This window comes from Trebonia kvetii, from assembly GCF_007827045.1.
In the GTDB taxonomy this organism is placed as follows: domain Bacteria; phylum Actinomycetota; class Actinomycetes; order Streptosporangiales; family Streptosporangiaceae; genus Trebonia; species Trebonia kvetii.
Genome location: NZ_RPFW01000005.1, coordinates 466432 through 580030, shown reverse-complemented (window position 1 = coordinate 580030; position 113599 = coordinate 466432). Strand labels below are relative to the sequence as shown.

The 113599-nt window shown below is 70.1% G+C and carries 108 protein-coding genes and 3 pseudogenes (2 of these 111 running past the window's edge); 57 read left to right on the top strand and 54 right to left on the bottom strand.

Features of this window, described 5'->3' with window-relative positions; all coding sequences use genetic code 11:
* The 3 genes from EAS64_RS27845 to EAS64_RS27835 all read right to left on the bottom strand — a co-directional run.
* Positions 1 to 149, bottom strand: the 5' end (the start) of a protein-coding gene (locus EAS64_RS27845) for a DUF2182 domain-containing protein (protein ID WP_222849658.1). It extends 625 nt beyond the left edge of the window; the window shows 149 of its 774 coding nt (coding positions 1–149); its start codon is at positions 147 to 149; its stop codon lies beyond the left edge, outside the window.
* Entirely contained in the window at positions 146 to 748 is a 603-nt protein-coding gene (locus tag EAS64_RS27840) for a DUF1326 domain-containing protein (protein WP_145857747.1), read from the bottom strand. The genes EAS64_RS27845 and EAS64_RS27840 overlap by 4 nt, the downstream gene beginning before the upstream one ends.
* Before the next feature lie 66 nt (positions 749 to 814).
* Positions 815 to 3223 (bottom strand): CoA transferase, encoded by a 2409-nt coding sequence (locus EAS64_RS27835; RefSeq protein WP_187366224.1) that lies wholly within the window; start codon positions 3221 to 3223, stop codon positions 815 to 817.
* Between the two features lie 162 nt (positions 3224 to 3385).
* Between EAS64_RS27835 and EAS64_RS27830 the strand changes: the two genes are divergently transcribed.
* The 6 genes from EAS64_RS27830 to EAS64_RS27805 all read left to right on the top strand — a co-directional run bounded on the left by EAS64_RS27830 (position 3386) and on the right by EAS64_RS27805 (position 8353).
* Entirely contained in the window at positions 3386 to 4309 is a 924-nt protein-coding gene (locus EAS64_RS27830; protein ID WP_145857743.1) for a TIGR03564 family F420-dependent LLM class oxidoreductase, read from the top strand.
* A gap of 52 nt (positions 4310 to 4361) precedes the next feature.
* Positions 4362 to 4601 carry a type II toxin-antitoxin system Phd/YefM family antitoxin gene (locus EAS64_RS27825; RefSeq protein ID WP_145857741.1) on the top strand — a complete coding sequence of 80 codons (240 nt, stop codon included), beginning with the start codon at positions 4362 to 4364 and terminating at the stop codon, positions 4599 to 4601.
* The gene (locus EAS64_RS27820; protein ID WP_145857739.1) at positions 4588 to 4971 is read left to right on the top strand and encodes a type II toxin-antitoxin system VapC family toxin; all 384 of its coding nucleotides are present in this window, start codon (positions 4588 to 4590) and stop codon (positions 4969 to 4971) included. Before EAS64_RS27825 ends, EAS64_RS27820 begins: the two co-directional genes overlap by 14 nt.
* Before the next feature lie 41 nt (positions 4972 to 5012).
* A complete protein-coding gene (locus tag EAS64_RS27815) occupies positions 5013 to 5885 on the top strand; it encodes an NUDIX domain-containing protein (protein ID WP_222849657.1) in 873 nt (290 codons plus the stop codon).
* Between the two features lie 21 nt (positions 5886 to 5906).
* Positions 5907 to 6848, top strand: a complete 942-nt coding sequence (locus EAS64_RS27810) for an NAD(P)H-dependent flavin oxidoreductase (RefSeq protein ID WP_145857735.1) — start codon at positions 5907 to 5909, stop codon at positions 6846 to 6848.
* A gap of 149 nt (positions 6849 to 6997) precedes the next feature.
* Positions 6998 to 8353: an acyl-CoA thioesterase/BAAT N-terminal domain-containing protein gene (locus EAS64_RS27805; protein WP_145857733.1), complete on the top strand. Its 1356-nt coding sequence runs from the start codon at positions 6998 to 7000 to the stop codon at positions 8351 to 8353.
* Here the strand turns inward: EAS64_RS27805 and EAS64_RS27800 are convergent.
* The 3 genes from EAS64_RS27800 to EAS64_RS27790 all read right to left on the bottom strand — a co-directional run bounded on the left by EAS64_RS27800 (position 8274) and on the right by EAS64_RS27790 (position 10562).
* Entirely contained in the window at positions 8274 to 9071 is a 798-nt protein-coding gene (locus EAS64_RS27800) for a ferritin-like domain-containing protein (RefSeq protein ID WP_145857731.1), read from the bottom strand. The genes EAS64_RS27805 and EAS64_RS27800 overlap by 80 nt on opposite strands.
* An 83-nt stretch (positions 9072 to 9154) precedes the next feature.
* Complete coding sequence (locus tag EAS64_RS27795; protein WP_246115898.1) at positions 9155 to 9799, bottom strand: nuclear transport factor 2 family protein; 645 nt, start codon at positions 9797 to 9799, stop codon at positions 9155 to 9157.
* A 490-nt stretch (positions 9800 to 10289) separates the two neighbouring features.
* Positions 10290 to 10562, bottom strand: a complete 273-nt coding sequence (locus EAS64_RS27790; protein ID WP_145857726.1) for a hypothetical protein — start codon at positions 10560 to 10562, stop codon at positions 10290 to 10292.
* Between the two features lie 168 nt (positions 10563 to 10730).
* On the opposite strand from EAS64_RS27790, the pseudogene EAS64_RS47625 reads away from it, so the two are divergent.
* Positions 10731 to 11033 (top strand): annotated as a pseudogene (locus EAS64_RS47625) (ester cyclase); the annotation flags it as partial.
* A gap of 44 nt (positions 11034 to 11077) precedes the next feature.
* On the opposite strand, the gene EAS64_RS27780 reads toward EAS64_RS47625, so the two are convergent.
* Together EAS64_RS27780 and EAS64_RS27775 are read right to left on the bottom strand one after the other, a co-directional pair.
* Positions 11078 to 12592 (bottom strand): carotenoid oxygenase family protein, encoded by a 1515-nt coding sequence (locus EAS64_RS27780; protein WP_145857722.1) that lies wholly within the window; start codon positions 12590 to 12592, stop codon positions 11078 to 11080.
* 37 nt (positions 12593 to 12629) lie between these two features.
* Positions 12630 to 13847 carry an acetyl-CoA acetyltransferase gene (locus EAS64_RS27775; protein ID WP_145857720.1) on the bottom strand — a complete coding sequence of 406 codons (1218 nt, stop codon included), beginning with the start codon at positions 13845 to 13847 and terminating at the stop codon, positions 12630 to 12632.
* A 131-nt stretch (positions 13848 to 13978) separates the two neighbouring features.
* Here EAS64_RS27775 and EAS64_RS27770 point away from each other — a divergent pair, with 131 nt between their 5' ends.
* Both EAS64_RS27770 and EAS64_RS27765 read left to right on the top strand, forming a co-directional pair.
* Positions 13979 to 14866: an SDR family NAD(P)-dependent oxidoreductase gene (locus tag EAS64_RS27770; protein WP_145857718.1), complete on the top strand. Its 888-nt coding sequence runs from the start codon at positions 13979 to 13981 to the stop codon at positions 14864 to 14866.
* 8 nt (positions 14867 to 14874) lie between these two features.
* On the top strand, positions 14875 to 15690 hold the full coding sequence (locus EAS64_RS27765; RefSeq protein ID WP_145857716.1) for a DUF1295 domain-containing protein: 816 nt from the start codon (positions 14875 to 14877) through the stop codon (positions 15688 to 15690).
* A 47-nt stretch (positions 15691 to 15737) separates the two neighbouring features.
* On the opposite strand, the gene EAS64_RS27760 is transcribed toward EAS64_RS27765, so the two are convergent.
* Positions 15738 to 16379, bottom strand: a complete 642-nt coding sequence (locus EAS64_RS27760) for a TetR/AcrR family transcriptional regulator (RefSeq protein ID WP_145857714.1) — start codon at positions 16377 to 16379, stop codon at positions 15738 to 15740.
* A gap of 62 nt (positions 16380 to 16441) precedes the next feature.
* Here EAS64_RS27760 and EAS64_RS27755 point away from each other — a divergent pair, with 62 nt between their 5' ends.
* Complete coding sequence (locus tag EAS64_RS27755; protein WP_145857712.1) at positions 16442 to 17344, top strand: alpha/beta fold hydrolase; 903 nt, start codon at positions 16442 to 16444, stop codon at positions 17342 to 17344.
* Here EAS64_RS27755 and EAS64_RS27750 read toward each other — a convergent pair.
* A complete protein-coding gene (locus EAS64_RS27750) occupies positions 17323 to 17676 on the bottom strand; it encodes a VOC family protein (RefSeq protein ID WP_145857709.1) in 354 nt (117 codons plus the stop codon). The two genes, EAS64_RS27755 and EAS64_RS27750, sit on opposite strands and share 22 nt — an antisense overlap.
* A 151-nt stretch (positions 17677 to 17827) precedes the next feature.
* Complete coding sequence (locus EAS64_RS27745; protein WP_187366223.1) at positions 17828 to 18295, bottom strand: hypothetical protein; 468 nt, start codon at positions 18293 to 18295, stop codon at positions 17828 to 17830.
* Positions 18296 to 18371: 76 nt separating this feature from the next.
* On the opposite strand from EAS64_RS27745, the gene EAS64_RS27740 reads away from it, so the two are divergent.
* The gene (locus tag EAS64_RS27740; RefSeq protein WP_187366222.1) at positions 18372 to 18818 is read left to right on the top strand and encodes a MerR family transcriptional regulator; all 447 of its coding nucleotides are present in this window, start codon (positions 18372 to 18374) and stop codon (positions 18816 to 18818) included.
* Between the two features lie 53 nt (positions 18819 to 18871).
* Positions 18872 to 20557: an ISAzo13 family transposase gene (locus EAS64_RS27735; RefSeq protein WP_145857189.1), complete on the top strand. Its 1686-nt coding sequence runs from the start codon at positions 18872 to 18874 to the stop codon at positions 20555 to 20557.
* A gap of 85 nt (positions 20558 to 20642) precedes the next feature.
* Here the strand turns inward: EAS64_RS27735 and EAS64_RS27730 are convergent, their stop codons facing one another.
* The gene (locus EAS64_RS27730; protein WP_145857704.1) at positions 20643 to 21167 is read right to left on the bottom strand and encodes a hypothetical protein; all 525 of its coding nucleotides are present in this window, start codon (positions 21165 to 21167) and stop codon (positions 20643 to 20645) included.
* Between the two features lie 354 nt (positions 21168 to 21521).
* The gene (locus EAS64_RS27725) at positions 21522 to 22148 is read right to left on the bottom strand and encodes a dihydrofolate reductase family protein (RefSeq protein WP_246115878.1); all 627 of its coding nucleotides are present in this window, start codon (positions 22146 to 22148) and stop codon (positions 21522 to 21524) included.
* Here EAS64_RS27725 and EAS64_RS27720 point away from each other — a divergent pair.
* On the top strand, positions 22147 to 22980 hold the full coding sequence (locus EAS64_RS27720) for a helix-turn-helix transcriptional regulator (RefSeq protein ID WP_145857702.1): 834 nt from the start codon (positions 22147 to 22149) through the stop codon (positions 22978 to 22980). The genes EAS64_RS27725 and EAS64_RS27720 overlap by 2 nt on opposite strands.
* A gap of 15 nt (positions 22981 to 22995) precedes the next feature.
* Here EAS64_RS27720 and EAS64_RS27715 read toward each other — a convergent pair whose 3' ends face one another.
* Together EAS64_RS27715 and EAS64_RS27710 are read right to left on the bottom strand one after the other, a co-directional pair.
* The gene (locus EAS64_RS27715; protein ID WP_145857701.1) at positions 22996 to 24066 is read right to left on the bottom strand and encodes an NAD(P)H-dependent amine dehydrogenase family protein; all 1071 of its coding nucleotides are present in this window, start codon (positions 24064 to 24066) and stop codon (positions 22996 to 22998) included.
* Positions 24066 to 24254 carry a hypothetical protein gene (locus EAS64_RS27710; RefSeq protein WP_145857699.1) on the bottom strand — a complete coding sequence of 63 codons (189 nt, stop codon included), beginning with the start codon at positions 24252 to 24254 and terminating at the stop codon, positions 24066 to 24068. The genes EAS64_RS27715 and EAS64_RS27710 overlap by 1 nt, the downstream gene beginning before the upstream one ends.
* A gap of 123 nt (positions 24255 to 24377) precedes the next feature.
* Between EAS64_RS27710 and EAS64_RS27705 the strand changes: the two genes are divergently transcribed.
* A complete protein-coding gene (locus EAS64_RS27705) occupies positions 24378 to 25340 on the top strand; it encodes a winged helix-turn-helix transcriptional regulator (protein WP_222849656.1) in 963 nt (320 codons plus the stop codon).
* Positions 25341 to 25348: 8 nt separating this feature from the next.
* The gene (locus EAS64_RS27700) at positions 25349 to 25951 is read left to right on the top strand and encodes a TetR/AcrR family transcriptional regulator (protein WP_145857697.1); all 603 of its coding nucleotides are present in this window, start codon (positions 25349 to 25351) and stop codon (positions 25949 to 25951) included.
* A 28-nt stretch (positions 25952 to 25979) separates the two neighbouring features.
* Here the strand turns inward: EAS64_RS27700 and EAS64_RS27695 are convergent, their stop codons facing one another.
* Positions 25980 to 26684: an AMP-binding enzyme gene (locus tag EAS64_RS27695; RefSeq protein WP_281283339.1), complete on the bottom strand. Its 705-nt coding sequence runs from the start codon at positions 26682 to 26684 to the stop codon at positions 25980 to 25982.
* A gap of 85 nt (positions 26685 to 26769) precedes the next feature.
* The gene (locus EAS64_RS27690) at positions 26770 to 27786 is read right to left on the bottom strand and encodes an alpha/beta hydrolase family protein (RefSeq protein WP_145857693.1); all 1017 of its coding nucleotides are present in this window, start codon (positions 27784 to 27786) and stop codon (positions 26770 to 26772) included.
* Between the two features lie 255 nt (positions 27787 to 28041).
* On the opposite strand from EAS64_RS27690, the gene EAS64_RS27685 reads away from it, so the two are divergent.
* Positions 28042 to 29997: an HNH endonuclease signature motif containing protein gene (locus EAS64_RS27685; protein WP_187366221.1), complete on the top strand. Its 1956-nt coding sequence runs from the start codon at positions 28042 to 28044 to the stop codon at positions 29995 to 29997.
* Between the two features lie 1638 nt (positions 29998 to 31635).
* Here the strand turns inward: EAS64_RS27685 and EAS64_RS27680 are convergent.
* Positions 31636 to 32574: an expansin EXLX1 family cellulose-binding protein gene (locus tag EAS64_RS27680; RefSeq protein ID WP_222849655.1), complete on the bottom strand. Its 939-nt coding sequence runs from the start codon at positions 32572 to 32574 to the stop codon at positions 31636 to 31638.
* A 234-nt stretch (positions 32575 to 32808) separates the two neighbouring features.
* On the opposite strand from EAS64_RS27680, the gene EAS64_RS27675 reads away from it, so the two are divergent.
* The 3 genes from EAS64_RS27675 to EAS64_RS27665 all read left to right on the top strand — a co-directional run bounded on the left by EAS64_RS27675 (position 32809) and on the right by EAS64_RS27665 (position 35365).
* Positions 32809 to 33396 carry a SigE family RNA polymerase sigma factor gene (locus EAS64_RS27675; protein ID WP_222849654.1) on the top strand — a complete coding sequence of 196 codons (588 nt, stop codon included), beginning with the start codon at positions 32809 to 32811 and terminating at the stop codon, positions 33394 to 33396.
* Positions 33393 to 34265 carry a hypothetical protein gene (locus EAS64_RS27670; RefSeq protein ID WP_145857689.1) on the top strand — a complete coding sequence of 291 codons (873 nt, stop codon included), beginning with the start codon at positions 33393 to 33395 and terminating at the stop codon, positions 34263 to 34265. The genes EAS64_RS27675 and EAS64_RS27670 overlap by 4 nt, the downstream gene beginning before the upstream one ends.
* 107 nt (positions 34266 to 34372) lie before the next feature.
* On the top strand, positions 34373 to 35365 hold the full coding sequence (locus tag EAS64_RS27665) for an alcohol dehydrogenase catalytic domain-containing protein (protein WP_246115876.1): 993 nt from the start codon (positions 34373 to 34375) through the stop codon (positions 35363 to 35365).
* Between the two features lie 63 nt (positions 35366 to 35428).
* On the opposite strand, the gene EAS64_RS27660 is transcribed toward EAS64_RS27665, so the two are convergent.
* Positions 35429 to 36901: a purine-cytosine permease family protein gene (locus tag EAS64_RS27660; RefSeq protein ID WP_145857685.1), complete on the bottom strand. Its 1473-nt coding sequence runs from the start codon at positions 36899 to 36901 to the stop codon at positions 35429 to 35431.
* Between the two features lie 23 nt (positions 36902 to 36924).
* Between EAS64_RS27660 and EAS64_RS27655 the strand changes: the two genes are divergently transcribed.
* From EAS64_RS27655 to EAS64_RS45075, 6 genes and pseudogenes are all read left to right on the top strand, one after another.
* Entirely contained in the window at positions 36925 to 38004 is a 1080-nt protein-coding gene (locus EAS64_RS27655) for an ADP-ribosylglycohydrolase family protein (RefSeq protein WP_281283331.1), read from the top strand.
* Positions 38001 to 39128 carry a PfkB family carbohydrate kinase gene (locus EAS64_RS27650; RefSeq protein ID WP_145857681.1) on the top strand — a complete coding sequence of 376 codons (1128 nt, stop codon included), beginning with the start codon at positions 38001 to 38003 and terminating at the stop codon, positions 39126 to 39128. Before EAS64_RS27655 ends, EAS64_RS27650 begins: the two co-directional genes overlap by 4 nt.
* Positions 39129 to 39379: 251 nt before the next feature.
* Complete coding sequence (locus EAS64_RS27645; RefSeq protein ID WP_145857679.1) at positions 39380 to 40399, top strand: glycoside hydrolase family 11 protein; 1020 nt, start codon at positions 39380 to 39382, stop codon at positions 40397 to 40399.
* Positions 40400 to 40538: 139 nt separating this feature from the next.
* Complete coding sequence (locus EAS64_RS27640; protein WP_145857677.1) at positions 40539 to 42041, top strand: cobyric acid synthase; 1503 nt, start codon at positions 40539 to 40541, stop codon at positions 42039 to 42041.
* A 44-nt stretch (positions 42042 to 42085) separates the two neighbouring features.
* A pseudogene (locus tag EAS64_RS47620) lies at positions 42086 to 42505 on the top strand (metal ABC transporter solute-binding protein, Zn/Mn family); the annotation flags it as partial.
* Between the two features lie 37 nt (positions 42506 to 42542).
* Positions 42543 to 42746, top strand: coding sequence for a TroA family protein (locus EAS64_RS45075; protein ID WP_222849653.1), 204 nt, complete (start codon positions 42543 to 42545; stop codon positions 42744 to 42746).
* 25 nt (positions 42747 to 42771) lie between these two features.
* Here the strand turns inward: EAS64_RS45075 and EAS64_RS27630 are convergent, their stop codons facing one another.
* A complete protein-coding gene (locus tag EAS64_RS27630; protein ID WP_145857675.1) occupies positions 42772 to 46266 on the bottom strand; it encodes an indolepyruvate ferredoxin oxidoreductase family protein in 3495 nt (1164 codons plus the stop codon).
* Positions 46267 to 46400: 134 nt separating this feature from the next.
* Here EAS64_RS27630 and EAS64_RS27625 point away from each other — a divergent pair, with 134 nt between their 5' ends.
* A complete protein-coding gene (locus EAS64_RS27625) occupies positions 46401 to 46883 on the top strand; it encodes an Lrp/AsnC family transcriptional regulator (protein WP_145857673.1) in 483 nt (160 codons plus the stop codon).
* Here EAS64_RS27625 and EAS64_RS27620 read toward each other — a convergent pair.
* Positions 46863 to 47990, bottom strand: a complete 1128-nt coding sequence (locus tag EAS64_RS27620; RefSeq protein WP_145857671.1) for a LacI family DNA-binding transcriptional regulator — start codon at positions 47988 to 47990, stop codon at positions 46863 to 46865. The genes EAS64_RS27625 and EAS64_RS27620 overlap by 21 nt on opposite strands.
* Positions 47991 to 48106: 116 nt before the next feature.
* On the opposite strand from EAS64_RS27620, the gene EAS64_RS27615 reads away from it, so the two are divergent.
* The 3 genes from EAS64_RS27615 (at position 48107) to EAS64_RS27605 (ending at position 49628) form a co-directional block, all read left to right on the top strand.
* A complete protein-coding gene (locus EAS64_RS27615; protein WP_145857669.1) occupies positions 48107 to 48607 on the top strand; it encodes a MarR family winged helix-turn-helix transcriptional regulator in 501 nt (166 codons plus the stop codon).
* Entirely contained in the window at positions 48607 to 48912 is a 306-nt protein-coding gene (locus tag EAS64_RS27610; protein ID WP_145857667.1) for a hypothetical protein, read from the top strand. The genes EAS64_RS27615 and EAS64_RS27610 overlap by 1 nt, the downstream gene beginning before the upstream one ends.
* Positions 48913 to 48989: 77 nt before the next feature.
* On the top strand, positions 48990 to 49628 hold the full coding sequence (locus EAS64_RS27605) for a J domain-containing protein (RefSeq protein WP_145857665.1): 639 nt from the start codon (positions 48990 to 48992) through the stop codon (positions 49626 to 49628).
* Here EAS64_RS27605 and EAS64_RS27600 read toward each other — a convergent pair.
* Positions 49609 to 50229: a class I SAM-dependent methyltransferase gene (locus EAS64_RS27600; RefSeq protein ID WP_145857664.1), complete on the bottom strand. Its 621-nt coding sequence runs from the start codon at positions 50227 to 50229 to the stop codon at positions 49609 to 49611. The genes EAS64_RS27605 and EAS64_RS27600 overlap by 20 nt on opposite strands.
* Positions 50230 to 50287: 58 nt before the next feature.
* Here EAS64_RS27600 and EAS64_RS27595 point away from each other — a divergent pair, with 58 nt between their 5' ends.
* Positions 50288 to 50698 carry a MerR family transcriptional regulator gene (locus EAS64_RS27595; protein WP_187366220.1) on the top strand — a complete coding sequence of 137 codons (411 nt, stop codon included), beginning with the start codon at positions 50288 to 50290 and terminating at the stop codon, positions 50696 to 50698.
* A 12-nt stretch (positions 50699 to 50710) separates the two neighbouring features.
* Here EAS64_RS27595 and EAS64_RS27590 read toward each other — a convergent pair whose 3' ends face one another.
* From EAS64_RS27590 to EAS64_RS27580, 3 genes are all read right to left on the bottom strand, one after another.
* On the bottom strand, positions 50711 to 52177 hold the full coding sequence (locus EAS64_RS27590) for an FAD-dependent oxidoreductase (RefSeq protein WP_145857660.1): 1467 nt from the start codon (positions 52175 to 52177) through the stop codon (positions 50711 to 50713).
* An 81-nt stretch (positions 52178 to 52258) separates the two neighbouring features.
* Complete coding sequence (locus tag EAS64_RS27585) at positions 52259 to 52921, bottom strand: GAP family protein (RefSeq protein WP_145857658.1); 663 nt, start codon at positions 52919 to 52921, stop codon at positions 52259 to 52261.
* A 50-nt stretch (positions 52922 to 52971) separates the two neighbouring features.
* Positions 52972 to 53574, bottom strand: a complete 603-nt coding sequence (locus EAS64_RS27580; RefSeq protein WP_187366219.1) for a CGNR zinc finger domain-containing protein — start codon at positions 53572 to 53574, stop codon at positions 52972 to 52974.
* Between the two features lie 98 nt (positions 53575 to 53672).
* Between EAS64_RS27580 and EAS64_RS27575 the strand changes: the two genes are divergently transcribed.
* Together EAS64_RS27575 and EAS64_RS27570 are read left to right on the top strand one after the other, a co-directional pair.
* Positions 53673 to 54542 carry an EamA family transporter gene (locus tag EAS64_RS27575; protein WP_145857654.1) on the top strand — a complete coding sequence of 290 codons (870 nt, stop codon included), beginning with the start codon at positions 53673 to 53675 and terminating at the stop codon, positions 54540 to 54542.
* A gap of 119 nt (positions 54543 to 54661) precedes the next feature.
* A complete protein-coding gene (locus EAS64_RS27570; protein ID WP_145857652.1) occupies positions 54662 to 55579 on the top strand; it encodes a TIGR03564 family F420-dependent LLM class oxidoreductase in 918 nt (305 codons plus the stop codon).
* 37 nt (positions 55580 to 55616) lie between these two features.
* Here EAS64_RS27570 and EAS64_RS27565 read toward each other — a convergent pair whose 3' ends face one another.
* Together EAS64_RS27565 and EAS64_RS27560 are read right to left on the bottom strand one after the other, a co-directional pair.
* Entirely contained in the window at positions 55617 to 56660 is a 1044-nt protein-coding gene (locus EAS64_RS27565) for a hypothetical protein (RefSeq protein WP_145857650.1), read from the bottom strand.
* Complete coding sequence (locus tag EAS64_RS27560; protein WP_246115875.1) at positions 56657 to 56989, bottom strand: PadR family transcriptional regulator; 333 nt, start codon at positions 56987 to 56989, stop codon at positions 56657 to 56659. The genes EAS64_RS27565 and EAS64_RS27560 overlap by 4 nt, the downstream gene beginning before the upstream one ends.
* A 91-nt stretch (positions 56990 to 57080) precedes the next feature.
* Here EAS64_RS27560 and EAS64_RS27555 point away from each other — a divergent pair, with 91 nt between their 5' ends.
* Positions 57081 to 57827, top strand: a complete 747-nt coding sequence (locus tag EAS64_RS27555) for an aminoglycoside phosphotransferase family protein (RefSeq protein ID WP_187366218.1) — start codon at positions 57081 to 57083, stop codon at positions 57825 to 57827.
* On the opposite strand, the gene EAS64_RS27550 is transcribed toward EAS64_RS27555, so the two are convergent.
* Positions 57773 to 58291, bottom strand: coding sequence for a PNPOx family protein (locus EAS64_RS27550; RefSeq protein WP_246115874.1), 519 nt, complete (start codon positions 58289 to 58291; stop codon positions 57773 to 57775). The two genes, EAS64_RS27555 and EAS64_RS27550, sit on opposite strands and share 55 nt — an antisense overlap.
* A gap of 387 nt (positions 58292 to 58678) precedes the next feature.
* On the opposite strand from EAS64_RS27550, the gene EAS64_RS27545 reads away from it, so the two are divergent.
* Positions 58679 to 59713, top strand: a complete 1035-nt coding sequence (locus EAS64_RS27545; RefSeq protein ID WP_222849651.1) for a hypothetical protein — start codon at positions 58679 to 58681, stop codon at positions 59711 to 59713.
* Here the strand turns inward: EAS64_RS27545 and EAS64_RS43870 are convergent.
* The 4 genes from EAS64_RS43870 to EAS64_RS27530 form a co-directional block, all read right to left on the bottom strand.
* Positions 59710 to 59865 (bottom strand): hypothetical protein, encoded by a 156-nt coding sequence (locus tag EAS64_RS43870; RefSeq protein ID WP_187366217.1) that lies wholly within the window; start codon positions 59863 to 59865, stop codon positions 59710 to 59712. The two genes, EAS64_RS27545 and EAS64_RS43870, sit on opposite strands and share 4 nt — an antisense overlap.
* Positions 59866 to 59936: 71 nt before the next feature.
* Positions 59937 to 61706, bottom strand: coding sequence for an ATP-dependent DNA ligase (locus EAS64_RS27540; protein WP_145857648.1), 1770 nt, complete (start codon positions 61704 to 61706; stop codon positions 59937 to 59939).
* Positions 61707 to 61797: 91 nt separating this feature from the next.
* Positions 61798 to 62850, bottom strand: a complete 1053-nt coding sequence (locus tag EAS64_RS27535) for a hypothetical protein (protein WP_145857646.1) — start codon at positions 62848 to 62850, stop codon at positions 61798 to 61800.
* An 86-nt stretch (positions 62851 to 62936) separates the two neighbouring features.
* The gene (locus tag EAS64_RS27530; protein ID WP_145857644.1) at positions 62937 to 63695 is read right to left on the bottom strand and encodes an SDR family NAD(P)-dependent oxidoreductase; all 759 of its coding nucleotides are present in this window, start codon (positions 63693 to 63695) and stop codon (positions 62937 to 62939) included.
* A 192-nt stretch (positions 63696 to 63887) separates the two neighbouring features.
* On the opposite strand from EAS64_RS27530, the gene EAS64_RS27525 reads away from it, so the two are divergent.
* The 6 genes from EAS64_RS27525 to EAS64_RS27500 all read left to right on the top strand — a co-directional run bounded on the left by EAS64_RS27525 (position 63888) and on the right by EAS64_RS27500 (position 71019).
* Positions 63888 to 65015 (top strand): citrate/2-methylcitrate synthase, encoded by a 1128-nt coding sequence (locus EAS64_RS27525; protein ID WP_187366216.1) that lies wholly within the window; start codon positions 63888 to 63890, stop codon positions 65013 to 65015.
* A complete protein-coding gene (locus EAS64_RS27520; RefSeq protein ID WP_145857642.1) occupies positions 65012 to 65965 on the top strand; it encodes a glucosyl-3-phosphoglycerate synthase in 954 nt (317 codons plus the stop codon). The genes EAS64_RS27525 and EAS64_RS27520 overlap by 4 nt, the downstream gene beginning before the upstream one ends.
* 80 nt (positions 65966 to 66045) lie before the next feature.
* Positions 66046 to 66858, top strand: coding sequence for a dihydropteroate synthase (folP, locus tag EAS64_RS27515; RefSeq protein WP_145857640.1), 813 nt, complete (start codon positions 66046 to 66048; stop codon positions 66856 to 66858).
* Between the two features lie 83 nt (positions 66859 to 66941).
* Positions 66942 to 68444, top strand: coding sequence for a CoA transferase (locus EAS64_RS27510; RefSeq protein WP_222849650.1), 1503 nt, complete (start codon positions 66942 to 66944; stop codon positions 68442 to 68444).
* On the top strand, positions 68414 to 69838 hold the full coding sequence (locus EAS64_RS27505; protein ID WP_145857638.1) for an amidohydrolase family protein: 1425 nt from the start codon (positions 68414 to 68416) through the stop codon (positions 69836 to 69838). Before EAS64_RS27510 ends, EAS64_RS27505 begins: the two co-directional genes overlap by 31 nt.
* Before the next feature lie 41 nt (positions 69839 to 69879).
* Entirely contained in the window at positions 69880 to 71019 is a 1140-nt protein-coding gene (locus tag EAS64_RS27500; protein ID WP_145857636.1) for an enoyl-CoA hydratase/isomerase family protein, read from the top strand.
* A gap of 16 nt (positions 71020 to 71035) precedes the next feature.
* Here the strand turns inward: EAS64_RS27500 and EAS64_RS27495 are convergent, their stop codons facing one another.
* Complete coding sequence (locus EAS64_RS27495) at positions 71036 to 71638, bottom strand: TetR/AcrR family transcriptional regulator (protein ID WP_222849649.1); 603 nt, start codon at positions 71636 to 71638, stop codon at positions 71036 to 71038.
* 381 nt (positions 71639 to 72019) lie between these two features.
* Here EAS64_RS27495 and EAS64_RS27490 point away from each other — a divergent pair, with 381 nt between their 5' ends.
* From EAS64_RS27490 to EAS64_RS27455, 8 genes are all read left to right on the top strand, one after another.
* Positions 72020 to 73168, top strand: a complete 1149-nt coding sequence (locus tag EAS64_RS27490; RefSeq protein ID WP_145857632.1) for an acyl-CoA dehydrogenase family protein — start codon at positions 72020 to 72022, stop codon at positions 73166 to 73168.
* Positions 73168 to 73956: an SDR family NAD(P)-dependent oxidoreductase gene (locus tag EAS64_RS27485; RefSeq protein WP_145857630.1), complete on the top strand. Its 789-nt coding sequence runs from the start codon at positions 73168 to 73170 to the stop codon at positions 73954 to 73956. Before EAS64_RS27490 ends, EAS64_RS27485 begins: the two co-directional genes overlap by 1 nt.
* A 34-nt stretch (positions 73957 to 73990) precedes the next feature.
* Positions 73991 to 75547, top strand: a complete 1557-nt coding sequence (locus EAS64_RS27480; protein ID WP_145857627.1) for an acyl-CoA synthetase — start codon at positions 73991 to 73993, stop codon at positions 75545 to 75547.
* Between the two features lie 4 nt (positions 75548 to 75551).
* Positions 75552 to 77630: an alpha-ketoacid dehydrogenase subunit alpha/beta gene (locus tag EAS64_RS27475; protein ID WP_222849648.1), complete on the top strand. Its 2079-nt coding sequence runs from the start codon at positions 75552 to 75554 to the stop codon at positions 77628 to 77630.
* A 135-nt stretch (positions 77631 to 77765) separates the two neighbouring features.
* Positions 77766 to 80189 (top strand): sensor histidine kinase, encoded by a 2424-nt coding sequence (locus EAS64_RS27470; protein ID WP_187366215.1) that lies wholly within the window; start codon positions 77766 to 77768, stop codon positions 80187 to 80189.
* Positions 80190 to 80201: 12 nt separating this feature from the next.
* Positions 80202 to 80621 (top strand): roadblock/LC7 domain-containing protein, encoded by a 420-nt coding sequence (locus EAS64_RS27465; protein ID WP_145857623.1) that lies wholly within the window; start codon positions 80202 to 80204, stop codon positions 80619 to 80621.
* A 22-nt stretch (positions 80622 to 80643) separates the two neighbouring features.
* Entirely contained in the window at positions 80644 to 81033 is a 390-nt protein-coding gene (locus EAS64_RS27460) for a DUF742 domain-containing protein (RefSeq protein WP_145857621.1), read from the top strand.
* Positions 81014 to 81622: a GTP-binding protein gene (locus EAS64_RS27455; protein ID WP_145857619.1), complete on the top strand. Its 609-nt coding sequence runs from the start codon at positions 81014 to 81016 to the stop codon at positions 81620 to 81622. Before EAS64_RS27460 ends, EAS64_RS27455 begins: the two co-directional genes overlap by 20 nt.
* 29 nt (positions 81623 to 81651) lie before the next feature.
* Here the strand turns inward: EAS64_RS27455 and EAS64_RS27450 are convergent, their stop codons facing one another.
* From EAS64_RS27450 to EAS64_RS27415, 8 genes are all read right to left on the bottom strand, one after another.
* On the bottom strand, positions 81652 to 83172 hold the full coding sequence (locus EAS64_RS27450) for a carboxylesterase/lipase family protein (protein WP_145857617.1): 1521 nt from the start codon (positions 83170 to 83172) through the stop codon (positions 81652 to 81654).
* The gene (locus EAS64_RS27445) at positions 83169 to 84164 is read right to left on the bottom strand and encodes an alpha/beta hydrolase (RefSeq protein ID WP_222849647.1); all 996 of its coding nucleotides are present in this window, start codon (positions 84162 to 84164) and stop codon (positions 83169 to 83171) included. The genes EAS64_RS27450 and EAS64_RS27445 overlap by 4 nt, the downstream gene beginning before the upstream one ends.
* 41 nt (positions 84165 to 84205) lie before the next feature.
* Complete coding sequence (locus EAS64_RS46160; protein ID WP_145857615.1) at positions 84206 to 87943, bottom strand: ATP-binding cassette domain-containing protein; 3738 nt, start codon at positions 87941 to 87943, stop codon at positions 84206 to 84208.
* A gap of 403 nt (positions 87944 to 88346) precedes the next feature.
* Positions 88347 to 88562 carry a ferredoxin gene (locus EAS64_RS27435; protein ID WP_145857613.1) on the bottom strand — a complete coding sequence of 72 codons (216 nt, stop codon included), beginning with the start codon at positions 88560 to 88562 and terminating at the stop codon, positions 88347 to 88349.
* Positions 88563 to 88567: 5 nt separating this feature from the next.
* Positions 88568 to 89863, bottom strand: coding sequence for a cytochrome P450 (locus EAS64_RS27430; protein WP_145857612.1), 1296 nt, complete (start codon positions 89861 to 89863; stop codon positions 88568 to 88570).
* A 45-nt stretch (positions 89864 to 89908) separates the two neighbouring features.
* The gene (locus EAS64_RS27425; RefSeq protein ID WP_145857610.1) at positions 89909 to 90667 is read right to left on the bottom strand and encodes an SDR family oxidoreductase; all 759 of its coding nucleotides are present in this window, start codon (positions 90665 to 90667) and stop codon (positions 89909 to 89911) included.
* Between the two features lie 5 nt (positions 90668 to 90672).
* Positions 90673 to 91602 (bottom strand): SDR family oxidoreductase, encoded by a 930-nt coding sequence (locus EAS64_RS27420; RefSeq protein ID WP_145857608.1) that lies wholly within the window; start codon positions 91600 to 91602, stop codon positions 90673 to 90675.
* Positions 91602 to 93209, bottom strand: a complete 1608-nt coding sequence (locus EAS64_RS27415) for a flavin-containing monooxygenase (RefSeq protein ID WP_145857606.1) — start codon at positions 93207 to 93209, stop codon at positions 91602 to 91604. Before EAS64_RS27415 ends, EAS64_RS27420 begins: the two co-directional genes overlap by 1 nt.
* A 161-nt stretch (positions 93210 to 93370) precedes the next feature.
* Between EAS64_RS27415 and EAS64_RS27410 the strand changes: the two genes are divergently transcribed.
* Positions 93371 to 94486 (top strand): epoxide hydrolase family protein, encoded by a 1116-nt coding sequence (locus EAS64_RS27410; RefSeq protein WP_145857604.1) that lies wholly within the window; start codon positions 93371 to 93373, stop codon positions 94484 to 94486.
* Here EAS64_RS27410 and EAS64_RS27405 read toward each other — a convergent pair.
* Positions 94483 to 95091, bottom strand: a complete 609-nt coding sequence (locus EAS64_RS27405; RefSeq protein ID WP_187366214.1) for a carboxymuconolactone decarboxylase family protein — start codon at positions 95089 to 95091, stop codon at positions 94483 to 94485. The genes EAS64_RS27410 and EAS64_RS27405 overlap by 4 nt on opposite strands.
* A gap of 131 nt (positions 95092 to 95222) precedes the next feature.
* On the opposite strand from EAS64_RS27405, the gene EAS64_RS27400 reads away from it, so the two are divergent.
* Positions 95223 to 95966: an SDR family NAD(P)-dependent oxidoreductase gene (locus EAS64_RS27400; RefSeq protein ID WP_145857601.1), complete on the top strand. Its 744-nt coding sequence runs from the start codon at positions 95223 to 95225 to the stop codon at positions 95964 to 95966.
* A 104-nt stretch (positions 95967 to 96070) separates the two neighbouring features.
* On the opposite strand, the gene EAS64_RS27395 is transcribed toward EAS64_RS27400, so the two are convergent.
* From EAS64_RS27395 to EAS64_RS27375, 5 genes are all read right to left on the bottom strand, one after another.
* A complete protein-coding gene (locus EAS64_RS27395; protein WP_145857599.1) occupies positions 96071 to 96817 on the bottom strand; it encodes an SDR family NAD(P)-dependent oxidoreductase in 747 nt (248 codons plus the stop codon).
* A 30-nt stretch (positions 96818 to 96847) separates the two neighbouring features.
* Positions 96848 to 97402, bottom strand: a complete 555-nt coding sequence (locus EAS64_RS27390; protein ID WP_222849646.1) for a MarR family winged helix-turn-helix transcriptional regulator — start codon at positions 97400 to 97402, stop codon at positions 96848 to 96850.
* Positions 97403 to 97499: 97 nt separating this feature from the next.
* Positions 97500 to 98549, bottom strand: a complete 1050-nt coding sequence (locus tag EAS64_RS27385; RefSeq protein WP_145857594.1) for a cyclase family protein — start codon at positions 98547 to 98549, stop codon at positions 97500 to 97502.
* Positions 98550 to 98632: 83 nt separating this feature from the next.
* Positions 98633 to 99298, bottom strand: coding sequence for an EthD domain-containing protein (locus tag EAS64_RS27380; RefSeq protein WP_145857592.1), 666 nt, complete (start codon positions 99296 to 99298; stop codon positions 98633 to 98635).
* A complete protein-coding gene (locus EAS64_RS27375; protein ID WP_145857590.1) occupies positions 99295 to 100374 on the bottom strand; it encodes an LLM class flavin-dependent oxidoreductase in 1080 nt (359 codons plus the stop codon). Before EAS64_RS27375 ends, EAS64_RS27380 begins: the two co-directional genes overlap by 4 nt.
* A 94-nt stretch (positions 100375 to 100468) precedes the next feature.
* Between EAS64_RS27375 and EAS64_RS27370 the strand changes: the two genes are divergently transcribed.
* Entirely contained in the window at positions 100469 to 101326 is an 858-nt protein-coding gene (locus EAS64_RS27370) for a mycofactocin-coupled SDR family oxidoreductase (RefSeq protein WP_145857588.1), read from the top strand.
* A 34-nt stretch (positions 101327 to 101360) separates the two neighbouring features.
* On the opposite strand, the gene EAS64_RS27365 is transcribed toward EAS64_RS27370, so the two are convergent.
* Positions 101361 to 102005: a TetR/AcrR family transcriptional regulator gene (locus tag EAS64_RS27365; protein ID WP_145857586.1), complete on the bottom strand. Its 645-nt coding sequence runs from the start codon at positions 102003 to 102005 to the stop codon at positions 101361 to 101363.
* 125 nt (positions 102006 to 102130) lie between these two features.
* Here EAS64_RS27365 and EAS64_RS27360 point away from each other — a divergent pair, with 125 nt between their 5' ends.
* The 3 genes and pseudogenes from EAS64_RS27360 to EAS64_RS27350 all read left to right on the top strand — a co-directional run.
* A complete protein-coding gene (locus tag EAS64_RS27360) occupies positions 102131 to 103660 on the top strand; it encodes an MFS transporter (protein ID WP_145857584.1) in 1530 nt (509 codons plus the stop codon).
* Positions 103661 to 103674: 14 nt separating this feature from the next.
* Positions 103675 to 104322: a histidine phosphatase family protein gene (locus EAS64_RS27355; protein ID WP_145857582.1), complete on the top strand. Its 648-nt coding sequence runs from the start codon at positions 103675 to 103677 to the stop codon at positions 104320 to 104322.
* 94 nt (positions 104323 to 104416) lie between these two features.
* Positions 104417 to 106402 (top strand): annotated as a pseudogene (locus EAS64_RS27350) (molybdopterin-containing oxidoreductase family protein); the annotation flags it as partial.
* A 66-nt stretch (positions 106403 to 106468) separates the two neighbouring features.
* Here the strand turns inward: EAS64_RS27350 and EAS64_RS47615 are convergent.
* The 4 genes from EAS64_RS47615 to EAS64_RS27330 are packed head-to-tail and all read right to left on the bottom strand — an operon-like array spanning position 106469 to position 108945.
* Entirely contained in the window at positions 106469 to 106999 is a 531-nt protein-coding gene (locus EAS64_RS47615) for a flavin reductase family protein (RefSeq protein ID WP_145858060.1), read from the bottom strand.
* A 16-nt stretch (positions 107000 to 107015) separates the two neighbouring features.
* A complete protein-coding gene (locus tag EAS64_RS27340; protein WP_145857580.1) occupies positions 107016 to 107522 on the bottom strand; it encodes a VOC family protein in 507 nt (168 codons plus the stop codon).
* 13 nt (positions 107523 to 107535) lie between these two features.
* Complete coding sequence (locus EAS64_RS27335; protein ID WP_145857578.1) at positions 107536 to 108423, bottom strand: VOC family protein; 888 nt, start codon at positions 108421 to 108423, stop codon at positions 107536 to 107538.
* A gap of 27 nt (positions 108424 to 108450) precedes the next feature.
* Positions 108451 to 108945, bottom strand: a complete 495-nt coding sequence (locus EAS64_RS27330) for a hypothetical protein (RefSeq protein WP_222849644.1) — start codon at positions 108943 to 108945, stop codon at positions 108451 to 108453.
* Positions 108946 to 109086: 141 nt separating this feature from the next.
* Here EAS64_RS27330 and EAS64_RS27325 point away from each other — a divergent pair, with 141 nt between their 5' ends.
* Positions 109087 to 109560 carry a cupin domain-containing protein gene (locus EAS64_RS27325; RefSeq protein ID WP_222849643.1) on the top strand — a complete coding sequence of 158 codons (474 nt, stop codon included), beginning with the start codon at positions 109087 to 109089 and terminating at the stop codon, positions 109558 to 109560.
* A gap of 122 nt (positions 109561 to 109682) precedes the next feature.
* On the opposite strand, the gene EAS64_RS27320 is transcribed toward EAS64_RS27325, so the two are convergent.
* Positions 109683 to 110543 carry an alpha/beta fold hydrolase gene (locus tag EAS64_RS27320; protein ID WP_145857576.1) on the bottom strand — a complete coding sequence of 287 codons (861 nt, stop codon included), beginning with the start codon at positions 110541 to 110543 and terminating at the stop codon, positions 109683 to 109685.
* A complete protein-coding gene (locus EAS64_RS27315) occupies positions 110540 to 112273 on the bottom strand; it encodes an FAD-dependent oxidoreductase (RefSeq protein WP_222849642.1) in 1734 nt (577 codons plus the stop codon). Before EAS64_RS27315 ends, EAS64_RS27320 begins: the two co-directional genes overlap by 4 nt.
* A 175-nt stretch (positions 112274 to 112448) precedes the next feature.
* Here EAS64_RS27315 and EAS64_RS27310 point away from each other — a divergent pair, with 175 nt between their 5' ends.
* A complete protein-coding gene (locus EAS64_RS27310) occupies positions 112449 to 113249 on the top strand; it encodes a 2-keto-4-pentenoate hydratase (protein ID WP_145857574.1) in 801 nt (266 codons plus the stop codon).
* A 27-nt stretch (positions 113250 to 113276) separates the two neighbouring features.
* Positions 113277 to 113599 carry the 5' portion of an acetaldehyde dehydrogenase (acetylating) gene (locus EAS64_RS27305; protein ID WP_145856960.1) on the top strand. Its footprint extends 577 nt past the window's final position, so only the first 323 of its 900 coding nucleotides appear in the window; its start codon is at positions 113277 to 113279; the stop codon falls past the right edge of the window.

Genomic DNA, 113599 nt, shown 5'->3' with positions numbered 1-113599 from the left:
CCCAGCCCCATCGTCCCTGTCATCCCACTCATGCCGCGGGCCAGGGCGACGGTCGCGGCCCACGCCCCGGCGGCCGCGATCAGCAGCAGCGCGGCCTCACGGGTCGGCAGCCCCGGCCGTGGCCGGGTCAGCTCCGCGGAACTGGTCACCCGGACCAGGAGAACGGCGCGGAAAAACCGCTCTGCCCGTCGCGCCCCCAGTCGATACCGAACGTCGAAAGGCGCGCGGCATTCGCCGGAGCGACCGTCAGCGTCGTGTTCGACGGGTGGAAGACGTTCGTGAGCCGAACCGGGTCATGCCCCTCGATGGCCACGAAGTCGTTCACCGCCACGTCGACGGCATCGCCGATGCTGACGTGATGACCGCGGCCGTCATCGGTGTAGGCGATGCGGGCCTTCTCCACCCCGAGCATTTCCCCGATAAGCGGCCCAAGCATCGCGGGCGGCCCGCCCGCCTGCCCGGACAGGACCACGCCGAGTTGCTCGGCCTGGCTTTCGGACGCCGCGTCATCGAGGAAAACGCCCACCCGCCAGTTGCCCTCGCTCATCACCGGCGGCGTGTCCAGGAACAGGGCGAAACTAAGGCCGCTGACGTCGACCCCGTCAATTTCCCCCGATTCGACGTGATACGCCAGCAGAGCGCGGCATCGGTCGAGCGTCGCCCTTGCCGTCAGCGCCGACCAGGTACACGGGCAGACCGCATCACACGAACACGACTCGAAATACGTTCCCTCCAGTTGCCATGCCATGATGCCTCCCTCACCATGCACCCGCCCCCGTACCAGGCTCCCGCGTGCGGCGGTGAACGTCAATGCTCAGGAGCCGAGGCCGGCCTCGCGGCGGATCGTCTCGGTGTGCTCGCCGGCCTGGGGAGCATCGCCGGGCCGGGAGGAAGCCAGGCCGGGCATCTCCAGCCAGCGCCCGGGGCCGACCCAGGTGACGCCGCGATCGTCGCGGTCGATGACGGTCAGCAGGCCATGGCGAATGAGCTGCGCGTCGGCGGTTAGCTCTTGCGCCTTACGGGCGCGGACGGCGGGAATGCCTGCCGCGTGGGCGCGGGCGATCACCTCGGCCGCCGGGCGGTCCGCGAGCATCGCGGAAATTCCGGCTGCCAGCGCCTCGTCGCCGGACTGTGCCTGGCCAGCTGCCGGGGCCAGCCCCGCGGCCGCCAGCGCGGGGAGCTGTCCCGGCACGGCAGCGAGCCTGACCCAGCCGTCGGCGGCCTGGTAGAGCCGGTCGAGCGGGCCTGGCCCGGCGAAGTCCCTGCCGCCCGTCGGCTGGGCGCTGCTCCCGTCGGGCGCCGGGAACCCGGACTCGGCCGGGAGCCCGGACTCGGCCGGGAGCCCGGTCTGAGTCAGGAACTCGGACTGGAGCAGGCAGGACGCGGCGGACAGCGTGACTCCGATGTGCTGTCCGCGGCCGAGGCGGGCACGGGCCAGCAGCGCGGCACACGCGCCGAGCGTCGCGAGGCCCGCGGCGATCACGTCGTTGATGGGGACGGTCAGGAACGCGGGGCTGTCGGCCTGGTCCGGCCCGCCCTGAGCACGCATGATGCCGCTCATCGCCTGGATGACCGGGTCGAATCCCGGCCGGCGGCCGAGCGGGCCCGTCTCGCCGAAGGCGCTGATCGACACGGTGACCACCGCGGGGTTGATGGCGGCCAGCCGGTCGTGCGTGATGCCGAGGCGGCCGGCCACGCCGGCGCGGTAGTTGTCCACGACGACGTCCGCCGAGCCGACGAGACGGTCGAACACCAGCCGGTCGTCCGCACCGGACAGGTTAAGCAGCGCGCTGCGCTGGTCGCGGTTGTACACCTCGAAGCTGGAACCGCCGCGGCCGCCGTGCGCCACCCGGAACTCATCGCCGGACGGCGGCCGCTCGATCTTGATGACGTCCGCGCCGAGATCGGCAAGCAGCGTCCCGACGTACGGGCCGGCGATGATCGTGCCGAGGTCGAGCACGCGAAGGCCAGATAGCGGCGGCTGAGGGTCCGGCTCACGCCGCGCGGGCGATGGCCGGCCACCGTCGAGCTGGCCGCTGTCGCGTTGGCCGCCGTCGGGCTGGTGCCGGGCCGGCGTCCGCGCCGCGGACCACAGCGGTGGCAGCTCGGTGATGCCCGGCCAGGAAGTGGCGGCCGGCCCGCTGATGCTGACCGGCGTCAGCGACAGGTCGATGAGCGGGCCCGGCATCACGACCCGCTGGCCCGCGTCGCTGACCGCTTCCAGGCGCAGTCCGAGCGCTCTGACCTGCTCGTGGTCCAGCCACGTGCCGATCTCGTCAACCGGCGCCGCGGGACAGTCCGCCGCCTCAAGCAGTGCAAGCCACTCGGCCCGCGGCCGGGTCGCGAATACCTTCTCAAGCTCGCGGGCGACCCAGGTCAGGTTCTTCCCAAGCCGCAGGTTCCCTGGGTCTCCGCCCACGCGCGGATCGACGAATATCCATCCGGCGCCGACGGCGGTCAGCCCGCGCTCGATGAAGGCGTTGCTGAACGCCGCGAGAAACAGCCACTGGCCGTCGCCGCAGCGATAGGTCCGGTAGTTCGGCAGCGCCCCGCCCGGACCTCCCGGCCGGTGGACGTGCGGATCGTCGCGGCCCGCGGCGAAGTTGCCTGGCGAGACCAGCTGCGCGCCATGCGCCCCGCCCGCCACCGCGAGCGGGGCAAGGGCAAGGCCGCGCTGGCGCCCGGCCAGCAGCGCGACCGCGACGATCGCGGCCCAGATGCCCTGCATGTAAAGCGCGAGCGGGAACAGGGAGTCGACGGGGACGTCGTCGTATGACGACTGGTTCCACGCGTGACCGAGCCAGGCGAACAGCAGGCCCGCCGATTCCTCGCCGCCCGGCCACGGAGTCTCGTCGAGCAGGTAGGGCGGCATGGCTACCCAGAAGCACGGCTCGCCAGGCCGCCGGCCGCGATCGATGAGGCCGCGGCAGGTGATGCCTGGCCCGGTGGTGCCGACGAGCAGCACGTCCGCGCCGTCGATCAGCCGGTCGAGCGCATGCAGGTCCGCCGCACTCGACGGGTCGGCCGTGACGGCGCGCTTGCCGCGGTCCCACATCGCCGCGCCACGCCGGCGTGGGAACGGAACAGGTCCTGGCGGGTGCACCTTGACCACGTCGGCGCCGAGGTCGGCGAGCAGCATTCCGGCGACGGCGCCCGCCACGCTGCCGGTGAGGTCAAGAACGCGCACGCCGGCGAGTGCGCGCTGTTCTTCCGCTCCCGGCACGAAACCTCCGCTATGTCCCATTAGTGAACACCTACCCGCCCCGAGACCGCCGCGCAAGCCTCCTTGTGGCACTAAGGGCCGTTTTGCCGGGGTAACGTTCCGGAGAGAGCCGCGCTCGACTGCTACGCGTGTCGGCTGGGTTACCAGGCAGGAGGGCGCTGAATGCGTATCGGGCTTACCGGCGGCGGATCGACCGCGGACCGGATCGTCAGTCAGGCCAGCCGCGCCGAGGCGGACGGTTTCACCAGCATGTGGTACCCGAGCTCGGCCGGCGCCGGCGACCCGCTCGCGGCGATGACCCTGGCCGGTCGCGCCACCTCGGCCATCGAGCTTGGCACGGCGGTCCTGGTGACGTACGCCTGTCATCCGGTGCTCCAGGCCAGCCGCGCCAACGCGACCGCGTCCGCCATCGGCGCTCCCGGCCGGCTCACCCTCGGCGTCGGCCCCTCACACCGGGTCGTCATCGAGGACCGGCTCGGCCTGCCATACGACACCCCGGGGCTGCACACCGACGAGTACGTGCAGATCCTGACCGGTCTGCTGCGCGGTGAGCAGGTGAGCTTCGCGGGCAGCCAATTCCGTGTCGACGCCGGACCGCTGCCGCTGCCGGACGGGGCGGAGATCCCGGTCCTTGCCGGCGCCCTTGGACCTCGGCTGCTGAGGGTGGCCGGCGCCAATACGGCGGGGACGATCTTGTGGATGGCCAACGCCGCCGCGATCGAGACCCACGTCGCCCCGCTGATCCGCAAGGCCGCCGCCGACGCCGGCAGGCCCGCACCGCGGATCGTGGCGGGGCTGCCGGTGGCGGTGCACGACGACGTGGCCGCGGCAAGGTCGGAGGGCGCCCGGCTGTACCAGGCATACGGCCATCTGCCGAACTACCAGCGCATCCTGGCCCAGGGCGGGATCGCCGGGCCCGCCGAAGCCGTCCTCGTCGGCGACGAGGACAGCGTTGCCGCTCAGATACGGGCGCTGTTCGAGGCCGGCGCCACCGACGTCTGGGCGGCGCCCTTCCCTGTCGGCGACGACGCGGCGGCGTCCAGGGCCCGCACCCGTGCGCTGCTCGCCAGCCTGGCGCGGGAGTGAGCGTGAGGCGAAAGGACTAGACTAAGTTTAGTCTAGTTGATAGATTTGTGTCATGACCACGACCGTAAACATCCATGAGGCGAAGACGCATCTGTCCCGGCTGCTGGAGCAAGTTGCGGCCGGGGAGCGCGTGGTGATCTCCAAGGCTGGCACTCCCATCGCGGATCTCGTGCCCCACCAGGCGGCGACCGTGACGTTCGGCGGCCTCAAGGGCGAGATCACCTATACGGACGACGCGTTCGGCATCGACCCGGACATCCAGGAGATGTTCTACGGCGATGCTGCTTCTTGACAGCCAAGCCCTGCTGTGGCTGCTCGATGACAACCCACGGCTAGGGCCGCAGGCACGGCAGACCATAACTTCCGCGCAGGGCGTGCACGTGTCCGCGGTAACCATATGGGAGCTGACCATCAAGACCATGCTCGGCAAACTGACCGTCCCCGCCGACCTGAGCAAGAGGCTCACCGGGCAGGGCCTGGAGCTGCTCAGCGTTACCGCCGAGCACGCCGAGGCGATCCGCGACTTCCCCGAGCTCACCAGGCATGACCCGTTCGACCTCCTCCTCGTCGCGCAAGCGTCGCGCGCGGGACTTCGGTTGCTCACCGCCGACCACGTCTTGCTGAACCTGCAGCGCGACTTCATCCTCGACGCTTCACGCTAGCCGGACGAGCTATGCCGGGTGGGAGAAGCGGTAACGGGTGGGTGACCTGCGCGCAGGGGCACCGGCACTGGGGCCTGTACGGCGCCGCGGGCATTCTGGTTTACGTGCCGCACCCCACCGACCAGGCGCTGAGCCTGGTGCTGCTGCAGCGCCGTGCCCGGTGGGCCCATCAGGGCGGCACCTGGGCGCTGCCCGGCGGGGCGATGGACAGCGAGGAGACGCCTGCCGAGGCGGCGCTGCGCGAGGCGGACGAGGAGTGCATGCTCGACCCGAAGCTGGTCCTGCCGCGCGGCATGTACTCCGACGAGCACGGCGGCTGGGCGTACCACACGGTGCTCGCGCAGGCGGCGGAGCCGCTGCGGGTCGTCTCCGATTCCTACGAAGCCGACGAGGCGGTGTGGTTGCCCGCCGGCGAGGTCGGCCGGCTGGACCTGCATCCGGGGTTCGCGGACAGCTGGCCGCTGCTGCGCCAGGCGCTGGCGCCGGTCACTGTCTTCGTGGACGGCACCGGCAGCCCGGGAACGCGACCACCGGACGACTCGGACGCGGCCCCTGCCGATGCCGGCCGGCGGCTCTACGCGCACCTGTCCGGCCTGGCCAGCTCGGGAATCGCCGCGCCACCGGACGGGGTCCCTGGCCAGCTGCTCGCCCGCTGGTACCCGGATTACGTCCTGGTGCTTGACGAGGCGGCCGCGGCCGCGGCGGCGGAGTCAGCCGCCGACGACGAGGCACTGGCGGCCAGTGGGGCACCGCGGTACAGCTGGAACGCGCCACTCGCGGTGCGAACGGCCGAGGTCCGGATCGTCGCGGTCACTCACGGCGCGCAAGCGGGCGACGTGATCGCGGACCTGGCGGAAGTCACCCCAGGTCAACGCCTCGTGATCAGCGGCAGGCAGGCCTATCAGATTCACTAAGCAAGCGCTTAGAATGTTGAAATGACCGCCTTTGCAGGGCTGCGGCTTCGCGTCGTGGCAGCGCCGATGTTCCTCATCTCCGGCCCCGACCTCGTGGTCGCCGCCTGCAAGTCAGGGATCGTCGGGTCGTTCCCCGCGCCGAACTGCCGCACCACCGACGACCTGGACGCCTGGATGGGCAAGATCAGCGACCAGCTCGCCGGGTCGGACGCGGCGCCGTGGGCGATCAACCTCGTCACGCACAGCACCAACGCGCGCCTGGCGCAGGACCTGCGGCTGGTGGCGGAGTACCAGCCCGCCGTCGTCATCACCGCCCTCGGCTCCCCCATTCCCGCCATCGAGACCGTCAAGGCCTACGGCGGCACTGTCATCGCCGATGTGGTGAACATCAAGCTGGCGAAGAAGGCCGTCGCGGCCGGCGCCGACGGACTGGCCTGCATCTCGGCCGGCGCCGGCGGGCACACGGGCTTCATGTCGCCGTTCGCGTTCATCTCGGCCGTCCGTGACTTCTTCGAAGGCATCGTAACGATCGGCGGCGGGATCACCGACGGCGCCGGCGTGGCCGGCGCGGTCGCGGCGGGCGCCGACCTCGTCTACATGGGCACCCGCTTCCTCGCCACCGAGGAGAGCATGGCGTCGCCCGAGTACAAGCAGATGGTTGTCGACCACGGGCCCGACGACCTGATCATCACCGACGAGATCACCGGCACGCCCGCGTCCTGGCTGCGCCCGAGCCTGGTCGCGAACGGTCTCGACCCCGACAGCCTCGCCAAGCCGGCCGAGCGCGTCTACGACTCGACCACCGACGTCGCCGCGCGCTGGAAGGACCTGTGGGCGGCGGGCCAGGGCCTGCAAGCGGTCCGTTCCGTTGAGCCAGTCGCTGCCGTCGTCGGCCGGCTCGCGCAGGAGTATCACGCCGCCGCGGAACGGCTGTCCCGCCGCGTGCACGTGCAGCAGGGCTGACATCCCGAACGGTTGCGTGGTTCCCGTGCCAGGCGAAGCCACGCACCCGTTCGGTATCGGCTATTTCGATCTGCTGCGCAGCCCACCGAAAGATATTTCGGGCTTCATTGGGCTGGACCATCAGGATCTCTCGCGGTTAGCGTGAGCCCGTGGTCGCGGAATCCGCCAAGAAACCAGTGGGCCTGCGCGCAGCCCTGGCGGCGGCGCTGCTGACGGGCGGGCTGGCCGCCTGCGGTGGCGGCGCGCCGGCCAAGCCGGCGGCGATCCAGGTCAGCGAGCCCGGCGCCTTGGCGGACCAGGCCATCGACGTCCGGGTCAGCGAACTGTCCGCGGGCGAGCAGGTCACCGTCAGCGCGCAGGCGACCGACGTGAAGAAGGGCACCTGGCGGGCTTCCGCCGTCTACACCGCAGGCCAGGACGGGACCGTCGACCTGGCCAAGACCGCTCCGAAGTCGGGGTCCTACCAGGGCAAGGACGGGATGGGGCTGTTCTGGTCGATGACCCCGGTCGCGCCCGCCAGCCAGGACCAGTACTTCACGCCCCCGGCACCACAGCAACAGCCGGGCTATGCGGTCACCCTGACCGTCACCTCCTCGTCGGGGGCGAAGCTCGCGTCCCGCACCGTGACCAGGCAGTGGATGGCGAAGGGCGAGACCGTCCGGACGCTGACCCTCGCCAAGGACAAGGTCGCCGGTGAACTGTTCCTGCCGCCGGCCGGAACCCCGCGCCACGCCGGGGTGCTGGTCTTCGGCGGTGCGGAGGGCGGCATGAGCCAGGTGTACGGGGCGGCGCTGCTTGCCGCCCACGGGTACCCGGCACTGACCGTCGCCTACTTCGACTGGCCCGGGCTGCCGTCAGCGCTGGACGGGATTCCGCTTGAGTACTTCGAGACGGCCGGGAAGATCCTCGCCAGCCAGCCGCAGGTCGAGCCGGCTCACGTCCTCGCGATGGGCTACTCGCGGGGCAGCGAGGCCGCGCTCCTGCTCGCGGAGAACTTCCCTGAGCTTTTCCACGGGGCGGTCGTGTACTCGCCGTCATCGGAGGTGAACGCGGCCGGGGACAACCAAGCGCGGGCCGCGTGGATACTCGGCCCCAAGGTCGTCGACCCCGGGCCGCTCATCCTGGATCACGTCAGCGGCCCGGTCCTCGCGTTCGCGGGCGACCAGGACTCGATCTGGGGGTCCGCGTCGTCGGCGAACGCCATCGTCGCGGAGCTGGACATGGTCCACGACCCCTACCGGCACCAGGCCTTCGTCTACCAGGGCGCGGGTCACGGCGAGGGCATGCAGCCGTACCAGCCCGCCGGTGAGACGACCATCGCGAACCTCGGGGGCACCCCGGCAGGCAACGTCGCCGCCCAGCGGGACGGCTGGCCGAAGATGCTCGCCATGCTGGCGGGACTTACCGCCACGGTTTTACAGCGGGTTACGCGCCGTGGTGCGCCGTGGGTGCGGCGGAAGCGGGCGTGCCGAGCGGGTCACGGCGGGCAGGCATCCGCAGGGTGACCATGCGGTGCCAGCCGCCGAGCCGCTCGTAGTGGTAGACCGCGTCGATTCCCCTGGCGAGGATGACGCGCTTGGCCCTCGGCCAGCCCAGCGTCCGTCCCAGGTTGGCCATGACCGCCTTGCTCACGTCGCGGTAGACCGCGATCTCGGCGCGGGCGGTAGCACGCAGGGCGGACTCGATGTCGCGGCGATGGCCTGCCGCGGCGAGCCGGAGCAGTTCCTCATGGCAGTAGGCCAGGTGGTTGTCCTCGTCGGCGGAGATCACTGCCACCGCCCGGCTGACGTCGGCGTGGTCCGCCGAGTGCCGGCGCAATGACCGCATCTGCTCGGACGCCCGCTGCTCGGTCACCCGGCTGTGCGTCAGGTAGGCGATGACGTCCGCCTCGGTCAACGGCCGGGCGGCGCGCAGCTTGCTGTGCGCTAGGCCGATGCCCGTGCGCTCGAGCCGCATGGTGTAGTCGGCATCGGCGGGCACCGGCACCGGGGTGAGGCCCCGCTTCCGCAGCAGCGCGCTGAAGATGCGCCCGTGCTTGTCCTCGTCGGCCCCGTGCCTGGCGATCTTGGGCGCGAGGTCACTGAGAGACTCAGGCACCAGCGCGGCGATCCTGCCGTTCTCCCAGCCTCCCTGGGCCTCGCCGCTCGCCGCGATGGAGCAGAACAGGCGGAACGCCTCGTCGTTGCTGAAGATCTCGCCGTAAATTGCCCTCGGTGAAAGCATCCCGTGTACCCCCCGGTTGGCTGGATCCCGGTGACGCCACAGCGAAGGAGCCGGACGTCCTGCCGCGGCCCGTCTACGGTCGGCTAACCCTGCGCGTAGTTGGTGGCGCCCGCCCAGTCGAGCAGCACCACCGTCTCGTCGCCGATCACCCACGCGTCATGGCCCGGCGGCACACTGCCGACCTGGCCCGGTCCGGCATCGAACGTCGTCCCGTCGGCAAGCTGGATCCGCATCCGCCCAGAGAGCTGGTAGCCGGTATGTGCCGCCTGGCACAACTCGGTGCCGGCGATCGGCCGTACATGCTCCGACCATCGCCAGCCGGGTGAGAGCACCATCCGCCCGACGTCCCCGGCCGGCGTGTGGATTAGCTCCATTCGCCCCTTCTCGAAGGTGCGCACCTCGTCCGGCTGCGCGAAGTCCCGGTACCCGGGTTCCGGCATGCCCGCGTCCCATGCCTGTACTTCTTCCTGCCTGACGATGCGGCCCGCGTCAACATCGAGGACCGTCGAGGCGAGCACCCGAGAGCCGTCCGGGTACTCACAACGCTCCAGGAAGGAGACAGTGCCGTTTCCAGCCACGATGTGGTCCACGTGGTGGGTGATATCCCTGCCGAATACATCCGACATGAACATCCGAATCTGATCTCGGCCGTGCAGGACCTGCGGATGGCTGGGCGAGTGCCGCTGATCGACGATGGAAATCTCGGCATCGTCGGCGTACAGGCTCATCACGGCCTCGAGATCGCGGCCTTCCATCCCCTGGCGCAGCGCATCCAGGTCCAACGTGCCGCCGGCTACTGAAGACATGTTCTGGTCCCCCCGTGGTAATCGGTGCTTTTGACCTCCCATCACCGGCCTTTCCCACCTTCAAACCCCTCGCAGGCTGAGCCGGCGGTTTTACAGCCCAGCGCTCCAAGCCGAGACGAACCCTGCTGACCAGCGCAGACACTGTCCGAGGCTCGTTTCCGGGCCGCCGTCGTCCGCTATACGTCCGTGGGCGCCAGATTCCGGGGCCGTACGGGCCACGGACGGGAGCGGATGACGTCACAGACAGGCCCGGTGGGAGCGGTTACGCTGACCGTTTAGCCCGGCCCCTTGCCTCTGAGCTGCGCGGGCCAGTTCACCAGGTCGCCCGGATCCACTGGAGCACATGCTCAGCGATCCGCGCTCACGTTGAGTAAGCAATCCAGGCCGGATACTCGCGCCGGATCCGCCTATCCTAAAGGTGCTCCGAAGCCTCCTCGAGCAACACGAGCGTGTCGGGCCGGACCCCATCGGCTCTCATGGCCTCGGCCGCCTCGTCGGACTGCATGAGCCGCTGGAAGGTCTCCATGTCCGGGATTTCCACGACCAGCCCCACCCGGTTGGTCTTGGCAGGGTCGGTGAAGAGCCGGCCCGTGATGCCCAAGGGGCCGAAGATCTCTTGCCGCTTCGGTGAGCGAAGCCAGTGCTCCACGTCATCGACCTCGTGGAAAGCGAGAATCGTTGCCATTATTTCCCCGTTCGTCTGGTCCCGCCCACGGGCGGGTAGGACGGCTGTACCGGGACGGTACTGGTTTAGGCCTCGTCGCCGCAAGAGTGCCTGGTCAATGGGTGTTGCGGCCCTTGGGGCGGCCCGGCGGTGCAGAGGCTGGCTCTCGCCTCGACGGACACAGGCCGTATGGAGGGAGGCTCGCGGGCGCCGCTCTCGCCTGGGTTTGCACGCTTCACCCGCGAGAATGAAGGGACGACGATGGACCACTCGGCAACGATGAGAAGTTCTTACGACCGGATCAACGTGGGAGACATCGAAGGGTTCGGCGCCTTGCTGGCCGACGATTTCGTCGAGCACGAGGAGACGCCCGGTTTCCCGCCCACGAAGGAGGGCGTACTGAAGTTCTTCCGGATGTACCGGGCAGCATTCCCTGATCTGCGCATGGACGCCCAAGATGTGCTCGCCAGTGGTGACAAGACCGTGGCACGAGCCCCCCGGCATAGGCTCACCGAGCGTGCGCGCCCGCGACGGTTTTACAGCCCGATCGCCGCCGCGGCGTTGTCCGCGGTCTGCCAGCGGCGCAGTTCCGCGCCCGGCGCCCACGTCGAGTGGGTGCCGCTGGAGATCCGCTCGGGCAGGCGCAGCTGGCAGACGGGCCCGTCGGCGACCCGGGCCGCGTCGAAGACCAGGCAGTAGGAGGCGTCCTCGTTCATGTCGGTGGTGAGGGTGACCAGGTAGCCGTCGTCCTCGGCGGCGCTGCCGACCCGCGGGGCCATGGCGGTCTCGCTCCCGTACACGCCGTCCGCGAACGCGTAGCGCTCCTCGGTGCCGTCCTTCAGGTCGTGGCGGACCAGGCCATCGAACAGGAACCAGCCGTCCTTGCCGGTGGCGGCGTAGGCATAGCGGTAGCCCAGGCCGGCGTGGCGTCCGTTCAGCATGCCGAACTCGGTGATGGAGTCGGTGAGCTGCTGCTCCTTCACCAGGCCGGTGCTGAGGTTGAGCCGCCAGCGGTGCAGCCGCGTCTGCAGCCGGTCGAGGGCGAGGAAGCGGAAGGCGCGGTCCCACTTGTCGCTGCCGGGGACGTCGCCCGGCTCCGGGTCGCCCTGGAAGAAGCCGTCGAGGATGATCTCGTCGCCCTCTTCGTAGGCGTTGACGAAGTGCAGGGTGTAGGTGGCCTCGGCCTCGAACCAGCGGATCTGCTCGGTGCCGCCCCGGCGGGGGATGACCGCGAAGCGCGACGGCATGTCGCGGTGGAACTTGGGCGCGTGGATGTTCTTCGCGAGCAGCGCCTCGTCCCAGAACAACGGGAAGTCGTTGAGAATGGCGTAGTTCTCGGTGAACGCCATGTCGTGCGGCAGGCGCGGGCCTGGCAGCGGCACGTCCACGTAGTGCACGAGGTCGTTGTTCTCGTCGACCACGCCGTACTTCATGTACGGGGCTTCCTTGCTGTAGTTGAAGAACAGCATCTCGCCGGTTCGCTCGTCGACCTTCGGGTGCGCGGACACGCCCCAGTCGAGCGGAAAGTGCCCGTTCCAGCCCTCCTTGCCCAGGTCAGCCAGCGAGAACGGATCGAGCCTGTACAGGTCGCCGCACTGGTAGAAGCTGGTCAGGGCGACGCCGCGGTGCACCACCACGTCGGTGCTCGAGGCGTCCTTCATCCGGGTTCGCGCGCCCCAGCCGTCCCGCTCCGCGACCGTCGGCTGCTCGGAGATGCCCGCCCACAGCACCCCGCCCGCTTCCATCTCGGCTCGCAGGCCGTCGGTGCGGACGTAACGGTTGCGGTAGAACGCACGGCCGTCACGGAACCCGACCACGTGGATCATTCCGTCGCCATCGAACGGGTGGTAGAACTTCTTGGCCGGGTGAACCGGATTCTCCGTGTTGCGCAGGTAGACGCCGTCGAGGTCTGCCGGGATCTCGCCCGCAACCACCTGAAGGTCGTCCGCGTTCCACTCGCGGACCTGCGGGCGCCAGGGCCCGGTCCGGTAGGGGTGGTCGTCGTCTTCCGGCAGGGTCGACAGGATGCGGCCGACCAGCTCGACATTCACGGTGGTTCCTCTCGTCGGTAAAACGATGGCCGGCAGGTCAGCCCGCCGTCACCACGAAGCTGACGGTGGTGGCGGTCGACCCGCCGAAGTTAAGGGTGGCGGCGGTGTCGATCCCCTCGACCTGGTATTCCCCCGCCGTGCCGCTGACCTGCTTGCTGGCGTCCAGGAGCATGCGGACACCGGAGGCGCCGACCGGGTGGCCGCCACCGATCAGGCCGCCGCTCGGGTTGATCGGCAGCCGTCCGCCGATCTCGATCTCGCCGTCCTCGACCGCCTTCCACGACTCGCCCGGCCCGGTCAGGCCGATGTGGTCGATGGCCAGGTACTCGCTCGGGGTGAAGCAGTCGTGCGTCTCAAGTGCGCCGATGTCGTCGAGGGTGACCCGCGCGCGGTCGAACGCCTCGTGCACCGCCTGCCGCAGGTGCGGCATCACGTACGGCTGGCCGGCGGAGCGCTCGAGCTTCTGCCCGATCCCGATGCCGACCGTCTTGTGGCCCCAGCCCGCGATCCGCGCGATCGGCCTGGCCGACGGGTTACGGGCAAGGAACTCAGCGGAGACAAGCACGACGCCCGCGCCGCCGTCGGTGACCTGACTGCAGTCGAACCGCCTGATCCGGCCCTCAACGGGAGGATTCGCCGCCGGATCGCCGCCGGGCCCGAGCTCGGGCACGGTCCAGCCGCGGGTCTGCGCGTTCGGGTTACGCCTGGCGTTGCCGAGGTTGACCTCGGCGATCCTGGTCAGGTGAGCCTGGTCGACGCCGTAGCGATGGTCGTATTCATCAAGGATCTTGTCGAACATGTAGGGCCACATAAAGGTCGCGTCCTGGCCCTCGTGGCCGATCAACGCGGCCGCGCCGAGGTGCCTGGCGGCCTGATCGCCGCTGACCGTCTTCTCCAGCTCGAGGCCGAGGACGAGGGCGGCGTCGTAGTTGCCCGCGCGCAGGTCGGCCATGGCCGCGAGCGCGGCGATGCTGCCGGAGGCACAGGCGGCCTCGTGCCTGGCGGCGGGCACGCCCCACAGGCCGGGGTGGACGGTGGCCGGCATCGCGCCGAGGTGTCCCTGGCCGGCGAACAGCTGGCCGAAGGCGTTGCCGACGTGGATCACGCCGATCTGCCCGGCGTCGACAGACGCGGCCGCGAGAGTTCCCTGCACCACCTCCGCAGCCAGGTCGGCGAAGTCCTTGCCCTCGCGATGCAGGTTCCTGGCGAAGTCCGACTGGTAGCCGCCGAGCACCCAGACGTCCGGCTGAGCCATCCGACCCAACTCCCTTCCACGCTCGCGCAGTGCCTATCACACAGTGCCTATTACCCAGGGCATGCAAGACGCTTGCCACCGCGGCAAAACTACACTACAACTAACAGAGATTCTAGGGAAGGGCAGAGTGCATGGGCGCATGGGGCGAGCAGGTCGCCATCGTTACCGGCGGCGGCAAGGGTCTTGGCCGCGCCTTCGCCCTTGACCTCGCGCGGCGCGGCGTCCGCGTCCTCGTCAACAACCGCAACCGCGAGGTCGACGCCGACGGGCGCGGCCCGGCCGACCACGTGGTCACGGAGATCGTGGCCGCGGGCGGCGTGGCGGTGGCGCATCACGGCGCGGTCGAGGACCCCGCCTCGGCGGACGGCATGGTAGAACTCGCGCTCGGCGCGTGGGGCCGTCTGGACATCCTCATCACCAGCGCGGGGATCAGCAGGCCGCAGATGTTCCACAAGGCGACGCTGGACAACTTCCGTCAGGTGCTCGACGTGAACGTGCTCGGCACGGTGCTTGTCGCCTCCGCCGCCGCGCGGGTGATGCGCGGGGCAGGCCACGGCCGCATCCTCATGGTGTCGTCGATCGCGGGCCTGTTCGGCGAGCCGACCGTGTCCGCCTACGCGGCGAGCAAGGGCGCGGTCATCGCGCTGGCCAAGACCGTCGCGGTCGAGGGCGCGGCGCGCCGCGTCTACACCAACGTGCTGCTCCCCTACGCGACCACCCAGATGACGGCGCACGGCATGGACCAGCGGTACGCCGCGCTGATGGCGGCCGACTCCGTCGCGCCGGTGGCGGCGGCCCTCGTCCACCCGCGGAGCCAGATCAACGGCGCGACCGTGGTGGCCGGGGCGAACGGCGTCAGGTACGCCGAGACGTCCGAGGGCATGACGGTCACGTTCCCCGGCGGCGACATCGAGCCGGCGGACCTGGCAAGCCTGCTCAAGACGAGCAGCGAGGGCGCCCGTAACACGTTCGCCGAGGCGCAGGACGCGTTCCAGAGCCTGGCCGCAGACCTTAAGTAAGGAGCACGATGCCTTTTCCCTGGGGTGACTTCGGCGTCAACCTCGGCGTGACCGCGGCCGCCGTGGTGGCGGTGATGGCGGCGCTGATGGCCGTCGCGATCGCGATCAAGAACCAGTCCATCATCGACATCGTCTGGGGTCCCGGGTTCGTCGTCATCGCCGCGGTCAGCTACGGCCTGTCGGCCGGCTCGGGCGGCGACGGCGGCAGGCGGCTCGTGGTGCTCGTCCTGACCGCCGTCTGGGGGCTGCGGCTCGGCGCGTACATCGGCCGCCGCAACCTGGGCCACGGCGAGGACCCCCGCTACACGTCCCTCATGCGGCACAAGCGGGGCAACCTGATCGTGTTCCTCGTCCGCAAGGTCTACGGCCTGCAGGGCATGCTGATGTGGCTGGTGTCCATCCCGGTGCAGGCGGCCATGTACGAGCACGCGCCCCTTGGCGTGCTCGGCGTCATCGGCATCGTCGTATGGGCCGTCGGCCTGGCCTTCGAGTCGGTCGGCGACTGGCAGCTGACCAGGTTCAGGGCCGACCCGGCGAACCGCGGCAAGGTCATGGACCGCGGTCTTTGGGCGTGGACCAGGCACCCGAACTACTTCGGCGACTCCTGCGTCTGGGCAGGGCTGTGGCTGCTCGCGCTCGGCAGCCCGATCGGCCTTGCCACCGTGTTCTCCCCCGTGCTGATGACCGTGCTGCTGCTCAAGTTCAGCGGCAAGGCGCTGCTCGAACGGCGGATGCTGCGCAGCAAGGGCGACGCGTACGCCGCGTACCTCAAGCAGACGAGCGGCTTCTTCCCGCTGCCGCCCCGGCGGACCCGCACGAGCTAGACAGCCAGCCGGCCCAGGTTGGCACTATGACCAGCTTAGGGCTGACGTCAGGCTGCCACACCGTCGATCAGCCCGTCCAGGACCCTGATCATCTCAGCACGCGCCTGCGCGCGGTCCGCCGCTTCCGCGACGTACAGGGCGGCCTCGTCACTTGCCCCCATGAGGATGTGCGCCAGCGGCCGGACTGGCTGCGGGCGGATGCGCCCTAGTTCAATCCCGCCTAGCAGGAGGGCCTGCGCCAGTCCGAAGACGTGCCGCTGGCACACCTCCCGCCAGTGCGCCCAGCCCACAACGGACGGCCCGTCGATGAGGGCGATCCGGTGGATCTCCGGCTCAACGCAGATGTCCAGCCATGTCCGGATGACGTACCGCATGGCCTCGACCGGATCGGTAATCCCGGCACCGGCCACCGCATCGGTGAGCCGCCGGGCGATATCGGCCTCAACCGCGTCCAGGACCGCGTCGAACAGCGCCGTCTTGTCCTCGAACTGGTGGTACAGCGCCCCGCGGGTCACCCCGGCCGCCGCGACGATCGCGTCGTTCGACACTTCCGCGAAACCCTGCACAGCGAACAGTCCGCGCGCCGCCGCCACCAGCGCGTTCCGGGTTGCGGCGGACCGATCGGCCTGCGTGCGCCGAGCTTGGGGGCGGCCCGCGGCCTGCGTGCCAGCGGAAGTCGGTGAAGGCATGATTCATTCTCCCACCATTAATAGGTCTGGACATACATACATACCGTATGTATGTTTTAGACATGAGCGCTGAGCAAGCTTCAACAGGTCTAGCCGTGGCCGACCTGCCGCAAGGAAAGGTCCGCTACCGCGCCGCCGGGCCTGCCTCAAGTTCCCGCCCGCCGGTTGTGTTCGCGCACGGACTGCTCGTCGATCTCCGGCTCTGGGAACCGGTCGCCGAGCGGCTCGCCGCCGAAGGCGTCCGCAGCTACGCCCCGTCGCTCCCCCTCGGCGCTCACCAGTCCCCGATGAACCCAGGCGCGGACCTTTCGCCCGAGGGGATCGCCGGCCTCGCCCGGGACTTCATCGCCACGCTCGGCCTCCGCAACGTCATTCTTGTCGGCAACGACACCGGCGGGGCGATCTGCCAGGTCATGCTGGGTGGCGACACCAGCCGGATCGGCGCCGCGGTCCTGACCAACTGCGACGCGCTTGGCACCTTCCCTCCCCGGGGCCTCGCGCCGCTCTTCTACGCGCTGCGCCATCCCGGGGTGATCGCATGCCTGGAGCCGGGGCTGCGGTCAGCAATGGTGCGACAGGGCCCGCTCGCCTTCGGACCGCTCAGCAGCGCTTCCCTCGACGCCGACCTGACCCGCGATTGGGTACGCCCGCTGGCCAGCAAGGCGATCCGCCGCGACCTCGCCAAGTTCGCGCGCGGCGTCCATCCGCGCGTCCTCCTTGATGCCGCCAGCCGGTTCGGCCAGTTCACCGGCCCTGTCCGGATCCTGTGGGGAGACAAGGATGCGTACTTCCACAACGACCTGGGACGGCAGCTGAGCGAGGCCTTCCCGCGGGCCAGCCTGGCCACCGTGCCAGGCGGCCGAACGTTCCTGCCGCTCGACCACCCCGATGAGGTCTCAAGCGAGGTCCTCGCGGCCGTCCGGGAGACAGTGCCAAACCATCATCACGTACCCGATGGCCACTGAGCCGGTTTCGGCGGCGTCAGGAATTGAGCGCCCCTGGCGCTCCACTCGGCATACACCGCCTCGATGTCCTTCACCCGGATATTGAGGAAGCTGCTGACCCGGTCCGGGTCGCGCGGCGCCTCCAGGGTGACCGTCGGCTTGTCGTCCGTCGGTCCTCCGCCGGTATTGATGACGATCCAGCTGTTGGCTAGTGCAACATTGACCGGATCTCCGGGAAAGGCCACCCGGCCGCCGAGTACCTCGGTGTAGAACCGGCGGGAGCGCTCGACGTCGTCCGAGACGATGAAGTGGGCCAGCAGAATTCCCTCTGGGGGCGGCGGGAGCTCGGCCATCTGGTACCTCCACTGGTTTGGTCTCACACCCCCGCCCATGACGGGAGCCGCAGCCGATACTACTTTCCGTGCCCGCTTGACTACTCGACGCCATGCCCAGAGTCATCCCTGTGCGCCGCAGGCCTGCGCCCTAACTGGGCCTCCTTGGCTGTCAGCGGCGTCCCTTTCGGATTTCCTCGGGCGTGGCCGGGCGCACGGTTTCTTCCTCGCGTGTGATGATCGGGACGCCGGTAGCGGACCAGCGATCGAGGGCGTCCTCCACCTGGGATGGCTTGGTCAAGGGCTGCAGCGGCAGGTCGTGGAACAAGTCCAAGACCGCGGTGGCGGCCTCGTCGTCGATCGTGGTCATGTGCCAGATCACCAGGTCACCCTCGCGGGTGACGGTGCTGGTCATGAAGGCGCAGCAGGCGTACTCCCGCTCGGCCAGGTCGCGCGCCCATTCCTCGACGCCCGGGTCGGCGCGCAGCAGCCAGCGTGCGCCGGTCTGGTCGCGATCGCGGCCGAGGTAGGCAGTCTCGAACAGGCGGGCGTACTCTGCCAGTCGCTCAATCCCGGTGTCGGGCGCGCTGGTCATGTCGCAGACGATCCTTCGGTTGACCTCGGATTCGGGCGTGGTCATGGCATGCCTCTCTGACTCTGGCCGGCGGCCGAAGATAACAGTTCTCTGCCGATGCCGCCACGATAAAGTCTGGAGCATGGACCAGAGTCAAGAGCGCTTGTGGAAGATCGGCCAGGTGGCCGACCGAGCGGGCGTGAGCGTGGACACCGTTCGGTACTACGAGAGGCGCGGCCTGGTGACCCCGGCGCACCGCGCCAGCTCGCGTTACCGCTATTACCGCCCGGATGCCGTTGACCGGATCCTGCTCGCCCGCAGCTTGCAGGCTCTAGGCATGACGCTCGACGAAATAGCGCAGGCACTGCAGGACCACGACAAAAACGGGGGAACCTGCGCCTCCCAGCGCTGGCGCCTGGAAGCTGTCCGGGAGCGGATCACCGCCCAACTCGCCGAGTTGACCGCTGTCCTGCACGACGTCGACGCCACCCTGGCGAACTGTGCGAGCGGGAACTGCACGCTGCTCACGACCCCATTACCTCCAGGGCCGGTGGCGGCCATCCGTCGCGGTCGTCAAAGAGGCCTTTAGGGCTTGCAGAGAAATAACCCGTAGCTTCCCAGGATCTGGCACATTGGCGTGGTATGGGCGATGCGGAGGGAACCCGGCAGGTGCTGGCGGCGAAGTTCCAGGCGGTCTTCCCGCACCTGGACGAGCGGCAGCGGCGGCTGGTGATGGGCGCCGAGGCGCGTTCGCTGGGCCACGGCGGTATCCGGCTGGTGGCACGGGCCGCCGGGGTCCGCGACGCCACGGTGTCGCTGGGCGTTGACGAGATGGATGCCGGCGCGGAGCCGCTGGGCCGGGTCCGGCGGCCGGGCGGGGGCCGCAAGCGGGCCGCCGACCTGGACCCGGGCCTGCTCCCGGCGCTGCTGGCCCTGGTAGAGCCGGACGAACGCGGCGACCCGATGTCGCCGCTGCGGTGGACGACGAAGTCCACCCGCAACCTGGCGGGCGAGCTGACCCGCCAGGGCCACCGGGTCGGCGCCGACACCGTCGGGGACCTGCTGCGGGCCGAGGGGTTCAGCCTGCAGGGCAACGCCAAGGCCCTCGAGGGCCAGCGGCACCCGGACCGGGACGCGCAGTTCCGGTATATAAACGAGCAGGTCAAGGCGCACCAGGACGCCGCCGACCCGGTGATCAGCGTGGACACCAAGAAGAAGGAACTGGTCGGCCAGTTCGCCAACGCGGGCAGGGAGTGGCGCCCCGGCGGGCAGCCAGTCCTGGTGAACAGCCACGACTTCCCCCAGGACAGCTCGGGCAAGGCCGTGCCCTACGGGATCTACGACATCGCCGGCAACTCCGGCTGGGTCAGCGTCGGCACCGACCACGACACCGCCGCGTTCGCCGTGGAGTCGGTCCGCCGCTGGTGGAACGCCGCCGGCCGGGACGAGTACCCGCAGGCCCGGCGGCTGCTGGTCACCGCCGACGCGGGCGGCTCCAACGGCTACCGCACCCGCGCCTGGAAAGCAGAGCTCGCCGCCCTGGCCGCCGAGACCGGGCTGGAGATCACCGTCTGCCACTTCCCGCCAGGGACGTCGAAGTGGAACAAGATCGAGCACCGCCTGTTCTCCCACATCACCATGAACTGGCGGGGACGGCCGCTGACCAGCCACGAGGTCATCGTGCAGGCCATCGCCGCGACCACCACCCGCACCGGGCTGCGGGTCCGCGCCGAACTGGACGACAGCACCTACGAAACCGGCGTCACGGTCAGCGGCCGGCAGATGGACGCCCTGCCCCTGACCCGCCACGACTGGCACGGCGACTGGAACTACACCCTCCGCGCCGAGCCCTACGACCAGGACGCCGGCGCCCCCGACCCGTTCGACCAGCCCAGCCCCGACCTGGCCTGGCTCTGCCACCCGGCGCTGACCGGGCTGCCGGCCGCCGAGTGGGGCGCCCTGACCGCCACGCTGATGACGCTGCACGACCAGCAGCGGGAGGCCAGCCTGGACAAGCGCCGCGGCCACCGCCCCCGCATCAAGGCAGGCCAGGGAACCGGCCGCCGCCCCGTCCTCACCCTGGCCGACCGGCTCCTGGCCACCATCCTGCACTACCGCCTGGCCCTGCCCCAGGTCGCCATCGCAGCCCTGTTCGGAGTCCGGCCCGAGACGGTCAACAAGCGTATCCGCGACATCCGCCAGCTCCTGGACCAGGCCGGACACACCATCCAGCCCGGCCCGCACCGCCTCGCCAGCCTCGACGATCTCCACCAGCTCGCAATATCGATAGGCATCACTACCCAGCCAGAGATCAAGACGGCGTGTTAATGATCTGCAAGCCCTTAGGGGCCGGAGTAGCGTCAAGAATTTGCCCGCGATCTGGTCACGGTACCTTTTCGGGAGGGAAAACTACCTATGACCACGCGCCGCGGCCAGCCGCAGCGCAAGCCAGGGCCACCGCCAGCACGACGAACGCCGGATGCCAGCGCGGCTGGCGGCCGACGGGACGGCGCAGGCTCCGGGTCAGGAGCACAACGGCGACGACGCCGGAAATATCGCCGACGAAAAGCGGCGCGAACACCGGTCCAAGGCCGACGAGCGGGCCGCAGGTAACGGTGATGCAGACGAAGCTGGCCAGCGCCAGGAGCCACAGGCCGACCTGCAGGTAGCGCAGCCAGCGGGCACGCCCGCGCAGCGCGAGTGCCACGACCGCCACGAGCGCCCCGACACCCGCGGGCGCGACAGACAGCCACACGTTCCGATTGGTGATCGAGTCCGGCTCGAAGGAAACCCCAGTGCCCAGGTTCGACGCGGTGTAGCCGAGGTTCCGCCACATGAGAAGCCCGCAGGCCATCGCGAGGAGCCCGGCGGCAATCGCCGCGACCTGCGTGCCAGTAGCCGGCTTCGCCCGGGCGGGCGGCAGCGCCTCGGTGAGCACGCCCCTAATACCCGGCCGGCATCGCGGGCGATCCCACTCAGGAAAGCGCGCAGCCTGGGCTCTTCACTGCCCGGGATCTCAATGGAGAACAACGTGTTCGTATAAGCCACGCCCGAGAAGAACCCCGCCGCCGGGTCAGCGGCCACCCCGATCCGCACCCGAACGACATCGTGCTTACGCTGCTCGAACTCCGCGGCCGCCCACGCAACCGGAATGCGGTACGACGTCGCGACGGTTCGCGCGAATTGCTCGATCACACCGCCATCGACCCGCACCAGATAATCGCCGAAAGCGTATGCAGATGTCACGTCCGGATCGTATCCGACTTTCACCGCAATTCACTGCGATCGGGGACTAGACCCGCCGGTAGCGGAGGTAGACGACCTGCGAGAAGGTCTGCGTCTCGACGAGTTCGAGGTGGAGTCTCTTCGGCAGTGGCGGGAAGTACGGTGTGCCGCCCCCCAGCACGACGGGGTTCACGAACAGCCGGTACTCGTCAATGAGGTCTTTCTCGGCAAGGGAGGCGGCGAGCCTGGCGCCACCCACGGACACGATGCCGGCGCCGGGCTGGTTCTTCAGCTCGGCGAGCTCATGAGCGACACCACTGCGCGCCAGGCGGGCATTACCTTCCACCGACGTCAGGCTGCTTGAGAACACCACTTTCTGAATGGCCTTCCAGGTGCGGGCGAATTCGAGCTCCAGTGGATCGGTGCGGGTCTGCTCAGCCGTCTCCCAGCTCAGCATGTCCTCATAGAGCCCTCTCCCTGTCAGGTGGCCGGTGACTTCCCGGGTCTGCTCGATGTGGAACCGCATCAGTTCCTCATCCGGCGCGGCCCAGTCGATGGCGCCATCCGGTCCTGCGATGTGACCGTCCAGCGACACTGACATGGAGTAGATAAGCGTAGGCATCAGGATTCCTTCCTCGGCCACCAGCGAAGGCACGGTCTGTGCCCGGAACCGACTGTAAGCTTCCTGAGACATGACCGTCTCTGCTGATCTGGCCAAAGATCAGGTCCAAACGGCCACCACGGGCTACGTGAACCTGCGGGTGAGCAGGCGCTGGACCGGTGGCAGCCTCATGTACGGCGGCGGGGAGCGACTGGTCACCGGCTGGCACTTTCACGACGTCCACGAGATCGAGTACGCCTGCCGCGGGATGGTGGAGGTCAGGACGGGGACTGGCCACTATCTGCTGCCACCGCACCAGGCGGCGTGGATCCCGGCGGGCCTGCATCATCAGACGACGCTGCATGCTGGCGCGCAGACCCTCGCGGTTCTCTTCGAGCCAGGTCTCGTTCCGGTGGCCGGCGACCGGGTTCGGATCATTGGGGTCTCCGCACTCATTCGCGAGATGATGCTCTACTCGGCGCGATGGCCGATGTCGCGTGCTGAGTCGGGGGCAGAAGCAGACTCGTTCTTTCAGGCGCTCGGCCATGTGGTCGGGCGGGCACTGGATGACGAGAGGCCGTTGCACCTGCCCGCCTCGTCCGATCCAGTTGTGACCGCGGCTGCCGACTACACACGCGCTCACCTTGAGCACGTCACGGTCGGCGACGTGACACGCGCGGTCGGGGTTTCGGAAAGAACACTGCGCCGTTGCTTCAGCACCCACTTGGGCATGTCGTGGCGAAGCTACCTGCTACGCGCCCGTGTCCTTCGCGCCATGGCCCTGCTGGCCCAGCCGGACCGTAACGTCCTCGAGGTCTCACTCGCCGTCGGTTTCGATGACGCCGGGGCGTTCGCCCGGTCCTTCGCCAGGCACTGCGGTGAGACCCCCTCCGCCTACAAGCGACGAATCGGCCGGACTCTATGACCCGCCGGGGCTGGCCTAGCCGGCCGGGGTGAACGTCGGGTAGTGGTCGCGGGCGGGGGTGGCGACCGGGCGGGTCAGCAGGCCCGGCTTGGCTGCCACCACGTACGGGATGGCGTTGATCACCTGGCCGGCCACGGCGTACTGCTCCGCGCCCATCCGGGAACGGTCGTCGGGGTGTTTGACCACCCGGACCGCAATCTCGATGCCCGGGTGCCCGGTGACCTTGACCGTCCAGAGCGGCGGGTGCGGGTCGTCCAGGTGCGCGGTCTCCGCGTACCAGTGGATGGACATGGTCAGGCGCCGCTTGCAGCCTGCGATGCCGTGCCAGCGCCAGTTGGTGTGGCTGACCGTGCCCTCGCGGATGACACCCGCGTGCAGTTCGATGTCGGCGGTGGCCGGGTGGACCACGTGCTCGGTCTCCACCCGCTCCAGGTCCATCCCCATGCGGAGGGCGACCGCCGCGAGCGTCTCGGTGTACATCCCGTTCAGGAAGACGGCGGGCCCCTGGGTGGCGTCGTTGGGGTCGAAGGCCGCCGGGGCGGCGCCGAAGCCGAGCGCACCGAACAGGTAGGCGGGGTCGCGCACCTCGGTCGCGTCGGCGGCCTCGGTGATCTCGATGTGCTCCACCGACGCGCAGACGCCGGTGGCCACGGTGGCGATCTGCTCGGCGATGAAGCCCGGGTTGAGGCCGGCCGCCATCAGGGTGGTGCCGCCGGTGTCGCAGGCGGCACGCAACCGTTCGGTACTATCTCCAGACCAGTGGGCGGGATGGCTGTAGCCGTTGATGGTGATGACGTTCTTGCCCGACTCGAGCAGCCGGATGAAGTCCGCGTCGTGGCTGCCGTAGGGGCCGATGCGCCCGGCATGCACCACCACGTCCGCGTCGAGGGCCAGGATCTCGGCCACGTCGTTGGTGGCGAGCACGCCGGTGGCGGGACGCCCCGCCAGCTCGCCTGCGTCGCGGCCCGCCTTGCGGTCGCTGTAGGTGTAGACACCGACCAGTTCGGTGCCCGGGTGGTCGATGACCGTGCGCAGCACCGCCTTGCCCATCGCCCCGGTGGCCCACTGCACGACCCGGTACGCCATCAGCCCAGCCTCTCCGCCACCATGGCCATCGAGACGCCGAGGGCCGCGGGGATGACGAGCAGCGCGTACCTGCCGCCGTGGCGGCCGAGCAGTTCGAGTGCGTTGGCGAGCAGGATGCCGCCGCTTGCGCCAAGCGGGTGCCCGACGGCGACCGCGCCGCCGTGCACGTTGACTCGTTCGGTGTCGATGCCGCTCCATGCTGTCCCGGTTGCCGTCGCGGTTCACATTACTCCAACAAACAGAGTCACTTCAATGGCAGCGCCCGCAGGGGATGCCTCCCTGGAACGCCGGGCGGCCGTATCCTGCTAAGCGTGACCACCGCAGACAGGGCCGAAGCGGACCCGACGGCCGCCCGCGGCGAGCCCGTGCCCAACGCACTGGCCCGCGGGTTCGGGCTGCTTGGCGACGAGTGGTCACTGTTCCTGCTGCGGCTCATGTTGCAGGGCCTCACCCGGTACTCCGAGTTCCGTGCCGCGCTGCCTATCTCGCACGCGGTGCTCACCGCCCGGCTGGACACGCTGGCCCGCGCACAGCTCGTCGACAAGCGGGTCTACCAGCAGCACCCGGTCCGCTCGGAGTACGTGCTTACCGAACGCGGCCGGTCGACGTGGCCGATCCTGGTCTCGATCTGGGGCTGGGAGCGCGCCCAGGTGACGCACCACGCCTATGCCACGCCGCCGCTGCACCACAAGACCTGCGGCCATGACTTCCTGCCCGTGCTCACCTGCTCGCACTGCCACGCCACGACAGGGCCGCGCGACCTCAAGTCGGCCTGGGGGCCGTCCGGCGGCTGGCGCGAGTCGGTGCCTGAGACCACCACCAGGCGGCGCTCTGACTCGCGCCGTACGGCCGTCGAGCACAGCTTCTACCCCGACACGATGGCGGTGTTCGGCAACCGCTGGTCATCGGCTCTGGTCGGGGCGGCGTTCCTTGGCGTGCGCCGGTTCACCGACTTCCAGACGCTGCTCGCGGTGCCCCCTGGCCTGCTGTCCGACCGGCTGAGCTCGCTGTGCGCGCACGGCATACTCGAGCAGGTGCAGCGGGCGCCGCGGCCCGACTGGGCCGAGTACCGGCTGACCGCGAAGGGTCTCGCCTTCTTCCCGGTGATCGCCACCGCGATCGCGTGGTCCGAGCGATGGCTTGGCTCCGAGCGCGGGCCCGCCGTCAGCATCGTCCACCGCGCCTGCGGCAGCGCCTTCCACGGGGTGCTCGCCTGCGACCAGTGCGGCGCCGTGCTCAACGGGGTCGACATCCAGATCGGTCCCGAGGACTGAAGCGGCCGATGGCCGCACCGCAGGAGACTTCCAGGGCCGAGACGACCCGGGCACGGCTGCTCGCCGCGGCCATCAGCGCCTTCGCCGAGCGCGGGTATCACGCCACCACCACCCGCGACATCGCCGCGGCGGCGGGCATGTCGCCTGCCGCGCTTTACGTGCACCACGCGTCCAAGGAGGAGCTGCTCTACGAGATCGCGCGGCGCGGCCACGAGGAGGTGCTCGCCGCGCTCAAGGCCGCCCTCGATGCGGCAGACCCGGAGCCGCCGCCGGCCGGGCAGCTGCGCGCGACCGTCTACGCCTTCGCGGAGTTCCACGTGCGCTCGCACACCTCCGCGCGGGTCATCAACTACGAGCTCGCGGCGCTGACGCGGGAGCACTACGCCGAGATCCACGCCGCGCGGCGCCAGATCGAGGGGACGTTCCGGGGGATCATCGAGCGTGGCATCGGCGACGGCAGCTTCGACCTCGCCGACGCCCGGATGCCCGCGCTGGCGATCGTCTCGCTCGGGGTGGACATCACCCGGTGGTACCACCCGGGCGGGTTCACGGCCGGCGAGATCGCGGCCGCCTACGCCGACATGGCGCTGCGCATCGTTGGCGCGAGGTAACGCCCGCGGGGCATCGGCAAGGGTGGCGTCAGCCGACCTTCCTGCCGTGTCCCTCCCACCAGGGGGCGCGCAGCTCGCGCTTGAGCACCTTGCCCGAGGGGCTGCGCGGCAGCGCGTCGGTGAACTGGACGGCGGTCGGGCACTTGTAGTGCGCGAGCCGTTCGCGGGTGAAGGCGATCAGCTCGTCCTCGCCGAGGGTCATGCCCGCCTTGGGCACCACCACCGCGAGCGGCGTCTCGCCCCACTTCTCCGACGGGATGCCGATGACGGCGGTCTCCTGCACGGCGGGGTGCGCCATGATGGCGTTCTCCACCTCGGCCGGATAGATGTTCTCACCGCCAGACATCAGCAGGTCCTTGATGCGGTCCATGATGAACACGTAGCCGTCGGCGTCCAGGTAGCCGGCGTCGCCCGTCTTGAACCAGGCGCCCGGCCAGAACGACTCCGCTGACTCCTTCGGCCGCCGCCAGTAGGCACCGGTCACCGAGGGCCCGCGGGTGCAGATCTCGCCGACCTCGTCGGCGGGGACGTCGGCGCCGGTCTCCGGGTCGACGATTTCGATCTCGATGCCAGGCACCGCGCGGCCCGCGGACCGCAGCCGGTTGCCGTTGCCCGCGACGTGGTCCGACGGCGGCAGGATGGTGGTGACGCCGATCGTCTCGGTGAGCCCGTAGCTCTGCGCGAGGTCCGCGCCGAACACCTCCTGCGCCCTGATCATCACCGTCTCCGAGATCGGCGAACCGAGCGCGCGGCGCTGCTGCCCGTCATCTAGCCGGCGCTCCGGACGGTCACGGGTAGGGCTGCTTCAGGTGCCGGTTTCAGGTGCCGGTTTCAGCTGCCGGTTTTAGGTGCCGGTCGAGGAAGTCGATGATCCCGTCGATGGCCTGCTGCTGGATCTGGTCAGGGTCGGCTGCTGCCCCGCCGGCCTGGCTGGTCGTCTGGTCGGCGGCCTGGTCTGTCGCCTGGCCGGTCGTCGGGAAGATGTAGCCGTGCAGCGGGTGGTCCCAGGACACCCACTCGGTCTCCTTCCCGCTCTCTCGCAGGAGCTCGTAACTGAGGCGGAAGATCCCCTGGAGGTGGTCGCCGTCGCGCCCCATGACCAGGATCGGCAGGCTGATCGGCGCGATGCGCTCGCGCGCGAGCGGAAGGTCGGTGCGTGCCCTCACCCGCGCCGCATCCCGCATCTGCATGTCCTCGAAGTCCCGTATCCCGGTCTGCTCGCTGACCGGCGCGACGTCGCCCATCGCGAGGCCGAGGAACTCGTGGTTGGCAGGCTCGCAGGCGACACCCGCCCGCAGGATTCCGCTGTGCCGGTACGCCAGTTTGAACAGCATCTCGCCTGCGTGGCTGACGCCCACGTGCCCAAGACGGTCCGCGTCCACCTGCGGGTGCCTGGCGACGTGACCGAGGATGGCCAGCTCGTCCTCGAACTCAAGAGGCGAGCGGCTCATGACCTCCATGCCCTGCCGCGCGTCGACTATGAGCGGGCCCCCGCGGTCGAAGCCGAGGTCGACCTCCGTGCGGTACCGCCCCCACCCGCATGCGTAGCCGACCTCGAGAAGTCGCTCCATGATGTACGGCCGGGTTCGCATCCATTGCCGCAGCCAGCCGATCCCGCCCCCGCCGTTGCCGTAGGCGAGGAAGACGAACGGGAACCGCCCCTCGTCAGCGGGCGTGCGCACCACGTACGGCACGTACAGGCCGTCGCGCGACTCCGCCAGGTAGTACGCCGCGGGGCGGTCGGAACCCGCCACTTCCTCCACGAAGACAGGCTGGCTTGGATCCCACTGCGCCTGTCCGCCTCCCGAGCTTGCTGGTGTCCCGCTGGCTGCCATGGTCGTCCTCCATCTCCCCGAGCGGTGCAGAGGCGGCGAGCGTACCAGGGACAGTCACCAGTTCCAGGGCCGGCAAGGGCTCGACGGGAGGGTGGTGCGCCCGATGTCCGCCAGGGTGGGTGGCGGGCGGCTGAAGTCGACTTGGAAAGTTCTTGAAAACTCGCGCCGTGTCTCCTTCGGAATGTCGGTTGCGTTCGCTAGACTGTTCGCACAGATAGTGATGAAGCCATGGGTGTTCGGAAGGAGGTCCGGCTGATGAGCGAGTCCGTGTCGCCGGATCCCCTTCACGGTCCCGGCCCTGGCGCCGACTCGGACTTCGATGATTGGACGGCGTGGCTTGATCGGGAGATCGCGGCGGGACGCGATCCGGTCCCGCCGCAGCGCGAGCCTTCCCCGGGGCTGAGCATCAGCCTGGGCGAGGCCACGGACGTTGACCCGGAGCTGCTTGCCGCGATGTGCGGGCCGGACGGGCTGGGCGGGCAGTCGCCCGGCCAGCAGTTCGGGCAGGACGCCGCGGCGGACGTGCTGCGGCCGGGCCCGGTGCTCGCCGCGCTTGCCGAGCAGGTGACCGGTGACCTGGGCCGCCTCGATGATGACCAGCTGACCGGGGTGCTGCGCGCCTCGCAGCGGCTGGCCAATCGGGAGGCATGGCGGCAGGCACTGGTGATCGCGGAGTTCGGCCGCCGCCGTGAGGCGCAGCTCGCCGCCGCGACCGCGCGCGGTGTGCCGGTGCACTGCCGGGCCGGGGAGTTCCCCGGTGAAGAACTGGCCGCCGAGCTGCGGATCAGCGGCTGCGAGGCGGCAGCCAGGATCGACACCGCTCGGCAGCTGACCGCCCGGCTGCCCGCCACCCTTGCCGCGCTGGCCAGCGGCCTGATCGACGCCCGCCGCGCGGCGGTGATTTCCGATTACACCGCCAGCCTCAGCGACGCCGACATCGCGGCTGCCGATGAGATGCTCGCCGCGTACGCGATCGAAAAGCGGGTCGAGCAGCTGGCCCGCAAGGCCGCCGCCTTGGAGATGCGGCTCGCCCCGCAGGCGGTCCGGGCACGCAAGGAACGCGAACGGCGGACCAGCGCCCGGGTCGAGGTGCGCCGCGAGATGTCCGGCAACGCCTCCCTGGCCGCCCGGGAGATGGACACCGCCAGCGCCCTGGCGTCCAAGGCCCACATCGACGCGATCGCGGCACGGCTGCGCACCGCCGGGATCGAGGGCACCCTCGGCGCGCTGCGGGTCCGCGTGCTGGCCGAGCTCACCCAGGGCCGCGACCCGCTCGGCCTCATCCGCGCCGGCACCCCGGCCGCCGGCAATTCGCCCGCAGGCAATACGCCCGCAGGTGATCCGTCGGCGGGTGATCCCGCCGGTCCCCCGCCCGCGTCCGGCAGCGCACAACCGCAGCGGCACTGTCCGGCGCAACGCGGCAGCCGGCCGCCCGGCTCCCGCCCAGACCCGGCCTCAAGCCCAGGCCCAGGCCCGGTCACAGACCCAGACGCAGGCCCGGTCCCGGACCGGGCTCCGGTCCAGGCGCTGGTCAACCTCATCGTCCCCATCGGCACCCACCTCGGCTGGTCGACCGCCCCCGCCCAGGCCGGCCCGCACGGCCTGCTCGACGCCGCCGAAACCCGCGACATCACCCGCGCCGCCGCCCGCCACCCCGCAACCCGCTGGTGCGTCACGATCACCGGCTCCGACGGCACCGCCGTCGCCCACGCCTGCGCCCGCGGCCAGCATTCCTGGCTCGCAAACTTCGTCGCCGACAGCAGACCCACCACGCAGCCCGGCCAGCCCGGCCAGCCGACGGAGCGCGGTCAGCCCGCGCACCCGCCTCCGGATGCCGGCGCCCGGCTAGCACTACTCTTCCGCCGGCTCAACGTCACCTTCCGCCCCATTACCGAAGGCGACTGCGACCACACGAGCGCCGAGGACCAGTATCTGCCAAGCCGTGGCCTGCGGCATCTGGTCCGCGCCCGCAACGCCACCTGCACCGCGCCCGGCTGCCTCGCCCAGGCCGTCCACTGCGACGTCGACCACACCACGCCGCACCCGGACGGCCCCACCTGCCAGTGCAACCTGGCACCGAAATGCCGGCGACACCATAGGTGCAAGCAGGCACCTGGCTGGCGGGTAGAGCAGCCGGAACCGGGCATAATGCGGTGGACACTCCCCTCCGGCCGCAGGCACACCACAACGCCGACGGAATACGGGACCTGAACATCCAAGCCGTCAGGTGACTCGCTCGCGGGCTGGATCCGGAGAGCTTCAGGACCGTGATGGAGTAGGCGGGGAGGGTCAGGCCGCGCGCGCTCGCCCGGCTGAGCGCTCTGAGCTTCGGGTGCGCGTCGCTGAACTGCAGTGCGGAGGTGACGCTCGTCGGCTTGAACCCGGCGTAGCCGATGCTGACAGGCTCGCTGTTGCGCGGGCTGTGGTTCACCAGCATGAGGTTCGTGCCGCTGGCGGTCTTGACCGCGTAGGCGGTAACCATCGCGTTCGAGCTCGTGACGCCGATCATCTTGGCGCCCCGCGAGGCGAATCGGGAAACCGCCTGCAGGCCGTAGTACGCGGGAAACGGCGTGTTCGCCGCTGGCTCGCAGACGGCGCCAGTGCCGCCGCCGGCGCAGCCGCCGCTTGCGAGGATGCCCCCGTCGCCGTACTCCGTGGAGCCGTCGGCCAGTCTGGTGCTGGTCGAGCCGGGGCCGTTGTGCAGGTCCCACCAGTCGATGTTGTCGACGCCGTTCCGCAGGAAGGTCAGGTAGGTGTCCACGGCGAACAGCGCCGACGGGACGGAGTCGAATTCGAAGTCCGAGTCGGTTTCGGTGATCATGATCTGGATGTTCGCGGCGTTGCTGCCCGCGTACTGCTTGATCTCGGCCCGCGTGTGCTTCACGATCGTCGCGATACTGCGGTACTGCGCGAGTAGGCCCGACTCGTTCTTCGAGGTCGGGTAGTAGTGCAGGATCACGAAGTCGAGCTTCGGGCCGTCTTTCTTGAGTACCGTGGTGTTCCAGTCCGCCGTGTCGCCGTACGCGGACGCCACCAGCCCGTCCGGCCAGCTGTTGTACAGGGTGAGCACCGCGCCGACCTTGATGCCCGGGTCGGCGGCCTTCATCTGGGTGATGTAGTCCGCGATATTGTCCGCGTAGGCCGTCGCGCCCTTCGGCTTCGTGTTGTACTCCCACTGGGCGCCGTAGGTCCCGTCGCCGGGGATCTCGTTGCCCAGCTCCCAGTACTTGATCCGGTACTTCTTCGTGACGTTCGCGTACTTCACCCACGCCGCCGCCTCGGCCGCCGTGCCCGAGCCGTAGTTCACCGTGATGATCGGGCTCGCGCCGACTTTCCGTGCGATGCCCATGAAGTCGTCGAACCCGTTGCTCGGATTCGCGTAGCCCCCACCGTTGACGACCATCGTGTTCGTCTGCCAGCTGTAGGCGTCGGCGATGGAGCCTCCGGGATAGCGCAGCGCGCCGATGCCCGCGCGGGCGACCGCCGTCGTGCTCGCGCTGTCGTTGAGGTGACCGTCGTAGACCGACGTGTTGAGGCCGTCCGCGATGCCAGGCACCGTGCGGAGCACGTCGGCCGCGTTGACTTTGATCGCGATGGCGTTGTTCGCGGTGGTGCTGACCGCGATGGTGTTGTTCGCCTTGGCGCCGTGGGCGAGCAGGAAGCCGCCCGCGGTCAGCGCCAGCACGGCGGGCGCGGTGGCGGCCACCACGAGGCGGCGACGGGATGTTCGGGACATGGATACTGCGGGCCTTCCGTCCAGTTGGTGATCGCGCGGGGGACGCGCACGTTCCTAGTGGCCCGGAAGGCCCGCAAAGGTTGCCGCGAAAACGCAAATCTTCGTCAGGATCTTCAGTGACGGGCGAACTGAACCCGAGTCGGCTGTTTGACATTCGGCAGCAGCGCGACGCCGTTGATGGTCAGTCGCTGGCCGTAGATGTCGGTGATCCGGATCGGTCCGCCGCATCCGCTGCCATGGGCGGAGATGAAGTAGTTGTAGCCAGTCCGCGGCAGCCGTCGCCAGCGGTTGCCGGCGCGGACCTCGAGCCGGGCCACCGGATTGCGGTGGCCGATGACCTGGATGCCGCACCACCACTGGCTGGAGCCGGTCATGTACCGGATGGAAATGGTGCGGGACATGGCGGGGCTGAGCAGCTGCCACGTGACCGTGATCCGGCCGGCCGCCGGGTTGGCGATTTTGGCGAAGGCTTGCTGGCTGAGGTCGAGTTGCCCGGGTGCGCAGGGCAGCGGGCATTCGTTGGTGATCAGCACCGTGACCGAGGCTCCATCGGCCGCCTTGACCCGTACGTAGTCCCCGCACGCCTTGGCGGTCTCATAGTCGGTGTAGTTCATCGCCGCGATCATGAGGTTAGCGGCCGGCCCGAACAGGCAGGCGCCATCGCCGTTCCCCGCGCTGTATTCGGTGGCGACCCCGTGGTAGGTGACGCCGGGAACGATCCGGCCCGCGAGCGGTGCTTTGGCGGACGCCGTCGGCGTGGTCTGCGTTGCCGTCGGCGTGGTCCGCGTCGCTGTCGGCGTGGTCCGCGTCGCCGTCGGCGTGGTCCGCATGGCGGCGGACCGGGCCGTTGCCTTGGCTGTTCCAGCGGCCAGCGCTGGCGATCCCGCCATCGCTGGCGACCCTCCTGCTGGAGTGACGACTGCGGAGGTCCGCATGACCACCGCATGCCCGGCAGAGGGCTCGAGGTGGGTGCGGGCCGCCATGGTCAGGGGGATGACGAGGCCGGCGGCGGCGAGGATCGCCGCGGTCGCCAGCACGGGCGCTGCCTTCACACTGCTTCCCTTCGGAAGATCGGGTTCGGTTAACGCCCTCAGTGGCCGCGGGAAGCCGAAAAGGTTGCCGTGCGGGACCGAGCGGGAAGGTCACAATCATGTAACGTGCGGCAACCTTTTCGCCGGCCGGCGGCCACATCGTGCGGAACACCTGAACGCCCGCAGCCGGTCATCCGGCAGCCCGGTGGACGAAAGATGCCGATTCATTGATGTATGGAATGCTAGATTTCCCGCGTGCACGACGCCGAGGGTGAGGCCGCGATAGGCCGGCCGGGCGCTGACCGCGCCGCATTCGACGTATTCTTCGCCGACCATTACCGCGAACTGGCGCGCTTCGCCTACTTGCTGACCGGTGATCACCACGCGGCCGACGACGTCACGGCCGAGGCGATGGCCGAGGCGTGGAAAAGCTGGACCCGGGTCGCCTCCACTGACTGGCCGTTGGCGTATGTGCGCCGCATCGTGGCCAACATCGCCGGCGCCCGCACCACGCGATTGGTCCGCGAGCGTCATGGCTGGTGGCTGTGGAGCGCCGGGCGGGGCGAGCAGTCCGAAGACCCAGACACGGACGCCGCGCTCGATCTGCGCAAGGCTCTGCTCCGCATGCCCGCCCGGAAACGAGCCTGCGTCGTCCTGCGCTACTACTACGGTCTCAGCGAACGGGAAACCGCTGAGACCCTCGGCATCGCCGTGGGCACCGTCAAGAGCCAAAGCTCACGCGGACTTGAAGAACTCGCAGCCCTCCTGCGGGGATCGCGTTCCGCCCCGAGCGCGGAACGCGGCGGGAACCGCCGGTCCACAGCCGAAGGAGCGACCCGATGAACCGGGCGAATAGCCACCGAGCACGCGACCCGCAACCGGACGCCGTGTGGCTGACCGCCGCGCTGCGCGAGCAGGCACACAAGCATGAGCCGGACTCTGGCCGTATCAGCGCCAGATTTGAGCACCTGATCGCCGACGAACGCCGTCTGGGCGGGCCGCGCCGTGCGGAGCCGCACCGTACGGAGCCCCGCCGGTCCGCCGGCCCCGCGCGGCTTCGGCTGATCGGCGTCCCGCTTGGTCTCCTGGTGCTGGCCTCGGCGACCGTCGCCGTGGCCGCGTCGCTTGGCCTCGGCAACACCCCGGCCGCGCATCCGTCAAGTACGGTTGCGGCATCGCAGGGCGGCCCGGGTTCCACGGCCGTGACTTCCGGACCGGGTCCGCTGTCCGCATCGAGCGCGGCGCTCCCCACCGCTACCACCCCGATCGCTACTGCCCCGCCCGCCACCACCCAGCCCGTCGCCACCCCGGTACCCAGCGCGACCGGGCCGGCCGGCCCGCTGACAGCAGCCGGGACCGTGGACCCGTACAGCTCGCAGTACTGGGCACAGGAAGACCTGACCGTCACCACGACGCACACCATCCGAGAACTCGACGTGACCGTCGCCGTCTCTGGCGGCCAGTCCGTGCGGTCCACCGGGATGTGGACGACGCTCCTCCCGCCCGAGGTCGAGACCACGGTGCGCAGCGAACCGGACGGCCTGGTCTATGAGATCACCCTCAAGCCCGGGCAGACCCTCCAGCCGACCGCGTACCGGTTCGGCTTCCAGTTCAACCGCCCAAGCGCTGGGCACGAGTTCACCCTCGATACCTACCGCGTAACCGCGGTCACCACCGACGGCGCCAGCGAGTCCGCCTCCGGAGCGTTTTGACGGCGGCCAGGCCAGAACCGTGATTCTGGCTAGATAGACCGGGTTGAATAGCCGTCATGCGTGCGATGGTGCTTGACCGCATTCGCGGACCCTTGACCGTACGGGAGGTGCCCGATCCCGTTCCGCCGGACGGCGGGGTGGTGGTGCGGGTGCTTGCGACCGGGCTGTGCCGCAGCGACTGGCATGCCTGGGCGGGGCACGACGAGATCAGCCTGCCGCACGTGCCTGGGCATGAGCTGGCTGGCGTCGTGGTGGCGACGGGGACCGGGGTGTCGCGCTGGTCGGTTGGCGACCGGATCACCGTGCCGTTCGTCGAGGGGTGCGGCCGCTGCGCGTGGTGCCGGTCGGGAAACGCGCAGGTCTGTCCCGAGCAGCAGCAGCCCGGGTTCACGCACTGGGGGTCGTTCGCGCAGTACGTGGCGCTGCACGCCGCCGACACGAACCTGGTCGCCATACCGGAGGGCGTCACGGTCGAGGCCGCGGCGTCGCTCGGCTGCCGGTTCGCCACCGCCTACCGGGCGCTGACCGGGCGCGCCGGGCTGGCCGCCGGTGAATGGCTGACGGTGATCGGCGCCGGCGGGGTCGGCCTGAGTTCAGTGATGATCGCCAAGGCGCTCGGTGCGCGCGTCGTCGCCGTCGACCGTCACCCCGGCGCCCTGGCGGCCGCGGCCGGCCTTGGCGCGGACCACGTGCTGACCGCCGACGGCGCTCGCGACATTCCGGGACTGGTCGTGGAGGTCACCGAGGGCGGCAGCCATGTCTCCGTCGACGCGGCCGGCAGCGAGCAGACCTGCGCCAACGCTATCCTCTCACTGCGCCGCCGCGGCAGGCACGTCCAAGTCGGGCTGCTGCCCGCGGCCGTCGGGCAGCCGCGCCTGCCGATGGCGCGGGTCATCGGCTGGGAACTGGACCTGCTCGGCTCGCACGGCATGGCCGCCGCCGACTATCCCGGCATGCTCGCCCTCATCGAGCGCGGCGACCTGCGGCCGCAAGACCTGATCGAGCGAATCATCGGCCTTGAGGAGGCGAGCGAACTGCTGCCCGCGTTCGACTCGGCATCGCCCGCGGGCATGACGATGATCGACCCGCACCGCCGTTGACCCGCCGCTGAGCCGCCGCTGCCCCTCGCGTTGCTGCCAGGGGGCGGCCGGGAGGGTGACCGGCTACACGCGGGTGGCGGCCGTCTCGGGGGTGGCTTCCTGGCGGCGGATGGTGGCGCGGCCGAGGATCAGCCAGCCGAGGAAGGCGACCACCAGGGCGGCGATCACGCCGAGGTTGGCGTACTCCCAGGTGCCGGTCTTGCCGCCGAGGCCGAACGGACCGAGCAGGTAGCCCTGCCAGGACAGCCAGCTCGCGTAGGTGTTGACGACCAGGCCGAAGCCGATCACGGCGCCGAGGACCAGCAGCGACACCGGCACCCACTGCACCGTGCCGTACCGGCCGGCGGAGGTGAACAGGTCGGCGTCGTCGTAAGCCTTGCGGCGCAGGGCGATGTCGGCGAGCATCACCCCGCACCAGGCGGCGAGCGGCACGCCGAGCGTGATCAGGAATCCCTCGAACGGCCCGATGAAGTTGCTTGAGAAGAACACCACGTAGATCGTGCCGACGATCATCAGCACACCGTCGAGCAGCGCGGCCGACCAGCGCGGCACGCGCAGCCCCGCGGCGAGCAGCGTCAGGCCTGAGGAGTAGATGTCGAGCACCGCGCCGCCGACGAGCCCGAGCACGGCGACGATCACGAACGGCACCAGGTACCAGGTGGGCAGGATGGTGGCGAGCGCGCCGATCGGGTCGGAGTTGATCGCGGTGGACAGCGACTGCGACGAGCCGGCGAGCAGCAGTCCGAACCCGAGCAGGAAGATCGGCGCGATCGACGCGCCGAACGTGGTCCACCACACCACGCCGGCGCCCGGCGTACGCCGCGGCAGGTAGCGCGAGTAGTCGGCGCCTGTGTTCACCCAGCCCAGGCCGAAGCCGGTGATCACCAGTACGGTCGCGCCGAGGAACGCCTGCGCGGAGCCCGAGTGCAGCCCGGACACCGTCGACCAGTGGATCTTGTCCGCGACGAGGATGAAGTAGATGACGGTCAGGATCCCGGTCACCACGGTGATGATGGTCTGCAGCCGCATGATCGTGTCGAAGCCGAGCGCCGCGCTACCGACGATCAGCACGGTGATGACGAGGAACGCGACTACCTTGGTGACGTCGCCAGAGCTCCAGCCGAGCTGGCGGAACACCGTCGCGGTGGCCAGCGTCGCCAGCACGGTGAGCACGATCTCCCAGCCGACGTTGCTGACCCAGGACACCAGCGCGGGCAGCTTGTTGCCCTGCACGCCGAACGGCGCGCGGGACAGCACGAGCGTCGGCGCGGAGCCGCGCTTGCCCGCCACCGCGACGAACCCGACGAGCAGGAAGCTCACCACGATCCCGATGAGGCCGGCCACGCACGCCTGCCAGAACGAGATGCCGAAGCCGAGCACGTAGGCGCCGTAGCTGAGGCCAAGCACCGAGATGTTGGCGGCGAACCACGGCCAGAACAGGCTGCGCGGCGACCCCTTCCGCTCGTCCTCGCTGATGATGTTGATCCCGTTGGTCTCGAGAACGAGCGGGCCCTGCTGCTGCGCCGCGGTAGTCACCCGGTGCCCCTTCCTCGCCGGTAGTGTCCAACCCTGTAGCCCGGGACATTACTGCCAACCGGGTAAACCTCGCATTAGGGAGACTGGCCCCCTTGTCCGTACCGTCGTCACTATCGTCTCAGCAGTCAGCTGACCGGGCCAGCGGCGCCCTCTACGGTCTGGCGATAGGCGACGCCCTTGGCATGCCGACGCAACTGCTCAGCCGGCGGCAGATCACCGAGCACTGGGGCCCGCTGCTCACCGGGTTCGAGCCCGCGCCCGCCTGGCACCCGATCGCGGCGGGAATGCCGGCCGGCGCCGTCACCGACGACACCGAGCAGGCCGTCCTGCTCGGCCGCCTGCTGCTCACCGGCGCCGATCCCCGCGAGCTGGCGACCGCGCTTATCGCCTGGGAGCGCGAGATGTGCGCGCGCGGGTCGCTTGACCTGCTCGGCCCCTCCACTCGCCGCGCGATCGAGGCGGTGCTCACCGGAACACCGCCAGAGGAGGCGGGGACCTCGGGCGACACCAACGGCGCGGCGATGCGGATCGCCCCGGTCGGCATCGCAACCGCGGCCGACGACTTGCCCGCGCTGGTCGCCGCCGTGCACGAGGCGAGCCTCGTCACGCACAACACGTCGGTCGCGCTGGCCGGCGCCGCGGCGGTTGCCGCCGCGGTCAGCGCCGGGGTGGGCGGCGCGGACGTCGCGGCGGCGATATCCGTCGCGATCGAGGCCGCCAGACTGGGCGCGGAACGCGGCCACTGGGTCGCGGGCGCCGACGTCGCGGCGCGCATCGAGTGGGCGGCCGGCCTGGTCGCCGGCAAGCCCGCCGAGGAGGCCGCCGCGGTCATCTACTCGCTCGTCGGCACCAGCCTGGCGACCCAGGAGTCGGTGCCCGCCGCCTTCGCCGTGCTCAGCGCCGTGCCTGGCGACCCGTGGCGGGCCTGCCTGCTCGCCGCGTCGCTCGGCGGCGACTGCGACACCATCGCCGCGATCGCCGGCGCGGTCGGGGGCGCCTGTCACGGCCTGGCCGCCTTCCCGCCGCTCGCTGCCAGCGTGATCGACGCGCAGGGCCTCGGACTGCGCGGCCTGGCTGACTCACTCCTGGCGCTGCGCGCATGACTATCCCGAACGGTGGAGTGCCCCGCCCGTCCCCGCCGCCGCGCCGTCTCGCGTTCCCGGACGGTGGCGTGCCTCGCCCGTCCCGCCCGCGCCGCCTCGTGTTCGCCGGCGAGGCGATCGTCGACGTCGTCCTGCGCGTGCCCGCGCTGCCGCCGCGCGGCGGCGACATGCTCGCGACATCATCCGAGGTCACGGCGGGCGGCGGATTCAACGTGATGTCGGCGGCCGCGCGGCACGGCCTGCTCGTGCTGTACGCCGGCGGGCACGGCACCGGCCCGTGGGGCGACGTCATCCGATCGGCGCTGGCCGCGGAGGGCATCGCCGTGCTGCGGCCGGCCGACGCCGGCCGCGACACGGGCTTTGACGTCGCGCTCGTCGAACCGGACGCGGAGCGCACGTTCGTCACGCATCTGGGCGCGGAGACCGTCCGCGGGCCCGGCGGCTGGGACGGCGTACCGGCCGGGCCGGGGGACGCGGTGTACGTGTCGGGGTATGGCCTCGTCGCGCCGGATTCCGGGTCGGTCCTCGGGGCGTGGGCAGCAGCACTACCGTTCGGTGTGCTGCTGTTCTTCGATCCCGGCCCGCTGGCGGCGCAGATCCCGGCCGCGGTGCTCGGGCCCGTGCTCGCCCGCTGCGACTGGCTGAGCTGCAACGAGCGGGAGGCCACGGTGCTAGCCGGCACCGTCCGGGCGCTTAATCCTGGTCAGGCTGCTGATCCTGGTGAGGCCACTGATCCTGGTCAGGCTGTTGATTCCGGTGAGGCTCTTCATCCCGGTGAGGCTTTTGATCCCGGTGAGATGGTGCGGCGCCTGCTTGGCGTGGCCGGCGCTCGCGCTGATGACGGTGCCGGGGGCGTCCTGGTCCGGGTCGGTGCTCGCGGCTGCTACGTGGGCTCGCGCGCCTCGGGCGCCGTCGAGCGCGTGCCGGCCCCGGTGGTGACCGCCGTCGACACGACGGGCGCCGGGGACGCGCACGCCGGGGTGTTCCTCGCCGCCCTTGCCGACGGGCTTTCCCCGGTTGACGCCGCCGCCAGGGCGAACGCTGCGGCTGCCTACGCGGTGACCAGGCACGGCCCGGCCACCGCGCCAACCCGCGCCGAGCTCGACGCCTGGTGGCGCGGATAGAACTTCGAAAGCTTTCGGCTATTGCCGATATATTTCGACTTAATGATTGCTATTGGGGCGCGATAGCGGTGCGCTCTTAGGCGGAGACGACTTACCCGGTTCAGTCTAAAGAGCCGCATCTATTGGGTTTTCACGCCTTGTATGTCGAAAGTATTCGTTGTCGAAACATTTACGAAACTCATTGACCGTTAATTGGGCCGGATCAATACTGACGCCAGTAACAAACCCCCGCCCCAAGGAGGACGCCGTACATGAACGGTCCCCCCGCCCTCACCGCAGACAGCAGCACGAGACGCCGGCGCGGCCGGCTGCGGCTGCTCCTCATCGCCTGCGCGATGGCGCTCGGCGCGGCCACGACGGTGGCCCTGCCCGGCGTCGCGCAGGCCGCCACCTGCTCGAACCAGACCGGCACGATCAACGGCTACTACTACCAGATGTGGAGCAACGGCCAGGGCTCTGCCTGCGTCACTGTCGGCTCCGGCGGCAACCAGTACTCCACGACGTGGAGCGGCATCGGCGACTTCGTCGCAGGCGTCGGCTGGCAGCCGGGCAGCAACCAGACGGTAAGTTTCAGCGGAAGCATGAACGCCAGCGGCGGGACCGCGCTGGCCTCCCTCTACGGCTGGTCCACCAACCCGCTGGTCGAGTACTACGTCATCGAGGACGACCAGGGCGGCAGCCCCTCGCTTGGCACCTTCATGGGCACCACAACAAGCGATGGCGCAACGTACAACCTTTACGAGCACCAGCAGGTCAACCAGCCCTGCATTACGGGCAACAGCTGCACCTTCGAGCAGTACCTGGCAATCCGGCAGGGAAACACCACCAGCGGGACCATCACCACGCAGAACTTCTTCAACGCGTGGGCCAGCCATGGCATGAACCTCGGCTCACTTAACTACCAGATCTTCGCCACCGAGTCCTGGGGCGGCGGCAGCGGCAACTCCAACTTCACCGTCAGCCACGGCTCGTCCGGCGGCGGAGGCGGGGGCGGCGGCGGCTCCGGCGGCTGCACGGCCACGCTGTCGGCCGGCTCGAAGGGGAGCAACTGGTACAACCTCAACGTCGCGGTCACCGGCTCGAACACCTGGACCGTGACGGTGAACATGGTCGCGCCGTCCGTCGTCGCCTCGACCTGGAACGTCAACGCCAGCTGGCCAAGCCAGTACGTGATGAAGGCATCGAACAACGGCAGCGGCAATAACTGGGGCTTCACGGTCACGACCAACGGGACATGGACCTGGCCCTCAGTCTCCTGTAGTACCGGCTAGCCAGCCGGCGAGGACACGCGTCAGCTCGCGTGGCCTTGCCCCTGGCGAATCTGCCCCGGCTCGTGGCCGTCTCCTCCGCGAGCCGGGGTCGTCAGTTACTGCCCGGGCGAGCGTGGCGGTTCGCCGTTATCGTGGCACGGTGCATACGACCACCGGGCTGCTCGTCGCCGGGACGACCTCCGACGCGGGCAAGAGTGTGGTCACCACCGGGCTGTGCCGGGCGTTCGCCCGCCGCGGCGTGCGGGTGGCGCCGTACAAGGCGCAGAACATGTCAAACAATTCGATGGTCTGCGCCGGACCCGACGGGCGCCTCGCGGAGATCGGCCGCGCCCAGTGGGCGCAGGCGCGCGCGGCGGGCGCCGCCCCCGAGCCCGCGATGAATCCGGTGCTGCTCAAGCCGGGCACCGACCGGCGCAGCCACGTCGTCCTCATGGGCCAGCCGGCCGGTGACGTCTCGTCCGCCGACTGGGAGAGCGGCCGGCGTCACCTCGCCGCTGCCGCACATGCGGCGTTCGACGATCTGGCCGCGCGGTTCGACGTGGTCGTCGCGGAGGGAGCGGGCAGTCCCGCCGAGATCAACCTGCGGTCCGGCGACTTCGTCAACATGGGCCTGGCGCGGCACGCCGGGCTGCCGGCCGTTGTCGTCGGCGACATCGACAGGGGCGGAGTATTCGCCGCGATGTACGGCACCGTGGCGCTCCTCGAGCCGGCCGACCAGGCACTGATCGCCGGGTTCGTGGTCAACAAGTTCCGCGGCGACCCGGCGCTGCTCTCCCCCGGTCTTGACGCGCTGGAAAGGCTCACAGGCCGGAGCGTGTACGGGGTGCTGCCCTGGGACCCGGGGCTGTGGCTCGACTCCGAGGACGCACTCGACCTGGAGGGGCGGCGCTCACCCGATGGTGCCGCGTACCGGGTCGCCGTCGTGCGCCTGCCACGGATCAGCAACTTCACCGACGCCGACGCGCTGGGCCTCGAGCCGGATCTCGACGTCGTCTTCGCGTCAGGGCCGCGTGACGTCGCCGACGCGGACCTTATCGTGCTTCCCGGCACCCGCTCCACCATCGGCGACCTGGCCTGGCTCCGCTCCCGCGGCCTCGACCACGCCATCACGGATCACGCGCGGCGCGGCCGGCCGCTGCTCGGGATCTGCGGCGGCTTCCAGATGCTCGGCACGGTCATCGCCGACCCGCACGGCGTCGAGGCGGACGCGGGGACGGAGATCGCGGGACTCGGGCTGCTGGATGTCCGCACCGATTTCGCGGCGGAAAAGACGCTGCGGCTGCCTTCTGGCACTGCCCTTGGCGTGCCGGCGGCCGGCTACGAGATCCATCACGGGCGCGTCACCGTGGGCGGTGGTGCGCAGGACTTCCTTGACGGCGCACGGGCGGGCAGCGTTTTCGGCACGATGTGGCACGGCAGCCTGGAGGGCGACGAACTGCGCGGCGCCTTCCTCGCGGCGGCCCTCGGCCGCGAGCCCTCGCTGGTGAGCTTCACCGCCGCGAGGGAACGCAGGTTCGACCTGCTCGGCGACCTGGTGGAGTGCCATCTCGACACGGACGCGCTGCTCCGCCTCGCCCGCGAGGGCGCGCCCGGCGGGCTGCCCGTGCTTCCCCCCGGAAGGGGAACTGCCGGCCCTTCCTGACAGATCTCCGTGCGGCCCCGGACGGACCTCCTTGCGATGGCTTAATGAAAATGATTACCATAACGGTATTCATTTTCAACAGCGCATCGTCTCTCACCGGGAGTACCAAGGTCATGCGAACCCGCTCTGGCATCCTCGCCGCCACCCTGCCGCTGGCGGCCGCCATGCTGGCGAGTGCCTGCTCGTCGTCGTCGCCCTCACCCGCGGACGGCGGCGCTTCGCCGGCGGCCGTCACGTCAACCGCGAGGATCGCCGCCATCGGCGCGGAGAACGAGTACGCCGACGTCATCGCGCAGGTCGGCGGCAAGTACGTGCAGGCCACGGCGATCATGAGCAATCCGAACACTGACCCGCACACGTTCGAGGCGAGCCCCGCCGTCGCCAGGGAGATCACCGCCGCCAAGCTGATCGTGCAGCGCGATCGCGGCGGACCTGGGCAAGATCGACCCCGCGCACGCCGCCTACTACAGGGCCAACGCCGCGAGGTTCACCGCGCACAAGGTGCGGGTGTTCCTCTACAACCAGCAGGTCACCGACTCGCTGACCGAGTCCTACATCAAGCTGGCGAACGAGAACGGCATCCCCGTGGTCGGCGTCTACGAGACCATGCCCACCCCGGGCTACACCTACCAGACCTGGATGCTTGCCGAGGTCAACGCCCTCAGCAAGGCCGTGACCGACCGGGTCTCCACGCAACGCCTCTGACACAAGGCAGTCGCGGTCGCCGGGATTACCTGAGTTCGTTAAGCCGCCGCCTGAAGGTGTCGACTGAATCGAGCTTAACCTGCTCGTAGCCGCGGATGCGGTCGGGCAGTCCGGCGATCTCGACTGCCCGGTCCAGCGTGCCTGGCGCGAGGCGGGCGAGCTGCTCGTCGATGGCCTGTCGGTACTCGGCCACCAGTGCCCGCTCGACACGGCGCACGTGCGCGTAGCCGAAGACGTCGAGCCTCGTGCCGCGAAGGCGGCGCATCCCGTACAGCGTGCGGAACGCCGGCTTGAACCACGGCCCGAGGGTGATCTTGCGTCGCATGCCGAGAGCGCGCAGCACCGGCGGGTGCAGCTTCCAGGAGAAGCGCGCACCCTCGCCGAACCGTTCGCGGACCTCGTCCTCGATGCCTAGGGACAGCCGGGCCACCTCGTACTCGTCCTTGTAGGCGAGCAGCTTGTGCAGGTTCACCGCGACCGCCTCGGCCAGCGCGGTCGATCCTGGTGCCGCCGCGGTCTCGGCCGCGCGGACGCGTTCGACGTCGGCGAGGTAGGCGGCGGCGTAGGCCTCGTCCTGGTAAGCGGTCAGCTCCGCCACCCGGATTCCCGCGAGGCGGGCAAGCTCAGAGCCTGCCGGGGCGCCGAGCCCCGGAATCGCCGGGGCGGGCCCGCCGGCCGACCCGCCGTTCGGCTTGCTAGCCGGCTCGCCGACCGGCTTGCTGACCGGTTCTGGCGCGAGCGCCGCGGGATTCTCGACGAGCTGACGGCCCCGGCGGAATGCCTGCACGTTCTTCTCGACGGCGACTCCGTTGAGGCCGATGGCCTGCTCGATCGCCGCGGCGGGCAGCGGCAGGGCACCGGACTGGTAGGCGGCGCCGACGAGCAGCATGTTGGCGTACTGATCGGCACCGAAGAGCTGCTCGGACAGTGCCCGCGCGTCGAGCCAGATGCCGGAGCGGACGGAGTCGCTGATCTTCCTTGTGACCGCGTCGACCTCGGGGAACGTCGCCGTGGTGTCGATGACCATGCGCCCGGTGGGGACCTTCGTGGTGGACACGATGGCGACGGTACGCTCGGGATCGGTCACCTTGAGCGTGCTCTCGTCGGCGGCGACGAGCAGGTCGGCGCCCAGGTAGAGGTCGCATTCACCGCGCGACAGCCGGCCGGCGGCCGCGACGGGCTCGGCCGTGATCCGCAGGTCGGATACGACGGCGCCGCCCTTCTGGGCGAGTCCTGTCTGGTCCATGCCGCGCACGTGCCGCCCGGCGATCACCGCGGCGACGGCGAGCACCTGGGCGACGGTGACCACGCCGGTTCCGCCGATCCCGGCGATCCGCAGCGTCACGTCCCGCTGGCCGGCCGCCGGGGGGCTTGGCAGCTGGGCGGCGTCAAGCGCCTGCGCCTGGCGCCGCGCCAGGGTGCCGGGAATGACCTCGAGGAACGCGGGGCAGTCACCCTGCACGCAGGAGAAGTCCAGGTTGCATGAGGATTGGTCGATGCGGGTCTTGCGGCCGAACTCGGTGTCAACCGGCTGCACGGACAGGCAGTTCGACTTCGCGCCGCAGTCGCCGCACCCCTCGCAGACCCGCTCGTTGATCATGACGCGGGTGGCGGGCGTGGGCAGCGTACCGCGCTTGCGCTTGCGGCGCTTTTCCGCGGCGCACGCCTGGTCGTGGATGAGCACGGTCACCCCGGGCACCGCGGCCAGCACCCGCTGCGCCTCGTCGAGCCTGCCGCGGTCCCACACCTGGACACCGCCAGGGAACCGCACGCCGCTATAGCGCTTGGGATCGTCCGCGGTCACGATGATGCGGGCCACCCCTTCCGCCGCGAGCAGGCGGGTGATCTGCGGCAGCGACAGGGCGCCGACGGCGTCCTGCCCGCCCGTCATGGCGACGGTGCCGTTGTGCAGCAGCTTGTAGGTGATGTTCACGCCGGCGGCTACGGCCGCACGGACGGCCAGCGAACCGGAGTGGTGGAAGGTGCCGTCGCCGAGGTTCTGCACGAAGTGCGCGGCGTCGACGAACGGGGACATCCCGATCCACTGGGTGCCCTCGCCGCCCATCTGGGTCAGCCCAGTCACCTCGCCGACCTGCTTGTCATCCATCAGCAGCACCATGGCGTGACAGCCGATGCCCGCGCCGACCAGGGAACCCTCGGCCGGCTTGGTGGATGTGTTGTGCGGGCAGCCCGAGCAGAAGTAAGGCGTGCGCGGGGTGAGCGCGAGCGTGAGCGAGGTCCGCCTGCGATGGACAGGCGCGGGGACTGCGAGCCGCTGCGCGAGGGCGACCGCGATCGCGTCGGAATCGAGTTCGCCGTTTTCTGACAGCAGCGTGGCGCCGTCCGGCCCGCGCTTGCCGTGCACGGCAGGCGCGCCTTGCATCCCGTAGAGCAGGTCCTTGATCGCGGTCTCGAGGAACGGGCGCCGCTCCTCGACGACCACGATCTCGCGCAGCCCGCTGGCGAATTCGCGCACGATCCGCGGTTCGAGCGGCCAGACCATGCCCAGCTTGAGCAGCCGGATGCCGCGCAGCCGCAGCGCGTCGTCGTCCAGGTTCAGTGCGGCAAGCGCCTGCCGGAGGTCGAGCCAGGTCTTGCCGGACGCGACGAGGCCGATCTCGTCGCTGCCGCCGCGAAGGACGATCCTGTTCAGCCGGTTCGCGGCGGCGTAGCGGCGGGCGATCTCCAGCCTGGCGCCGTACAGGTCACGCTCGAGTATGCCGACGGTGGGCTGGAGCAGGTGACCGGAGACCGTGTGCCGCCACGGCTTGCCGTCGATCAGCATGTCGGGCAGCACCGAGTCGAACCCGCCGAGTTCGGCGCTCATGGCACCGTCGGCCACCGCGGTCACGATCTTCAGTGCCGACCAGGTCCCGGCCGCCCGGGACAGGGCGATCGCGTGCAGGCCGAGTTCGACGATCTCGGCCGGGTCCGCGGGGTAGAGCGTGGGTATCGCCAGGTCGGCCAGGGTGAATTCGGATCCGGAAGGAACGGTGGAGGACTTCGCCGCCGGGTCATCGCCGACCAGGGCGAGCGCGCCGCCGCTGTGGTGCGTGCCCATCAGGTTGGCGTGCCGCAGCGCGTCGGACGCGCGGTCGAGTCCCGGCGCCTTGCCGTACCAGACCCCAGTCACCCCGTCGTGGCGTGCGCCGCGGGTCACCGAGGCGAGCTGCGTGCCCTGCACGGCCATGGCCGCGGCCTCTTCGTTGAGGCCAGGCGAGAAGACGATGCCATGGTCGGCGAGCAGCGCAGGCTGGCGGCCCAGCTCCAGGTCAAGGCCGGCCAGCGGTGATCCCTCGTAGCCGGAGACGAACGCGCGCGTATCGCGGCCGGCGGCCTTGTCGTGCCGGCGCTGGTCGAGCAGCAGCCGCACGATGGCGCGCACGCCGGTGAGGTAGGCCGACGTGCCACCCTCGGACGGCCGATAGCTGTCGTCCAGCGAGAAGCTCCGCGGCTCGGTTTTCGTGAGCTCGGCCTTCGTGAGCTCAGCCTTCGCGCCTTTGTCCCCGATGATCACCATTTGAGCCTCCTGGTGGTCCATATGGCTGTCACAGTAGAAGTCACATGGGCAGGTGGCAATATGGAGTTTGATCATGGTGAGCCAATGGCTCAACCTAGGGTTACTCGCTCCGATCCGAGGAAGGCCATTGGCCCATGCAACTAGACGAACTTGACCGCTCACTGCTTGTTCTGCTTCTGGAGAATCCGCGCGGGGGGCTGCGCGAGCACGCCCGCACCCTCGGGATCGCCCGGGGCACGGTGGCCTCCCGGTTCCTGCGCCTGCAGGAGTCCGGGGTGATCACCGGGTTCGGGCCGCGGGTCTCTCCCCGCGCCTTCGGGTACTCGATGCTCGCCTTCGTGCACCTCGACCTGACTCAGGGCTACCTCGACTCGGTCGTCGAGAACCTGGCGGACATCCCGGAAGTCGTGGAGGCCTACACGGTGACCGGGGGCGGCGACCTGCTCTGCCACGTGGTCGCGAGGAACCCCGAGGAGCTCGAGGTCGTGCTCCAGCGCATGATAGCCGTGCCCGGCGTGCAGCGGACCAGTTCGCAGGTCGCGCTGACTCAGCGGATACCGTTCCGCGTGCTTCCGCTCGTCAAGAACGACAAGTGGTCAGCGGGCCGCAGCAGCTGAATGCGGACCGCAGCCGCAGCTTTCCCTGATGATGAGCTCGGTGGGGAGACGTTCGGCCCGCGGCGGCAGGGCGGGGTCGGCGACCCGCTCAAGCAAGAAGGAGCAGGCGCGCTCGCCAAGCTCGCGCATCGGCTGTCGGACGGTGGTGAGCGGTGGCGTCAGCAGGGCGCTGACGTGCATGTCGTCGAAGCCGACCACGGCGATGTCGGCGGGAACGCGGATGCCTGCCGCCTGCAGGTCGCGCATGGCGCCGATCGCGGTCTGGTCGTTGGCGCAGATGATCGCGTCCGGCAGGTCCCGCCGCGGGCCCGCCAGCAGCTCGCGCACGGCGAGCTGGCCGCTGACGGCGCCGAAATGGCCCGCGTAGTACCCGGCGACGGTCACCTCCGGATAGCTGGCGACGGCATCATCGAACGCGGCCCGGCGTTCCAGGGCGTCCAGCGCTTCCGCCGGCCCGGTGATGTAGAACAGCCTCGTCCTGCCGTGCCGCTCTACCATGTGGCGGACCATCGACTCGGTGCCAGAACGGTTGTCGACGCCGATGGAGTCGGCGTGCACCCCACGGGAATCGTTGGCGATCAGCGCGATCGGGACGCGGACCGCGAGTTTCGCCAGCTGCTTCCTGCCGACGATGTCCTCCGCGATGACCAGCCCGTCGACCTTGGCCGACATCCGCAGCATCCGCTGATAGGCGCTCGGCGGGTCGGAGTCGCGCAGGAAGGAGATCAGCACCGACCAGCCGACGTCACTGACCGACGATTCGAGGCCGCGCAGTACTTCCTCGATGAACAGGGAACCCTGGCGTTCGACATCGGTCTCCGGGCCCCTGCTGATGACGGCGAGGAGGCCGATCACCTCCTTGCGGCGCTGGGCCAGGCTCTGCGCCGACCCGTCGGGGACATAGCCAAGCTCCTCGATGGCCGCGAGCACGCGCCGCCGCGTGGCCGGGCGGACCGGGTCACTGCTGTTGATCACCCGCGAGACCGTGGCGGTGGACACCGCGGCGGCGCGCGCCACGTCGTAGAGCGTGGCGGTCCGAGCCACACCCGGCCCGGTTTCCCTATCCCCCGCCATCGTCGCCTCCTGGTATCCCGGCCCGGTGCTCACCGAGTTCAATCGACGCTACAGTGTGCTGCCTCACATTGCTTCGTTCGCGCGTTAATAGATAGGGTATGAATAGTTAAAGCACACATCCGTTCTGGATCACCAGTCTGAGGGGCGCCATGGAGATCATCGCGGAGCTGCCGGAGATACCCGGCGACCCGCTCGCCCTTGAGCGACAGGTGTGCTTCGCCCTGTCGGTCGCGGCACGTAGCGTGCTGAGCATCTACCGGCCCATCCTTGAGCCGATGGGCCTGACTCACCCGCAGTACCTGGTGATGCTGGCGCTCTGGGGGCAATCGCCGCTCGCGGTGAAGGAGCTCATCGAAATGCTCCAGCTCGACGGGCCGACACTGTCGCCGATGCTGAAGCGCCTTGAGGCCTCCGGCCTAGTCGCGAGGACTCGCGATCCGCACGACGAGCGGCAGCTGCGCATCGACCTGACTGAGCGAGGCCGCGCGCTGCGCGAGCAGGCGCTGAACGTGCCGCCCACGGTGGTGGCGAAGCTCGGGATGAGCCTCGGCGAACTCGAGGAACTGCACAGGGGCCTCACCACACTCAACGACGCCGCCCGCCGGGCCGGCGTCAAGCCGGCCGGCGGCCCCGCGAAGGACAGCATCTAGTGAACAGCAATCTGACCATGATCACCGTGCTGGTGACGGTCATTCACGTGATCGTGCTCGCGATCATGATCTGGATCCGGGTCAGGCGGACGCCGGGCGACGGCATCGACGTCCCGACACCGAAGATCACGCCGTGCGCCGTGTGCGGGGAGCCGGCCACCGACTGGAGCTACGACGGGCTGGACCCGAATGAGCAGCTCGATTCGCGCACCGGCAAGCTCTGGTCCGCGGACATGAGCCACTACCGGCCGGTGTGCGCTGCTCACTCCGCCGTCCTCTGCCCGCCGCGCGAGTCCGGCAGCTAGACGGCGGCGGATCACCCGATTTCGGCTCGCGTGTGCGACCATTTCTGTGAGCCTGGTCGCCCTAGTGGAGCACATTCGTGGCTGCAGCTGGCAAGGAAAGCAGCATCACCTGGTACGACGTTCTGGGGCTGCTGCCTGGCGCCTCCGCGGAGCAGGTCAAGAGCAGGTACGACGCCAGGGTAAGCCTGCTGCGGCCGGAACATATCGCGGGCGCGCCTTCGCCGGTGGTGGCCGCCGCCTCACGCGCGCGGGACATTCTCGACGCGGCTCAGCGGGTGCTGGCCGATCCGGCGAATCGCGCCCGCTATGACGAGACGGTCGGGATCCGGCGCAGCGGAGGTGGCCTCGAACCGCACCGCGGCTCCCCTTCTGAACCCGGATGGGACATGCCGGACGCCCTTCTCATCGGGGGTCGCGAGGGAGTCGCGTTGCTCGGCGGCCTGCTTGTGGTGGCTGACTTGCTGACGCCGCATCCCCGACCGCCGAGACGGGTCGTGGTGCCTGACGTCAGGGGGCTGTTCTACAGCACATGCTCCGGGATCACCGGCAAGCTGGGCTTCCGCATGACCACGGTCAGGCTCACCGAGCACCCGATGCCGGTTGACGGCCTGGTCGTCGACCAGTCCCCCCGGCCGGCGGCGCGGGCAGGCCGGGGCAGTGTGCTAACCGTTCAGGTGTGGCACCCGCCTGCCAGGCTCACGAGGCCGTGGCCCTGACGCTCACCGTCGTCCTGCGACCGCGGCCGTGCTGGTTCGTCTCGATGCCGGTGAAGCCGTGCGCGAGGCAGCGGTCCGCGAACGCGCTGGCCTGCTCGGCTGTCCAGCCGTGACTGGCCAGGCCGGTGGCACCCGGCCGTGTCAGGCGTTCGATGGCCACCAGCCGCCCGCCGGGCTTGAGGACCCGCCGGGCCTCGCGCAGGCCCGCGTCCAGGTCCGCCCAGTGATGCACGCAGGCGATGGACCAGGCGACCGATACCGACGAGCCGGGCAACGGCAGGGCCTCCGCGCTGCCCTCGGCATAGCGCACCGCCCGGCTGGACCGCCGGGTGAGGATCCGGGCGGCCCGCAGCATCACCGGTGCCGGGTCGATCCCGACGACCGAAGCGCCGAGCCTGGCCGCATGGCGGGCGGCGGTGCCAGGCCCGCATCCGATGTCGGCCACCGCGTCGCCCGCGGCGACCGCGCTGAGGCGCGCGGCTAGGCGGGCGTTGCCCTTCCTGCCAAGCACCATGCTGGCGGCGGCGAGGTATCCGGCCGGACCTGCGAAGCCAGGAAAGCCGGCGTGGTGATTCGGGACAGCGGAATGGCTTGTTGTCATGCCCCCGACCTTGACAGTTGAACCCCGGTTCAAGTCAAGTGGCACTGTGACCGAACTGATGACGCCTGAACTGATGACGATCGGCGAGATGGCCCGTCGCGCCCGGGTACCCACCTCCACGATCCGCTACTACGAGCGGCGCGGCCTGCTCTGCGCCGATGCACGGCAGTCCGGGCAGCGCAGGTACCGCACGGAAACGCTCCGCCGTCTCGTCTTCATCGGCATGATGCAGGACTTCGGCCTGGCCCTGGAAGAGGTCAGCGGCGTACTGAACGCCGCCACGGCGGCCGAGTGGAAGTCGATCGCCGCCCGGCGCCTCGCAGCTCTGGACGAGCAGATCGCCAGGCAACAGCACGCCCGCACGCTGCTGGCCGCCACGCTCGGGTGCCGGTTCGACCACCCGGCAACCGACTGCTCGGCCATGGGCGCCGAGATCGACCACCGGCTCGACCGCTCGACGCTCCCGTAGCGCCGATGCCGCCTACGGCTCGTGCAGGAACGCGCCTTGCCTGCGGAGTTCGCCGCGGAGCTCGCCGACGTCGATCGCGCGGGGCGCGAGGCCGGCGCCGGCCGCGAGGCCGGCGGCGGTTCCTGCCGCCTGCCCGGTCATCCAGCACTGCGGGATCTCGCGCATGAAGGCCTGGGTGGCGGCGTCGCTTGCCACGTGACGGCCGCCGACGACCACGCCGTCGAGTCGTTCCGGCAGCAGCGCGCGGTACGGCACCGAGATCGTGGGGAACTTCTGGGACGGCGAAGGGGAGACGCCTACCTCGTCGGGGTGACGCACTCCCGCCTTCCAGTCGGCAGACGTCATCGGAAGCACGCCCGTCAGGCGGCGGGTCATCCGCACGCCCATCTGCGGCGCGGCGAGCATGATCCAGGCGTTCTCGAAGCCGGGAGCCTCTTTGCGGAAGAAGTCCAGGTGGGCAACCATGCGACGGCGGGACTCGAGCTCGACGGTGCTGAGGTGCTCGACGTCGAGCCCGCTGTAGCCGGACAGGCGGGGGCCCATGAACACCACCACGTCGTCGCGCCAGCCAACATGCGGCGTGTCCACGAAGCCGAGGAGCTCGCGGCCGCGGCTCATCAGTTCGTGGTGGGCCGCCGGGTCCTCGCGCTTGAACGCCAGCCACCGGCGCATGTCGACGCCCGTCCACGTGAACGCGGTGTTGATCGTGTGCTGAACGTTGCCGCCGGTGCCGTCCTTCTCGGCGTCGGTGACAAATGCGCCGCCGGCCTGCGCTATGACGTCGAGATCGCCGGTGGCGTCCACGACGACCTTGGCCAGGATCGCGCGGCGCCCCTGCTTGCTCTCGAAGATCGCGCCGCGTACCGTGCCTTGGTCGTTGATCGCGGCGACGACCCAGGAGTGCAGCAGCACCCGCACGCCCTCGCCGACGAGGAGCTCGTGCGAGGTGATCTTGAGCCACTCCGGGTCGATCATCGGCGAGCGGCAGACGGTATCCCGGAACGCGGACAGACGCTCGCGCCAGTACGCGACCTGCTCGGGCTCGGTCGAGCCCCACAGCTCGGGACCGGGCCCGGCCAGGGCTCCCTCGGGCAGCCGGTCTAGCAGCTCGGCACCGATCCCGGCGATGACCGGGGTGCCTTCCCAGTCGGTCATCCGGTCGATCCAGATCACCAGTCCGCCCGCGGAAAGGCCACCGAGGTCGCCGTACCGCTCGACGATGGTCACCCGCTGGCCGAGTCGCCGCGCTGCCACCGCGGCGGCGGTCCCGGCCGGACCGCCGCCGACCACGAGCACGTCGGTCTCCTCGTGCACGGGAATCTCGCGAGCGGGCTCGGTGATCGTCGCGACGGACGGCGGCGCGGGCGCGGGAGAGCGCGGCCCAGACCAGGCGCCTCCCGTGGTGAACAGACCACGTCCTCCGCCGATCCCGGCGCCGAAGTAGCTCTCGGGGTCGCGCTCGCGCTGCGGCTCGTCCATTGCTCCTTGATATAGACCGGAACCCGTCGCGGTCAACGACGGCGTTGCCCAGTTGCCCAGTTGCAGGCGCGATGGCGTGAGCTAGGAGAAAATCAGATAGAGGCTGTTGCCGATGAACCACAAACCGATGATCAGGCACCCGGCGATGATCACCTGGTCCATACGGGCGTCGAGCCAGGTTCTGCACGCGGCCAGGAGTGCCTTGCTCTCGTCCGGCCTGACAATGGCGTAGATCTCCATGGCCAAGTAGGACGACGAGGCCAGGACGCAGTACAGGCCAAGTGCGAGGAAGCTCTCCCAGCTGGACAGCTTGGCCTCCACCACGGTGGCCGCGCCCGCGCCGATCAGCACCCAGGGCTGGAGGGTCGGCGCCAGGGCCAGGGCGAACCACGGTGACATGCTGTCCACCTGCGCCTGCCACCTGGGCGGCTTCTTGGGGGGCTTGGGCCGCCCCCTGGCCCGGATGTGCTTGAACGCGATCCTGACCAGGATGACGCCGAGCACGATCTTGACCGCCAGCGCGGCCAGCGACGGGGCGGTGGCCGGCTTGGGCGGGTTATTGCCGGTGGCCAGGACCGTGATCGTGACCACGATGGCCAGGGACACCAGCCAGCCCAATACGAATGCCGCGCCCTTGCGCGCGCCTCGCGCCGATGGCAGCACGACGAGGAACGCCGTCAGCGGCAACGGGTCGAGCGCGACCGCCGCACCGATCAGCATCAGCTCAAGGACCACGGAAGTCATTCAAGCGAGAGCGCCCCGCTTTACGGTTCATCCCTTGCAGGTGAAACGGCCTAACGAGCGTCAACCTCGTGCGAGGCCGGCCGTACCCGGCGGCGGGCGGTCTTGGCCTCCTGGCCGCACTCGCTCATCGAGCACCACCGCCGGTTGCCGCGCTTGGTGGTGTCGATAAAGAACCATCCGCAGTCGTCGCCTGGGCATTGCTTGAGGCGGGCGCTCGGGCTCTGGCTGAGCAGCGCGAGTGCCGATGTCACTACGACGTACCGAACGGTGGAGAGCTGCGCGCGATCCCAGCCCCAGCTGAACCGTCCGTCGGCGGCCTGGTCCAGGTGTGCCACCTGGTACGCGCCCGATACTAGGCGTTCCAGCGTGGCGAGGTCCTCCGCTGCCGCGCGGCGACCTTGCGTCTGGTCGAGGAAGAGCCTGTAGAGCAGCTCGCGGGCCTGCAGCGCGGCCGGAAGCTCATCGTCGCCGGCAATGACGCTGTCGGTGATAACGCTGGGGGCGATGACGCCGCGGCGCTCGCCCCACTGGCGCAGGTCGTCGGCGGTGTGCAGCGCTTCACCGCTGTCCGCGTGGCCTCGCCCCTCCGCGGTGTTGACGAAATCGAGGGCGACGTGCCCCGCGATGAACGGGATCTCGGCGACTGACTGCACACGGACATCGTACCAGCAAAAGTTATTTTGCTGGTGTAATCGCACCGGCAAATGGTAGTTTGCTGGTGCAGTCGAGTGATCCGGCCAGGAGGTACGCCATGAACGCGATCTGGCTGGGCGCACTCGCCGCGGCGGCCTGGGGTGCCGCCGACTACTTCGGCGGGGCGTCCGGCGAGCGGACGCCCGTGTTCGTTGTCGTCGCCGTGTCCGAGCTGCTCGGGCTCGGGCTGCTCATCCCCGTTCTGCTGGCGCGCGGCGCGCCGCCGCCGCCGGCCACGAGCCTGTTGCTTGCAGCCATCGCCGGAGCGGCGGTCACGCTCGAGCTCAGCCTCATCTACCTCGCGCTCAGCCGGGGAGAAGGGTTCATCACCGCCCCGGTGAGCGCGCTCGGCGCGGCGGCCGCCACGGCGGCGGGCCTGATCGCGGGCGAACCGCTCGGCATGCTTGTCGCCGCCGGACTGGTCTGCGCCCTCGTCGGCGGTGGCGTCAGCGCGTGGACGTCCGACGGCGCCGGGCCCCGCGGCGGACCGCTGCGCAGCGCCGCCCTGTGCGGCGGCGCCGCCGCCGGGGTGGCGACGATGCTGATCACCCTGCACACGGCGAGCGAGGCGGACCCCTACTGGGCGACCGCCGTGGAACACGCGAGCACGGGACTGTGCGCGTTCCTCATTGTCCTGGCGACCGGACGCGGGCGGCATCGCGGGCCCCGGCGCCGGCGGCTGCCTGAGCTGACTGCGATCCCGGTCCTGTCGCTGGTCGCGTTCGCCGGGGCCGGCGGCGACCTGGCCTATGCCACCGCATCGCAGGGCGGCGCGCTGACCGTGCTGTCCGCCGTTTCCTCGCTCTACCCGGTGGCCACCATCGCGCTTGGGGTCGCCATCAGGCGGCTGCGCCCAACCCCGATCCAGGTCGCGGGCATCGCCCTCGCCCTCGTCGGCGCGGCGGTACTCGGCTTCGCGACCGGGTGATGGCCGCCTGCCGGCCACTGGGCTTACAGAGAGCAGTGGCTTGCGGAGAGCGGCATGCGCCGCGAAGATCAGATCTCGAGCCAGCGGACCAGCCGCCGGCGGGCGGACGGAGTCAGCACATGCGGATCGGTATCACGGTGGCGGAGGCGGGCGACGCCCAGGCACTGAGCACGCTGACCGATCAGATCCGCCACGCGGCCGACGACGGGTTCGCGTCGGTGTGGGTGGCGAACATCTTCGGGCTTGAGGCGCTGACCGCGCTGGCCGTGGCCGGCAGCCAGGTGCCGGGGATCGAGCTCGGCACGGCCGTCGTGCCCACCTACCCGCGGCATCCGGCGGTGCTCGCGCAGCAGGCAATGACCACGGCGCTCGCGATCGGCCCCGGCCGGCTGGCGCTCGGCATCGGGCTGTCGCACAAGATCGTCATCGAGAACATGTACGGGTACAGCTTCGACCGGCCCGCGGTGCACATGCGCGAATACCTCTCGGTCCTGCAACCGCTGCTCGACGGCACTCCCGCCCACGTCGACGCAAGCACGCTAAGCGCGCACATCGGCCTTTCCACGCCACGGACGGACCGGGTGCCCGTGCTGCTCGCCGCGATGGCGCCGCGGATGCTCGCCCTGGCAGGAGAGCGGACCGACGGCACCATCCTGTGGATGACCGGGCCCGCCACTGTCCGCGACTACGTGGTCCCGGCGATCACCGCCGCGGCGAGCGCCGCGGGCCGGCCGAGCCCGCGCGTGGTGTGCAGCCTGCCGATCTGCGTGACCGACGACCCGGCCGCCGTCAGGGCAGGTGCGGATAAGGAGCTCGTCATCTACGGTCAGCTGCCGTCCTACCGCGCGATGCTGGACAAGGAGGGCGCGGCTGGGCCGGGAGACGTCGCGATCGTCGGGGACGAGGACGCGGTCGCGGCGCAGGTCCAGGGCCTCGCGGCGGCCGGTGTGACCGACTTCTCCGCCGTCGAGATCGGCCGCGGTAAGGACAGGGAACGGACCCGCACCCTGCTGAAGGAACTCGCCGCTGCGAGCTAGGCGGGCGGGCGCTCGATCATGAACAGCAGCCGGTTCCTCAGCTGCCGGGCGTGAGCCGGGCAGCTGAGGACACGAGCCGCCCGCGTACCGCGATGAGCGCCGCAAGCGCGACCATCACCGCTGGTCCCAGGAACAGGATCACCATGTGCAGCGGGGTGACGTCGAGCAGGAGGTTGCCATAGCTGCGTCCCCCGAAGACGGTAGCCGCGAACTCGAGCACGTACGGATACAGCAGCGCCCCGCCAATCCACAGCGTGTATCGCCCTAGCCGCAAGCGCATCGCCGCCGCCCCCGCGATGACGACGAGCGCCCCGGCGCTCAGCAGCACTACCCAGACCAGCTGCGACATGGTGGACGAGCGGCTGTGTGCCGGGAGGCTGACCGCCCAGAAGGTTACCGATGACAGCTTGACCGCCGCGATAACCAGCACCAAAACGACGCCGTGCCCCCAGTTCAACATCGAACGCCCGCGGCGCGGCCCCGGCGACACCATCAGTGCGCCCAGCTCAAGGATCCCCGCGCCCGCGTTGATCAAGGTGACCGGCGGCGGGAACGTGTACTGGCTCTGCGCCCAGAGCACCGCAGACACGACGAGGAACGCGAGCGACGCCAACCGCCAGCCGCCAAGCACGAGGATGACGAGGACCGCCTCACAGATCAGCGCGGTGTAAAACGGGTGCGCCCCGCTGTAGGGTGCGTAGTCGTATGTCCCTAGCCAACGAGCCTGAATCGGCATCAGCTCGAGGTAACCGGGCAGCTTCACATGCCACCGCAGGAACGACGGCGTCACCAGCACCACCACGAGGTTCGTCAGCAGCACGAACACCGGGGCAAGGACGCTGAACACCGCCCACGCGTCGGTCCAGCTGCGGCTCTCCGCTCCCGGCCTCGGCAGCCGGAAACGCATCACCAGCGCACCCCGCAGCATGTCCGCGGCCTCCGCCGCGGACGGCCAGCGCTGGCCGTCACGGGCATTCGTCATAAGCACGCCGAGCAGTTCGTCCTCAGTGTCATTACGGAACGACGACGGGTACCACCTCAGCAGCCAGCGATATCGCCGTTCCAGAGTCGCCTCGTTCATGCCATGCCCCCCGCAAGCCGCAGCCGGGCCAGCGCCGCTGACGCGTTGGCCTGCAGCCGCGCGGCTTCGGCCCGCAGCGCGACGGCGCCATGATCGGTGAGCCGGTAGTAGCGGCGGAGGCGGCCATCGACGATTTCCTCGCGCTCGACGGCGACCAGGCCGTCAGCGCGCAGCCGGTCGAGGGCGGTGTACAGGGTGCCAGCACGGAGCCGTACCCGCCCGCCGGAGATCTCGGTGACCTCGGTAATGATCGCGTACCCGTGCTGGCTTCCCGAAGCCAGCGCAGTGAGGATCAGGAAGGTCGCTTCCTGCATCGCGCGTGCCGTCATATGGACTTTATATACCGATCAACTGACTATCGTCTAGCGGGCTGAGCACACGCGATAAACCTGGTGCGACGTCGGTGGTCATCCCGCGACAATGGCCGACGTGGAAGAGGTCGAGGTCGTCGTCGCCCATAGCGAGCGCGCGACCCTGCGCGTGGGCGACGTGTTCCTGAAGATCGACGCCGACCAGACGCGCATCGACGTCGAGGTCGAGGCGATGGCCCTCGCGCCGATCCCCACTCCCGAGGTCCTGTGGCGGAAGCCGCCGGTGCTCGCGCTCGCCGCCGTCGGCGGGACGGCGCTGGGCCGCCTCGGCGAACCGTCGGCCGCGTCGCCTGCGGCGTGGGCCGCGGCGGGCGCCGCCGTACGGATGCTGCACGACGCGCCGCTGCCGCCATGGCCAGGCCACAGCATCGACGAGATCGCGGCGCACCTCGACGCCGAATGCGAATGGCTCGTCGCGAGCGGCGTCCTGCCCGCCGACCTGGTCACGCGCAACCGCCGGCTCGCCGAGACCGCGCTCCGGCCGTGGGCACCGGTCTTCACGCACGGCGACCTGCAGGTCGACCACGTCTTCGTCGCCGGTGACGAGATCACCGGCGTGATCGACTGGTCCGAGGCGTCCCAGGGCGATGAGCTCTTTGACCTCGCCATCCTCACGCTCGGACACAAGGAGCGCCTTGGCGACGTCGTAGCCGGCTACGGCACCGACGTCGACCGCGAGCTCATCCACGCATGGTGGTCGTTGCGATGCTTGACTAACGTCCGCTGGCTGGCCGAGCACGGCTACGGCTCGCCGGACGAGTTTCCCGAGGTCGCCGTGCTGAGATCCCAGCTCTGAGGGAGGATGCGGAACACCGGGTAGTCGTGGCTGATCCGCTCGAAGTCGGCCAGCGGAGCCCTGCGATCTACCGGGATGTGCGGGCGGGCGCCCGGCGCGACCTGCAGGTAGCGCCGCAGGATCGGTACGCGGTCCGGGGCGCTGACTTCCTGCAGCCGCACCGCCTCGCGGCGGCCGTGCCGCAGCACCGCGCGACCGCCGGCCGCGCGCAGGTTGCGGACCCAGTTCACGTCATCGCCGAGCATGGACACCAGGTAACGGCCGCCCTTGTAGTCCGCGATCACGACAGGGAAGCGGATGACACGGCCGGTGCGCCGACCCCGGACCTGCAGTTCCGCCACGCGCCTGGGCGCGATCCCCGCGGCGAACGCGATCGCCGACAGGCGGTTCTGCACCCGGGCGAACCAGCTGGGCCGGCCTCCCCGGTACAGCCAGCGCAGGTAGTCGTCGTACAGCTTCACCACGCCGTCCTCCCTCACCGGCCCCGCTCGCGCGGCAGGGCCCGGTCCTGCGGTACAGCCTGACGGCAGCGCCGACCGGGTACCAGGGCCGCAAGTCCCGTGAGGCGGCCGCCCCCATCTCGTTCTCACCCGGCCCCGGCAACGCGCCAGGGGTTTTTGCGGCACTCTGTGGTGATGGATACTGCGTTGGCCGCTCTGACGGCGGCGGTGGCGAGTTATGCGCGGCGGCTCCCACGAGGCCGCGGGTGAGTGTCACCATGTGGCTGCCCCGCTGGGCGCATGGCTGCTGCTTGCGTTGTGCGGACCGGCCAGTAGCGGGGCGGCGCGGGCGGAACTTGCTGAGGTCCTCGGCTTGGACGTGGAGCAAGCCGCGGCGGCGGCGAGCGGCTGTTGTCGGCGCCGCATCCGCTGATCGCGGCGGCGGCCGGCGTGTGGCGACGCGCGGACGTGCAGACCGAGGCGCTATCGCGGTGGCTGGCCAGCCTGCCGGGGACGGTGGACTCCGACGTGCTGACCGATCAGGCGGCGCTAGATGACTGGGCGCGCCGCAAGACCCTGGGGCTCATCGAGAGATTCCCGGTTAAGCTCACTGACGAGACGATGCTTGTGCTCGCCACGGCGCTGGCCACGAAGATCACCTGGGCCGAGCCGTTCGACGTGGCGCCCGCGTCCGCCCTCGGCCCGCACAGCGCCTGGGCCAGCACGTTGAGCCGGATACTGCGCACGCCCCAGTGGGGATTGGGGCACACCCAGTTCATCGCCGCGGCAGACGAGGCCGGCGACGTTGCGGTCCACACGGCCTGGGCACGCGATGGGCTGCTTGTGACCTCGGTCGCCGCCGAGCCCGGCGTGCCCACTGCCGATGTGCTTGCCGCCGCCTGCCGGCTGGCCAACGCCATCGCCACGGACGCCCCGGTGGCCAGGCGCTCGCTATTCACCCTGCCGCTCGGTGTGGCGCCGCTGTGGGAGATCACCGAGCAGCAGGTGCGTTCCACCGCGCCCGATGGCCGCGAAGAACACTGCACCGCGGTGCTGCCGGCCTGGTCGGCGGACAGCACACATGATCTGAGCGCGCACCCCGGACTCGGCTTCGGCGCGGCCGCCGCCGCGCTGGCAGTACTGGCCGGGCTGGACCGGTTCGTGTACGAGGCCAAGCAGGATGCGGTAGCTCGCTACAGCCGGACCGGATTCGAAGCAGCGGCGATCACGGCGATGGCAGCGGGCACGGGTAGGTCGATAACCCGGCCGGGTCTGATGCGTTCCGCCGAACTTCGCTTCTGCCGGCCATACGCTGTCGTCGCTGTCATTGCCGACAAGGACCGGCACGCGGGGCACTACCCCCCGGTACTCAGCCCCTGGCGGGGCCTGCCGGTCTTCTCCGCGTGGATCACCCAGCCGGAGGACGCCGACGATCCGGCCAGCTAGGCGTAAGCCCGTAAGGGCTGGACGACGGCGGCCATGGTGCCGATCATTTGCCGGAAACGCTGGACAGGCGCGGGTTCGCCGGCGAGGTCGATGCCGGCGTCCGACCCGGCGAAGATGAGCGCGGTCAGGGCCTGGGTGGTCGCGGTGATCACATCACCGCCGGCCTCGCCGCACCGCGCCGCGAACCTCGCGGCCGGCTCGCCGCGGGCTAGCGGCTATGCGATCAACCGCCGGCGGGGGTGCGCCGGGCGTTCAGGAACAGCTCGGCGAGTTCCCTGGTGGTGGTGGCGTCGTCGGCCGCCTTGTCGTCGCGCCAGCGCCCGGTGAAGCGAGGGAAGCGCATCGCCAGCCCGGCGTCGTCGCGGATCTGTCCCCAGGCGGCGGTGTAGTTCGGGGACAGGGTCAGCTCGGCGCTGAGGATTTCCACGACGAGACCCGGCTCGAACCAGACGTCGGGCTCCTGGCGCGCGTCGACCCGTGCGGGCTTGTGCGGGCTCTGCAGCGGCGCCAGCCGGGCGGGCAGCGCGGCCAGGTCGGCGTCGGTGAACCCGGCGCCGCACTTGGTCACGGCGCGGAAGACGTCGGCGTCCGCGTCGTAGGCGGCGAGCAGCACCGCGCCGTAGACACCGGCGCGGCGGCCGCGCCCGGCGAACGCGCCGACGATGACCAGGTCGGCGGTGTCGGACAGCTCGGTCCTGTAGTCCCGCTTGAGCTTGATCCACTGCCAGCCGCGCGCACCGGCCTGGTAGCCGGAATCCGGCCCCGTCGACTTGCACACCAGGCCCTCGCACCCGTCCGTGACCGCCTGGGCGAACGTCGCGTCGAGCACGGCCGGGTCGGTCACCTCGGCGGCCGTGGTCAGCCGCAGCCGGGGCGAGAGTGTGAGGGCCGCCTCGAGCGCGGCGCGCCGCCGCGGGTACGGCAGCATGGTCAGGTCCTCGCCGTCGGCGTACAGCAGCTCGAAGCAGAACAGGCCTACCGGCACGTCCTGCACGGCCTGGTCGATGCCGTGCTTACGGCGGCGCAGCATGACCTCGCCGAACGGCCGCAGCTCGCCCGCGGCCGCGTCGTAGGCGACGACCTCGCCTTCGAGTATCGCCTCTGAGGGCCCGAGCCCTGCCGCGAGCAGTTCCACGACGTCGGGGAACTGGTCGGATATCTCCTCAAGCCGCCGGGTGAACAGCTCGATCCGCCCGTCGGCGGTGCGGTGCGCCTGCACGCGGACGCCGTCGTACTTGTACTCGGCCGCACACTGCCCGCCCAGCCGGGCCAGGATCTCCCCCGCGTCGGCAAGCCGCTGAGCGAGCATGACACGCACCGGGTTTCCCGGCTGCACCCGCAACCCCTCCACCGCGGCCAGGCCGCCGCTCACCAGGGTGGCGGCCACCTTGCCGAGGTCGCAGCAGATGTTGTAACCGCGCTCGAGCACCTTCTTGCCGGCCTTGCCGCCCGCGTGCACCTGGGCAAGGGCGTCCAAGACGGTGGGCGTGCCGATGCCGAGGCGCAGGTTCCTTGTCACCAGGCGCAGCAGGTAGCAGGCCTCGACCGGGGTCGCCCGTGCGAGCAGTCCCGCCAGCAGCTCAAGCTTGCGGCCCTGCGAGCCGGCTCCCTCGGCGGCGGCGATCTCGCGCAGCGTGCGCACCACCTCGCCGACCTCAAGGCCGGCCGTCAGGCCGGCCGGTTCGGTAGCGGGCGAAGTGAGCAACCGTTCCGCGGCTTGACCCAGGTCACCGGTCTCCCGCACCAGCGCGGCGACCTGTTCCGCACTCGTGCCTGTCGTGCTGGCCACCGCGCGGACGGCGAGCTTCTCCGCCATGCCGAGATCCACCCCGGCGAACTCCGGCGCGATCAGCCCCTGGCACAGGTAACACACGGTCGGCAGCAGGTCCGCCGGTGTCTGCGCGAGCAGCGCGGCCAGCCGCTCCGTCAACGCCAGCCGGCTGCTGAGCCGCTCCAGGTCGCGATAGGCCTCGGCCACGATCAGGTACCGCATCACCGCCCCCTTTCCCGCTCGATCATGACACGCTCATCGCGCGCGGCGCGGTTGCCGTCTGTGCTTCGCCTGATGACCTGAGGTGGCCGTACTACGGGCAGATGTCCACCCCGAGCGTGCGTGCCTCTACTCCCTGCACGACGCCGTGCGGCTGCCCCGCGGCAACGGTGAAGCCGAGCACCCGGCCTGTCACCGTGCTGCGTGTTACCCGCAGCCCGTTCGGATCGGCCCCGTTCAGTACCTTCGCCGCGGCCGACCGGCCTGCCTTGTTGGCTTGCGCGGCGCCCTGGTCGGCGAAGGTCAGCGCGTCAAGCGCGGTCGCGGCGGCCGGATCGTTCAGAGCGGTGAGCTCCGCCTGCGGCGGGGTGAACATGCCGGTGAACCGCTTGCGCAAGTTAGCGAGCAGCACGGGGCTGGCATTGCGCAACAGGCTGGCTAGCCGCACGCACGCGCCGGAACCGATGACAACCGAGGCGGTGGCGATGCGATCGAGCCTGGCCGCGGCCAGTGCGAGCAACGGGGTCACAGAACCGGCATGCCCGAGTGGGCTGCCTGAGCCCGCGAGCACGGACCGGACCGCGCTCGCGTCCGGACCGCCGACAAGCAACTGCCGCCCCGGGTCGATGCCGATGTTGCGCATCCCCAGCGTCCACATGTGCCGTCGGTCGAACGAGCCGGTGAAGATCGGCCCGTTAGCGCGATAGCCGAACCGGGTCAGCCTGTCCGCCACGTCGGCCAGATCGGTGTGCCCGTCAAAGCCCAGCACGAACGTTCCGGCACCGCCGCCCGCGGGCCACAGGTCGATCTCCCAGTCCGCGCTCGTGGATCTGATGCCCAGGTCCTTTTCCATTTCGTTGTCGCCCCAGAGCAGCTCTTCGGCGAACGGGGCCGCGTTCGGGTTCGTTGCCGCCCGATGGCCGAGCATGGCCCAGTCGGTGAACGCCACCGAGACATTAGGCAGGTCCGGTATCGAGTCCAGTGCGGATGCCAGGGCGGAACTGCGGGCCAGGGTCTGGTCGACCACGCCCCCGGATCCGTCCGGTGAAGTGCCTGCGAAGGGGCCGCCGCTCGAGGCACAGCCGCAGAGTGCTGTCGTCACGGCCAGCGCGGCGAGTCCGCCCGCAATTGTGCGTCCGATGCTCATGCGGGTCATGACTTGTACACATAGCACGGGTCATCGGTCACGGTTTGATGTCTGGACGAAGCCGCAGGGGTAAGTACCGCCGCGACCTAGCGCTGCTGCTCTGTTGGGCGGATAAGCATCTCGTTCACCGCGACGTGCCGGGGGCGGGTGACGATGTAGCTGATCGCGTCGGCGATATCGCCCGCTTCCATCCGCAGTCCGAACTGGCCGCGGAGGCCTTCCAGGACCTCGGGCCTGTTGTGGCTGGCGAGCTCGGTGGCGGTGGCGCCGGGTTCCACTAGGGATACCCGCACGTACTGCCCGGCCAGTTCCTGGCGTAGCGACTCGCTGAACGCGCCCACGCCGAACTTGGTCAGCGCGTACACGCCGTTGCCGACGCGTGCGAACCGTCCCGCCACCGAGCTGATGTTCACCATGTCCGCCACCTGGCGCGGGTCTTCGGCAGCGGCGCGCCGCAGGTGCGGCAGGGCGGCGTGCGCGCAGTACAGCAGGCCGAGGACGTTGAGGTCAACCATCCGCTGCCACTCGTCAAGCGGCGCGTCGGCGGCCGGGCCTAGCAGCATGACCCCGGCGTTGTTGACGAGCGTATCCAGCCGGCCGAGCTCGGCGACCGTGCGGTCCACCGCGGAAGCGGCCTGCTCCTGGTCGGTGATATCGCACTCGATCACCAGCGCGGTGCCCCCGCTCTCCAAGATCTCCGAGGCTAGTCCCTCCAGCTGCGGCCGCCGCCGCGCCGCCAGCGCCACCGTCGCGCCCTGCGCGGCCAGCGCGCTGGCCGTGGCCGCACCGATGCCGCTGGACGCCCCGGTAATCAGCGCGACCGTGCCCTCCAGAACGGGTTTCACTGGACACTCACCATCCTCACTTGTCAGGTTGCGGTACCGAGAGCGCTTCCTCCCGCGGTGTTAGTTCCCCGGCGGGCATGCCGCTAGGCGGAACTGAGGGCTTGCGAGCCGCTCTGAGACTCAATATCGTATTAATGAGATTGAGTATCAATCGCCGGAGGCAGTGGGTCCTGTGATGCAAGGAGGCACCTGGTGACCATCTCCAGTGCAGAGATCCGCAAGAGAAGGGCCACCGCGCACGCCGCGGCCACCGCCCTGCCCAGGATGAGTCGGCAAAACAGCTCGCTGACCTACCGCGGCTACCCGGTCCAGGCGCTGTGCCGCAGGCATAGCTTCGAGGAGGTCGCCTACCTGCTGTGGCACGGGGAACTGCCCGACGGCGGCCAGCTCTCCGCCCAGAACCGAGCCGAACGGTCCCAGCGCGCCCTCGGCCCGCACCTTGCCGCCATGCTGGCCGCGCAGCCGCTCTCGGTGCCGCCGGCCGACGCGCTGCTGACCGTGGTGGTCAGCAGGCTCGGCGGGGACGGCCCCGCGGAGCGCGGCATCGCCCCGGGAGCGGTCCACGCGCAGGCGCTGCGCCTGTTCGCCGTCCTTCCCTCGATCGTCGCCTTCGACCAGCGCCGCCGCCATGGGCTTGACGCGGTGGCACCCCGTGACGACCTCGGCTACGCCGCGAACTTCCTGTACATGACGTTCGGCAGAGTTCCCGAGCCACAAATCGTCTCTGTTTTCGAAAGATCACTGATCCTGTATGCTGGGCAGGGCCTGAGTGCCGCGACGTCCGGCCCGCGCGTCGGCGTCTCGCCCTTGTCCCGCCTGCATGGCGCGGTGACGGCGGCGATCAGCGCGCTGAAGGAAGCGCCAGGCGACGGCTCTCCCGAGGCGGTGACGGAGATGCTGAAGGAGATCGCAATTCCCGACAACGCGCGACCATGGCTCGAGAAGGCGCTGGCTGAGGGACGGACCATCGCGGGCTTCAGCCCGCAGGTCTCCGGAAGCGACGCCCGCGTGCCTGCCATGCGCGCCGCGCTCGGCATGGTCGCCGCGCTCCGCGACCATGAGGGCCTCATTGTTATCTATGAGGCCCTCGCCACGGCGGTGCAGGAGATGACGGACCTCCGCCCCAGCCTCGATTACCCGGCCGCGGCCGCCTATCACCTCATCGGCTTCGATCGCCAGACGATCACGCCGATTCTCGCCGCCGCCGGGCTCCCCGGCTGGACCGCGCATCTCACCGATCACGTGGCCGCCAGCGCCATCACCAGGCCCCGTCTCGCGTATGACGGTCATGCCAAACATCACCTGGCAGGCGGACGGTGAGCTCCACCCTCACCACGGAGACGTGGGGGGAGCGGACCAGCCACTGGCGAGACTGGCCCGCGAAGCACCTGGCGGCGCGCAAGAGGGATCTCGGCCTGACGGTCAGCGTGGTAATCCCCGCGCGCAATGAGGAGGCCACCGTCGGCGAGGTGGTGTCCCGCATCGCACGGCTCGCGGCCGACACCGGGCTGGTAGACGAGCTGGTGGTGATCGACTCCGATTCCACCGACAAGACATCCGAGGCGGCGGCCAGGGCCGGAGCGACGGTGCACCGTGCCCGGGAGGTGGCTCCGCACCTGGATACCTTCCCCGGCAAGGGCGAGGCGCTGTGGAAGTCCCTGCTGGTGACCAAGGGCGACCTGCTGGTCTTCGTGGACGCCGACCTGACCCAGTGGGGCCCGCACTTCGTGACAGGACTGCTCGGACCGCTGCTGTCCGACGAGCACGTGCTGTTGGTCAAGGGGTTCTACGAGCGGCTGTACCGCGGCACTGACGGCTCCGTCACCGCCGATGGCGGCCGGGTAACCGAGCTTGTCGCCCGGCCGTTGCTCAGCCTGTGGTGGCCGGGGCTGGCGGGTATCGTGCAGCCGCTGGCGGGCGAGTGGGCGGCCCGCCGCGACCTGATGGAATCGCTGCCCATCCCTGTAGGATACGGAATCGAACTCGCGGTCCTCCTTGACACCGCCGACCAGCATGGGCTCGAAGCGATCGCCCAGGTAGACCTGGGCAGCCGGGGGCACAAGCACCAGGCGAGCCACGACCTGGCGTTGATGGCCGCGGAGCTGATGCTCGTCGCCGAGCGCCGGCGCGGCCGGCCCGGGCACGACAAGGGCGAGGCCGCGGACCCGGTGCGGCTGCACCAGTTCATCCGGTCAGGCCATGAGATACGCGGGTACACGCGGGCGGTACCGACACACGAACGTCCGCCGGCCCGGTCGGTGACGGGATAACGGTGAACGGCACGCGGCATCGTGCGCCTGGGCCCCTGCGGCTGCGGAACACCGAGTATCCGCCCGGGCAGACGCTCGTCATGGCGATTGTCAACCGCACGCCCGACTCGTTCTTCCGGCCCGGGCTGACCTGGGAAGACTCGGCCGCGATGGACCGGGTGCACGAGGTGGTGGCCGAGGGCGCGGACATCGTCGACATCGGCGGCGTACCCGCCAAGCCGGGGAGCGAGGTCTCCCCCGCCGAGGAGATCAGGCGGGTCGCCGCGTTCATCGCCGCGGTCCGCGCCGCCTATCCCGAGCTCATCATCAGCGCCGATACCTGGCGGCACGAGGTGGCAAGGGCCGCCTGCGAGGCAGGGGCCGACCTGCTGAACGACACGTGGGGCGGCTGGGACACGGGGACGGCCGAGGTGGCCGCGGAATTCGATGTGGGCCTGGTGTGCTCGCACGCCGGCGGGCTGCCGCCACGCACCAGGCCGTACCGTGTCGCCTACCCCGACGTGATGGCGGATGTCCTCGACACAACACTCGGACTCGCCGAGCGGGCGGTCGGCGCCGGGGTGGACCCCGCCAGGGTCGTCATCGACCCGGCGCACGACTTCGGCAAGAACACTTGGCAGTCACTGGAGATCAGCCGCAGGCTCGACGAGATGACCGCGACCGGCTGGCCGGTGCTGATCGCCGCGTCACGCAAGGACTTCGTGGGAGAGACGATCGGCGCCGACGTCGAAGGCCGGCTCGCGGGCACGATCGCGGTCACCGCCCTGGGGGCCTGGCTCGGCGCCAGGATCTTCCGCGCCCACGATGTACGGCAGACCAGGCAGGCGCTGCAGATGGTGGCCGCGATCAAGGGCGATGCGGCGCCCGCGCGTATCGTCCGGGGGCTGGCGTAACGGCAGGGCCGGACCGGTCACGCGCGGCGGCGCTGAGCCGGGGCTTCCTGGCAGGCGGATCCGGGCCGGCCGATAATGGGGCGGTGCGTGACAGGTGCGCGGTGCTGGACTGGGCGGCGTCGGGAGCCATGGCGCTCACGGGGATGCCCGGGGGGCCGCCGGTGGCCTCTGCGGCACCGGTCCTCGCCATGCTCGCCCAGGTCACCGCGGAGTTCGGCCGGGTGACCGCGGACAGCGGCACGGCGGTTCAGGCCGACCCGGCGGAGCTGATCGCCGGGCGGGCGGCGCTTGCGGGCTTTACCCGGGGCGGGCGGGTGTCCGCCGGGGGATCGAGCTTCCTGCTGCGGGCGGCGGACGGCTGGTGCGCCGTCACTGTCAGCAGGCCTGATGACGTGGCGGCGGTGCCCGCCATCGCCGGCGCGCTCGGCCTGGCCGTAGCCGGCGGGGACGCGGTTGAAACGCGGGCACAGGCACGGACGGTGCTCGCGGCGGCGGCGGCGAGCACGCCCGCGGAGGAGTTCGCGGCGGCGGCGCAACTGGTCGGCGTCCCCGCGGCAGCGCTGCCCTCATCGGCTCTGGCCTCATCTGCTTTGGCCTCGTCCGCCCTGGGCGCCCGCGTGCGGCCGCCCGCGCCTGGCGGCACTTCGCTGGCGGGAGCCAGCGGCACTTCGCTGGCGGGAGCCGCCGGCTGGCCGCCGTGGCGGACCACGCGGATCGCGGCGCCCGCGGCCGGCGCGACACTCGCCGGCGCGGTGGTCGCCGACCTGTCGTCCATGTGGGCGGGACCGCTGTGTTCGCGTCTGCTCGGACTGGCCGGCGCGGAGGTCATCAAGGTCGAGTCGCCGGCCAGGCCCGATGGCGCACGGTCGGGCAACAGGGAGTTCTTCGACTGGCTGCATGCCGGCCACCGCAGCCTTTCCGTTGACTTCGGCACGCGGACCGGGCGAACCGCACTGGCGGCGCTGCTCGAGGTGGCGGACGTGGTGATCGAGGCGTCAAGGCCGCGTGCGCTGGCCGCCGCGGGGCTGGCACCGGACATGATCGCGCACCGGCCGGGCCAGGTCTGGCTCAGCATCACCGGCTATGGCAGGTCGATGCCCGAGCGGGTGGCGTTCGGTGACGATGCCGCGGTGGCCGGCGGCCTGGTCGGCTGGACAACCGGCGGGGGGTACGGCCAGGGGGGATGGGGGGCAGGTGCCCCCCATGCTGGGGAGCAGTCGTCCCCCCCGTACCTATTCGAGTCATCGCCCGAGCCGGTTTTCTGCGCCGACGCCATCGCCGACCCGCTGACCGCTGCGTGCGGCGCGCTCGCGGTCGCGCTGTCCCTGTCGGCCGGCGGCGGCGAGCTAATCGACCTGCCAATGCGCGAGGTCGCCGCCGCCTTCGCGGCCGCCGCACTGGACCACGGCCCGCACGATGTCCTGCCCGGCGGCTCGGTGGCCTGCCCGCGTTCGCACCGTGCGCAGGCGGTGCTGCCGCCGCGTCGGCCGGCGCCGCCCGCGGGGCCTGCGGCACACGCGCCGGAACTCGGCGCCGATACCAGTGCGGTGCTCGCATGGCTCGCCCGCCGGCCCGCCGCATGCTGATCCGCGGGGCACGCGTGTGGCCGGCGGACGGGCACCTGGCCGCCGAGGAGGCGCTGGCTGACCTGCCGCGCCGTGACGTGCGCCTGGCCGCGGGCCAGATCGCCGGGTGCGCTCCCCGGCTGCGGCCGGAACGCGGCGAAGAGGTCATGGAGGCGGCCGGCGGAGTCCTGCTGCCAGGCCTGCATGACCACCACGTGCATCTGCGGGCGCTGGCGGCCGCGGCAGCGAGCGTCGCCGTCGGCCCGCCGCAGGCCAGGACCGCCGCCGACCTGGCCGCGCGGTTGCACGCGGCCGACGCGGAACTGCCGCCTGGCGGGTGGCTTCGCGCCGTCGGCTACCACGAGTCGGTTGCCGGGGAACTCGACCGCCAGGTTCTCGACAGGCTGCTGCCCCGGCGTCCGGTGCGGGTGCAGCACCGCACCGGCGCGCTCTGGGTGGTCAACTCGCTCGCGGCCGAGCGGCTTGGCCTCGACCAGTGCGAGCTCGGCGGGGTGGAACGCGACGACGCGGGCCGTCCGACCGGGCGACTGTGGCGCATGGACCGCTGGCTCGCCGACCGGGTACCCGGGCTGACCGCGGACCTAGGGGCGGTGAGCAGGAAGGCGGCATCGCTGGGGATCACCGGCTTCACCGACGCCACCCCCAGCGTGACCGAGCGCGACCTCGCGTTCCTGGCCGGCGCCGAGATGGCGCAGCGCCTGTGCTGCATGGTGCCCCCGGGCGTGCACCCGCCGCCCGGGATCGGCGCCGGGCCGGTGAAGATAATGCTCGACGACAGCACCCTGCCTCCGCTTGACGAGCTCGGGGGCCGGATTGGCGACGCGCACGCGGCCGGCCGGCCCGCCGCGGTGCACTGCGTGACGCGCGTCCAGCTCGTGCTCACGCTCGCGGCACTCGATCAGGCGGGACGGCTGCCCGGGGACAGGATCGAGCACGGCGCGGTCATCGGGGCCGATTCCCTGCCGGATCTGCGCGGGTTGACGGTCGTCACCCAGCCGCACTTCATCACCGAACGCGGCGAGCAGTACGCGGCGGACGTCCCCCCTGACGACCTGCCCGACCTGTGGCGGCTGCGGTCCATCATCGACGCGGGGGTGGACGTCGCGGCGGGCAGCGACGCGCCGTTCGGCAACGAGGACCCGTGGGACGTGATGCGGGCCGCCGTCCGCCGTCCAGCGCCGTTCCGCGCCGGCGAGGCGGTCTCCCCCGCCCGGGCGCTTGCCCTGTTCCTCGGCGAGCCCGCCGCTCCCGGCCGCCGGCGGCTGGTGGCCCCTGGCCGCCCGGCCGACCTCACGCTGCTGCGCGCCGGCCCACTCGAGGTGCTTGACTCACTCGCGTCCGACCTGGTCGCCGCGACGTTCATCGGCGGCGAACTCGGCTACGCCCGCGGGTAGCCGGCTAGCCCGTGCCACACTAGGCGAGGATGGCTGGTTACATGCCCGCAGAACTCTCCGCGCTAGCGGGGCAGCTGGAACTCGAGCTGCTGCCCGACGGGAGGCCGGCCAACCCGCTTGCCGTGATTGAGCTCGACCGCTGGCGCGACGCGCCACCGGGGCTGATCCGTGACGCCGCCGCCCTGGTGGCGCGCGCGCTGCCGGTCACCGTGTGCGTGCTCGCCGGACCGCCGGCCGTCAGCATGGAGCCGCTCATCGCCGCCGCGACGCTGACGCTGACCGCCCGTGTGGCACCGGACGCGGGGGGTGCGGGGGGTCGTGCCCCCGGGCGGCAAGACGCGGGGGGTGCGGGGGGTCGTCCCCCCGGGCAGCACGGCGTGACGCGGGCGTACGTGCCTGTCGGCGACCTCCCCGGCTCACCAGACCTGGGCGCAGCGCTCAGCCGCCTGCGGGCGGCGGTGGAGCGGTCTCCGCGCGCCGCGGTCACCTGCGGACAACTGCTTCGGCAGACAGCCGACCTGGACACCGCCGGCGGCCTGGCGGCCGAGGCCGCGGCGTACTCCATGCTGCTCGGCGGGCCAGAGTTCGCACGCTGGCTCGGCGAGCGCGGTGAGCCGCGGCACCGCGCGCCGTCCGCGGAGCCGGTACGGGTCAGCAGGGACGGCGGACGGCTCCGCATCGTGCTCGACGATCCCGCACGGCGCAACGCATTCAGCGCACGGCTCCGGGAGTCGCTGCTCGACGCGCTGCTCGTCGGCGCGGCCGACGAGACCGTCGAGTCGGTCGAGTTGAGCGGCGCAGGCCCGGCCTTCTGCAGCGGCGGGGACCTGGATGAGTTCGGGGCCGCGAGCGACCTGACTGCCGCCTACCTGGTCCGGCTGTCGCGGGCGCCGTGGCGGGTCATCGACGCGATCGCCGGCAAGGTCACGGTCATGGCGCACGGCGCCTGCATCGGCGCGGGCATCGAGATGGCCGCGTACGCCGGGCGGATCGCCGCCACACCCGACGCCTTCTTCGCACTACCGGAAGTCGGCATGGGACTTGTTCCCGGCGCCGGCGGCTCGGTCAGCGTGCCGCGCCGGATCGGCCGCTGGCGTGCGGCATGGCTGATGCTCACCGGCGACCGGCTGCCCGCCGCGACGGCGCTGCGCTGGGGTCTGGTCGATGAGATGGTGCCGTGACGCTCTGGGCCAGTGGCTATGTCCGCGTGGCGATGCCCCAGACAAAGATGTCAGCGAACGACTTCGCGACCTCCTTGACCGAGAAATGCCCGCCCGCGCGCAGCGACAGGTACGTGTAGTTGTGCATGCCGAGCCAGGCGATGACCGCGAGCCTGGTGTCGGTCGGCCGGAAGTCCCCCGACTCGATGCCCCGCTGAAAGACGGCCTCGACGCGTCGCTCGTACGCACGCCGCCGCTGCCGGAACGACTCCGCGTTCTTCCCGGTCAGCGCGGGGAAATCGTGCAGAAACACCCAGACGTGGTCCGGGAAGCGGAAGATCACGTCGAGGAGTTCCTCACCGAGCATCATGAGCTGCTCGGTCGGGGTTCCGCCCGCCAGGTCAGCCCGGTCCGCGCCCAGCATGACCTCGTCCATCACCCGGTCATGGATGGCGGCGAGCAGCTGCTCCTTGGAGCCGATGTAGTAGTACAGGGCTCCCTTGCCGATGCCGTTCGCCTCGCAGAGTTCTGTCGTGCTGGTGGCGTGGTAGCCACGCTCGGCGAACACCTTCGCGGACGCGTCCACGATCTCGTGGCGGCGCGCCTGCCACTTGGCGCTCTTGCCCTGCTTGTCCTTCACCCTCGTTTGCGGCATCCTTGCGGCCTCATCTAGTCCGGAGCTTCTGTTGACCATTAAAATAACCTGTTGCGATGGGTCGGTCTTTCACCGACGCACCGGGCACTGCCCTGGGCTGCCCTCGGCTAGGTTGAGGCTAGTCAGACGTCGAATTCCCGGTCCAGGCCACCTTTACTGCTCGTAAAAATGATACTACTGACTGGTCAGTATACTCAAGTGCCCTGCTTAGACATGGGTCTACCCGCCGGCCGATCGGTACAAGGTACGGATGGCGGCGTCCGGTCACCGTTCATCAGGTCGTGGGCGATTGCTCATTGCGGAGGCCGACCCGCTGTTCCTATTATGTACTGACCAGTCAGTGTAGGGCGGCAAGGCGAGAGGGCCATGGACTTCACACTCAACGAGTTCGAAGGCGAACTGCTTGACCTGGGCCGAACCTACGCCGAGCGGGAGATCGCACCGGTCGCGGCACAGGCATGGCACGAGGAGCGCTGTCCCACCGAGCTACTTCGCGGTCTGGGCGAACTCGGGCTGCTCGGCACGCTCGTGCCGGAAAAGTGGGGCGGGATCGGGTCATCCACGGTTGGTTACGTGGCACTGCTCGAGGCTCTCGGGTCCGTGGACCCGTCGGTCGCGTCGGCCTGGCAGGCACACTCCACGATCGGGAGCATGCCGCTGCTGCTGTTCGGCAATGACGAGCAGCGCGAGCGCTGGCTGCGACCGCTGGCGGAAGGGCGCAAGCTCGGCGCCTTCGGCCTGACAGAGCCCGGCGCCGGGTCGGATGTCCGCTCACTGCGGACCAGGGCCGAGCGAGTGTCCGACGGGTGGGTGCTGACCGGGCAGAAGGCGTTCATCTCCAACGCGGGCACCGACATGAGCTTCGGGGTCACCGTCCTCGCGCGCACCGGCGAGGACGCGTCGGGCAAGCCGCGCTTCGGCAGCTTCATCGTCCCCAAGGACACCGAGGGCTTCACCATGGGACCGAAACTGCGCGGCATCGGCTGGAAGGGCCTGGACACCAGGGACCTGTTCTTCGACGGTGTCTGGGTGCCCGACAGCCAGGTGGTGGGCGAGCCGGGCGGCGGGCTCGGCCAGTTCCTCAGCGCTCTTGAGGTCGGGCGGATCTCGATCGCGGCGCTGTCCCTCGGCACCGCGTCCGGAGCCATGCGGCTCGCCCTGGCCTACGCCAAGCAGCACGAGCAGTTCGGCACTCCGATCGCCAGCTTCCAGGCGATCCAGTTCAAGCTGGCCGACATGGCCACGGAGATCGAAGCCGCCCGGTGGCTCACCTACTACGCCGCCTCGCTGCGCGACGCGGGCAAGCCATTCAAGAAAGAGGCCGCCATGGCAAAGCTGAAGGCGAGTCAGGTCGCTACCGCGGTGGTGACCGAGGCGGTGCAGATCTTCGGCGGCGCCGGCTACATGCTGGAGAGTGACGTCGCCCGGTTCTACTGCGACGCGAAGGTACTTGAGATCGGTGAAGGAACCAACGAGATCCAGCGTCTCGTCATCGCTCGCGAGCTCGGATGCTAATGACCGGAGACAACCACGGGCCTGACCCGGCGGGCCTGATCCCAGGTCACGCCGGCGTCGCCGGACGGCGCGTCGTGATCACCGGCGCCGGTCGCGGCCTCGGCAGCGTGCTGGCCGCCGCCTTCGACGCGGCAGGCGCCAGGCTGGCCCTGGTCGCCCGGTCCAAGCCGGCCCTGGAGGACGTGGCAAGCCGGCTCTCCGGTGATCACCTGGTGTGCGCCGGCGACGTGCGGGACGAACTGTTCAACGACACGGTCGCCGAGCAGATGACGGAGCGATTCGGCGGCGTGGACGTGTGGATCGCCAACGCCGGGGTGTCACGCGAGGATCCGGACATCACCCGGATGTCGGCGGCGGCCTGGCGTGAGGTGATCGACACCAACCTGACAGGGACGTTCCTCGGCGCGCGCGCCGCCGCGGCCCGGATGGGCGCGGGCGGCCGCATCATCGTGACAGGCTCGGTGCTCGGCGACCGGCCGCACGGCCGCCTCGCCGCCTACTCGGCGTCCAAGGGCGGCGTGCACGCCCTGGTCAGGTCGCTGGCGCAGGAGCTCGGACCACGGGAAATCACCGCCAACGCGGTGGCGCTCGGCTGGTTCGAGACCGGGCTCGGCTCCTTCTGGCAGCGGGACGAGCAGCGCGAGCAGGACATCGCGCGGCACACCGCACTCGGCCGCTGGGGAACCGACGCCGACCTGCCCGGCGTCTACCTGTTCCTCGCCTCGCCCGCCGCGGCGTACATCACAGGAACCACGATTACCGTTGACGGCGGCTACTCGCTGCTTTGACGCTCGATCCCGAACTGACGTCGAAGGAGATGGCATGTTCAACCTGACGCGGTCCCTCGACAGGAACGCGGACCGCACGCCGCACGAGGACGCGGTTGTCTTCCGCGATACGCGGCTGACGCACCGGCAGCTCCTCGACCGGGTGAACGCGCTCGCCGCCGCCTTCCTGGAAGCCGGCGTCGGCAAGGGCGACATCGTGGCGCTGCTCATGGGCAACCGTCCCGAGTTCCTGGAGAGCGCGCTGGCGGTGAACCGCGTCGGCGCGGCCTTCCTCCCGCTCAACGTGCGGCTGGCCGAGCCCGAGATCGAGTACATCATCAGGCACGCGGGCGCGGTGGCGATCGTGACCGAGCCGAGCTTCGCCGGGCCGGTCGCCGCCATCGGCGAGCGGCTGGCCACCCCGTGGACGGTTGTCATAGTCAGCGAGGGCGAAGGCACGGGCCTGGCCGCCGCCGGATACGAGTCATTTCTCGGTTCGCACAGCGGCGCAACCGTTCCTCCCGCCGATGTCGCCGAGACGGACCTGCACCGGCTCATGTACAGCTCGGGGACGACCGCGCACCCCAAGGGGGTGCCGATCACCTACGCGAACTTCTACTGGAAGACGATCGGGCACGTCGCCGAGTTCGGCATGAGCGCGGCCGACCGCACGCTGATGGCCGGGCCGATGTATCACGTCGGCGCGTTCGACCTGCCCGGAATCGGGACCTGGTGGGTCGGCGGCAGCCTGGCGATCCTGCCGCGTTTCGACGTGCCCGACCTGCTCGCCACCATCGAGCGTGAACGGCCGACCAACGTCTGGCTGGCCCCGGCGATGGTGAACGCCACGCTGAACGCGATCGCCCAGTCACCCGGGCTCGGCGACCACAGCACGGCGAGCGTCCGCTTCATCACCGGGGGCGGGGAGAAGATGCCGCTGCCGCTCATCGAGCGGCTGCTCGCGGCCTTCCCGAACGCGCGGTTCGCCGACGCGTACGGACTGACGGAGACCGTGTCCGGCGACACGTTCAACGACGAGGCGCACACCCTGTCCAAGATCGGCTCGGTCGGCAAGCCGGTGGTCGGCCTCGACGTGACGATACTCGGCCCGGACGACGCGCCGGTTGAGGCGGGCGCCGCCGGCGAGATCCTGCTGCGCGGCCCCAAGGTGATGTCCGGCTACTGGAAGAATCCCGAGGCCACCGCCGCCGCGTTCACCCACGACGGCTGGTTCCGCACCGGGGACATCGGCCACCTCGACAAGGACGGCTACCTCTATATCGACGATCGCAAGAAGGACATGATCGTGTCCGGCGGCGAGAACGTCGCGACGTCCGAGGTCGAGCGAGTGCTCTACGAGAACCAGGCGGTGCTCGAGGCGGCGGTGGTCGCCATGCCCGACGCGCGGTGGGGCGAGGTGCCGCGCGCCTTCATCGTGCTCAAGCCGGGCGAGGAGCTCACGGCCGAGGCGCTGGTTGCGCACTGCCGCGAGCGGCTCGCGGGCTTCAAGACGCCGAAGGAAATCGTGTTCCTCGACACGCTGCCGCGAAACCCATCGGGCAAGGTGCTCAAGCGCCAGCTTCGCGACATCGACAGCGATGCGGAAAGGTAAGCAATTGCCGGCCACCCAAGTCCCCCAGCCGACGGCAGCGGAGCTCCGCGAACTTCCGGCGGACCGCCTGCTCGAGGCCTTCGGGCGGATGACCATGATCCGGGTGTTCGAGGAGCGGGTGTCCGGCCTCTACGCCAACGGCGAGGTCCCCGGATTCGTGCACCTGTCGATCGGCCAGGAGGCCGCCGCGGTCGGCGCCTGCTGGCCACTGGCCGCCACCGACGTGATCACGTCCAACCACCGGGGCCATGGCCACTGCCTGGCCAAGGGGCTCGCCCCCGAGCCGATGATGGCCGAACTGCTCGCCAGGGCCACGGGAACCAACAAGGGGCTCGGCGGCTCGATGCACATCGCCGACCCCAGCCTGGGGATCTTCGGCGCGAACGGCATCGTCGCCGCCGGCGTGCCGATCGCCGCGGGCGCGGCGCTCGCCGCCCAGCTGCGCGGGCGGCGCGACGTGGTGGTGTCCTTCTTCGGCGACGGGGCGGTCGCGCAGGGCGCGTTCCACGAGGCGGCTAACCTGGCGGCGTTGTGGAAGCTGCCGGTGGTCTTCTTCTGCGAGAACAACGGCTACGCGGAATTCTCGCCGATCGCCGACCAGCACCCGGTGCCGATGGCCACCCGGGCCGCGGCGTACGGGCTCGAGTACGTCGCCGTCGACGGCAACGACGTGGAAGCCGTCGCGGCTGTCATGACCGACGTGGTCCAGCGGATCAGGGACGGCGCCGGGCCCGCGTTCGTTGAGGCCGCCACCTACCGCTGGCACGGCCACTACGAAGGCGACCCGGAAAAGTACCGCACCAAGGAAGAGCTGGCGCAGTGGCAGGAGCGCGACCCCCTGGTCATCACCCGCGCGCGGCTGCTCGGACGCGGGGTGCCGCAGGAGACGCTCGACCAGATCGAGGCCCAGGTCCAGGCCAGGATCGACGCCGCGGTCGACAGCGCACGGCAGGCGCCGCAACCGGACATGACGGTACTCCGCTCGTCGGTGTACGCCGCGCGGACGCCGGTCGCCGAGCCGGCCTGGGAGCCGGCCGCCGACAACGAGATCTTCCGGACCATGGACGCCGTACGCCTGGCGCTCGAGGGTGAGCTCGCGGCGAATCCCGATATGTTCGTGGCAGGCGTCGACGTCGGCAAGGGCGGCAACGTGTTCGCACTTACCCGCGGCCTGTACGCGAAGTGGCCGGACCGGCTGCTCGACACGCCGATCTCGGAGACGGCGGTGATGGGGCTCGCGGTCGGCGGCGCCATGGCCGGCATGACGCCCGTCGTGGAGCTGATGTACCTGGACTTCCTCGGTGTCTGCTTCGACCAGATCCTTAACCAGGCCGCCAAGCTGCGGTTCATGACCGGCGGCAAGGCGCGCATGGGCCTGGTGATCAGGACGCAGTTCGGCGGCGGCCGGTCCTCGGGCAGCCAGCACTCCCAGTCGCTCGAGGCGCTGCTCGCCCACGTCCCCGGGCTGACGGTGGTCATGCCGTCAACCCCGGCGGACACCTACGGGCTGCTGCGGTCAGCGATCCTGGACCCGAATCCGGTGGTGTTCATCGAGAACCGCCAGATGTACGGGATGAAGGGCCCCAAGCCGCCGGCGGACTACCTGATCCCGCTCGGCAAGGCGAAGGTCGTGCGGGAAGGCACCGACCTCACCATCGTGAGCGTCTCGCGGATGGTCCACGAGGCGGTGGCCGCCGCCGGGGCGCTGGCGGAGCGCGGGATCAGCGCCGAGGTCATCGACCTGCGCACGGTGTCGCCGCTTGACAAGGAGACGATCCTGGCGTCGCTTGCCAAGACGAACCGGCTGCTTATCGCGCACGAGGGGGTCACCGACTTCGGCATCGGCGCGGAGATCGCAGCGCTGGCCGTGTACGAGGGATTCTGGACGCTTGACGCGCCGGTGATGCGGGTCGCGCCGCCGCCCACGCCGTCACCGTACGCGCCGAACCTGGAGCGGCAGTGGTTGCCCGACAGGGGCTCCATTGAGCGCGCCGCGATAGCGCTGGCGCGGGTCTTATTTGCGATTGCCTATATGACCGAGGCCCTCATTGCTTTCGGTTTAGAATTTTACCAAATTACCTAATTGCACTGTTCGTGCGGTGTTATGGTCGCGCTACCACGTGGCTAACTGGCGGCTGCTGCCTGTCTCATGCGAGGCTCAATGACGACCTTCCGACGTCGCGTCCATTCACGACCGCTCAGGACGTTCCTGATCGCCATGATCGCGGTGCCCCTGGTTTCCCTGCTCGCACTGTGGGGCTTCGCGGCCAGCATCACGGTCAACGCCGCCATCAAGGACCGGGCGTACAACGCGAGCAGCCAGACAACCAACGCCGGAGTCTACGGGCTGGTGAGCCAGCTGCCCCAGGAACGGGCGCAGACCTACGTCTGGCTGCTGAGCGGTCAGCGAGCACCGCGGGCACCCATCCTCGCCGCGCGGAAGCTGGTCGACAAGGCGGTGCCGCCGGCCAGGACCGCGCTGGTGGCGATCGAGGGAACAGCAAACCCGGTGCTGAGCGCACTGATCGCCGACCTGAACCGGATCCCCGCCATCCGCAAGGCCGTCGACTCAGGCACGATGAGCGCGTCGGCCGCATTCGCCGCGTACAGCGACATCGTCGACGAGGAGTTCGGCTACTTCAACTCGACAGTCAACGAACGGAGCGGCGGCGGGCTTGGCGGCGTCTCGGTCGGCGCCGTCGACGGGGCGTACGCGCTTGAGATGGCGAGCAGGGAGGCCGCGCTCATCGACGGCACGCTGAGCGACGGCGGCCGCCTGACTCCCGCCATCAGGGAACTGTTCGCGGGCGCCGCGGCAGAGCGGCACGAACTCCTTCGCGAGACCCAGGCGCTGGTCCCCGCTAACCTCTATCCCAGCTACGTCAACGACTCTCCGGCCTACCGGCAGTTCCAGGCCATGGAGACCCAGATACTCGACAGCACGGGAAACCAGGTCCCGGTGAACGGTAAGACCTGGCTGTCGGTGACCACTGCCTACCTCGGGGCCACGTACCAGAGCCAGAACGAGACCGACGCGCCGGCGCTGCAAGCCATGAGCTCGAACGAGAGCAACCGGCTGCTCACCGAGGCCATTAGCGCCGGCGGCGTCGGCCTGGCCGCGGTCGTGGTGTCGGTGTTCCTCCTGGTCTGGTTCGGCCGCAAGGTCACCAGGGACCTCGGCGGACTGAACAGCTCCGTCCGCGAAATGGCGGAGGAACGGCTGCCGCGGGTCGTCGGCCGGCTCCGCCGCGGTGAGGACGTGGACGTCCGCGCGGAATCGCCGCCGCCAGGCTCGAGCTCCATCAGGGAAATCTCCGCCATCGCCGATTCCTTCTTCACGGTGCAGGGGGCGGCGGTCGAGGCGGCGGTCGACCAGGCGAGGCTGCGCAAGGGCGTCAACCAGGTCTTCCTGAACATCTCCATGCGCAATCAGTCGCTGCTGCACCGGCAGCTGAAGATGCTCGACTCCATGGAGCGCCGGACCAGCGATCCCACCGCCCTGGCCGAGCTCTTCCGCCTCGACCACCTCACCACCCGCATGCGCAGGCACGCCGAGGGCCTCATCATCCTGTCGGGCTCCACGCCGGGCCGTGGGTGGCGCGAGCCGGTGCCAGTCGTCGACGTGCTGCGCGCGGCGGTCGCCGAGGTCGAGGACTACGTGCGCGTCGACGTCGTCAGCGAATCGCGCGACCTGGTCGCGGGCAACGCGGTAAACGACCTCATCCACCTCGTCGCCGAGCTGGTGGAGAACGCCACAGTGTTCTCCCCGCCCAACACGCGCATCGAGGTCAGAGCGGACCGGGTCGGGACGGGCCTGGTGGCGGAGATCGAGGACCGCGGTCTTGGCGTGAGCGAGCCGGAACGCGACGCCATCAACCAGCGCCTGGCCAGTCCGGCGGAGTTCGACCTCGCCAACAGCGACCAGCTCGGGCTGTTCATCGTCAGCCGGCTGGCGGCCAGGCACGGCATCAGGGTCTCGCTCCGCGAGTCGGCCTACGGCGGCACGACAGCGATCGTCCGGGTGCCGTTCGGCGTGATCGTGCGGGACGAGGACGAGATGCCGGTCTCGGACGAGAGCTGGGTGATTCCACCGGACATGGCCCCGGGAACGGCGGCGTCGATCGGGACGGGGCGGCACCGGCTGCGGATGGCGGTGACGGGCCGCGTGGCCGAAGGGCCCGGCAACGGACGGACGGCGGAGCCGGAGAACGTCCCCGCACCGCGGTCCGTCCCCCGTGCCCCCTGGGAGATGGAGCCGCCAGCGGTGACGACGGCGGCGGCACCCGAGCCGCCGCCGTTGCGCGGCGCGGACCGCTGGAGGCCAGCACCGGAGCCGCCGCCGCGCGGCGCGGACCGCTGGAGGGCCGCACCCGAGCCGCCATCGCGCGGCGCGGACCCCTGGGGGACGTCGCAGGGGCCAGCCTCGTCAGGCAGTCACCTCGGGATGCCCATCCGGGTGCCGCAGGCCAGCATGGCACCGCAGTTGCGGGACGGCCGTCAGGGGGGCGCACAGGCACGCGAAGAGCCGGGCGTCGACGAAAGGGCGCCGGAGGCGGTCCGTGACATGATGTCGCAGATGGAGCGAGGGTGGAAGCGCGGACGAATGGACGACCTCGACGATGCCGACGCGATTGACTGGTAGGGAGAACCGGTAATGACACAGACCGACGCGACCGGGCAGCTCAGCTGGCTGCTCGACAACCTCGTCGAGCAGGTTGAGCACGTCGAGCAGGCACTCATCCTGTCCAGGGACGGCCTGGTGGTTGCCGCGTCACGAGGCTTGTCCCGCGAGGACAGTGAGCACCTGTCCGCGCTGGCGGCCGGGGTGCAGAGCCTGGCCAGGGGAACCGGGGAGCATTTCCGCGGCGGCAAGGTGCGGCAGACCATCATCGAGATGGAAAACGCGTTCCTGTTCGTCATCGCGGCGGGGCGGGGAACGTGCCTCGCGGTGCTGACGTCAGCCGACCCCAACGTGGGCGTCATCGCCTATGAGATGGCAATGCTTGTCCGCCGCATGGGCAAGTACCTCGCGGCAGAGCCGCGGTTCCCCGTTGGCGGAATAGGGCTGGAGTAACCATGCGAGACGGGTACCGGACATGACGGGCGCGGGCGAGGACGGGCATGGGAGCCGCTGGCTCGACGGGGACGCCGGCCCCGTCGTGCGGCCCTACGCGGTGACGAAGGGGCGGACCGCCCCGGGCACCGGGTCCCGTTTCGGGCTTATTGACGTCGTGGCGGCGACTGGGGCATGGCCGCAGCCGCACTTCCGGCCCGGACCCGAGCACCGCAGGATCATGGAGCTTTGCCAGGGGCCCAAGCCCGTCATCGACGTCGCCTCGGAGACCGACCTTCCCGTCGGGGTGGTGCGCGTGCTGATGGGCGACCTCATCGACGAGGGACTGCTGCGCGTGGTGCCTGCCCAGCGTAAACCCCATACCGACCAGCGCCTGTTGAGGATGGTGCTCGATGGACTTCAATCGCTCTAATGGCGCCGACGCCGCGGGGAGACCGCCGTCGACCGCCAAGTTCCTCGTCGCCGGGGGCTTCGGGGTGGGAAAGACCACCTTTGTCGGCGCGATCAGCGAGATCAGGCCGCTGCGCACCGAGGAGCAGTTGAGCGATCTCAGCGTGGGCATCGACGACACCCGCGCGGTGAGCGGCAAGACGACCACCACGGTGGCCATGGACTTCGGCCGGATAAGCTTCCCGTCGGGCCTGGTGCTCTACTTGTTCGGCACGCCAGGTCAGCAGCGTTTCTGGTTCATGTGGGATGAGCTGGCAATCGGCGCGATCGGCGCCGTGATACTCGCCGACACCCGGCGGGTCGCCGACTGCTTCGCCTCCATCGACTACTTCGAGCGGAACGGCACGCCCTTCGTCATCGCCGTCAACTGCTTCGACGACGCACCGCGATTCCAGCCGGAAGACATCAGGATCGCGCTGAGCCTGGGGCCCGAGGTGCCCATCGTGCTGTGCGACGCACGGCAGCGGGAGTCCGTCAAGCAGGTGCTCGTCAGCCTCGTCAAGTACGTCATGGCGGCGACCGGCCCGACGGTGAGCGGCGGGATCCGCTGACGTCGGCGATGAGCCGGGCGAGAATGCCGTCAGGTGGCCAGCGGTAGCGGGCGGGGCGGTACGTGGTCCTGCCAGAGGCGGCGTGAGGTCTCGGCCGGGTAGGGGACAACCGCGGGCGGGATGTCGAAGACACGGGTGAGGCGTTCGCGGGGGTCGTAGGCGGGCCAGCCGGGATCGCCGGTCGCGGCGAACCTGGTCCAGGCCGTACGGAACTGAGCCGACATCTCTTCGGCGGCCGGGACCGGCGGCGGGCCGATCAGCCGGCCGGCGAGGCCCCCTTCCAGGTTGCCGAAGACGAGGGGCCCGTCAAGCCCGTGGCAGGCGCCCAGGATGCCGCCGTTGACGGGAGCGGGCCAGGCCAGCTCGTAGAGGTAGGCCATTCCCCCGGCGGCCGTCTGCGCCTCGGCCAGCTGCAGGGTCGGCATGCGGAACACCCAGTCGTTCTGGATCAGCTCGTACAGCCGCTCCGCGGACGCGTCAGGGAAGGCGGCGCGGTAGGCCTGCTCGCCGTCGGGCCCCGGCCCGAGAACGCGCAGGCGCTTGCCCGCCTGTTCCTCGCTGATCTTGCCAAGCTGGCCGCTCATGACGAGGCCAAGCCTGGCCTCGTCCCTGGTGTGGCCGACGATCAGCGGCACGTCGCGGGCGGCACCCGCGGCCAGCGCCGCCCAGGGTGTCACCGGGAGCACGTCGCCGTCGACGACCGGCGCGAACGGGGTGTCGGTCAGCGCCACCTGGCCCCAGCGGTCCTCGTACTGGCTGAGCTTGCGGTCCACCGCGTCCCCCGCGGCCACCAGCCGCACCGGGTCCACTGCGGACAGGTCGGCGACGGTCGCCCGCAGCCCGAGTTCGGCCGCGATGGCCGCGGCGATATCGGCCGCCAGCGGGGGTGAGTAGTACAGGCCGGGGACGCTCTGCGCGATCGCCCGGCGGAACAGGCCCGCCGCCCGCGGCATGGCGAGCAGCGAGGCGACCGAGCCGCCCCCGGCCGACTGGCCGAACACGGTGACCTCGGCGGGGTCGCCGCCGAAGGCGGCGATGTTGTCGCGCACCCAGTTAAGCGCCGCCACCTGGTCGAGCAGGCCACGGTTGGCGGGCGCACCGTCGAGATAGGCGAAGCCCTCCATGCCGGTGCGGTAATTGAAGGTGACAAGCACCTGGTCGCCCTCGCGCGCAAGACGGCTGCCGTCATAGGCGGGGATCTCGGCCGAGCCAACCTTGTAGGCGCCACCGTAGATCCAGACAAGCACCGGTCGCCTGGCGGCCGGGTCGGCGGCCGGCGTCCACACGTTCAGCGTCAGCCAGTCGTCGCTGGCGGGCACCGGGGCGGGGCCGAAGACACTCGACTGCGGTGGCGGCGGGCCGAACGCGGTCGCGTCACGCACGCCATCCCACGGCGTCACCGGCTGGGGAGTGGCGAACCTGGCCGGGCCGGTCGGCGGCTGCGCGAACGGGATGCCGCGGAAGACCGCCAGGCCGCCCTCGGCCCGGCCGCGCACCGCGCCCGCGATGGTTCGCGCCTCGGGTTCGGCCGGCTGCCGCACGCTTGTCATCGCGTCTCCTTGCTCCAGTGGGCGTCGGCGAACCGCCTGACCTCCCGGAGGATCTCCTGGTCTTCTGGTGCCATGCCCATGAACCCGCCGTGCCCGGCCGCCTCGGTGACGTGCAGCTCGGCGGGGACGCCGGCCCGGCGCAGCGCCCGGTGCAGCAGCACGGTGTCGGACAGCAGCATGTCGCGGGTGCCGGTGGTGAGGATGGCGGGCGGGAAGCCCCCGGCGAAGTCGCCGTTCAGCGGCGACAGGTACGGGTGACTGAGGTCCTGCCCGGCCGCGTAGAGCAGGAACGCCGGCCGGCCGCTGCCGGGGATGAGCGGATCAAGGCCCAGGTTGACCTGATGGGAGTCGCCGGACTCGGTGAGGTCCGCGCCCGGCGTCATCAGCACCGTGGCGGCCGGCAACGGCAGGCCCTCGTCGCGGGCGCGCAGGATGAGCGCGGCGGCGAGGTTGCCTCCGGCCGAGGCGCCGCCGATGATGATCCGCTCCGGCGGCCGCTCGCCGAGCAGCGCCCGGTAGGCGGCGAGACAGTCGTCGAGCGCGGCGGGGAAGGGATGATCGGGCGGCATCCGGTAGTCGACCGCCCACACCCGGGCCGCCATGCGGACGGCGGTGCCGGTGGCCATCGTGGCGCAGAGCTCGCCGCCGCCCCAGATGAACCCGCCGCCGTGGATGTCGAGGTAGACGCGGTCGTCATCGTCGGCGAGGCCGTCGGGCGTGATCTCGTAGACGCGGCAGCCGCCGAGGTCCCGGTGCCGCACCGTGACCGGGGCGGCGGCGCGGCCCGCCATCATCGCCGCGATCGCGCCGTCATGGGCGGCGATCATCGCCCGCCAGGCCGCCGGATCGTCCAGGGGCGGGTACTCTGTGCGCTGCGCGGGCGTGTTCGCGATCACCGCCTGGGCTTCTTTGCTTACCGAGGCGGGCACCGGGATGTCGCGTGCGGGCAGCCGGATGACGCCTGGCCGCTCGGTCATGGGTGGTTCGGTCATGGCCTTCCGATCGGGGAGACGACAAGGGCAGCGGCCGTGCGTCAGCTGGCGGCGACCGGCCCGCTTGCCTCGCGGACCCGCTCGGGTGCGGGCGCCGTGTGCTCACCGCCGAGGTACGCGGAGCTGACCATGTCGCCGACCACCCCGGGCTCGCCGTGGAAGGTAATTCGCCCGTTGATTAGCAGCGCGCCTGAGTCGGCCACCTTCAGCACCTCGGCCGCGAACTGCTCCACCACCAGGATGGTCAGGCCCTGCCTGGCGATGCCGGCGAGCACCTCGTACAGTTCCTCGACGATCTTGGGCGCGAGACCCATCGACAGCTCGTCGACCAGCAGGATGGACGGGTTCACGGCCAGGGCACGGGCCATCGAGAGCATCTGCTGCTCACCGCCGGAAAGCTTGCCCGCCAGCTGGGTGCGGCGCTCGCCGAGCCGCGGGAAGTGGTGGAAGGACTTCTCCAGGATGTCCGCGTAGCTGGCGCCGGCGAAGCTCGCCATCTTGAGGTTGTCGGTGACGGTGAGGTTCGGGAAGACACCCCGGCCCTCGGGGACCACGCACAGCCCGCCGCGGACCAGTCGCTCGGTGGGGACGCCGGCGATCGGCTGACCGTTGATCGACGCCGTGCCCTTGGTCGGCGTCAGCTGCCCGGAAAGGACCTTGAGCGCGGTCGACTTGCCCGCGCCGTTCGGCCCGAGCACGGCGCACACCTCGCCGCTGCGGACGGTCAGGCTGATGTCCCGCAGCACGTCGATGCCGCCGTAGCCCGCGGACACGCCGTCGAGCGCGAGCGCGACAGGCACGTCCGCCTCCGGCCGGGGCTTCGCCGGCGCTGTCCCGGCCGGCTCGGTGACCAGGGCGACCGGACGGGTCCCGGCCGGCTCGGCCGCCACCGTGCCAGCCCCCGTGCCTTCGGCGAGCGCGGGACGCCCCGCCTCCTCGCCGCCGGTGCCGAGATAGGCCTCGAGGACCCTCGGGTCCACCTGAACCTCGGCCGGGGTGCCGGTCGCGATCACCTGTCCGGCGTCGAGCACCACGATGTGATGGCAGAGGTTCATGATGAACCCCATGTCGTGCTCGACCACCAGGATGGCGATGCCGGTGGAGGCCAGCCCGCGCAGCAGCGCGGCGAACGTCTCGGTCTCCGACGCCGACAGGCCGGAGGAGGGCTCGTCGAGCAGCAGCACCCGCGGCTGGGTGGCCAGCGCGCGGGCCACCTCCACCAGCCGGGCGGTTCCCGTCGGCAACAGCTCCGCCCGGGTGTCCGCCACCGCCTGCAGGCCCAGGTGCTCGATGATCGTTTCCGCGATGACGTCCGGTCGTCCCGCCCCGGTGCGCGCCCAGCGCCTGCGGTGCAGGTCGGCGGCCACGCGGATGTTGTCCCGCACGGACAGCGAGCCGAACACCTCAAGGCGCTGGAAGGTGCGGGCGAGGCCGAGCCTGGCGAACTGGTTGGGCCGCGCGCCTGTCACGTCCTTGCCGTCGACGAAGATCCGGCCCTGGTTCGGTTCCTGCATGCCGGTGGCGACATTGAACAGCGTTGTCTTGCCTGCGCCGTTCGGCCCGATGAGGCCGATGATCTGCCCGTCCTGCAGGTCGAGGCTCACCTTGTTGACGGCGAGCAGGCCGCCGAAGCGGACGCTGACGTCCCGCAGTTCCACCGCGGGCCGGCCGGTGTTGGCGCGCGCCGCCGGCGAGGGCAGCCGGGTCAGCTCGCGTACCTCGGACAGGCCGGTCGTCTCCGCGGCGCGCTCCGGTGCTGGCTTGGCGCCCATCAGCCGCCTGCGCAGCTTGGCGATGTTCTGGACCTCGTGCTCCCAGATGCCCTCCGGGTTCCTGCCGACGCCGATGCCGATCAGGCCGGGGCCGAGGTTGGCGAACCAGGTGAGGAAGGTGTTGTCGGGGAACGCCTGGTTCAGCCAGGCGAACTGCACGAGGAGGATCGCGCCGACCACCGTGCCGCCGACCACCGACACGCCGCCCACGACCAGCAAGAGCAGGTACGGCAGGCCCGCGGTGAGCTGGAAGTCGGTAGTGCCGACCGAGGTGTAGTAGAAGGCGAACAGGCCGCCGGCCAGGCCGGCGATCGCCGCGGAGAACATGAACACGCCCAGCTTGGTCAGCGTGAGGCTCATGCCGAGCATGGAGGCGGCGTCGGGACTGTCCCGCAGCGCGACCAACCGCCGCCCGAAGCTGCGCCGCTGCACTGCGATAACGATCAGGCCGACGACGCTGAACAGGATCGTCGTGAAGATCAGGAACCCGGCGCCCTGCGCGAACGAGATCCCGAGGAAGCTGAACGGGTTCTCCACTTGCAGACCGAACACCGACAGGGGAGGCACCTGCAGGTTGCCGTTGCCGAATACGTGCGGCTGGTCGAAGAACAGGAACTCGGCTAGGCGGGCGAACGCCATCGTCGCCAGGGCCAGGTAAATGCCCTGCAGCCGGATGGCGGGCCCGGCCATGATCATGCCGACGGGCACCGTGAGGGCGGCCGCGATGAGCAGGCCGAGCACGTTGCCGTTGAAGCCCCACTCCACCATGGCGAACGCGCCGAAGCCGACCAGGGTGATCTGCGCCAGGCTGATCTGGTTGGCCCAGCCGGTCAGCGGCACGAGGGACAGCATCACGAACGCGGTGAGCACGACGAGCGTGACCATCCGCAGGTTGGTCCGGTCGAGGGTGGCGGCGCAGACGGCCGCGATCACGATAAGGGCGGCGAAGCCGAGCAGGGCGTTGCGGGTAGCCGGGATGCGGTCGGCGGTCTTCCGCGGCTTGGCCCTGCCCTTGATCCGCGCGTCCTTGACGAACAGCACCGCGATGAACAGCAGGGCGGCCGGGATGGCCTGCGGCGCCGACGTCCAGCGGCCGGTCCAGCTCAGGAAGTTCTCCTGGAAGGACAGCGTAAGGCCGATGATCAGGCCGCCGACGTACGCCATGGGCAGGCTGCGCAGCCGGGCGATGATGGCCGCCGCGAACGCGTCGACGATGAACAGGGTCAGCGTGCCCGGGTCGAGGGTGCTCAGCTCCTCAGACAGGAAGATGCCGGCCAGCGCGGCCATGGACGAGCCGAGCGCCCACGCGGTCATCGTGGCGGAGGCCGGGCGGGCGCCGTTGAGCACGGTCAGCTCACGGTTGTCGACGACCGCGCGCATCGTGACGCCGAGCCGCGTGTGGTAGAGCAGGAAGCGGAGCAGCAGGCCGACGGCGATACCGGTGGCGATGGTGACGACCCGGTAGTACGGCAGGAAGGTGCTGCCGATGTTGAAGCCACTGCTGCCGAAGAACGTCGGGATGGTGTGCGAGGTGTTGGGGTTCCACAGCGACGCGGCCAGGCCCATCAGGCCGAGCATCAGGCCGATTGTCACCACCAGCTGGGCGACGATCGGTGAGTCGGTGAGGTATCGCATGATTCCCCGCTCGATGAGCACGCCCATGATGGGGGCGGCCACCAGCACCGTCAGCAAGATCCCGACGATGGTGGGCAGCCCGATGTCGACCCGGAACTCCCAGTACACAAACGCCAGGAACATGCCGATCGCGCCCTGCGCGAAGTTGAACACGCCCGAGGTCGCGTAGGTGACGACCAGGCCCTGCGCGGCGACACCGTAGATGGAGCCGAGCGCTATCCCGGTGATGACAAACCCGAGAATGGCGCTTCCCGTGACGGGCAGCCCGCTCCAGGACTGCTGGATGATGACGGCAACGATGGCCGCGACCACGAGCGCGCCCGCGTACGTGCGGGTGCGCTCACGAGAAAGCGCCTGCCGGATATCAGTCACCTTTAACCAACTCCTCAGCTACCGTGCCGTCATTTGTGTACCGACCGGTTGGTCATAAGAATGCGGTCTATGACGGGTTGGAGTCAACAGCAACGGTGCGTTGACATCTGCTCGCTCGCGCATAAAACTGACCGTTCAGAACAAGAACCTCGAGTATGGGGGGTCGGCCAGCCGCTTCGCGAGCTCGGCTGGCAGGCGGCGGTCGCCATCGTGAGCGAAGAGCCGTACGCTCCCTGCCAGCGGCCGCCGGTGTTCCAGGCATTCTTGTCCGGAAACGCCCAGCCCACAACGCTTAAGTTCCGCTCAGCCGAACACTACGGCCGGGAGCGGAAACCGTGCCCGAACGGCTCCCCGGCCGAGATGAGCGGGCGGCGGGTGCGGGAGTCAGCCGCACCCGTTCCTCTTACTCTGCCTCGTTCTCCACGATCGAGAGCGCCCCGGTCGGACAGCCGCTGACGGCGGACCTTATCGCCTCTTCCGGGTCGCCCTGGGGGTCGGTCACGATCGCGATCGTCTCGTCATCCTGGTCGAACGTGTTCGGTGCGTACCAGCAGCACTGCCCGGACCCCATGCACAGGCTCCGGTCGACGCGTATCTCACTGTGGGCGGTGGCGGCCATGGCTCTCAGTCTCGCACGGTGAAGTCGAGGTGCAGGGTGGCGATGCCGTGGAACATGTGCGTCTTCAGGTAGTCGTAGTGACGGCTGCCCGCGGGGCCATGCGCGGCTTCGTTGATGCGGATATCGGCCGTCCGGTCGAGCAGCCGCTCGATCGTGATCCGCGTCTCCGACCGGGCGAGCGGTGCGCCGGGGCAGGTGTGGACGCCATGACCGAAGGCGATGTGACGCCGGACATTCTCCCGCGTCGCCCGGAACTCGGCCGGACACTCGAACTGGCGCGGGTCGCGGTTGGCGGCCCCGTTGGACAGGAAGATCTGCGTGCCCGCGGGGATGTGCACGCCGCCAAGCTCGGTCGTCTTGATCGCCAGCCGGTACTCGCCAAGGATGGGGCCCTCGGTGCGCAGCACCTCCTCGACGAACCGGGGAACCAGGTCACGGTTGGCCCGCAGCTCCGCCTGGGTCTGCGGCTCCTCGGCGATGCGCCGCAGGGCGGTAGCGATCAGCCGCACGGTGGTCTCCTGCCCGGCGGCGAACAGGTTGGACGCGATCCTGGCGACCTCGATCGGCTCGGGGACGCTGCCGTCGGGGAACAGCGCCTGGGCCATGCCGGTCAGCACGTCGTTCAGCGGCTGCTCGCGCCGCTCGGCGATCTTCTCCGAGAAGTAGTCGTAGAAGATCTCCAGCGTGTTGTGCCCGGAGGTGGCGGGAGCCGGCTTGTGCTCGGAGACGACGCCCGGCCTGGTGCCAGGCATCTGGGCCATGCCGCGCCTGGCGAGCAGCATCTCGTGGTCTTCCTCCGGCACCCCGAGCAGGTCGGCGATGATGAGCAGCGTGTAAGGCTGCGCGTAGTCGGCCATCAGCTCGGCCGTGCCGCGGGGCAGGATGTAGTCAAGCTGGCGGTCGGTGAGCCGCCAGATGAACTCCTCGTTCTCCTTCAGCCGCTTGGGCGTGATCAGCCCCATCAGCAGCGCCCGCTGCGCGGTGTGCACCGGCGGGTCGGCGGTGACGATCTGGTCATTTTGCGGCAGGTACTGACGGTGAGCGTTGACGAACTCGGTGATGTCGTCGCCGTCGGGCCGCTCCGGGAGCAGCGACCACGGGTCAGGGCCCGCGATGAGGGTGGCGGAGGAGAACAGGTCAGGGCTCTTCAGCACCGTGATCGCTTCCTCGTGCCCGGTCACCATCACTACCCCGTGGCGCGGCTCTCGGTAGACCGGCCGGTTCGCGGCCAGGTAGTCGAGGTGCCGGTAGGGGTCGGTCGCGAGCGACGGGTCGGTGTAGTCGATGCCGTCGATGTCCACGTCGGTGCTCCTGATCTGGTGGTTCGGTGACGGGGGTGGATGGGGTCATAGCACGCGGGCGTCGACGGACGGCCGGATCACCAGCTGCGAGACGTTCACGCGGCGCGGCAGGCTGACCACGAAGACGATCGCCTCCGCGACGTCCTCCGGCTGCATCGCGCCGTCCTTCTCCACGTGCTGCCTGGTGAACTCCCGGACTCCTGCGTCCTTGATGTGCTCGTGGATCTCGGTGGCGGTCGCGCCGGGCTCGATGATAGACACCCGGATGCCGGACAGCGTCACCTCCGCACGGAGCGACTCGTTGAACGCGGTCAGCGCGAACTTGCTCGCCGCGTAGGGTCCGAACGTCGCGCCGACCGCCCGGCGGCCCGCGGTGGAGGAGATGTTGACGATATCCCCGCCGCCTGCGGCCTTGAGCGCCGGTATCGCCGCCCGCGCGGTATACAAAGACGCCCAGAAGTTGAGCTCGACCACGTACCGCCAGTCGTCGAGATCGGCGTTCTCCACCTTGCCGGTCTGCGTCATGCCCGCCGCGTTGACCAGGATGTCGAGGCCGCCGAAGTGAGCGGCCGCGTCCCGCACCGCCTGGCTGGCGTCGGCCTCGTCGGTGACGTCGGCGACGCGGGCGAGCGCCTTGCCGCCGTCGGCCTCGATCTGGGCGGCCAGCTCTGCCAGCCGGTCGGCCCGGCGGGCGACGAGGGCCACCTGCGCACCCGCCGCGGCGAGGGCGACGGCGGCGCTGCGGCCGATCCCCGACGAGGCGCCGGTGACCAGGGCCCTTTTCCCGGTAAGTATGCCAGTCACGGTGCCTACCCGCGCAGGTGGGACATGTAGTGGCCTACGCAGTCCATCAGGTCGCCCGGCACGTAGTAGCCGGACTCGTCGTTGATCGCCGTCCAGTTGGCCGCCACGTCGTCGATGGTCGCGCCGGTCAGGCCGGGCTGCAGGTAGCCGTCGGTGACCCCGACGAACAGGCGCGCGAAGCGGCCGCCGCCGGCCAGGTAAGTCTCGCCGCTGACCTGGCACGACTCATGAGCCAGGTAGGCGACCATGGGCGCGACGTTGACCGGGTCCATCGGCGGGACCGACTCGGCCGCCCGTGCCGCCTGTGCCTGCTCTTCCTCGGTGCGGCCGGAGATCCGGGTCATCGCGTTGGGCGCGATGCAGTTGATATTGATGTTGGCGTCGCCCCTGCCCACCGTCAGGCTCTTGGCCATGCCGATCATGGAGGCCTTGGCGATCGCGTAGCCGAGGTTGTCCGGCAGGCCGAACATGCCGATTGAGGTGGTGAGGATGGCCCGGCCGTAGTTCTTCTCGAGGAAGTGCGGCCAGGCCGCGTGCAGGGTGTTGAACGACCCGCGGACGTGCACCGCCCAGTGCGCCTCGATAGTGTCGATCGTCGCCTCGGGCAGCGCCCCCCACACCATGTTCCCCGCGTTGTTGACCACGATGTCGATGCCGCCGAAGTGCTCCACCGCGGTGTCGATGACCGACTTGCCGCCCTCGACGGTGGAGACGTCGGCGTAGTTGGCGGCCGCCGCACCCCCCGCCGCCTCGATCTGATTGACCACCTCGTCGGCCGGGCCCGCGTCTCCGCCGGTGCCGAGGGTCGATCCGCCGAGGTCGTTCACCACGACCTTCGCACCGAGTTCGCCGAGCAGCAGCGCGTAGGCGCGGCCGATTCCCCGGCCGGCGCCGGTGACCGCCGCGACACGACCGTCAAGCCGCAGTGGGCTCATCACTTTTCTCCTTCGAAGAAGCCCTGGTAGCCGCTGGCGACCGCCTTGGCCATGAACTCGTCAAGCTTCGGCCTGCCGCCCGGGTTGAGCAGGTACACCTTCGGCTTGCCCGGGGTGTTGGCGCCGTAGTACTGGCCCCGCTTCTGGAACGGCGAGTACGCCTCAAGCTGGGCGATCATGTCCATCCAGGCCTGCTCGGCTTCCTTCGGCACCTCGATACGGCGGTGCGCGTGCGCGCCGGCGTAATCGATGAGGTCCTGCACGAAGCAGACCTGAAGCTCCCCGTAGCGGGGGTTGTTGCCTGCGGCGCCGTGCGGGCCGCCGGGAAAGAAGAAGTTGGGGAATCCGCGGGTCATGATGCCGAGGTAGGTGAGCGGCCCGTCGGCCCAGTAGTCGGCAAGCCGCAGCCCGTCCGCCCCGGTGATGCCCATCCGCAGCATGGCGCCGCTGCCGAAGTCGAAGCCGGTCGCCCAGATGATGATGTCGAACTCGCGCAGCCCGTCCGCCGTCTCGATGCCGGTCTCGGTGACCTTGACGATCGGCGTCTCGCGGAGCGAGACCAACTCGACGTTGGGCTTGTTGTACATCTCGTAGTAGCCGGTGACGTACGGCGGGCGCAGGCCGACGTAGAGGTGGTCGGTGGGGATCAGCTTCTCCGCGGTGGCCGGGTCCTTGACGATCTCGCGGATCTTGTCCGCCATGAAGGCGCACCAGCCGGCGTTGGCTTCCTTGTTGAAAATGAGGTCGTCGTAGTTCGCGCTGATCTTCGCGAACCCCGGGCTGTTCCAGACCGACTCGAAGAACTCCTGCCGCTGCTCCGGCGTGTCGTCGGTCCATTTCTTGCCGGCCGGCTTGTGCAGGAAGCCGCCGACCGAGGCGTCGAGTTCGGCCTTGATCGGCGCGAAGTTCGCCTTGAGGTGCGCCTGCTGCTCGGCCGAGATGGGGTGGTTGTTCAGCGGCGTCGCCCAGGTGGCGGAGCGCTGGTACATGACGAGCGACTCGACTTCGTCCGCGATCGCGGGCCCGATCTGGACGCCGGTCGACCCGGTGCCGATGACGGCGACGCGCTTGCCGCGGAAGTCCACCGGCTCCTTCGGCCAGCGCACCGGGTGGTAGGTCTGCCCGCGGAAGTCCTCACGGCCTGGCACGTCGGGGTACTGCGGCACGGACAGCACGCCGGTGGCGGCGATCAGGTACCTGGAGCGGATCTGGAATCCGTCCTCGGTGCCTGTCGTCCACTCGCTGGCTTCCTCGTCCCACACCGCCGAGTTGACCTTGCTGCCGAACCTGATGTGGCGGCGCAGGTCGAACTTGTCCACCACGTAGTTGAGGTACCGCTCGGTCTCCGGCTGCGGCGCGAATTCCTCCGACCAGTCCCACTCCTGCCACAGTTCCTCGGAGAACAGGTACCCGTAGGTGTAGCTCTCTGAGTCGAACCGGCAGCCCGGGTAGCGGTTCCAGTACCAGGTGCCGCCGACGCCCTCGGCCTGTTCGAGCAGCCGCACCGAGTAGCCTGCCTGAACGGCCCGGTACAGCTGGTTGATGCCCAGGATCCCGGCGCCGACGATGACCACGTCGGCCTGCTGGTCCCGACGCTGCGCTGGCACTGCCAATTTAGTCCCCTATGACAACTTGATTGACCGGTCGGTCCACTATCTCCCGACTGGACGTCGTACCGCAACCCTGCCGCAGACGGGCGCATCGTAAATAATAGTATAATGATGTAGCGCTTATGGCGACAAGCCCGGACTTCACGTACGATCCCTGGATGGCGGCGCTAGAGCCCTTCCTCGTCGACGTCCCGGCTGACGTCCTCGCAGATCTTTCCGAACGGCTGCGGCGGACCCGGTTCCCCAATGAGATCGCCGGCATCGGCTGGCGGCACGGCGTCCCGCTTGACTATCTCAGGGAGATCGTCACGTACTGGCTTGACGCCTACGACTGGCGGACTCATGAGGCCAGGCTCAACCGCTACCAGCAGTTCACCACCACGATCGATGGCCAGCGGATTCACTTCCTGCACGTCCGCTCGCGCCATCAGGCGGCGATCCCGCTGTTCCTGACGCATGGCTGGCCGGGTTCGCTTGTCGAGTTCGTCGAGGTGATCGACCCGCTCACCGACCCGGCCGACCCGGCCGACGCGTTCCACCTGGTGGTGCCGTCCCTGCCCGGCTACGGGTTTTCCGGCCCGACGACGCAGGCGGGCTGGCACCCGCGGCGGATCGCCGACGCCTTCGGCCAGATCGCCGACCGGCTCGGGTACGAGCGCTACGGCGTCCAGGGCGGCGACTGGGGGGCGATCGTCTCCTACAACATGGCCGAACTGCGTCCGGAGCGCGTACTCGGCCTGCACGTCAACCTGATGAACGTGCCGCCGCCAGAGGGCGAGCCCGCTGCTCCGCCGACCGCGTGGGCAACGCGGGAGGGTGCGGCAGGCGGTGGCTACGAGGCGATCCAGGGCACACGCCCGCAGACGATCGGCTACCTGCTCGACGACTCCCCTGCCGGGCTCGCGGCCTGGATCATCGAGAAGTTCCACGAGTGGGCTGAGCACCCCGGCGACCCGCTCGCCCTCACCGCGGACCAGCTGCTGACCAACGTGATGGTCTACTGGGTGAACCGCACCGGCGCGTCGTCGGCCCGGCTCTACTGGGAGCGGCGCCAGGCACCGGAGACGATGGTGCCCAGGCGGCGGGTCAGCGTGCCGACTGGGGTCGCCAACTACCCGGGAGAGCTGGTCAGGTCACTGCGACCGCACGCCGAGCGCTACTTCAACGTCACGCACTGGACCGAACTGCCAAGCGGCGGGCACTTCCCCGCGATGGAAGTGCCCGCCATCTTCGTGCCGGACGTGCGGGCCTTCTTCCGGCCGCTGCGGTGCTAGCTGTCGCCCTCGGGGCCGGCCGCCGCGGGCGGGAAACCGGGAAGACCTGGGTCGAGCTCAAGGCCGAAGGTCCTGAAGGCCATCGCCAGCAGGTCGTAGCACCCGACGGTGAACACCAGGTCCATCAGCTGCTTGCGGTCGAAGTGCTCGGACAGCTGCTTCCAGGTGTCGTCGCTCACGTAGCGGTCGGCCGCCATCTCGTCCACCGACCGGAGCAGGGCCGCGTCACGCGGTCCCCACACCGGAGAATCCGGGCCCGCCATGATCGCGTCGATTTCCTCGTCCGGCAGGCCGATCCTCCTGGCCATGCGAACGTGCTGTGCCCATTCGTACTCGGCGCGCCGCAGCCAGGCAATCCGTATCGTCGCCAGCTCCCGGTCGCGCGGGGACAGGGTTGAGCTGAACACGTGGTTGTTGAAGGCGAAGAACGCGCTGGCCAGGTCGGGATGCCAGTTGAAGATGCCGAGGATGTGGGAGGCCGGGCGCTCCTTCAGCGGCTCCCCTGGCTTGCGGGTGCTCTGCGGATGGCGCAGGGCCGCTGCCGCGGCATCCGCCTCCGCGTCCCAGTCGGCGGTCGGCCTCGGCGGAATCCGTGGCTCGCTCAATGGCGTCCCTTCCTCGCGGCGGCGGCCAGGTGCAAATTTTACTGACCGGTTGGCACAAAAAGTATTGACCTCGGCTAACGATCGAGTCAAGGTGTGAGTGCTGTGAGATCGTCAACCTCAACGGAGGGGTCTTGGGAAAGCTTACGGGCAAGGTGGCCGTCGTCACCGGCGCGGGGTCGGGCATGGGCCGGGCCTCGGCGCTGCTGTTCGCGGAGGAAGGCGCCAAGGTAGTCTGCGCCGACGTGAGCGGGCACGAGGAATCGGCGGCGGCGGAGATCGGCAAGGACGCGATCGCGGTGCACGCCGACGTCTCGCAGGCGTCCGACGTGCGGGCGATGTTCGCGGCGGCGGTGGACGAGTTCGGCCGGCTCGACGTGGTGTTCAACAACGCGGGCTTCAACGCGCCGCACCACCCGATCGAGGAGACCGACGACGAGCTGTTCGACCGCCTGGTGGCGGTGAACCTGCGCGGCGTCTTCCTCGGCATCAAGTACGCGGTCCCCGCGCTGCGCGCAAGTGGCGGCGGGTCGATCATCAGCACCGCGTCCGCCACCGGCCTGGTCGGCCGCAAGGGCATCGCCGCCTACGGCGCCACCAAGGGCGGGGTGGTGTCGCTGACCATGGGGGCGGCCCTCGACCTCGCCGAGGACAACATCCGGGTCAACTGCATCTGCCCCGGCATGATCTACACCGGCCGGGGCGGCGCGCCCGCGGACAACTCCGCTCCAGTGCCTGACAGGAAGATGCCGGTCCCGATGGCCCGGTACGGAACCCCGCGCGAGATCGCCACCGCCGCCGTGTTCCTCGCCAGCGACGACTCCTCGTACATCACCGGCGTCGCCCTGCCGGTCGACGGCGGCTACGTCGCCGAGTAGGCATACCCCGGCGCCAGCCCGAGGGCTGGCGCCGGGGGTTCCCTAGGTGCCGAAGCGGTACGGCCGTGTCAAGGGTTTCGCAAGTGACGGGAGTGCCCGCGGTGCTATGGGGCGGCGTAGCCGCCGTCGACCACGATCGCCGATCCGGTGGTCCACCGCGACGCGTCGCTGGCCAGGTAGGAGTAGGCGCCGACCAGATCGCCCGCCGTGCCGAGGCCGAGCGGGTGCTTGGCGGCGATCGCGTCGACCGCCACGGCGGGCAGGCCGTCGTGCATCGCGGACAGGAAGGTGCCCGGGCACACGCAGTTGACGCGGATGCCGTCGCGCGCGTACTCCACCGCGGCCACCTTGGCCAGGTGAATGACCCCTGCCTTGGTGACGCAGTAGGGCGAGGAGTGGCTCCACGCGGTCATCCCGGCCACCGAGGCGGTGAGGATAATCGACCCTGACCGCTGGGCCCGCATCACCGGGACGGCCGCCCGGATGCCGTTGACCGGGCCGAGCACGTTGATGCGGTAGGCCCGCTCCCAGTCCTCGGTGGCCAGGTTGTGGATGCGGCCGTTGGGCGACAGAATCCCCGCGTTGCTTATCAGCACGTCGAGACGGCCGAAGCGGTCGACCGCGTGCTTGATGACATTCTCGACCGCGGCGAAGTCGCTGATGTCGGCCGGCACGGTCGCCACTTCCCCGGCGCTGCCCGCGAGGCCGTCCCGCGCCTGCCGCAGCGCGTCCTCACTGAGGTCGCTGAGCACCAAGTCCGTGTCCGGCTCGGCCGCCAGCCGCTGCGACAGGGCGGTGCCGAGGGTCCCGCCCGCCCCGAGAATGGCGACAACGCGCCGCGTGCTTTCCATCAGAGTGTCCCTTTCGGTTAGCCGGCGCGGCTAGTCAGCCGGCGGGAAGTCCAGGCCGGCCTCGAAGGGTTCCCAGCCTTCGGTGTTCTCGATGTCGTCCCAGGAGCGGCGCATCCTCATCAGCAGTCCGATGAGCAGATTCGCCTCGCGGCCGGTGAGGCCGAGGTCACCGAAGAACTCCGAGTTAAGCAGTTTGATCGCCTTCGCGGTCAGCGCCCGGCCGGCCGGGGTCATCTGGGCCATGGTGCTGCGCCGGTCGGTGGGGTGCGGCGTGCGCTTGATCAAGCCCTGCTTTTCCAGCCGGTCAACCAGGCTGGTGATGCTGGTCTGGTGGATCTGCAGCGCCTTGCCGAGCTGGCTGAGCGGCAGCGACCCCTCGCGGAAATAGAGCCGGACCAGGAGCTCGTAGCGGGCGAAGGTGAGGTCAATCGGCGCCAGGATCTGGTCGGCCCGCCTGGTCATCATCTGGTGGACGCGCATCAGCGAGGTGACCGCGGTGCAGCCGGCGGCGCGGTCTTCCCAGCCGTTCTCGTTCCAGAGATGGAATGCCTCGAGGATCGGGTCCCTCTCGACGTTCGGAGCCACGCAGGGCCTTTCCATGGATAGCTGATTATCGGATATGGGACTACTTTAGCGCGGTAAGCCAGCGCCTTGGCGCTGGCTTACCGCGCCCGCTTCGTGGTCAGACGGTCGCGATCGGGTTCAGCGGGCCGCCCGCGGTGCCCGGCAGCCGCAGCGGCGGCGCGGTCAGCAGGAAGCTGCTGCGGTCGTTCGCCCGCAGCCAGGTGGCGAGCTCCTGGGTGTACCACATCTCGCCAAGCGGGATGCCCAGCTTGAACAGGCACAGGTTGTGCACCGGGATCAGCGTGTGCGGCTCGGGGCTCGGCGCCGGCCAGCCCTCGACCGCGTAGTTGTCCGAGATGAGGGCCGACATCTGCGACTCGGTGATCCACTCGAGGACCTCGGGGTCCTCACCGTCCAGGTAGGGGTACATGGCCTGGATCCGCGACGCGTCGGGGTTCTTGTCCCACTCCAGGATCTTGTTGGCGAAGCCCGTGTGCAGGATGACCATGTCACCAGGCCGGACCTCGACCTTGTCGGCCGCCATGATCTCCCGGATGGTCTTCATCGGGACCGCGACCCAGTCTTCGGTGTTGTTCAGGTGGTACGCCACGTCGATGAGGACCGCCCGGCCCTGCACGCCGTGCGCCGCCATGTGCTCGAGCCCGAGGTGGCGGGCGAAGGCGAGGCTGCCGCTGCCGTCGCCCTTGGCGTCCTCCTTCGGCCCGATGATGTCGACGTGCGGCTTGAAGCCGTTGTAGTACAGCGGTTCGGCGATCCCGTCCCCATCGGCGTCGAACAGCGCGCCCTGGTGCACCAGCGCGTCCCACTGCGTCGAGTACTGCATCCAGAGGGTCACCAGGTCGTCGGACCAGACGTCGATGTACTCCGGGGCGATCGAGTCCCTGGCGACCACGTTGTAGAAGGTGTCCGGCTTGTGCGCCAGGTCCTCTGTCGGCCGGATGATCGGCGGGTAGCGGCGCTGGTTCATCGCCGAGCCGCCAGGGAAGTCGAGCGGCAGGCTCAGGCAGAAGCTCTTGCCCGCCTGTATCTCCCTGACGCCCTCGAGCACCTTCTCCGACGTGATGAGGTTGATCCGGCCGAGTTCGTCATCCTCGCCCCAGTCGCCCCACGTCGAGCCTTCCGGCCGTCGCACCCACCGCTTCGTCACGGCTGGCCCTCCCAACTAATTTGTACTGTCCGGTCAGACAAAAGTTAACAGGCTGCCGCACCGTGACGCCAGCCCGGAAGCCCTCAGGCCAGCGGGTAGGTTGCCTGCTCGGTGGTGATCACGAAGGGCAGCTCGCCGGCGAGAAAGTTCGCCTCGTCGGCCCTGGTCCTCGCGTAGGCGTCGGTGGCGGCCCCGGCCCGCATCGCCGCGACGTCGTCAAACCAGGTGATGGCGAGGCCGTCATAGGACGCGGCGCCCGCCGCCCGGGCGCGCGGCGCCAGGTGAGCCTGCACGTAGCGCCTGATCGTCGGGATCGTCGCCGCCAGCGGCCCGTGCACCTGCGCCCAGTAGCGGTCGAACTCGGCCCGGTCCATGTCCGGCCGCTTGGTCACAAGCTCGTAGTTCTTTACGAACGAGGCGGGCACCGGTCCCGGCTTGGCCACGTGCTCCTCCACGACCAGGCAGGCGAGCGAGGCCGCGTCAAGCAGCGGGCTGCCCAAGGCGCGGCGGAAGGCGGGATCGGCCAGGCAGCGGACGGCGCTCGCCTCGTCATCGAAGGCCAGCTCGTCGATCACGTCGCAGACGGGTTCGCCGCTGCGGTAGGCGGCGGGCAGGGTCAGCGCCTGCGTCGCGGCCCGCAGCCCGTACCGCGCGGCGGCGGACCAGTCGCTGGCGCGGTCCGCCTGGCTATGGAAGAGGTCGACGGGGCTCCCCGGTGCCCGCTTCGCCAGCCTGATCAGGGTCGTCATGCGTCCTCCGCGCCAGTGTTCGCAGATTCAGTGCTCGCGGATTCAGTGCTCGCCGTGCCCGCGCCGGCCAGCGCCGCGGCCGCGGCGAACGCGGCGAGCTCACGAGGGATATCCGGGCCCATCGGCTGGTAGGCGACCTCGGTGATCCCGGCCGGGGTCAGCGCGCGGAGCCGCGCTGCGATGTCGGCCCTGCTTCCCGTCATGGTCCAGCTGGCGAGCAGCGGCGCCGCCTGGGCGAGCAGCGCCTCGTCGTGCTGGCCGAGCGCGACCAGATGGCCGTCGTGGACCGCCAGGTGCCGCCTGGACGGCTCGACCATCTCCGCCGCCTCCCGCCACTGGCGGCCGCCGGGCAGCTTATCCACCCCTGCCGCGCCCTTGGACTCGTAGATGGCGTGGTAGGCGGCGGCCAGGGCCGGGCCCGCGGCCGCGACCGCGCGCGGGCACGTCGCATCCTCGCCGTCGTCGAGGACGGTGCCGAAGGCAAGCAGCACCGTTGGCGGTTCACCGGCGGTAATGTTCTGGTCGCGCGGAACCCGGGTGGTGAGCAGCCCGTCGCCCAGTTCGGCGGCGACCGACCGGCCCAGGGGGCCGTCCGCGGCGACAAGCACTTCGACATCGGCCGGGCGAGGCGCCGCGAAGCCGGGCGGCTGCGACAGCCGGACCAGGCTCCCGTTCCATGCCGTCTCCTCGCCGCGCAGCAGCGCCCGCACGGTCCGCACGTATTCCTCGACAGCGGCCCACCGCATCGGCCGCTCCCCGAGCAGCATGCGGCCGGTCAAGCCGGTGCCGAAGGCGGTGCTCACCCGGCCAGGCGCCAGCCCGGCCAGCGTCGCCAGGGCCGCGGCGGTGACCACCGGATGGCGCAGGCTCGGCACCAGCGAGGCCGGCCCGAGTCCGATCGTGCTGGTGCGCCCGGCCGCCACGGCCAGGACCATCCACGGATCGGCGTACATGGCGGGCGAGTCGTAGCACCACGCCCTCCGGTACCCGAGGCCCTCGGCCAGCTCGATGTGCGCCGGCGTGTCGAGCGACGGCGCGAACACGCAGGAGATGACAGGCTGCGCTGTGTCTTCCATAACGCTGTGTCTTCCATAATCAGGAACCTAGACTAACTGGTCAGTACACACAACCGAGCTGAACATGATGTGCTCGGCGTCTGGAGGGAGCGACATGCAGCGACGCATGGAGGGCAAGGTAGCGCTGATCACCGGCGCCGCGCGCGGCCAGGGCCGGAGTCACGCGGTACGGCTGGCGCAGGAGGGGGCGGATATCATCGCGGTTGACCTGTGCGCGCAGATCGGATGCGTCCCTTACCCGATGTCGACCGAGGCTGACCTAGCGGAGACCGCCCGGCTGGTGGAGCAGCTCGACCGGCGGGTCGTCACGCAGGTGGCGGACGTCCGCGACCGTGGCCCGCTGACCGCCGCGGTGGCGGCGGGGGTCGCCGCGCTCGGGCAGCTGGACGTGGTGGTCGCCAACGCCGGGATCATCCCGCTCGGCTCCGACGTCCCGCCTGTCGCCTTCCTCGAGACCGTCTCCGTCGACCTGGTCGGCGTCATCAACACCGTCGAGGCCGCGTTCCCGCACCTGGGCCCGGGTGCGTCGGTCATCTGCATCGGCTCCATGGCGTCGCTGATGCCAGGCGGCATCGGCGACGCTCCGGGCACCGCCGGCTACGCCCACGCCAAGCGGGGCGTCGCCCGGTTCACGCACGACCTCGCGCTCGTCCTCGCCCGGCACAACATCAGGGTCAACGCCGTCCACCCGGGCAACATCGACACCGACATGCTGCAGAACGAGGCCATGTACCGCACCTTCCGGCCCGACCTCGAGCACCCGGCACGAGAAGACGCCGAGCCGGCCTTCGGCCGCATGCACAAGCTCCCCGTCAACACCCTCGACCCGGCCGACATCAGCGAGGCCGTCCTCTACCTGGCCTCCGACGCCTCCCGCTACGTCACCGGCCTCCAGCTGCGCGTCGACGCCGGCGCACTCCTGCCGATGACCCCCTCTGGCGCACCTGACTGAACGGCCGGCCCAGACATCCGGCCCGGTCATCGCCTCACGGCAGATCAGGCGGATAGGTGCCGCAGGCGGCGAGCACAAGATCGGCCGCCCGGCGCCAGGACGCCTCGGTGAAGTCCTGGCGAGCGGTCAGCGCGGCGGCGAGCCCGGCGGTCAGCATCGCGACGTCGGTGTCGGTGACGTCGGGTCGAACCCGCCCCGTCTCCTTGGCCGCCGCCAGGAGTGTCGCGTACATCGGCCCGAGGGAGCCCGCCAGCTGGTCCGCCACCGCACCGGGCGGCCTTTCCGGTGCGAGCACGTAGCGAAGCAGGTGATCCTCGCGCATCCGCGCGAGCACGTCGCGGGACATCGCGGCGAACTCGCTCCAGGCGTCCCGTCCGGCCACGGCGGCCTCGATGCGCTGCCTGAGCCAGGCCAGGCGGTGCGCGAGCATCGCCGCGACCATCTCCTCGCGCGAGGAGTAGGTCCGGTAGACGGTCGCCTTGCCTACTCCGGCCCGGTCGGCGACCTGGGCCAGCGTCACGTCCATGCCGTGCGCCGCGAACAGCTCGATCGCCGCCCGCGAGACGAGCGCGGCGTTGCGGACCGAGTCCGACCGTCGCGCTCGGCGCCGCGCGGGGGCAGTCGCCGACGCGGCGGCGGCTGCCGGAGCCGAGCCGGCGCCCTGCACTGCCGAAGGCACAGGCACCTCCTCATGGTCCCGCTGTCCGGTACACGAACCTTATCCGGACTCAGAGGTCCAGTTACGATGTCCATCGCAGGCGGCCTGCCGAGGCCTGCCCGGCCGCAACGTATGAGGAGTCCCCTTTGCCTGACGCCGTGCCCGATTCCGGTCTTCCCGGCACGGTGCCGATCACGCAGGCCGCCGCCGGCGTCGAGATCGCCGGCGCGGCCGACCCGGGATGGACGGACCCGGCCGGCGCCGAGCCGCCGGCCGCGAAGGCCACTGCCACGCTGGTGCTTGTCGCCGCGGCGGGCCTGACGGTCTCCCTGCCGATGTCCCTGCTCGTCCCCGTGCTTCCGCAGCTCGCGCTGAAAATGCACACCTCAGCCACGTCCACCGAGTGGCTGCTCACCGCGACGCTGCTGACCGGCGCGGTGGCCGTGCCGGTCTTCGGCCGGCTCGCCGACCTGTACGGCAAGAAGCGCGTTCTCGCCGCCGCTCTCGTCATTTACCTGGCCGGCTCGCTGATCTGCGCCTTCACCGACGATATCGCCGTCATGATCGCGGGCCGCGCCGTCGTCGGGCTGTCCGTGGCGGCCATCCCCATCGGCATCAGCCTGGTCGGGTCGGTGCTGCCCGCCAGCCGGGCCGGCCAGGGCATCGCGCTGGTCAGTGCCATGCTCGGCGTCGGCGGCGCTCTCGGCCTCCCGGTCGCCGGCGTGATCGCACAGCACGCCGACTACCACGTGCTGTTTTGGATCTGCATCGCCGGAGGCGCCATCACCCTGGGCGGCATCGTCGCGCTGGTGCCCGAGCCGCCAGTCAGCGGGCACGGGAAGCTGGACCCGCCGGGCACGTTGCTGCTGGCGGTCGCGCTTACCTCGCTGCTGCTCCCGCTCGCGCAGGCCAGCGTCTGGGGCTGGGGAAACCTCAAGACCGCCGGCCTGCTCGCGGCCTCCGCGGTGCTGCTTGTCACGTTCGTGCTCGTGGAGCGACGCCGCGCATCGCCGGTCATCGACGTGGTGGCCAACGCGCGGCCCGCGCTGCTGCTCACCAACCTCGCGTCGGCCGCGGTCGGGTTCGCGCTGTTCGCCGTGCTCCTCGGCACGGCCAACTTCGTGGAGACACCCGCGGCGGCCGGCTACGGATTCGGCTCGTCCATCATGGTGGGCGGCCTCTGCCTGGTGCCGTCCGGGCTGTTCATGCTGCTGCTCTCCCCGGTCTCCGCACAGCTTTCCGCCCGGTTCGGCCCCAGGGTCACGCTGGCACTCGGCGCGGCGGTCGTCGCGACAGGGTTCCTGGCGCGGTTCTTCCTCGTCGCCCACCTGTGGGAGGTAGTCGCGGGCACGGCGATCACCGGAGCGGGCACCGGCCTGGCCTACTCGGCCATGCCGAGCCTGATCCTGCGGGCCGCGCCGCCCGGCGAGCTAGCCGCCGCCAACGGTCTCAACTCCCTCGCGCGCATGACAGGCTCGTCGCTCGCCAGTGCCCTCGGCGGCACCGTGCTGACCTCGCAGACCGTTACGCTAGCCGGGTACGCGTTCCCGTCTCTTGCCGCCTACCGGATGCTGTTCGCGATCTGCGCCGCGGCCGCGCTCGCGGGGGCGGCGACTGCCCTGACGATCCCGTCGTCGTCCGCCGCCGCGGACGCCTTTCTTAACCCAGCTGATTAGTACAGAGGACGGCAGTGGGAGCAATCCTTCTTGTGCGGCACGGACAGGCTTCCTTCGGGAGCGCTGACTACGACGTTCTCTCCCCGTCTGGAGAACAGCAGGCGCGGCGGCTCGGCGCGGCCCTGGCCGCGCGCGGCATCAGGCCAGCGTCGGTCATCTCCGGCTCGATGCGGCGGCAGCGCGCGTCGGCCGCCGCCCTTGTCGCGCAGGCGGAGTGGCCGCTTGAGGTGTCCGTCGACGCGGCCTGGGACGAGTTCGAGCTCAGCGGCCTGGTGCCGCCCACGTCCGCGGACCAGCAGCCCAGGGACCGTGAGGCGTACCAGGACGCGCTGGAGGCGGGCATGCACCGCTGGGCGGGCGCGGTCGGTGCTCCCCTGACCGGCGAGAGCTTCGCTACCTTCGCGGCGCGGACCGAGTCGGCGCTCAGGACGGCTGCCGAGCGGCAGCCACGAGGGGCGACGACCCTGGTCGTCACCAGCGCGGGCGTCATCGGCTGGCTGGCGGCGAGCCTGCTCGGCGCCGGCGCGGAGCAGTGGATCAGGCTCAACAGAGTGTGTGTGAATACCGGGGTCACGACGCTGATCAGCGGGCGGCGGGGGATCTCGCTGGTGGCGTTCAACGATCACAGCCACCTGGGCCCGCAGGAGATCACCTACCGCTGAGGTGCCTGTTACGCGGGGTTGTCAGGCCGCCCAGAACGGTGGAGAATAGCATTCTTTATATTGAGATAGCTATTTTGCCGTAGCGGAGGACCGCGTGCCGACTTCCGTCCGAAGCTTCTGCCGCATCTGCACATCGCAGTGCGGGATCCTCGTCGACACCGACGGCGACCAGGTGCAGCGCGTGCGCGGCGACCGGGACCATCCCATGTCCCAGGGCTACACCTGCGCCAAGGGGCGCGCGCTGCCGGACATGCACCACCACCCGGGGCGGATCGTCCGCCCGCTGCTGCGGGCGGACGATGCGGCCCGGGCCGGCGGCGCCGGGGCGCTGGTCCCTGTCTCCTGGGAGGACTGCCTCGATGACCTCACCGCCCGGCTGCGCGGCATCCTCGACCGCCACGGCCCGGCGGCGGTCGGCGTCTTCTTCGGCAGCGGGCTCGGCATGGACGCCGCCGGCTACCGGATGGCCGAGGCGCTGCACCACGCGATCGGCACGCCGGCCCGGTTCAGCCCGCTGACGATTGACGGCACGGCTAAGACGGTGACCGCCACCCTGGTCGGCGGGTTCCCGGGGCTGAAGCCGGTGCCTGACTACGCCGGCGGCCGGCTGTTCATCTACGTCGGCGTGAACCCGGTCGTCTCCCACGGTCACACGACGGCCATGCCCACTCCCACCACGACGCTGCGCGAGCTGCGGGACCGGGCGCAGCTATGGGTCATCGATCCCCGGGTCAGCGAAACCGCCCGCCTCGCGTCGGGGCACATCGCCCCCCGGCCGGGCACCGACTACGCGATACTCGCCCACATCGTCCGCGAGCTACTGCGCCACGGCGCGCCCGGCCCCGGCGGTCCCCCGGTGACCGGCCTGGCCGAGCTCCGCGAGGCGGTCGCGCCCTATGCGCTTGAGCATGCGGCCGGCCTCGCCGGCATACCGCCACGGCAGCTCGCCGAGCTGACCGCGGCAGTCATGGCGGCGGGGCGGCTGGCGATCGAGACAGGCACCGGGATCACAATGGCCGAACAGGCCAAAGTCGTGCAGTGGCTCAGCTGGGTCATCATGATCCTCACCGACTCGATGAACCGGCCAGGCGGCGCCTGGTTTCACCCTGGTTTCTTCCGCACGTACGACACCGCCCCGCTGCCGCGGATCCCGCCGGAGGCGTTCTTCGCCGCCGGCCCGCCCAGCCGGCCCGACCTGCCCGGCTTCATGGGCGAGTGGCCGTGCGCGGCGCTGCCCAGCGAGATCGAGGCGGGGAATATCCGTGCCGTGCTGAACCTGGGCGGCGGGCTGCTCACCGCGTTCCCCGGCGAGCACGCCATGCGCCGTGCCCTGGCCAAGCTGGACGTACTCGCCACCATCGACATCATCGAGAACGAGACGACCGCGCTATCCACGCACGTGCTGCCGACGAAAGACCAGCTGGAGCGGGCTGACATCAACCTGTGGGACTTCCTGTCCCCCCGGGTGGCGGGCATGTACTCCCCCGCCGTGGTGGCGCCCGCGGGCGAGCGGCGGTCGGCCTGGTGGGTGCTGGCCGGACTGGGCCGGCGCCTCGGGTTCGAGATGCCGCCCGCCCCGGACAACGACGGGCCGGACGACGATGACGTTATGCTGGCCGCCCAGGCGACCTGGGCGCGCGCCCCCTTCGCCGACATCACGGCCAGCCGGTACGCCGAGTCCGGCTACGACCTGCCCGCACCGTGGGTCGATGACTTCATCGCCCAGGGCGGCGGCTGGCGGCTCGCTCCCGCCGAGCTGACCGCCCAGCTCGCAGGGCTGTCCCCCGGCGACCCCGGCGCCCTGCGCCTCATCCCCCGGCGGCAGAAGCGGCACGTGAACTCACAGTTCACGTACCTCCGCGACCAGCCCGAGGTGCTGCTGCACCCAGACGACGCGGCGGCGGCCGGCCTGACCGACGGGGCAGCGGTGATCGTCCGCAGCGAGGCTGGCGAACTGGCCGCCACCGCACGGGTCGATCCCGGCATGCGGCGCGGAGCTGTCTCGGTCCCGCACGGGCACTCCGACGCCAACGTCAACCGGCTCACCAGCCACCTGCAGGCCGATCCGCTGACCGGGATGGCCCGGTACTCCGGCCTCCCGGTCAGTGTGCACCAGGCGGCACCGCCGCCCGGGCCTCCGCTGGCCTTACATCCAGCCGAGGTCGAGCTCGATGACGACCGGGAGGCTGGCCCGGGACTGGGCCTGGCCGGCCTTCCCGGCAACCTGGTCGTCGCCGAGCGGCAACGCGTGGAACTTGCGGCGGAAGTAGACGAACGGCATCTCCTCGGCCTGGCCGACCTCCTCCACCCGGCCGATCAGCACGAGGTGGTCGCCGCCGTCCACCTTGGAGTAGGTGGTGCAGCGCAGCGAGATGCTGACGTCCTTGAGGAACGGCAGGCCGTCGGCGTCCGGCTGGAAGCCGGCCCCGTCGAACTTGGCCGCGCCGCGGGTGGCGAAGCGCATCGCCAGGTCCGCGTGGCGGTGCTGCAGCACATGGATGTTCCACCGGGCCGCCTCGGCGAACGCCGGGAAGCACTGGGCGGTGTTGGCCAGGCAGGTGAGCACCAGCGGCGGGTCCATCGAGACCGAGCAGAACGAGCTTGCCGTGAAGCCCCACCAGCGACCGTCGGAGTCGCTGGTGGTGACGATCGTCGCCCCGCTGGGGAACGACGCCATGGCTTCCCTGAAGGCGCTAGAAGAGGCTTCCACCTGCGTACCACCGCTCGAATCGTTCCTTGGACCCGTGCAGGCCGGATTCCGGCTCGAACAGGACCCCAGCCGGCGAGCGCACGTAGGTGAAGGCGCCGTAGCCCTCCTCCGGTGACGCGCCCGCCAGTTCGACGGTATACCCCTTGCTGACCAGATCCTGGTTCACCTTGGTGACGTCGTCCACCCAGACGCCGATGTGGTGCAGCCCGGCGCCGCCCTCGCGCACGTCGTAATAGCTGCCAGGCGACCCGTAGAGCAGCTCGATGTGCACCGGGCCCTCGACGCTGAACGAGATCGTCAGGTCGTAGGTGCCGTACCCCTTGCCGGGGGCCCAGGCCTTCATCGGGATGGTCGCCGGCTTCGTCCAGCTCACCCCGATGGACTCGGTCAGCTCCTGTTGTGCCGCCGCCAGGTCCGCCACCTTGATGCCCATGTGGAAGACCTCACCCCACTCCAGGGCGGGCAGGACGAGGCCGCTCAGGTCAGTCATCGCAGCCTCCGGGCTACTTGGCGGGCGGGGCGGGCGGGGCGGGAGGGGGAAAGAATTTGTGGCCCCAGTGCTGCCCGGCCGTGATCTTGTATACGGGCTGCTGGCCGTCCACCCGCAGGCCGCCGTAGCCGAACTCGATCGCGTAGAGCTCGGGCGAGTAGACGTAGAAGGACGTCATCTCGTCGTTGGTGTGCTTGCCGAGGCTGTTCATCAGCGGGATGCCATACTTCTCCCGCCGGTCGAGCGCCAGCCCCACGTCGTCGAAGGACTCCGTCTCCACCATCAGGTGGATCAGCCGGCCGCGGCCAGGCGCCGAGGTGACCCCCAGCGTGTGGTGCCGGTCGTTGGAGCTCATGAACCAGACGGTGCGGTCCCTGGGGCCCATCGTGTTGCGCTCGTAGAAGCCGAGCACCTCGGTGTAGAACTCCTTCAGCGCCCTGCCGTCCTCGCCGGTGACGATGACGTGGCCCATGCCCATGTCGCCGGTCACGAACTTGCTCACCAAGTGGGGAGTCCGGACCGGCTGGTGGTCGAGGACGGGGCCGTAGAACAGCTCGATCGGGTTGCCGCCCGGGTCATCGAACCGCACGAAGCCGGTGACTCGCCGCTCGTCCGCCTCGTCGTCCGAGCCTTCTGTGACCTTGATGCCCGCGTTCTCGACCGCGGCCGCCACCTGCCTCATGTCCCGCTCGTTGAGGACCTCGAAGCCGATCGCGGTGGCCCTGGCCTCGGCGCCTGGCGACACCACCAGGCGGGGCGGGTAGTGGTCCATCCGGTAGCGCAGCGACTCGTCGCCCTCGGCGTGGACCGGCATCAGGCCGAGGAAGTCCCCGGCGAATGTCTGCCACGCGTCGAGGTCGGTCGCCTCCAGCCGCAGGTAGCCGAGCGAAAGAATAGGCACTTGTGACTCTCCTAGCGACTGGCGGGTTTACGGCTGGGGGAACTTCTTCGACCCGGATTCGCGGCGCTTCCAGTGACCGTCGTCGTGCCAGGTGGTCTCGATGAGGCCGAGCGGCTGCAGGTCCCAGCACTCCAGGTAGGTCACGCCCTCGGGACCCGAGGTGATCGTGAACGGCACTCCTTCGTCGCCCGTCCAGAACTCGCCCGGGCCGAGCTGCCGGGTCTGCTCGCCGTTGGCACCGTACTCGACGGTGAGCTGCCCGCCGACGACGATCATCAGCTGCGGGTGGTTCACGTGCCGCTTGGGCACGGTGAAGTCCGGGCGGATGCGCCGTCCCTGCCACCGGAAGGCGGGCTCGACGTTGGTGGACCGCCACATCGCGCCGTCCAGCGTGGCGGCGATGTCGACCGGCGCGTTCGCGATGAATCCGCCGTCATTCCAATAGAACGTCGGGTCGCCCTGAAAGAACTCGAGCGGTTCCCAGCCCTCGTCGGCGAGGAGATCGAAAAAGGAGATAGGCACGGGGCCATACTTGTCGAGCCGGCGGGACTGGTCAACCGGGACGTCCCGCTGGGTGGGACATGTCCTGACCTGCACTTTTTGCGTCCCGAATAACAGAACGCCCATGGTGACAGAAAAGATCCCGGCTCCTATATTGACCCCATGCCATTCTCTGTAGACAGTCTGCTCACCGACACCGACTGGATCCCCATGTCGCTGAAGGGCCAGCAGGAAAGCCCGACCTACTTCTGGGAAGACGGCGGCCTGCTGAAGGACGCGCCGGTGGACTTCGACGCGACGTTCGCGGAGAACATGTGGGTCAGCACCAAGCCGATCCAGTTCATGACGTTCTACCGCAACCCGCTGAAGGTGGTGCCGAACTTCACCGTGCCGCGCCACCTGCACAACATCGACGAGACGATCATCGTCTTCCAGGGCGAGTACAAGATCGAGTACGGCGACCCGGCCGACGGCCAGTTCGTGATCGTGAAGCCTGGCTGCTTCTTCACCAGCCGGGCGGGGACTCCCTACACGATGACGGCGGGCCCGGAGGGCGTCACCTACATCGAGACCTGGGGCACGCCGGTCACCAGCCTGAAGACCGTCTGGTACGACTACGGCTGGGTGCGCAAGTAACCGGCTAGGTTGCGCGCCCGATGGCAAAAACGCCATCGTATCGGGCGCGCAACCTAGCCGTATCTCCCGGGGGGACGACCCCCCGTACCCCCCGATGTCCGCCTTCGGCGGACGGCAATCAACTACCTGTCGCGGGCCAGGAAGGCGAGCACGGTGCTCTCGAACTCGTCCTTCCGCTCAATCATGGCCCAGTGCCCGCAGTCGTAGAGGACGTGCAGCTCGCACTGGCGGATGAGCCGCATGGCGGCGAGCGCGCCCTCCATCGGCGTCACCCGGTCGTCCCTGCCGACCACCACCAGCGTCGGCGCCTGGATCTTGGTCAGCGTCGACACCGCGTCGACGGCGCCGAACGCGCGCCCCTTGCGCATCGCCTCAAGCATCGGCCGGTTGTAGAGCTTCTTGATGTCGGACGGGGCGTCCGGGTCGGTCGCCGACTGCCAGCGCAACTCGACGAACTCGTCGGTGAGGATGCCGGTGTCGTAGACCATCGACTCCATCCACTGCACCAGGCGGTCGCGGGTCGGGTTCTCGACGAACTCCACCAGCAGTTTGATGCCTTCCGGTGGTGACGGGCTGAGCAGCGACAGGCCGACGCCGCCGATGCAGACCAGCCGGGTGATCAGGTCCGGGTGCTCGGCCGCGATCCGGGCGGCGACGTTGCCGCCCATCGAGTTGCCGATGACCGGCAGCGGGCCGAGACCCATCCCGTCGAGGAAGTCGAGCACCGCGGCAGGCCCCACCGCCAGCGGGTTGGCGTCGGGCGAGTAGCTCTTGCCGAACCCGGGGAAGTCGAGCACGTATGTGGTGTACTCGCGGGCGAGGACCGGCAGGTTGCCGCGGAAGTTCGCCCAGCCGCTGACGCCTGGTCCCGATCCGTGCAGCAGCAGCAGCGGCGGACCGTCGCCGGCCACGTGGTAGTGCAGCTTCCCCTTGGGCGTGTCGAGGTACCGGCTGGTCTCCTCGAACGACAGCAGGTCGCTCACTGGCCACTCCCCTTCACAGTCCCGATGTCCCGCGACGGCTTGCCGGCTAGGTGGCGGCCGGCGATGTAGCCGAACGTCACGCTTGGGCCGATGCAGCTGCCGCCGCCGCCGTAGATCGCGCCAAGCACCGAGGCGGCGGTGTTGCCCGCCGAGTAGAGCCCGTCGATGACCGGCGTCCGGTAGCCGAGCACGCGCGCGTCCTTGTCGATGCGCAGGCCGCCGTTGGTGCCAAGGGTGCCGGGCCACTGCTGGATGGCGCCGAAGGTCGGGCCGGTGATCGGCTTGCGGTTCACCGTGTCTGGCCCGGTGAGCACGTGCGTCTGCCCGGGGTCGCCCCAGTCGGGGTCCTCGCCCTTCTCGGCGTAGGTGTTGTACCGCTCGACGGTCGCCTCGAGCGCGTCCGGGTCGATGCCGGTCTGCTCCGCCAGCTCGCGGACCGAGCCCGCCATCTTGAGCCAGTCGGGCGCTTCCTCGCCGTCGGGGCCGGTCAGGCTCATCGCGATGCCCGGCTTGGACCCGATGATGCCCGAGTCGATGACGTCCTGGCCGAAGATGATCCAACCGGGGGGCTGGTTGGTGAACCCCGGGTTGCGCTGGTCGAAGTAACCGAACGGGTGGGAGAAGTCGTTGTAGGTGTAACCGCCGTGCATGAAGCGGTTACCGTGCTGGTTGACGATGATCGACCCCGGCCCGAGGCCCATCATCATCTGCGGTACCGGCTTGCCGTCCCGGCCCTTGTCCCACGGCTCGTAGACGACGCCGTACCCGAAGAAGGTGTTCATCGAGCCGAGCTTGGCCCCGACGGCCATCGCCATCTGGTGCCCGTCACCGGTGTTCGGCGCCGGCGTCACCGGCTTGACCTCGTACCCGATGAACGTCTTGACCATCTCGGCGTTGTGGTCGAAGCCGCCGCAAGCCAGCACGACGCCGCGGCGGGCACCGATCCGGCGGGTGCCGTCCGGGCCCTCGACCACCAGGCCAACCACCGCGCCCGCGCCGTCGGTGACCAGCTCGACCGCGGGGGTGGATGCGCGCAGTTCGCCACCGGCGTCAATCACGCCCTTCATCAGCGGGGCGATCAGCCCGCCACCCTTGGCCCGCCAGATTTCGCGCTGCCGCTTGGCCAGTTCCTCGGCTCCGACCTGGCCACGCCGCTGCTCGGGGAAGCTGACCTCCTGCGGCGGGATCCACGGGCCCGAGGCGATCTTCCGCGCGAGTTCCTCGCCGAGCTCCGCGCCGGCCGGGTAGGGCTTGACCGCGCAGGTGCGCGGGAAGTGCCTGACACCGGGGATGCGGTCGCCGATCACCGAGTAGTAGTCGTCGAGCTGAATGTGCGGCTCGGAGTCGTACCCGGTCGTCTCGATCAGGTACTCGAGCATCTCTGGGGCGGTGTCGACGTAGACTTCCTGCAGCTCGGGGTCGGAGGCGCGGCCGTCCGACAGGCGCCGGATGTACTTCAGCGCATCTTCCCGCGAGTCCCGGTCCTTGACGAAGCGGTTGTTCGGTATCCACATGTCGCCGCCGGACACGGCGGTCGTGCCGCCGAAGAACTCGTCCTTCTCGACGACCAGGGTGCTCGCGCCGCCGCGGGCGGCGAGCAGTGCGGAGGCCAGCGCGCCGCCGCCGCTGCCGACCACCACCACGTCGAAGATTTCGTCCCACTTGGAATCAGAAATTCCGGGCGCGGAATTCCCGGACACCGAGCTTGCCGACACAGGGCTCTCCGCCACTGGATGCCTCCATGCAGATAGTAAGTTCTGCCAGCCTAGCGACGGCCGCTAGGCGGGCAAGAGCCATGTTCCAGTGACCGGGACGTCCCACTGAGCGGGAAATAGCCATTTCACCGGCCTGCCGTGCGGGCTAAATTGAGGCCGCCCGACACCGCAACGAATGAGATGGACACCGATGCTCGATAGCACCCAGCGCTCGACCGCGGCCGGACTGCTCTGGGCGGCGGAGCGGGACATGGCGCCGGTTGACCCGCTGACCGAGTCGTTCCCCGGCATCGACGTGGTGGACGCCTACGAGATCCAGCTGATCAACATCCGGCGGAAGATCGCCGCGGGCGCCCGGGTGCGCGGGCACAAGGTCGGCCTGTCCTCCCCGGTCATGCAGCAGATGATGGGCGTCGACGAGCCCGACTACGGACACCTGCTGGACTCGATGGTGCTCAGCCAGGAGACGCCGATCGCGGCGGGGGGGTACTGCTACCCGCGGATCGAGGTCGAGATCGGCTACATTCTCGGCGCCCCGCTGCCCGGCGCGGGCTGCACCGAGGAAGACGTCCTCGCCGCCACCGAGTACATCGTGCCGAGCCTGGAGCTGATCGACAGCCGGATCACCAACTGGCAGATCAAGCTACCCGACACGATCGCCGACAACGCGTCCTCGGCCGGGGTCATCCTCGGCGAGGCCCGCCGGACGCCGGCCGAGCTGGCCGCCGCGGGCATCGACCTGGCCAACATCGACGCGGTGCTGTATTCCGGCGACCAGGAGGTCGCCCGTGGCAACACGAGCGCGGTGCTCGGCAACCCGACCTGGTGCGTGGCCTGGCTGGCACGGAAGGTGGCCGGCTTCGGGGTGAAGCTCGAGGCCGGGCACCTTATTATCCCGGGGTCGTGCACCAGAGCGATCGACGCGACACCAGGCACCAGCTTCCGCGCCGAGTTCGCCGGGCTCGGCTCCGTGACCGCCGAGTTCAACTAGCCGGCTTCGAGCAACAGGGAAGACACCGTGACCAAGGCCACCGCCGCGATCGTCGGGTCGGGCAACATCGGCACCGACCTCATGTACAAGCTGCTCCGCTCGGACGTGATCGAGCCGCGCTGGATGATCGGCATCGACCCGGACAGCCCCGGGCTGAAGCGGGCAGCGGACCACGGCCTGACCGCCACCGCCGAGGGCGTGGACTGGCTGCTCGCCAACGAGCGCCCCGACCTGGTCTTCGAGGCCACCTCCGCCTACGTGCACCGGGAGAACGCGCCGAAGTACGCCGAGCGCGGCATCCAGGCCGTCGACCTCACGCCCGCCGCGCTCGGCCCGGCGGTGGTCCCCGC

Coding starts and splice junctions, on each gene's coding strand:
- EAS64_RS27540 (WP_145857648.1), bottom strand. CDS start 61,706: ATGCGGTACCTGATCGTGGCCGAGGCCTATCGCGACCTGGAGCGGCTC.
- EAS64_RS27825 (WP_145857741.1), top strand. CDS start 4,362: ATGACCACGACCGTAAACATCCATGAGGCGAAGACGCATCTGTCCCGG.
- EAS64_RS27435 (WP_145857613.1), bottom strand. CDS start 88,562: ATGGCCGCCACCGCCCACAGTGAGATACGCGTCGACCGGAGCCTGTGC.
- folP (WP_145857640.1), top strand. CDS start 66,046: ATGGCGATTGTCAACCGCACGCCCGACTCGTTCTTCCGGCCCGGGCTG.
- EAS64_RS27485 (WP_145857630.1), top strand. CDS start 73,168: ATGACCGGAGACAACCACGGGCCTGACCCGGCGGGCCTGATCCCAGGT.
- EAS64_RS27505 (WP_145857638.1), top strand. CDS start 68,414: ATGGCTCGCCCGCCGGCCCGCCGCATGCTGATCCGCGGGGCACGCGTG.
- EAS64_RS27700 (WP_145857697.1), top strand. CDS start 25,349: ATGGCCGCACCGCAGGAGACTTCCAGGGCCGAGACGACCCGGGCACGG.
- EAS64_RS27445 (WP_222849647.1), bottom strand. CDS start 84,164: ATGACCGAACCACCCATGACCGAGCGGCCAGGCGTCATCCGGCTGCCC.
- EAS64_RS27460 (WP_145857621.1), top strand. CDS start 80,644: ATGACGGGCGCGGGCGAGGACGGGCATGGGAGCCGCTGGCTCGACGGG.
- EAS64_RS27570 (WP_145857652.1), top strand. CDS start 54,662: ATGCGGATCGGTATCACGGTGGCGGAGGCGGGCGACGCCCAGGCACTG.
- EAS64_RS27310 (WP_145857574.1), top strand. CDS start 112,449: ATGCTCGATAGCACCCAGCGCTCGACCGCGGCCGGACTGCTCTGGGCG.
- EAS64_RS27775 (WP_145857720.1), bottom strand. CDS start 13,847: ATGGCTCAGCCGGACGTCTGGGTGCTCGGCGGCTACCAGTCGGACTTC.
- EAS64_RS27370 (WP_145857588.1), top strand. CDS start 100,469: ATGCAGCGACGCATGGAGGGCAAGGTAGCGCTGATCACCGGCGCCGCG.
- EAS64_RS47615 (WP_145858060.1), bottom strand. CDS start 106,999: ATGGCGTCGTTCCCCAGCGGGGCGACGATCGTCACCACCAGCGACTCC.
- EAS64_RS27745 (WP_187366223.1), bottom strand. CDS start 18,295: ATGACCACGCCCGAATCCGAGGTCAACCGAAGGATCGTCTGCGACATG.
- EAS64_RS27465 (WP_145857623.1), top strand. CDS start 80,202: ATGACACAGACCGACGCGACCGGGCAGCTCAGCTGGCTGCTCGACAAC.
- EAS64_RS27650 (WP_145857681.1), top strand. CDS start 38,001: ATGACTATCCCGAACGGTGGAGTGCCCCGCCCGTCCCCGCCGCCGCGC.
- EAS64_RS27500 (WP_145857636.1), top strand. CDS start 69,880: ATGCCCGCAGAACTCTCCGCGCTAGCGGGGCAGCTGGAACTCGAGCTG.
- EAS64_RS27795 (WP_246115898.1), bottom strand. CDS start 9,799: ATGAGCCTGTACGCCGACGATGCCGAGATTTCCATCGTCGATCAGCGG.
- EAS64_RS27840 (WP_145857747.1), bottom strand. CDS start 748: ATGGCATGGCAACTGGAGGGAACGTATTTCGAGTCGTGTTCGTGTGAT.
- EAS64_RS27810 (WP_145857735.1), top strand. CDS start 5,907: ATGACCGCCTTTGCAGGGCTGCGGCTTCGCGTCGTGGCAGCGCCGATG.
- EAS64_RS27490 (WP_145857632.1), top strand. CDS start 72,020: ATGGACTTCACACTCAACGAGTTCGAAGGCGAACTGCTTGACCTGGGC.
- EAS64_RS27420 (WP_145857608.1), bottom strand. CDS start 91,602: ATGAGCCCACTGCGGCTTGACGGTCGTGTCGCGGCGGTCACCGGCGCC.
- EAS64_RS27625 (WP_145857673.1), top strand. CDS start 46,401: ATGCAACTAGACGAACTTGACCGCTCACTGCTTGTTCTGCTTCTGGAG.
- EAS64_RS27770 (WP_145857718.1), top strand. CDS start 13,979: ATGGGCGCATGGGGCGAGCAGGTCGCCATCGTTACCGGCGGCGGCAAG.
- EAS64_RS27725 (WP_246115878.1), bottom strand. CDS start 22,148: ATGTCTCAGGAAGCTTACAGTCGGTTCCGGGCACAGACCGTGCCTTCG.
- EAS64_RS27455 (WP_145857619.1), top strand. CDS start 81,014: ATGGACTTCAATCGCTCTAATGGCGCCGACGCCGCGGGGAGACCGCCG.
- EAS64_RS27685 (WP_187366221.1), top strand. CDS start 28,042: ATGAGCGAGTCCGTGTCGCCGGATCCCCTTCACGGTCCCGGCCCTGGC.
- EAS64_RS27480 (WP_145857627.1), top strand. CDS start 73,991: ATGTTCAACCTGACGCGGTCCCTCGACAGGAACGCGGACCGCACGCCG.
- EAS64_RS27575 (WP_145857654.1), top strand. CDS start 53,673: ATGAACGCGATCTGGCTGGGCGCACTCGCCGCGGCGGCCTGGGGTGCC.
- EAS64_RS27830 (WP_145857743.1), top strand. CDS start 3,386: ATGCGTATCGGGCTTACCGGCGGCGGATCGACCGCGGACCGGATCGTC.
- EAS64_RS27790 (WP_145857726.1), bottom strand. CDS start 10,562: ATGGCAACGATTCTCGCTTTCCACGAGGTCGATGACGTGGAGCACTGG.
- EAS64_RS27555 (WP_187366218.1), top strand. CDS start 57,081: ATGGCCGACGTGGAAGAGGTCGAGGTCGTCGTCGCCCATAGCGAGCGC.
- EAS64_RS27750 (WP_145857709.1), bottom strand. CDS start 17,676: ATGGCCGAGCTCCCGCCGCCCCCAGAGGGAATTCTGCTGGCCCACTTC.
- EAS64_RS27820 (WP_145857739.1), top strand. CDS start 4,588: ATGCTGCTTCTTGACAGCCAAGCCCTGCTGTGGCTGCTCGATGACAAC.
- EAS64_RS27375 (WP_145857590.1), bottom strand. CDS start 100,374: ATGGAAGACACAGCGCAGCCTGTCATCTCCTGCGTGTTCGCGCCGTCG.
- EAS64_RS27800 (WP_145857731.1), bottom strand. CDS start 9,071: ATGCTTTCACCGAGGGCAATTTACGGCGAGATCTTCAGCAACGACGAG.
- EAS64_RS27535 (WP_145857646.1), bottom strand. CDS start 62,850: ATGAGCATCGGACGCACAATTGCGGGCGGACTCGCCGCGCTGGCCGTG.
- EAS64_RS27760 (WP_145857714.1), bottom strand. CDS start 16,379: ATGCCTTCACCGACTTCCGCTGGCACGCAGGCCGCGGGCCGCCCCCAA.
- EAS64_RS27740 (WP_187366222.1), top strand. CDS start 18,372: ATGGACCAGAGTCAAGAGCGCTTGTGGAAGATCGGCCAGGTGGCCGAC.
- EAS64_RS27590 (WP_145857660.1), bottom strand. CDS start 52,177: ATGGACGAGCCGCAGCGCGAGCGCGACCCCGAGAGCTACTTCGGCGCC.
- EAS64_RS27755 (WP_145857712.1), top strand. CDS start 16,442: ATGAGCGCTGAGCAAGCTTCAACAGGTCTAGCCGTGGCCGACCTGCCG.
- EAS64_RS27395 (WP_145857599.1), bottom strand. CDS start 96,817: ATGGAAAGCACGCGGCGCGTTGTCGCCATTCTCGGGGCGGGCGGGACC.
- EAS64_RS27450 (WP_145857617.1), bottom strand. CDS start 83,172: ATGACAAGCGTGCGGCAGCCGGCCGAACCCGAGGCGCGAACCATCGCG.
- EAS64_RS27765 (WP_145857716.1), top strand. CDS start 14,875: ATGCCTTTTCCCTGGGGTGACTTCGGCGTCAACCTCGGCGTGACCGCG.
- EAS64_RS27670 (WP_145857689.1), top strand. CDS start 33,393: ATGAACCGGGCGAATAGCCACCGAGCACGCGACCCGCAACCGGACGCC.
- EAS64_RS27325 (WP_222849643.1), top strand. CDS start 109,087: ATGCCATTCTCTGTAGACAGTCTGCTCACCGACACCGACTGGATCCCC.
- EAS64_RS27565 (WP_145857650.1), bottom strand. CDS start 56,660: ATGAACGAGGCGACTCTGGAACGGCGATATCGCTGGCTGCTGAGGTGG.
- EAS64_RS27410 (WP_145857604.1), top strand. CDS start 93,371: ATGGCGGCGCTAGAGCCCTTCCTCGTCGACGTCCCGGCTGACGTCCTC.
- EAS64_RS27470 (WP_187366215.1), top strand. CDS start 77,766: ATGATCGCGGTGCCCCTGGTTTCCCTGCTCGCACTGTGGGGCTTCGCG.
- EAS64_RS27690 (WP_145857693.1), bottom strand. CDS start 27,786: ATGGCAGCCAGCGGGACACCAGCAAGCTCGGGAGGCGGACAGGCGCAG.
- EAS64_RS27615 (WP_145857669.1), top strand. CDS start 48,107: ATGGAGATCATCGCGGAGCTGCCGGAGATACCCGGCGACCCGCTCGCC.
- EAS64_RS27585 (WP_145857658.1), bottom strand. CDS start 52,921: ATGACTTCCGTGGTCCTTGAGCTGATGCTGATCGGTGCGGCGGTCGCG.
- EAS64_RS27600 (WP_145857664.1), bottom strand. CDS start 50,229: ATGACAACAAGCCATTCCGCTGTCCCGAATCACCACGCCGGCTTTCCT.
- EAS64_RS27340 (WP_145857580.1), bottom strand. CDS start 107,522: ATGACTGACCTGAGCGGCCTCGTCCTGCCCGCCCTGGAGTGGGGTGAG.
- EAS64_RS27645 (WP_145857679.1), top strand. CDS start 39,380: ATGAACGGTCCCCCCGCCCTCACCGCAGACAGCAGCACGAGACGCCGG.
- EAS64_RS27380 (WP_145857592.1), bottom strand. CDS start 99,298: ATGACGACCCTGATCAGGCTGGCGAAGCGGGCACCGGGGAGCCCCGTC.
- EAS64_RS27735 (WP_145857189.1), top strand. CDS start 18,872: ATGGGCGATGCGGAGGGAACCCGGCAGGTGCTGGCGGCGAAGTTCCAG.
- EAS64_RS27720 (WP_145857702.1), top strand. CDS start 22,147: ATGACCGTCTCTGCTGATCTGGCCAAAGATCAGGTCCAAACGGCCACC.
- EAS64_RS27630 (WP_145857675.1), bottom strand. CDS start 46,266: ATGGTGATCATCGGGGACAAAGGCGCGAAGGCTGAGCTCACGAAGGCC.
- EAS64_RS27715 (WP_145857701.1), bottom strand. CDS start 24,066: ATGGCGTACCGGGTCGTGCAGTGGGCCACCGGGGCGATGGGCAAGGCG.
- EAS64_RS27560 (WP_246115875.1), bottom strand. CDS start 56,989: ATGACGGCACGCGCGATGCAGGAAGCGACCTTCCTGATCCTCACTGCG.
- EAS64_RS27595 (WP_187366220.1), top strand. CDS start 50,288: ATGACGCCTGAACTGATGACGATCGGCGAGATGGCCCGTCGCGCCCGG.